Genomic DNA, 113594 nt, shown 5'->3' on the forward strand with positions numbered 1-113594 from the left:
CGGTGCGGGTGCCCACTTCCAGGCCGACCTGCGAGGCATCGAACGCGGCCTGCGCCGAGACCACCGCCAGGCGCCGCGCCTCGATCTCGCTGATCCCGGCCACCACCGTCTGGTAGGCGTTGCGGGTGTTGCGGTCGAGCGCGCGCTTCTGCAGTTCGTAGGTGTCCTGAGCGATGTCGCGCTGCGCCAGCGCCTGGCGCACGCCGGACTGGGTGGCGCCGCCGGCGAAGATCGGGATGTTCAAGGTCAGGCCGATGGTGTTGCTGTCGGCGCGCGGGGTGCTGCCGCTGCCGGAGACGCTGTTGCCCCAGTTCGCATCGCGGCCGGCGCTGGCCGACAGGCTCAGCGTCGGCAGGTGCCCGGCGCGTGCCGCCGAGACGCTGGCCTCGGCCGCCTGCACCTGGTACTGATAGGACCGCAGCGACGGGTTCTTGTCCAGCGCCGAGGCGATCAGGCTGTCGATGTCGCCGCCGGTGGCCGGCAGCTGCGGACGGAAATCCTCCGGCAGGCCGCGCAGGTCGCGCACCGGCTGGCCGGTGATCTGGGTCAGCGCCTGGTACAGGTCCTGCAGCGAGTTGCGCGCATTGATCGTGTCGGCGCGGGCCTGGTCGTACTCGGCGCGGGCTTCGTGCACGTCGGTGATCGGCGCCAGGCCCACTTCCAGGCGCTTGTCGGCATAGTCGAACTGCTTCTTGGCGGCGGCTTCGTTGGTCTCGGCGGCGACCAGCGATTCGATCGCCACCAGCACGTTGAAGTAGGCCGCCGAGGTGCGCACGATCAGGTCGTCGTTGGCCGAATCCAGGGTGTAGTCGGCGGCCAGGCTGCGCGCCTTCTGCGCGCGCAGGTTGGAGAACTGGGCGAAGTTGACCAGGGTCTGCTGGCCCTGCACGGCGTAGCTGCGGCTCTTGCCGGTGCCGGCCAGTTCGCCGCCGCCGCGCTCGACTTCGCTATGGTTGCGTTGCAGCGACGCGCTGCCGTTGATCTGCGGCAGCAGGGCGGCGCGCGCCTGCACTTCGCCTTCCTTGTCGTACAGCCGGGTCGATTCCGCGGAGGCCAACTGCGGGTCGCTGTTGCGGGCCATTTCGTAGACTTGCAGCAGGTCCGTGGCGTTGGCGGCCAGCGGAAACAGCGCGGCGGCCAGCGCCAGGACGAGGGATCGGCGGATCATTGCGGCTTCCTTGATGGATCAGAATGTGAACTGGGGGACTGGCGCTGCGCCTCGCAGGTAGTACGCCAGGTCGGTTTCGAACAGCGATTCCGTGCGCGGCGCGCCCGCTTCGGCATGCACCAGCACCGCTTCCATGACCGGCGCGCGGCCGCGGATCGCGAACAGGCGGCCGCCGGGGCGCAGCCAGGCCAGGAACTGGGCCGGGATCTCGGTGACCGCGGCGGTGACGCAGACCACGTCGAAGCGGCGCTCGCTGTTCCAGGCGAAGGCGTCGGCGGTCTCGATGCGGACGTTGCTGCCCAGGCCGGCGGCGTCCAGGTTGGCGCGCGCGGCGGCGGCCAGGGCCGGCTCGATCTCCAGGCTGACCACTTCGCGGCCGAGCTCGCCCAGGCAGGCGCTGACGAAGCCGCTGCCGGTGCCGATCTCCAGCACGTCCTCGCCCGGCTGCAGGTCCAGGGCCTGCAGCATGCGGCCTTCGATGACCGGCTTCATCATGAACTGGCCGTGGCCCAGCGGAATCTCCAGGTCGGCGTAGGCCACGGCGCGGTGGGCCGGCGGCACGAAGGTCTCGCGCGGCAGCCGCGACAGCACGTCGAGCACGCGCAGGTCCAGCACGTCCCAGGGACGGACCTGCTGTTCCACCATCTTTTCGCGGGCTTGGGAGTAGTCGATCGTCATTTCGGGCATCCAACGCGGAGGGCCGGGCATTTTAGCCGGCACGGAGGCCGGGCGTATGCCGCAGCATCGCCGCCGGACGGTCCGGCGCGCAGTGCCGGAAGTCATCGGCCGTCGCGGACAGCCCCACGGCCGGGCTAGCGCGCCGCATAGGCACGCAGGAAGAAGTCGATGCTGGCCTCGACATGGGCGCGGATCCGCTCCTGGCTGGCGTCGCGGCACAGCCCGCACATCATCAGCGAGTACAGCTCGCCCTTGACCAGGCAGAAGAACTGCGAGGCGGCCAGGTCGAGGTCGGCGATGTCCAGCGCGCCGGCGGCGACGTGGGCCTGCAGCAGTTGCGCCAGGTGCTGCTGGGTGCGCTTGGGACCGGCATTCCAGAACATCTCGCGGACGTGGTCGTCGCCGGTGCCCGGGGTCAGCATCATGCGGTGGGTGGCCATCGCCGCGTCGCTGCTGATCATGGCGAAGAAGGCCTGGCCGATGTCCAGCAACTGGGTGCGCAGCGGTCCTTTCAGGGCGTGCCCGAACAGGTCGTCGGGCAGCAGCGCCTGGCATTGCGCGCGCACCGCCTCGGCGAACAGGGTTTCCTTGTCGCCGTAGTGGCTGTAGACGGTGAGCTTGGAGACGCCGGCGCGGGCGGCGATGCCGTCCATGCTGACCCCGCCGAAGCCCAGTTCGGTGAACATTTCCCGTGCCGCTTCCAGGATCGCGGCGCGTTTGCCCATGTCCTTGGGGCGACCGGGCCCGGCGGGACGCGAGGAGGATTTGGCGGAGGCGGCGGACGATTTGCTGACCATGGGTGGCAATACTAGACCAGTCGGTTCGATATTTATACTAGACCCGCTGGTTCATTATTGTGACGCTGCGTTCGGCGGGCGTGGGGGCCGGGCTGCGCAGTGCGCCGGCGCGCACGGACGGCAGGGCCACGGCGTCCAATGCTTTGCTTATGCGCGGCTTACATTTGCCTAACATCGGGCTCATGGTCGCCTAATCGACTGCCCCGACGATGCCGCCATGGCCATCGTCCCCCTCTCCGCTGCTTCCGGTTTCCGCTTCGCCGATCCTGTGCTGGTCGATGCCCTGCATCCCGATCGCGCGCAGGTGGAAGCCTTCATCGCCCGGGTCTACCGCGAGCGCTACGGCGCGGTCCTGCGCGGCTTTCTTCCGCACCTGCTCGCCTACCACGGCGCCGACGGTCGCCTGCAGGCCGCGCTGGGGCTGCGCTGCGCCAGCGAGGGTCCGCTGTTCGTCGAGCAGTACCTGGCGCAGCCGGCCGAGCTGGCGATCGCCGAGCGGATGCCGCGGCGGGTGGTGCGCACGGAGTTGGTGGAGGTGGGCAATTTCGCCGCCGAGCACGCCGGCGACGCGCGGGCGATGATCCGCGCACTGACCTGCACCCTGCATGGCGCGGGCCTGCGCTGGGTGCTGTTCGTGGCGACCCGGCAACTGCGCAACGCCTTCGACCGCCTGCACCTGGCCACTGTGGAGCTGGGCGAGGCGCGCGGCCAGGACCTGCGCGACGATCCCAGCGACTGGGGCGACTACTACGCGGCGCAGCCGCGGCTGATGTTCGGCGACATCGCCGCCGGGCACGCCTTCCTGCAGCGCGAGGCGGAACCCCGCCACGGCGTGCTGCCCACGTTCCGCGCCTGCCTGGCGGGGGCGCCGTGAGCACGCCCGGCGTCGCCGACCTGCTGGCCGGCTTGCGCGGCGACGACGCACGCGTGCTTTATGCCGATGGGGCGCTGCGCGAGCGCGATCTGCTCGAGCGCGCCCAGCGCCTGGCCGATGCGCTGCAGGGACATGGGGTGCAGTGCGTCGCCAGCCGCCTGGACAATGGCCCCGAGTGGCTGCTGCTGGATCTGGCGATCCGCCTGAACGGCGGCGTGCACGTGCCGCTGCCGACCTTCTTCAGCCCGGCGCAGGTGCAGTACGCCCTGGCCAGCAGCGGTGCGCAGGGGCTGATCGCGGCGCCGGGTCCGGCCCTGGCCGACCTCGACGGCGAGGCGTTGCGCCTGCCGGAGCCGGGACTGGCCGGCCGGCGCCTGACGCAGGCGCCGGTGGCCCTGCCCGCGGGCACCGGCTGCATCACCTACACCTCCGGCACCACCGGCCAGCCGAAGGGCGTGTGCCTGAGCGCCGACGCGTTGCTGCAGGTCGCCGGCTCGCTGGCCGACGCCGCCTCGGCGCTGGCGCCGCGCCGGCACCTGTGCCTGATGCCGCTGTCGACGCTGCTGGAGAACGTTGGCGGCCTGTACGCGCCGCTGCTGTCCGGCGCGCAGATCGCGCTGCCGTCGCTGGCCGAGATCGGCTACAGCGGCGCTGCCGGCCTGGACATCCCGACCCTGATCGCCTGCCTGCACCGCTACCAGCCGCACAGCGTGATCCTGGTGCCGCAGTTGCTGCTGGGGCTGGTCATGGCCGCCGAGCGCGGCGTGCCGCTGCCCGCCTCGTTGCGCTACCTGGCGGTCGGCGGTGGCCGCGTCGGCCCGGGCCTGCTGCGCCGTGCGGCGGCGCTGCAGTTGCCGGTGTTCGAAGGCTACGGCCTGACCGAGTGCGCCTCGGTGGTGGCCTTGAACCGGCCCGAGGCGCAGCGCCTGGGCAGCGTCGGACGGCCGCTGCCGCATGCGCGGGTGCGGGTGGTCGATGGCGAACTGCAGGTCGAGGGCGTGCGCTGCCTGGGCTACCTGGGCGCGCCCGGCCCGGCACCGGGGCCGATCGCCACCGGCGACCTGGGCCATGTCGATGCCGACGGCTTCGTGCACATCACCGGCCGCCGCAAGCATGTGTTCATCACTGCGTTCGGCCGCAACGTCTCGCCGGAGTGGGTGGAAAGCGAACTGCTGCAGCATCCGCTGATCGCGCAGGCGGTGGTGTGCGGCGAGGCGCGCGCGCACAACCTGGCGGTGCTGTGGCCGCGCCGCGCCGGCGAAGACGACGCCGCGCTGCACGGCGCGCTGGCCGAGGTCAACGCCGGCCTGCCCGATTACGCCCGCGTCGCCGGCTTCGTGCGCGCCGCCGCGCCGTTCAGCGCCGCCGACGGTCTGCTCACCGGCAACGGCCGCCCGCGCCGCGACGCCATCCTGCAGCGCTACGCCGACGCCGTGGCGCAGCGCTACGCCGAACTCGAACCCGATCCCGCCCCAGGAGCCTTCCAATGAGTTTCCATGCCCGGCTGCTCGCCGAGACCCAGGCCGAACGCGCCGACCTGATTGCCATCCCGATCATCCAGACTGCCCTGGCCGGGCAGATCGCCGGCGCCGACTACGTCGCCTTCCTTGGCCAGGCCTATCACCACGTGCGCCATACCGTGCCCCTGCTGATGGCCTGCGGCGCGCGCCTGCCGGCACGGCTGGAGTGGCTGCGCAGCGCGGTGGCCGAGTACATCGAGGAAGAACTGGGCCACCAGGAGTGGATCCTCGACGACCTGGCCGCCTGCGGCGCCGACCGCGCCGCCGCCGCCGCCTCGATGCCATCGGCGGCGACCGAACTGATGGTGGCCTACGCCTACGACACCATCGCCCGCGGCAATCCGGTGGGCTTCTTCGGCATGGTGCTGGTGCTGGAAGGCACCAGCGTGGCGCTGGCCACGCGCGCGGCCGAGAGCATCGAGACCTCGCTGGGCCTGCCGCGCAACGCCTTCAGCTACCTGCGCTCGCACGGCGACCTGGACATCGAGCATGCCGGCTTCTTCGAAGGCCTGATGGACCGGCTCGACGATGCCGACGACCAGCGCGCCGTGGTACATGCGGCCAAGCGCTTCTACGGCCTGTACGGCGACATTTTCCGCAGCCTGCGCGCACAGCCGGCGCTGCCCATGGCGGAGGCCGCATGATGGATCTCAACGGACGCAGTGTGATTCTCACCGGCGCCAGCGGCGGCATCGGCGCCGCTCTGTGCGACGAACTGGTGGCCGCCGGTGCCTGCGTGCTGGCGGTCGGCCGCGACCCGGTGCGCCTGGCGCAGGTCGCCGGCCGGCATCCGCAGGGGCGGGTGCTGCCGCTGCCGCTGGACCTGTCCACGCCGGCCGGGCGCGCGCAGTTGCTCGCCGCCGCCGGGGCCTTGCCGATCCGTCCCTCGTTGCTGCTGATCGCGCATGCGCAGAGCGGCTTCGGCCTGTTCGCGGAGCAGTCCGAGCAGGATCTGCGGCAATTGCTCGACACCAACCTGATGGCGCCGATGTTGCTGGTGCGCGCGCTGCTGCCGTTGCTGCAGGCGCAGCCGCAGGCCACGGTGGTGGCGGTGGGCTCGACCTTCGGCAGCCTGGGGTTCCCCGGTTTCGCCGGCTACAGCGCCAGCAAGTTCGGCCTGCGCGGGCTGTTCGAGGCACTGGCGCGCGAGTACGCCGACAGCCATGTGCGTTTCCAGTACCTGGCGCCGCGCGCCACCCGCACCGCGTTCAATACCGCGCAGGTGGATGCGATGAACCAGGAGCTGAAGGTCGGCGCGGATACGCCCGAGCGGGTGGCGCGCGCGCTGCGCCAGGCGATCGAACGCGGCGACCGGCGCCTGCAGATCGGCTGGCCGGAAAAGCTCTTCGCCCGCCTCAACGGCGCCTTGCCGGGGCTGGTGGACCGCAGTTTGAAAGCGCAGTTGCCCGTGGTGCGCCGGCATGCCGCGCGCGCTCCTTCCCGATTTGGAGATGTCCGATGAACGTCCGTCTGCGTGCGCTGTCGTTGTTGCTTGCGCTGTCGCCGCTGGGGGCGGCCGTCGCCGCCGCGCCGCTGACGCCGGCGGTGGTCGCGGTGCGCGACCAGTGGGCCCAGGTCGCCTACCATACGCCGAAGCCGCAGCGCCTGCAGGCCTATGCCAGCCTGGCCGCGCAGGCGGCCGCCGCCCGCCAGGCGGCGCCGCGCGATCCGGCGGCGCTGATCTGGGAGGGCATCGTGCTGTCCAGCGAAGCCGGCGAGCGCGGCGGCCTCGGTGCGCTGGGCCTGGTCAAGCGCGCCCGCAGCGATTTCGAGCAGGCGCTGGCGCTGGACCCGGCCGCCCTGAACGGCGCCGGCTGCACCAGCCTGGGCGCGCTGTACTACCAGGTGCCGGGCTGGCCGGTGGGCTTCGGCGACGACGCCAAGGCGCGCGCGCTGCTGCAGCAGGGCCTGCAGTACGACCCGGACGGCATCGACGCCAACTACTTCTACGGCGATTTCCTGCGCGCGCAAAAGGACTGGAGCGGCGCCGCGGCGGCGCTGCGCAAGGCCCTGGCGGCGCCGCCGCGGCCCGGCCGCGAGGTGGCCGACCACGGCCGCCGCCAGCAGATCCAGGCGGCGCTGCACGAGGTCGAAACGCATCTTGCCAGCCGCTGAGCGGCCGCCCACACTGCGGTCATGCGCATCCTGCTGGTGGAAGACGATCTGTCGCTGGGAGAGGGCATCCGCACCGCCCTGCGCCGCGCCGCCTATTCGGTGGACTGGGTGCAGGACGGTGCCGCCGCGCTGGCCGCGATCGGCGATGGCGAGATCGACCTGGTGCTGCTGGACCTGGGGCTGCCGCGGATGGACGGGCTGGAGGTGATCCGGCGCACCCGCCAGCTCGGTGCCGACGTGCCGATCCTGGTGCTCAGCGCGCGTGAGCGGCCGGCCGACCGTGCGCTGGGCCTGGACGTGGGCGCCGACGATTACCTGGGCAAGCCCTTCGACACCACCGAACTGCTGGCGCGCACGCGTGCGCTGCTGCGGCGCAGCGCCGGCCGCGCCACGCCGCAGCTGGAGATCGGCGCGCTGTACCTGGACCCGGAGCGCCTGGCGGTGCGCTGGCGCGGCCGTGCGCTGGACCTGACCCGGCGCGAGTTCGCCCTGCTGTGGCTGCTGGCCGAGCGCCACGGCCGCGCCATCGCCCGCGATTCGATCCAGCAGCGGCTGTACGGCTGGGACGAGGATGTGGCCAGCAACGCGGTGGACGTGCACGTGCACCAGTTGCGGCGCAAGCTCGATCCGGCGCTGATCCGCACCGTGCGCGGGGTCGGCTACGCGCTCGACACCCAGGCCGCGACGGCGGCGCCATGAGTTCGATGCGGCGACGCTTGCTGGGCGGCCTGCTCGGCGTGGTGGTGCCGGTGTTCGCGCTGACCGCGCTGCTGAGCTACCGCGCCGGGCTGCAGGAGGCCGGCGAGATGTTCGATGCCAAGCTGGTGCAGTCCTCGCGCGTGTTGCTGAGCCTGGTCGACGAGCCGCTGGACGATCTGTCGCGGCTGGGCCCTGCCGGCGATGCCATCGTGATCCGCGGCTGGCATGGCCAGGCGCAGGGCGTGGGCGAGGCGCTGGCGTTCCGCACCGGGCACGCCTACGAAAGCAAACTCGCGTTCCAGGTGCGCGACCGCAATGGCCATCTGCTGCTGCGCTCGGACAGCGGGCCGACCCGGCAACTGGCGCCGCTGCGCGCCGGCTTCGCCGACGTCACCCTGGATGGCGACCGCTGGCGCACCTTCAGCCTGCGCTCGCCGGGCGGGCGCTGGTTCCAGACCGGCGAACAGGCCGATATCCGCGAGGAACTGGCCGAGGACATCGCGCTGGGCACGGCCCTGCCGTTGCTGCTGGCCCTGCCGGTGCTGGTGGTGCTGGTGTGGCTGGTGGTGAGCTGGGCCAGCGGTGCCCTGAGCCGGGTCTCGCAGGCGATCGGCGAGCGCGACCCGCAGCGGCTGGAACCGCTGCCGCTGCAGGGCGTGCCGCGCGAGATCCTCGGCCTGGTCGCCGCGGTCAACGGGCTGATGCGGCGCCTGCAGACCGCGCTGGAGCGCGAACGCCGCTTCATCGCCGATGCCGCGCACGAACTGCGCACTCCCATCGCCGCGCTGAAGGTGCACGCCGACAATCTGCGCCAGGCCCGCGACGCCGACGAGCGCAGCGAATCGCAGCGGCACCTGGACGCCAGCGTGCGCCGGGTGGAGCGGCTGGTCGCGCAGTTGCTGACCCTGAGCCGGGTCGAGCCGGGGGCTGCCGCCGCGGCGCTGTCGCCGCTGGCGCTGGACGCACTGGTGGCGTTGCAGGTGGAGGAGGCGCGCGACCAGGCCGCGCGCCGCGGCCAGCACCTGCACCTGCGCCGCAACGACCCGGCACGGCTGCCGGCCAACGAGGCGGCGCTGTCGGCGCTGGTGCGCAACCTGATCGACAACGCGCTGCGCTATGCGCCGCCGCAGGGCCAGGTCGAGGTGGCGCTGTGCGCCGGCCGTGACGGCGTCTGCTTCAGCGTCGAGGATTCCGGCCCCGGCATCCCGGCCGAGGCGCGCGAGCGGGTGTTCGCGCGCTTCCACCGCGAGCTGGGCAGTGGCGTGGAAGGCAGCGGCCTGGGCCTTGCGATCGTGCGCGAGGTGGTGACCGCGCACGGCGGCGAGGTGACCCTGGACGCCTCGCCGACCCTGGGCGGCCTGCGCGTCTGCGTGACCCTGCCGCTGCCCCCGTGAGCCAGGCCTGGGCGTCAGGAACACCCTGACATCGGCGCCGAACAGGCGGTGATAGATTAGCCATCTGCCCACAGGGGGTACCCGCGCGCCGTTGCAGGTGTGATTCGGAAAGGGATGGAACAGGGGGATCGGCGTCACGATAGTCGCGACGGCGCGCACGCGCTGTGTCGCCGCCTGGGCGTGGTGATATGCCTGCTGCTGGCGCTGTGCTGCGCCAGTGCCGCCGCGCGCGCCGAACCGGCCGCGCCGCTGACCGAGCGCGCCGTGCTCGACCGTCCGGTGATCGCGCGCTGGACCATGGAAGAGGGGCTGCCGCACAACCTGGTGCACGCGCTGGCCCAGGACCGCGACGGCATGATCTGGGTGGGAACCTGGGAAGGCGTGGCCCGCTTCGACGGCCGCGCCTTCACCGTCTTCGATCGCCAGAACACCCCGGGCATGGAGTTGTCGGGCGTGTTCGCGCTGCTCGCCGAAACCGATGGCGGCATGCTGGTCGGCACCGCCTACGACGGCGTGTTCCGCTACGCCGCCGGGCGCTGGGAGCATCTGGGCGATGCGCGCGCGCAGCGCCTGCGGGTCACCGCGATGCTGCGCGATGCCGACGGCGCGCTGTGGGTGGGCAGCGAGGACGGCCTGTTCCGGATCGAGGCCGACGGCCGCCTGGTCGATGTCGGCACCGCCGCGGGGCTGCGCCGGACCCGCATCGCCGCGCTGCTGCGCTACCGCGATGCGGTGCTGGTGGGCACCTCGCAGGGGCTGTTCCGTCTGACCGCGCACGACACGCAGGCGCAACGCTGGGGCACGGCGGCGATGCGCACCGCCTCGATCCGGCGGCTGACCCCCGACCGTCACGGCGGCCTGCTGGTGGCCAGCGACGAGGGCGTGTTCTGGCTTGGCGGCAACGGCGAGCTGCAATGGCTGCGGCGCGGCCAGCGCGTCGATGCCGCGCTGCAGGACCAGGACGGCCAGCTATGGATGAGCCTGTCCAGCGGGCAACTGTTGCGGCGCACCGCCAACGGCGCCAGCGACGAAGTCCTGTCGATCTCCGGCGTGGTCAGCCCCGCGTTGATCGAGGACCACGAGGGCCTGGTGTGGGCCGGCAGCACCGACGGGCTGTTCCGTGTCGCCAAGGGCGACGCCGGCGGCCTGACCCGCCAGGACGGGCTCGGCAGCGACTACGTACGCGTGGTCGAGCAGAACGCCGATGGCACGATCTGGATCGGCCATGCCGCCGGCGTGGACCGCTGGGAGGGCGGCCGCATCCGCGCGGTACGGCTGAGCGAGCGGCCGGGCCGCGATCCATCGGTGCTGGCGCTGGCCGCCGCCCGCGACGGCGGCATGTGGGTGGGCACTTACGACCAGGGCGTGCTGCTGCTGTCGGCCGACGGCACGATCCGGCAACGCCTGGGCGTGGCCGCGGGCGTGCCGCGCTCCATGGTGCGCGCGCTGCTGGCCGATGCCGACGGCGGCCTGTGGATCGGCGGCAACGAGGGGCTGCTGTACCGCAAGGGCGATCGCACGCGGGCCTACGGCAGCGCCGACGGCCTGCCCGGGCGACAGGTGCAGGCACTGTACCGCGACCACGCCGGCGTGCTGTGGATCGGCACCAATCAGGGCGTCGCCACGCTCGCGGGCAACGGCACGCTGCAGGCGCGGCCAAGCGGGCAGGGCTTCCCGGCGCAGAACGCCTTCGACTTCCTCGAAGATGCCGACGGCACCCTGTGGGTCGCCAGCGACCGCGGCCTGCTGCGGCTGCGCGGCGGGCGGTGGCGCATCTACGACCATAGCGTCGGTCTGCCGCGCGACAAGCTGTTCCGGCTGCTCGACGACGGCAACGGCAACCTGTGGGCGAACAGCAACCGCGGCGTGCTGCGCATCGCGCGTGCGCGGCTGGCGGAGCTGGACGCTGGCCAGCGCAGCACCCTGGCGGTGGACGTGGTCGACCGCAGCGACGGCATGCCCGGCGGGCAGGGCAACGGCAGCAGCGCACCGGCCGGCTGGCGCAGCCGCGACGGTGTGCTGCTGATCCCGACCTCGGCCGGGCTGGCGCTGATCGATCCGGCCCTGCCGAGCCGGCGCAACGTGCGTGCGCCGCCGCTGGTGATCTCGCATGTACAGGTGGATGGCGTGGCGCAGCCGCTGCGTGGCGAGTACCGCCTGCACGGCGGTGTCGCCCGGCTCGCGGTCGGCTATGCCGGGCTGAGCTTCCGCTCGCCGGACAAGGTGCGCTACCGCTACCGCCTGCAGGGATTCGACCGGCAGTGGGTCGATGCCGGCAGCAACGAGGAAGCCGTCTACACCAACCTGCCGTCGGGCAGCTATCGCCTGGACGTGCAGGCGATGACCAGTCCGCTGGACTGGTCGCGCAGCGAACGCATCGGCAGCGCCTCGCTGCAACTGCAACTGGTGCCGCCGTTCTGGGAGCGCTGGCCGTTCGTGGTGCTGGCGGCGCTGTGCGCGACCGGTCTGATCCTGTGGTGGTACCGCGGCCGCAGCCGTCGCTACCGGCGCCGCCAGCGCCGGCTCAACACCATCATCGCCGAGCGCACCCACGAGCTGAAGGCCAAGAACCTGGCGTTGAAGCTGGCCAATCTCGAACGCGAGGACCTGGTGCGCAAGCTCGCCTACCAGGCCGGGCACGATGCGCTGACCGGCCTGCCCAACCGACGCACCGGCGATCCCTATCTCAACACGGCGCTGGAGCGGGCGCTGAGCGCGCGCACGCCGTTGTGCGTGGCGCTGCTGGACATCGACCACTTCAAGAAGATCAACGACGCCTACGGCCACGAGATCGGCGACGAGGTGCTGCGCCGGGTCGGCGAGGCGCTGCGCGACAGCCTCGGCGAGCAGGCGTTCGCCGCACGCCATGGCGGCGAGGAATTCCTGCTGGTGCTGCCCGGCCTGGACCAGGAGGCGGCGCGCGCGCGCCTGGACGCGCTGCGCCTGCGCGTGGCCGACCTGGTGCTGTACGCCGACGACGGTCGCGCGGTGCGCTTCACCGCCAGCATCGGCTTCGCCTGCCTGTCGCCGGCCCTGCGCACCCGCCGCGACCTGCTGGTGAAGGCCGACAAGCACCTGTACCAGGCCAAGCGCGAAGGCCGCGATCGGGTGGTCGGCTAGGCCGCTGCCGCAACCCGGACGCAGCGCGTCGGTGGCGCGGCGACGAACGTTGTGTAGGAAGCGCGCGCAGGCGCCAGGCAGGCGCCGCGAAGAGCGTGGGGCGTGGCAATGGGGCGTTGCGCACCGCCGCATCGCTGCGGCGGGCGGGAGACGGCCGGCGCGGGTGCGCCGCCGCGGATCAGGCCTGCAGGCGCTGCAGCACCGTCTGCGTGGCGGCTTCGGTGGAGATGCCCTGGCCGGGCGCGGCGAGATCGGCGGTGAACGCCTGCGCGTCGAGCGCGGCATCCACCGCCTGCTCGATCGCCGCCGCCTCGGCTTCCAGGCCCAGCGAGTGGCGCAGCAGCAGCGCCGCGCTGAGGATGGTCGCGTAGGGGTTGGCGATGCCCCTGCCGGCGATGTCCGGCGCCGACCCGTGGATCGGCTCGTACAGGCCGATGCGGCCGTCGCCCAGCGAGGCCGACGGCAGCAGGCCCAGCGAGCCGGCCAGCATCGAGGCTTCGTCGGTGAGGATGTCGCCGAACATGTTCTCGGTGACGATCACGTCGTACTCGCGCGGCTTGGCCAGCAGGTGCATGGCCATCGAATCGACCAACTGGTGTTCCAGGCGCACGTCCGGGAATTCCTCGCGGCCGATGCGTGCGGCGACGTCGCGCCACAGCCGCGAGGTTTCCAGCACGTTGGCCTTGTCCACCGAGACCACGTGGTTGCGGCGCTGCCGGGCCAGGCGGAACGCGCTGCGCAACACCCGTTCGATTTCCGCGACGGTGTAGCGGCACAGGTCGCTGGCGTCGCTGGCGCTGCGGGTCTTGTCGCCGAAGTAGATGCCGCCGGTCAGTTCGCGCACCACCACGATGTCCACGCCCTGCAGCAGGTGCGGCTTGATCGGCGAGGCGTCCAGCGCCGCCTTGTGCGGCTTGACCGGGCGCAGGTTGGCGAACAGGCCCAGGCCGCGGCGGATCGCCAGCAGGCCCTGTTCGGGGCGCACCTTGGCGTTGGGGTCGGACCACTTCGGTCCGCCGACCGCGCCCAGCAGCACCGCGTCGGCGCCCTGGCAGGCGGTCAGCGTCGCCTCCGGCAGCGGCTCGCCGTGGCGGTCGATGGCGATGCCGCCGATGTCGTGTTCGTGGAACTGGAAGTCGTGGCCGTGGCGTGCGGCGACGGCGCGCAGCACCGCGACCGCGGCGGCGGCGACTTCCGGACCGATGCCGTCGCCGGGCAGGACGACGATGTCAGCGTGCATGGGTGGCCTCGTAGCGTTCGATGTCGGGTTGGCGCAGCAACAGGTAACCCATCTCGTCCACGCCTTCGAGCAGGCAGGTCTGCGAGAACGCATCGAGCGGGAAGGCGTAGACGCGGCCGTCGGGCGTGCGCAGCTCGCGCGCGGCCACGTCCACGGTCAGTTCGTCGTCCGGGCGCTGCATCAGCGTCTGCACGTCGTCCTCGGCCAGCACGATCGGCAGCAGGCCGTTCTTGAGGCTGTTGTTGCGGAAGATGTCGGCGATCTCGCTGCTGACGATGGCGCGCAGGCCCAGGTCGGTCAGTGCCCACGGCGCATGCTCGCGCGAGGAGCCGCAGCCGAAGTTGCGCCCGGCCAGCAGGATCTGGCGGCCGGCGTTGTGCGCCTGGTTGAAGGCGAACTCCGGGTTCGGCGTGCCGTCGGCCTGCCAGCGCCAGTCGTTGAAGGCGTGGCGGCCGAGGCCGGCGCGTTCGGTGGTGGACAGGAACCGCGCCGGGATGATCTGGTCGGTGTCGATGTTGGTCTGGCGCAGCACCACGCTGCGCGAGGTGAGGGTGGCGAAGCCGGCCATCACGGGGTCTCCTGGGAAGCGACGGAGTCGGGGGCGGGCGCCGCGGCGTCGGCCACCGGCGGCAGCGCCGCGGGCGGCACGTGTGGCGGCAGCAGCGGCTGGTGGCGGTGCGCGAAGGCGCGGGTGGTGGTGGCGACGAAGGTCAGCGTGGCCGCGAACGCGGCGATGTGCGGCGCCATCACGCGACCTCCGCGAACAGCGCGCGCGGATCGCTGACCTGGCCGTTCACCGCCGCCCAGGCCGCGGTCAGCGGCGAGGCCAGCAGGGTGCGCGACCCCGGGCCCTGGCGGCCTTCGAAATTGCGGTTGCTGGTGCTCACCGCCAGTTGCCCCGGCGCCACCAGATCGCCGTTCATGGCGATGCACATCGAGCAGCCGGATTCGCGCCATTCCGCACCGGCCGCGCGTACCACCTCGTGGATGCCCTCGGCCTCGGCCTGGCGCTTGACGATTTCCGAGCCCGGCACCACCAGCATGCGCACGTGCGGCGCCACCTTGCGGCCGCGCAGCACCTGCGCCACTTCGCGCATGTCGCTGAGCCGGCCGTTGGTGCAGGAGCCGACGAACACCACGTCCACCGGCGTGCCGATCAGCGCGTGCCCGGCTTCCAGGTGCATATAGTGCAGGCCCTTCTGCGCCGCCGGATCCTGCGCGGCCGGGATCGGCACGTCCACCGCGATCGCGGTGCCGGGGTGGGTGCCCCAGGTCAGGGTCGGGCGGATGTCGCGCGCGTCGATGCGCACCTCGGCGTCGAAGCGCGCGCCGGGATCGCTGCGCAGCTGCGACCAGCGCTGCACGGCGGCGTCGAAGTCGGCGCCCTTGGGGCCGCGCGGGGTGTTGGCGACCCAGTCGAAGGTGACCTGGTCCGGCGCGACCATGCCGGCGCGCGCGCCGGCCTCGATCGACATGTTGCACAGGGTCATGCGCTGTTCCATGTCCATCGCTTCGATGGTGGAGCCGCGGTACTCCAGCACGTGGCCGGTGCCGCCGTTGACCCCGATCACGCCGATGATGTGCAGGATCACGTCCTTGGCGCCGACGCCCGGCGCCAGCGGTCCGTCGACGGTGATCGCCATGGTCCTGGCCTTGCGTTGCAGCAGGCACTGGGTGGCCAGCACGTGGCCGACCTCGCTGGTGCCGATGCCGAACGCCAGCGCGCCGAACGCGCCATGCGTGGAGGTGTGGCTGTCGCCGCAGACGATGGTCATGCCGGGCTGGGTGAAGCCCTGTTCCGGTGCGATCACGTGGACGATGCCGCGATTGTCCGAGCCCATGTCGAACAGTTCGATGCCGTAGTCGGCGCAGTTGCGCGCGAGCATGTCCACCTGCGCCTCGGAGGCCGGGGTGTAGTACGGCAGCTTGCCGTCGGCGCCGCGCGGCAGGGTCGGCGTGGAATGGTCCATCGTCGCCTTGGTGCGGTCGGGCCGGCGCGGCGCCAGGCCGCGCGTCTTGAGTTCGGTGAACGCCTGCGGCGAGGTCACTTCGTGGATCAGGTGCAGGTCGATGTACAGCACCGCCGGGGCGGCGGCGCTTTCGGGGACGACGACGTGCGCGTCCCACAGCTTGTCGTACAGGGTGCGGGGAGTGGCGGACATTGCGGAACTACCTGGCAGGAAAGCTGGGCGGGGAAGGGGAACGAAGGCGAGCGTGCACGAGGACGATGACCGCGCTGTGGCCGCTCAGGCCAGCGCGTCGGCCGCGGCCGGCGCGCCCTGGCGCTGGCGCAGCACGCGGTTGGCCACGTCCAGCCAGGCCAGCGCGCTGGCCTCGATGATGTCGCGGCTGGTGCCGGTGCCGTCGTACTCGACCTCGCCGTGGCGCACGCTGAGATTGGCCTCGCCGCGCGCGTCGGCGCCGATGCCGACGCTGTGCACCTGGTAGCTGTCCAGTACCAGCTGCACGCCGGTGGCGGCCGACAGTGCGGCGAACAGCGCGTCCACCGGGCCGTCGCCCTCGGCGCGCTCGCTGACCCGCTGGCCGTCCGGATCGGACAGCTCGACCTGCGCGCTGGCGCGCTGGCCGCGGTCGCTGACGGTCATCGACGACAGGCGGTAGCCCTGGCTCTCCGGCGCGTCCTGCATCATCGCCTGCAGGTCGGCGTCGTTGACCACGCGCTGCTGTTCGCACAGCGCCTTGAACGCGTCGAAGGCGATGTTCAGTTCGGCCTCGTCCAGCACGTAGCCGAGCGCACGCAGGCGCTGCTCGACCGCGGCGCGGCCGCTGTGGCGGCCCAGCACCATCTGCGAGGACTCCCAGCCCACGTCTTCCGGGCGCATGATCTCGTAGGTGCCGCGGTGGCGCAGCATGCCGTGCTGGTGGATGCCAGACTCGTGGGCGAAGGCGTTGCCGCCGACGATCGCCTTGTTGCGCTGTACCGGCATGCCGACCAGGCGCTGCAGCAACTGCGAGGTGGCGACGATGCGCGGGGTGTGGATCGCGGTGTCCAGTTCGTAGAACGCGTTGCGCACCTTCAGCGCCATCGCGATTTCTTCCAGCGCGCAATTGCCGGCGCGCTCGCCGATGCCGTTGATGGCGCATTCCACCTGCCGCGCGCCGCCTTCCACCGCGGCCAGCGAGTTGGCCACGGCCAGGCCCAGGTCGTTGTGGCAGTGCGCGCTGAACACCACGCGGTCGGCGCCGGGGACGCTGGCGATGATCCGCGCGAACATGCCGCGGATCTCTTCCGGGGTGGTGAAGCCGACCGTGTCGGGCAGGTTGATGGTGGTGGCGCCGGCGGCGATCGCCACGCTGGCGACCTCGGCCAGGAAATCCTCCTCGGTGCGGGTGGCGTCCTCGGCCGAGAACTCCACGTCGTCCACGTACTGGCGCGCCAGCGCGACGTGCTTGCGGACCGACTCCAGCACCTGCTCGCGGGTCATGCGCAGCTTGTGCTCGCGGTGCAGCGGGCTGGTCGACAGGAACACGTGCAGGCGCGGATTGGCCGCCGCTTCCAGCGCCCGCGCCGAGGTCTCGATGTCGGCGGCCAGGCAGCGCGACAGCACCGCCAGGGTCGGGCCGCGCACTTCGCGGCCGATCAGCGCCATCGCCTCGCGGTCGGACTGCGAGCTGGCCGGGAAGCCGGTCTCGATGATGTCCACGCCCAGCTCGGCCAGGGCGCGCGCCATCACCAGCTTCTGCGGCGGGGTCATGCTGCAGCCGGGGGATTGCTCGCCGTCGCGCAGGGTGGTGTCGAAAATGCGGATGCGGGGGGTCTGGGAAGAAACGGAAGTGTTCACCAGATGGGTTCCTCTACGGCGGCGTTGGCTTGCGGATGGGGATGCGGGGACGCGGCGATGCGGGCAGGAGCGGGCGGGGCGGGACGTTGGCTACGAAGTCGCTCGGCGCTGCGGCGGCGCGGCTTGCGCGGCGGGCGCGGGCGCACCTCCGACAGCAGCGTCGCCAGCACGCCGGCGTCGATGTTGCCACCGGACACCACCGCGCACTTGCGCTTGCCGGCGACGCGGCGCCCGGCCGCCAGGGCCAGCGCGCCGGCGCCCTCGGCGATGACGTGCTCCTCCAGCGCCAGGCGGACCAGCGTTTCGCGCAGTTCCGCCTCGCGCACGATCACCACATCGTCGAGCAGGCTGGCGCACAGCCGGCGGGTGATGAACCCGGGGATTTTAACCTTGACGCCGTCGGCCAGGGTGGGCACCGGATCCACGGCGCGGACGTCGCCGCGGATCGCCCGCGCCATCGAGTCCACGCCCTCGACCTGGGCGCCGACCACGCGCACGCCCTGCGAGCGCAGCGCCAGGGCCACGCCGGAGGCCAGGCCGCCGCCGCCGATCGGCACGATCACCACGTCCGGGGCGTGCGCGGCCAGCTCGATGCCGACGGTGCCCTGGCCGGCGATCACGTCCGGGTCGTCGAAGGCGGACAGGAAGCGGTAGCCGTTCTGCTCGGCCAGTTCGCGGGCGAAGGCGAAGGCCTCGTCGTAGCTGTTGCCGTGCTGGCGCACGGTGGCGCCCCAGTGCGCGACGCCGGCGATCTTGGTCTGCGGCGCGCCATGCGGCATCACCGTGATCGCCTGCACGCCCAGGCGGTGCGCGGCCCAGGCCACGCCTTGCGCGTGGTTGCCGGCGGAGGCGCAGATCACCGCGCGCTCGTCGCCGCGTTCCAGCCCGGCCAGCAGCGCATTGAGCGCGCCGCGGACCTTGTAGGAGCCGGTGCGCTGCAGGTTTTCCAGTTTCAGCCAGACGCCGAAGCGCTCGGCGTAATGCACCGGCGTCGGCGGCAGATAGCGGCGCAGCCTCGCCTGCGCGGCCAGTACGTCGGCCACGCTGACCGCGACATGGCCTACATCCGGCTCCTGCGGGGCTGGGATGTTAGACATGCGCTCGGGACCCGGGAAAAGCGGGTTCCCGGAGAAGCGACCTCCGTGGAAGAAGACACCTCCGCGCAGTCCTGGCTTTCGCGCGTCTCGCGCTGCGCCTGACGTCCGCGGCGACCGCCACGGGTCCCGAGTCCCGGGCCCCGGGTCCCGACCGCCTCATACCACCCCATCCAGCGCGGTCACGCGCACCGATTCGCAGTCGTAGACCTTCTCCATCTGCAGGCGCAGGGTCTCGCCGGGGCGGTTGCCGTCCACCACCAGCTGCAGGTGCCAGCGGCCGGCGTCCTCGGCCACCGGCGCGCCGCTGATCGAGATCGGCGCGAAGCCGCGGCGTTCGGCCATGCCGATCGCGCGCAGCAGGGCGCCATCGATCGGTTTCAGCACCAGGTCAAGCTGGTAACGCATGTGTCGTCTCCTGGCGCTGGGCAGCGGGATTGCTTTCCAGCATGGTGCTGTTGGCGGTGTTCGGCGGCACCAGCGGCCACACGTTGGCGCGGGCGTCGATGGCCACGTGCAGCAGCGCCGGGCCCGGCTGCGCCAGCAGCTCGGCCAGCGCGTCGTCGACCTGGCCGCGCGCGGTGATGCGCTTGGCCGGAATGCCGAAGACCTGCGCCAGCGCGGCGAAATCCGGGTTGTCGGACAGGTCGATCTCGCTGTAGCGCTCGGCGAAGAACAGTTCCTGCCACTGCCGCACCATGCCCAGCGAGCTGTTGTCCAGCAGCACGATCTTCACCGGCAGCTTGCAGCGGGCGATGGTGACCAGCTCCTGCACGTTCATCATGAAGCTGCCGTCGCCGCTGACCAGCACCACGGTGCGGTCGGGGCAGGCGAACTGCGCGCCCATCGCCGCCGGCAGGCCGAAGCCCATGGTGCCCAGCGCGCCGCTGGTCAGGTGATTGCGCGGGTGGTTGAAGCGGCAGTGCTGGGCGACCCACATCTGGTGCTGGCCGACGTCGCAGGCGATCACGGTGTCGGCCGGGGCCAGTTCGCTCAGCCGCTTCAGCAGGCCGGGCGCATAGATGTCCTGCCCGGGCGCGTCGTAGCGCGCGCCGAACTTCTCGCGATGGCCGACGCAGCGGGCGTGCCAGGCCTCGCAGGTGCTGGTCGCCGCGGCCAGCGCACGCAGCGCCTGCGCCACGTCGCCGGGCACGGCGATGTCGGCCTGGCGCAGCTTGGAGATCTCGCAGGCGTCGGCGTCCAGGTGGATGACCCGTGCGAACGGCGCGAACTCGGCCAGCTTGCCGGTGGCACGGTCGTCGAAGCGCGCGCCGACCACGATCAGCAGATCCGACTCCTGCACCGCCATGTTGGCGGCGCGGGTGCCGTGCATGCCGAGCATGCCCAGGTAATGCGGGTGCGCGTGCGGCAATGCGCCCAGGCCGCGCAGGGTCAGCACGGTGGGGATGCGGGTGGCCTCGACGAACGCGCGGAACGCGTCCACCGCATCGCCCAGGGCGATGCCGCCGCCGCCGTAGATCACCGGCTTCTCGGCGCCGGCGATCGCCGCCAGCGCCTCGGCCAGCACCGCGTCCTGCGGCGCCGGCGGGGTCGGCACCGCCGCCGGCACGTGCGCCGGCAGATGCGCGGCATCGGCCAGCTGCACGTCCTTGGGCAGGTCGATCAGCACCGGCCCCGGCCGCCCTTCGCGGGCGATGCGGAACGCGTCGCGCAGCACCTGCGGCAGGTCGTCCACGTGCCGCACCAGGAAGCTGTGCTTGACGATCGGCAGGGTCAGGCCGAACACGTCCAGCTCCTGGAACGCGTCGGTGCCCAGCAGCGGCGTGGCGACCTGCCCGGTCAGGCAGATCATCGGCACCGAGTCGAGCATCGCATCGGCGATGCCGGTGACCAGGTTGGACGCGCCCGGGCCGGACGTGGCGACGCACACGCCGACCCGTCCGCTGGCGCGGGCGTAGCCGTTGGCGGCCAGCGCCGCGCCCTGTTCGTGGCGGACCAGGATGTGCTTGAGCTGGCTGTCTACCAGCGCGTCGTAGAACGGCATGATGGTGCCGCCCGGATAGCCGAACAGCGTGTCCACGCCTTCGGCTTCCAGGGCCTGCGTCAGCCAGCGCGCGCCGTTGCGGGGCGTGCCGTGAGCGGAGGAGTTCATACGGTGGCGACCTTTCGGTGGAAGCGGGTGGGGGAGCCGCGGATTACGCGGCCTTGGTGCCGCCGGCGGCCGGTGCGGCAGCGGCGTCGCCGTTGAGCCACACCATCTTGGCGCGCAGCTGCTTGCCGACCGTTTCGATGGGGTGGTCCAGATCGGCCTGCTTGAACTTCTTGTAGTTCGGCAGGCCGGCGTCGTATTCGGCCACCCAGTTCTTGGTGAAGGTGCCGTTCTGGATGTCGGTCAGCACGTCGCGCATGCGCTCCTTGGTCGCCGCGTCGATCACCCGTGGGCCGCTGACGTAGTCGCCGTACTGCGCGGTCTCGGAGACGAACTCGAGCATGCGGGTGATGCCGCCTTCGTAGAACAGGTCGACGATCAGCTTCAGTTCGTGCAGCACTTCGTAGTAGGCGATTTCCGGCTGGTAGCCGGCTTCCACCAGCACTTCGAAGCCGGCCTGCACCAGCGACGAGGCGCCGCCGCACAGCACCGCCTGCTCGCCGAACAGATCGGTCTCGGTCTCTTCCTTGAAGGTGGTCTTGATCAGGTTGGCGCGCGCGCCGCCCAGGCCGGCGGCGTACTCCAGCGCGAACTGCTCGGCCTTGCCGCTCTTGTCCTGGTACACCGCCCAGATGCACGGCACGCCGCGGCCGATCTCGTACTCGCGCCGCACCAGCGCGCCCGGGCCCTTCGGCGCGACCAGCACCACATCCAGGTCGGCGCGCGGCTTGATCATGTCGAAGTGCACGTTCAGGCCGTGCGCGAACAGCAGGCACGCGCCCTGCTTCATGTTCGGCGCCAGCACCTCCTCGTACAGCTTCTTCTGCACCATGTCCGGGGTCAGCACCGCGACCAGGTCGGCGTCCTTGACCGCCTCGGCGGGGCTCTTCACCACGAAGCCGTCGGCCTGCGCCTTGGCTTCGGTCGGGCCGCCGGCACGCAGGCCGATGGTGACGTCGAAGCCGGACTCGCGCAGGTTCAGCGCGTGCGCGCGGCCCTGGCTGCCGTAACCGACGATGGCGATCTTGGTGGTGGGCTGGGCGGAACTGGTCATTGTGCGGATGTCCTTGAACGGTGTTGGAGTGGAGAGGGGTCTTGCATTCGTGGTCACTGAAACGAAAAACCCCGCGCCGTTGCCGGTGCGGGGTCTGATCGAATCCTGGCTGCTTGTCGCTTACACGCCGGTTCGTCCCGCACTTGTGGGCGAGGTAATAAGCACGAGTACGAGGAGCGACGCAGCAGTGTCCGCGCGCAACGCGGCGGGCTGGCGGGTCGACTTCGGGCGGGTGTGGCGCTGCAACATGCAGCGAGATAACCATGGGCTTTGCGCGACTGTCAACTGTGTTGCGGGCCTCCGCGGGCGAATGTGCCGAAAGCCGCGCCAGCACTGCATGGTTACGCATGAAACGGAGGTGGAGCAGGCGACGAATGGCGCCAATTGCGCGGAAATCCGGCCTTTGCGATGGCGCGATGTGAGCGCCTGCGCGGCGGCACCCGCCGCACTCGGGTACGGTGGGCGTCCCCTGTTCTCCGGAGAGCCGCGCATGTCCGTTTCGCTTCCTTCCCTGGCGCGCCTGGCGCTCGCGCTGGCACTGGCGACGTCGGTGCCGGCGCAGGCCGCCGACCGCATCACCGGCCAGCCGTTCGCCACGCGCTCGGAAGTGATCGCCCCGCACGCCATGGCCGCCACCTCGCAGCCGCTGGCCACGCAGATCGCACTGGAGACCATGCGTGAGGGCGGCTCGGCGGTGGATGCGGCGATCGCCGCCAATGCCGCGCTGGGGCTGATGGAGCCGACCGGCAACGGCGTCGGTGGCGACCTGTTCGCCATCGTCTGGGATCCGAAGACGCAGAAGCTGTACGGCTACAACGGCTCCGGCCGTTCGCCGAAGGCGCTGACCCTGGCCGAGTTCAAGCGCCGCGGGTTGAAGGATATCCCGGCCACCGGTCCGCTGCCGGTCTCGGTGCCCGGTGCGGTCGACGGCTGGTTCGCGCTGCACGAACGTTTCGGGCGCAGGACGATGGCGCAGAACCTGGCGCCGGCGATCCGCTACGCCCGCGACGGCCATCCGGTGGCCGAGACCATCGCCTACTACTGGGATCGCTCGGTGCCGCGGCTGTCGCAGTACCCTGGCTTCAAGGAGCAGTTCACCATCGACGGCCACGCCCCGCGCAAGGGCGAGCTGTGGAAGAACCCGAACCTGGCCGACACCCTGCAGCAGATCGCCGACGGCGGCCGCGACGCGTTCTACAAGGGCCCGATCGCGCGCACCATCGATGCCTACTTCAAGGCCAACGGCGGCTTCCTGCGCTACGAGGACCTGGCCAGCCACCACGGCGAATGGGTCGAGCCGGTGTCCACCAACTACCGCGGCTACGACGTGTGGGAACTGCCGCCCAACAGCCAGGGCATCGCCGCGCTGCAGATGCTCAACATCCTGGAGGGCTACGACTTCTCCAGGATCCCGTTCGGCTCGGCCGAGCACGTGCACCTGTTCACCGAAGCGAAGAAGCTGGCCTTCGCCGATCGTGCGCGCTTCTACGCCGACCCGGCGTTCCAGCCGGCGCCGCTGGCGCGGCTGATCTCCAAGGACTACGCCGCGCAGCGGCGCGCGCTGATCTCGATGGACCGCGCGCTGAAGGAAGTGCAGCCGGGCACGCCGAAGCAGTTGGAAGAGGGCGACACCATCTACCTGACCGTCGCCGATGCCGACGGCATGATGGTGTCGCTGATCCAGTCCAACTACCGCGGCATGGGCAGCGGCATGGCGCCGCCGGGGCTGGGCTTCATCCTGCAGGACCGCGGCGAGATGTTCGTGCTGCAGAAGGACCATCCCAACGGCTACGCGCCGGGCAAGCGTCCGTTCCAGACCATCATCCCCGCGTTCGTGACCAAGGACGGCAAGCCGTGGCTGAGCTTCGGGGTGATGGGCGGGGCGATGCAGCCGCAGGGCCACGTGCAGATCCTGATGAACCTGATCGATTTCCACATGAACCTGCAGGAGGCCGGCGACGCGCCGCGGATCCAGCACGACGGCTCCACCGAGCCGACCGGGCAGGCCACGCCGATGCGCGACGGCGGCGAGCTGAACCTGGAAACCGGCTTCGCCTACGACACCATCCGCGAACTGATGCGCAAGGGTCATCGGGTGATCTTCGCCGACGGGCCGTACGGCGGTTACCAGGCCATCGCGCGCGACCCGGACAGCGGCGTGTACTACGGCGCTTCGGAAAGCCGCAAGGACGGGCAGGCTGCCGGTTATTGAGGGACGCCGCGCGCGGCGGCGTTCATTCCTGTGCGCGGGGCGCCGCCGCGTCTGCGTCGTCCCGCGCCGCCTGTTCGCGCGCGATCCAGGCCTCGATCATGTGCCTGGCGCGTTGCGCCTGGCGGCGTTGGCGGTTGGACTCGGCATCGAGCACGCGGTACAGCGATACGATCACCAGCACCATCAGCAAGGCGAACGGCAGCGCCGCGATGGTGATCACGCCCTGCAGCGCATCCAGGCCGCCGGCCAGCAACAGCACCGCGGCGATCAGCGCCACCGCCACGCCCCACACCAGCTTGCGCGCCAGCGGCGGGTCGCCGGCCTCGTCGGTGGACATGCTGGCCAGCACCAGAACCGCCGAATCGGCGGAACTGACGAAGAAGATCATCAGCAGCAACAACGCCACGCTCGACAGCAGCAGCGACCCCGGCAGGCTGTCGAACAGGGTGAACAGCACCGTCTCGTAGCCGTTGTGCAGCGCCTGCAGCATGTCCACGTGGCCGAACAGCTGCGACCACAGCGCGGTGCCGCCGAACACCGAGAACCACAGGAAGCCGAGCAGGGTCGGCGCCAGCACCACGCCGACGACGAATTCGCGCACGCTGCGGCCGCGCGAGACGCGGGCGATGAACGCGCCGACGAACGGCGCCCAGGCGATCCACCAGGCCCAGTAGAAGATGGTCCAGTCGGCCACCCAGCGGTCGCCGGAGAACGGCGACATGCGCAGGCTCATCGTCACCAGTTGATTGAGGTAGGCGCCCAGCGTGGTGGTGAAGGTGTCGAAGATGAAGCCGGTGGGGCCGAGCACCAGCACCGCGGCCAGCAGCAGTGCCGCCAGCGCCAGGTTGATGTTGGACAGCCACTTGATGCCGCGTTCCACACCGGTGCTGGTGGACAGCATGTACAGCACGAAGGCCACGCCGATCACCGTCAACTGCAACGGCACTCCGGCGTGCACCCCGAACACGCGCTGCACGCCGGCGGCGATCTGGATGGTGCCGAAGCCCAGGGTGGTCGCCACGCCGACCGCGGTGGCCACCACCGCGGCGATGTTCACGCACTGCCCGATCCAGCCGCGGTGATGGCGGCCGATGACCGGCTGCAGGATGTCGCTGATCAGCCCGCGGCCGTTGCGGTTGTACTGGAACCAGGCCATCGCCAGGCCGATCAGCGCATACACCGCCCAGGGATGCAGGCCCCAGTGGAAGAAGGCGTAGCGCATCGACGCGCGTGCCGCCTGCATGCTCTCCGGCGCCAGCCCCTCCGGCGGTTTGAGGAAATGCGAGATCGGCTCGGCCGCACCCCAGAACACCAGGCCGATGCCCATGCCGGCGGCGAACAACATCGACAGCCAGCTCCCGCGCGAGAAATCCGGCTCGGCGTCTTCGCCGCCGATGCGCAGGTTGCCGAAGCGACCGAACGCCAGGTACAGCAGGAAGCTCAGGGTCAGGAACACGATCAGCAGGTACAGCCAGCCGGCACTGCGGATCACGTCCGTCAGCGCGGTCTGCACCACGTCATTGAAGGGGCCGGGGGCAACGCCGGCGATCAGGACCAGCAGCGCCACCAAGGCGATGGAAATGCGGAACACCATGGTGGAGCGTCTCCAGTCGTGGAATGGACGGGGCGCCGCCGCTGGCGACACCCACGCAGGGCAGGCGGCGTCGAGACAGCGTGCGGCGCCCGCAGCGGGCACCGGGTGCCGGCGCTGTCGCCTGCCGCATCGCGCTGTCACTGCGAGGCGAGGTCGCGCAACACCGTGCGCTTGGCGCCCAGGACGGGTCGGTCGGGCTGCAAGGCAGGCATCTTCGCGAAGACGACGTCATCGCCGTGTCGTGGCCGTGTCTGTCGATGTACGCCGCGGGCATGATGGTGATCCCGGTTGCGGCGTCCGTCGCTGCGAGGGCGCGGTGGGAGCCGATACCATGGCCGCAGCACCGAGGGAGACGCCGATGGCCTTGTTCTCACGCAGTCCCGATGCCGACGCCGCGCCCGTTGCCGGTTTGCCGGATGCCCCGATCGCCTTGTTGCGGCTGGAGTCCGATGGTCGCGTGAGCGCCGCCAACCGCGCCGCCCTGGACCTGCTGGGGATGCCGGCCGAGACCTTGCTCGGCGCCACCAGCGAGGCGATCTGGGGCCTGCCGCTGACAGCACTGGTGGACGCCGAAGGCTGTTGGCAGGCGCCGGGAGCCGATCCCACGCGCCGCGTGCGCTACCAGCGCGACCGCGACCGCGGTGGCCAGGGCTGGCTGCTGTCGCTGCCGCATCCGGAGACCGCGGCCCTGTTGCGCGACGTCGCCCTGCTCGGTGCCGGCCAGGCGCAGGGCGCGATCAGCCCGGCGCTGCAGGCGGTGGCGCAGCGGATCCAGGAAGGCGTGGCGGCGCAGGCGCTGCTCGATCGGGTCGGCGAGCGGCTGACCGGCTGCGATCTGGATCTGGGGCTGCACACGCCGCTGTCGGCGCAGGAGGCCGAGGCGATGCCGGGGCGGCGCCTGTCGGCCGGTTTCGGCAACCTGGCCGAGGCGATCCGCCAGGCGGTGGCGCTGTCGCTGCAGATCGCCGCCGACGTGCCGCACGTGGTCGCCGAGAACGACGAACTGGCGCGGCAATCGCAGACCCAGCTCGATGCGCTGCAGACAGTGCTCGCCACCACCCGGCAATTGCTGCAGAGCCTGCACGAGATGGACCGCGACCTGCGCGCGGTGATCGCGGTGGCGGCCAGCGCAGACGACAGCGCCCGCCAGGGTGTGGAGGCGGCGCGCATCCTCGGCCAGGCGATGCAGGAGGTGGCGCGGCGTTCGGCACGCGCCAACCAGGTCATCGAGGTGATCGATGCGGTCGCATTCCAGACCAACATCCTCTCGATCAACGCCAGCATCGAAGCGGTGCATGCCGGCCCGGCCGGGCGCGGTTTCGCGGTGGTCGCCACCGAAATCCGGCAACTCGCCGAACGCGCCGCCACCGCGGCACGCGACGTGCGCAGCATCATCGGCGAGACCGGCACCGCCCTGCAGGACAGTGCGGCCTCGGCGCAGCGCACCGAGCAGGTGCTGGGCGGCATCGGCGCGTTGCTCGGCCGCGCCAGTGCGGCGATGGAGGCGGTGGCCGGCCGCATCGCCACGCAGAGCGGAGAGATCGGCGGCATCGACCGTGCCATCGAGCACGTGGTCGGGCTCAGCCGCAGCAATCTGCAGCACGCCGCGCAGGTGGTGCAGCGCAGCGCCGACCTGGCCGCGGGCAGCGACACCCTGCACGACTGCGTGAATCTGTTCCGGCTGCCCGCCGATCCGATGCGGCAGCCACGGCATGCGCGCGTGCGCGATCTGGCCCAGGCCGCTGCGGTCAGCGTCGGCCTGGCCTTGGAGGCAGCGCTGATGCGCGGGCGCATCGGCGAGGAGGCGCTGTTCTCCACCGAGTACGCGCCGATCCCCGGCATCGACCCGCCCAAGTACCGCACCGCATTCGATGCGTTGTGCGACGAGCTGTTGCCGCCGCTGCAGGAGCCGCTGCTGGCCGCGCATCCGTGGATCGTGTTCGCGATCTGCGCGAACGTCGACGGTTACGTGCCGACCCACAATCTGCGCTTCAGCCAGCCGCTCAGTGGCGACCGCGCGCGCGACCTGGTCGGCAACCGCAGCAAGCGCATCTTCGCCGACCGGGTCGGCCGCAATGTCGGCCGCCACACCGAGCCCTATCTGCTGCAGGTGTATCGGCGCGATACCGGGCAGATCCTGTTCGACCTGTCGGTGCCGGTGCATGTCCGCGGGCGCCACTGGGGCGGCTTGCGCGTGGCCTACATGCTGGAATGAGCCGGCGCGCGCGTTGGAAAAAAATGCCGCCGGCAGTGCCGGCGGCGATGAGAGAGAGCTCTGATTCTTGTGCGCGCAGGCTAGGTCGGCCACGTGGCCGCGGTTTGTCGTCGGCGCCGCCGCGTGTGGCGGTGCTGACACATGCGCGCGGCGGCTGTGCCGGCGTTCAGCCGCATCGGTTGGCGGCGAGCGGCGGAAACGGGTCTAATAGCCGCAGAAGCGGGGGTACCGTCGGCGCAGGCCGCGGTTGAGACAGTCCCTTCGAACCTGATCCGGTTGATACCGGCGTAGGGAAGCTTCGCAAGTCCGCTGCGGGCGCGTGCGCGTCCGGGGCGGGCCCGCGCCGCCGCTTCGTCCGAGATGCGAGTCCGCTCGCACCCGTCCCGCTTCCCCTGCGGGTCACTTGAACCAGGACGAACGCCGATGAACGCCGTACCCAATCCGCTGCAGCAGCAGACCGACACCTTGTCCGCGGCGGTGACCCGCCCGATCCCCGGTTCGCGCAAGATCTTCGTGCAGGGCTCGCGCGCCGATCTGCAGGTGCCGATGCGCGAGATCGCGCTGACCCGCACGCCCACCGTGTTCGGCGGCGAGGAAAATGCCCCGATCACCGTCTACGACACGTCCGGGCCGTACACCGACCCGCAGGCGCGGATCGATCTCGGCGCCGGCCTGGCGCCGCTGCGCGCCGCCTGGATCGCCGAGCGCGGCGACAGCGTGGCGCTGGCCGGGCTCAGTTCGCAGTTCGGGCGCGCGCGCGAGGACGATGCGCGCCTGCAGGCGGTGCGCTTCCCGGCGAGGCGTCTGCCGCGACGCGCCCGCGACGGCGCCAACGTCACCCAGATGCACTACGCACGGCGCGGCATCGTCACCCCGGAAATGGAGTTCGTGGCGATTCGGGAGAACCAGCGCCTGCAGGATCTGCGCGATGCGCAACTGCGCGCGCAGCATCCCGGCGAAGCGTTCGGTGCCGCCATCCCGCGGCAGATCACGCCCGAGTTCGTGCGCGACGAGATCGCCCGCGGACGCGCCATCCTGCCGTGCAACATCAACCATCCGGAAAGCGAGCCGATGATCATCGGCCGCAACTTCCTGACCAAGATCAACGCCAACATCGGCAACAGCGCGGTCAGTTCCGGCATCGCCGAGGAAGTGGAGAAACTGGTGTGGGCGATCCGCTGGGGCGGGGACACGGTGATGGACCTGTCCACCGGCAAGCACATCCACGAGACCCGCGAATGGATCGTGCGCAACTCGCCGGTGCCGATCGGCACCGTGCCGATCTACCAGGCGCTGGAGAAGGTGGATGGCCGCGCCGAGGAACTGACCTGGGAAATCTTCCGCGACACCCTGATCGAGCAGGCCGAACAGGGCGTGGACTACTTCACCATCCATGCCGGCGTGCTGCTGCGCTACGTCCCGCTGACCGCCAAGCGCGTCACCGGCATCGTCTCGCGCGGCGGCTCGATCCTGGCCAAGTGGTGCCTGGCGCATCATCGCGAGAACTTCCTCTACACCCACTTCGAGGACATCTGCGAGATCATGAAGGCCTACGACGTGGCCTTTTCGCTGGGCGACGGCTTGCGCCCGGGTTGCATCGCCGACGCCAACGACGCCGCCCAGTTCGGCGAACTGGAAACGCTGGGCGAACTGACCAGGCTCGCCTGGAAGCACGACGTGCAGACCATGATCGAGGGCCCCGGCCACGTGCCGATGCAATTGATCAAGGAGAACATGGACAAGCAACTGCGCGAGTGCGGCGAGGCACCGTTCTACACGCTGGGGCCGCTGACCACCGACATCGCGCCCGGCTACGACCACATCACCTCGGCGATCGGTGCGGCGATGATCGGCTGGTTCGGCACCGCGATGCTGTGCTACGTCACGCCGAAGGAGCATCTGGGCCTGCCCAACCGCGCCGACGTGCGCGACGGCATCATGGCCTACAAGATCGCCGCGCACGCCGCGGACCTTGCCAAGGGCCATCCCGGCGCGCAGGTGCGCGACAACGCCTTGTCCAAGGCGCGCTTCGAGTTCCGCTGGGACGACCAGTTCCATCTCGGCCTGGATCCGGAGAAGGCGCGAGAGTTCCACGACGAGACCCTGCCCAAGGACGCGCACAAGCTGGCGCATTTCTGTTCGATGTGCGGACCGCACTTCTGTTCGATGAAGATCACCCAGGACGTGCGCGACTACGCCGCCGAGCACGGGGTCGACGCGGAAGCGGCGCTGCAGGCCGGCATGGCCGAGAAGTCGGCGCAGTTCCTGGCGGCTGGCGCGCAGGTGTACCGCGCCGAGTGAGCGCACGGCGGTCGGCGCCGCAGGGCGCCGCCGCCACTGCCGACATGGACCTGGCCGTGCGTGGGTGTGCGGCGAGCGCCGCGATCATGACGACGGCGTCATCCACGCGCGCGTCTATGATGCGCGCTGGTCGCCACAGGGAATGTCTCATGCTGCGCTATGCGTTCGCGCTGCGTCGCCATCCGTCCGCGCTGTTGCTCGCGGTGCAACTGCTGGGCGTGCTGCTGTATCCCTGGATGGAGGACACCGCGGCCGGGCGCGCGCTGTTCGGCGCCTTCGGCATCGTGGTGCTGGCGCTGGCGTTGTGGGTGGTCAACCGCGGACCCTCGGCGCTATGGATCGCCTGTTGCCTGGCGCTGCCGTCGGTGGCGCTGTCGATCGCCGCGGCGCTGCTCGGCAACCCGGCGATGACCGCCTGGGCGCAGTTGCTGGAAAGCCTGCTGTACTTCTATACCGCCGGCAGCCTGATCGCCTACATGCTGCAGGACCACGTGGTCACCCGCGACGAGCTCTATGCGGCCGGCGCCACCTTCACGCTGCTGGCCTGGGCCTTCGCGTTCGTCTTCGCGGTGTGCCAGCAATGGCTGCCGGGCAGCTTCACCGCGGCCGTGGACGCGGCCTCGCCGCGGACCTGGATGGAATTGCTGTATCTGAGCTTCAGCGTGCTCTCGGGCGTGGGCCTGAGCGATGTCGTGCCGGTGCAGCCGTTCGCCCGCGCGCTGGTGATGATCGAACAGTTCGCCGGCGTGATGTACATCGCCCTGGTGGTATCGCGACTGATTGGGCTCAGCGTCACACGCCACATGAAGACGTGAACGTCGCGTAAAAAAAGCGCGCCCAGGGGCGCGCAGTCATGGAGCGATTATGTGAATTTCGTCGGCGGAGAGAGAGCCTGAATGCGTCGTCGCGGCTAGCGGCGGCGATGACTAGAGTAGAATCCAGTGACATGCAGTGCTTGGCGGCATCCGCTGCCTCGCTTTGCCGAGTTTGCTCGTTGGCTCTCGCTGCGAGCCGCACGTGGCTGCGTCGCCGCCGCATCTGCGACACTTCCGTCACGGCGTTTTCCTCGTTGTCCAACACCATGTCTTCTTCATCGTCCGCCACATCGACGCTTCCGCAACGGATGCAGGTCGGCGATTGTCTGGTGCTGCTGTCCTTGCGGGAAGTGCATGCGCCGCGCGCGCGCCGGCCGCAACGGCTCACGCCCAAGGCGATGGGTGTGCTGCGGGTGTTGCTGGCGCAACCGGGCCAGGTGGTGGAGCGCGAGGCGCTGTTGGCGCAGGTCTGGCCGGACACGCAACCGACCAACGATGTGGTGACGCAGGCCATCACCCAGTTGCGCAAGGCGTTCGCGGCCGGCGTTCGCGGCGAGGCGCCGGTGTACATCGAGACCCTGGCCAAGACCGGCTACCGCCTGGTGGCACCGATACAGGCCTTGCCGGATGTCGAGGCCGAGGCGGGTGCGGCGGCGGCTCCATCGCTGGACACGGACGCCGCCGCGGAGACGGCTGCGGCGCGTGTTCCGGCCATCGCCCTCGCGGCGCGGCGGCGCGCGCCGTCATGGCTCGCCGCCGCCGCCGGTGCGGCGTCGATGCTGGTGCTGGCGCTGGCCTGCTGGTGGTGGTTCGCGCGCCCCGAAGCCGTGCCCGCCGACAGTGCCGAGCAGGAACGCGTGCTGGGCAGCCCCAAGCGGCCGTACCGGCTGATCACCGCCATGTCCGGGTTCAAGCTGGAGCCGGCGCTGTCTCCGGATGGCGCGCAGGTGGCCTATGCCGCACGCGCCACCGGCAGCGACGGCACCCAGTTGCTCATCCAGCCGACCAGCGGCGCCGCCGGCAGTACGCCCCCGCGCTCGCTGGGCGTCCCGGCCCGCGGCGCCTCCGACCGCCTGCCCGCCTGGTCGCCCGACGGCACGCACATCGCCTTCGCCCGACTCGGTGCCGACCGCCAGTGCCGGGTGATGCTGGTGCAGGCCGACGGGCGCACGCCCGCGCGCGAGGTCGCGCGTTGCGACGACAGCGAATTGCTCAGCTTCGACTGGACGCCGGATGGCCGTGGCCTGGTGTTCGGCAGCATGAACGGGCGTCAGCCGGCGCGCGGCATCCGCGTGCTGGATCTGGGCAGCGGGCGCTGGACGGCGCTGGATTATCCGGTCGCCGCCGGCGATTTCGATTACGCGCCGCGTTACTCGCCGGACGGCAAATGGATCGCCTTCGTGCGTAATCCGCAGATGGGCGGGCTGTGGCGGATGCCGGCGGCCGGCGGCACCGCCGAGCCGTTGACCCACGAATTCGCCGAGATCCGCGGCTGGGACTGGGCGCGCGACGGGCAGGGCATCGTGTTCGGGCGCCGCGTCGATGGCGAGACCCGGCTGTACCGGCTGGACACGCAGACCCGGCGCCTGCGCGACCTGGGATTGAGCGATGCGCAGGCGCCGCGGCTGGCGCGCGACGGCGGCAGCCTGGCGTTCGTGCACCGGCGTCCGCAGTTCGCCGTGTACCGCATCCGGTCGGGAGCGGCGGATGTGTCGCGCGAGCGCCAGCGGCTGTTCGCGTCCACCGGCCGCGACGGCCAGCCGAGCATCGCGCCCGACGGGCGCCAACTCGCCTTCACCTCCGATCGCGACGGCAGCTACGCGCTGTGGTGGGGCGATGTGCGCCAGCCGACCTCGTTGCGGCTGATCGAGGGCGTGCGGCCGGAGACCCGGCAGCCCCTGGCGTGGTCGGCCGACAGCCAGGCGCTGCTGGTCAGCGGTCGCGATGCGCAGGGGCATTCGGCGATCTATGAGGTCCGGCCGCAATCCGGCAGTGTGGCGGCCTTGCCGGTGCCGGCCGGCGAGCCGCTGCAGGCGTTGTACACCGCCGAACCTGGTCAACTGCTGATCCTGCTGGGCGAGAACGGCCGCACCCGCCTGCAGTTGTACGACCGGCGCGCGGTGCCCTGGCGGCCCTTGGCGACCTTGCCGGATGTTTCCCAGGTCCGCGCTGATCCCGCCACTGGGGAGATCCTGTTCACCCGGCTCGCGCGCAGCGGCCTGTGGCGCGTCGATGCCAGCCTGGACTTGGCCAGCGTGCGTGTCGTGGACGACAGTCTGCCATCGCTGTGGCGCTACCGCAGCTGGGCGCTGGGCCCCGAGGGTGCGGTGCATTACCTGTTCCAGACCGGCGAATGCGCCAGCCGCATGGCGCGGATCGACGGTGGCCTCGCTGCAAGCGTGTGCCTGGACCGCGACCACTTCAGTGCGGTCAACGGCTTCAGCATCGATCCGCGCAGTGGCGACGCCTATGTGGCACTGGCGGTCGAGGATGGCAGCGAGATCGGCTTCATGCGCGTGCACGAGCAGCCGGAATGGTTCTCGACCATCTCGCACAACTGGCTGATCCGGAAGGAAAAATAGGCTTCGTAAGTTGTTCGTAAGGGCGTCGTGGCGATTTCGGACAACTATCGCCAGGACGTCCTGACCTGCCGCCACATTCGGCAAAGACTGCGCACCGGTTTACGTCAAGCAGGTGCTCGGATGCGGCAATCTTTCCTGGTCGATCATGGACAACAACTGGTGCTGGACGCCGACGACGCGCCGGCGGGTCCGGCCTGCCTGGGCGCGGCGCGCCTGGCCAGCGTGCAGGCCTCGGCGAATGCCTTCACGGTCTGGCTGCAGTTGCGTGGCAGCGCCTGGATCGAGGCCAAGGAGGGGCGTTTCGCCCTGCGCCGCGGCCAGTGGCTGGCCTTCGAACGCGACTCGCGGCCGATGCTGCAGACCGACCGCGACGGGCTGTGCATCGGTCTGAGCCTGGATGGCGAGGCGCTGAAGGCCTTGGGCCGGATGGCCGACGAGACCTTGTATGCGGGGCGCGGCGAGTTGTCGCTGCGCGAGACGCGGACCGCCTTGCGCCTGTGGCGGCAGGCGGCGGCGCGGCCCGGCGATGCGTTGGCGATGCGGCCGGTGCTGCTGCATCTGGCCTCCATGCAGGGCGAGTTGTCGCGCCGCGTGCAGCGCTGTCCCGGGCGCTCGCGGATGCGCAAGCGCCAGGTGTTCGGGCGCATGCAGCGTGCGCGGCTGTATCTGGACGGCCATCGCGACCGCGTGGTGCGGATCAGCGAACTGGCCGAGCTGACCAACTTCTCCGGCTGGTACCTGTCCAAGACGTTCCAGAGCCTGTACGAGGAAAGCCCGCAGGCGTTGTCGGCGCGGCTGCGCCTGGAGCGCGCGGCGGACCTGTTGCGCGACACCACGATGATGATCGGCGAGGTGGCCGCCGCCAGCGGATTCGACAACTGCTGCAGCTTCGCGCGGGCGTTCCGCGCTCGCTTCGGCGTCTCCGCCTCGCAATATCGCCATGGCAGCACCGTGCCGCCAGAATCGGCAAAGTCTGCAGGCGACAGCGGCAAAGCAGCCGCGCTCACCGGAACGTAACGTGCCGAGGGCGTCTTAACACGCCCCTAACGTTACCCTGGAGAGATTGATGAACCTTCGCACTCCCGCAGTGCGGCTGGGCTTGCTGCCCGCCAGCATCGCGATCGCGTTGACGCCGGCGATTGCCGGCGCGCAAGAAGCCGCCGCCTCGTCCACCACCACGCTGGACCGGATCGAAATCACCGGTTCGCGCATCCGCAGCGCCGACGTCGAAACCCAGCAGCCGATCCTGACCCTGGACCGCCAGGCGCTGGAGCGCCAGGGCTACACCTCGGTCGCCGACGTGCTGCAGAACCTGACCTCGGCCGGCTCGCCGGCGATCTCGCGCGCCGACGCGCTTGCGTCCGGCGAAAACGTCGGCGGTTACTACGTCGACCTGCGCAACCTCGGTGCCGAGCGTACCCTGGTGCTGTTGAACGGCAAGCGCCTAGGCGCGACCACCTCCGGCCTGCAGGACCTGAGCCAGGTGCCGATGGCGGCGATCGAGCGCATCGAAGTGCTGAAGGACGGCGCCTCGTCGATCTACGGCTCCGACGCCATTGCCGGCGTGGTCAACGTCATCACCCGCAAGCGCTTCGACGGCGCCGAAGTCTCGGCCGAGTTCGGCCAGTTCGGCGAAGGCGACGGCAAGACCTCGCAGTACTCCTTCACCATCGGCACCCAGGGCGAGCGCGGTGGCGTGGCGCTGACCGCCGAGTATTCCAAGCAGGATCCGGTGTTCGCCAAGAACCGTTGGTTCAGCCGCGACGGCAGCCGTGGCCCGAACTCGACGCCGAGCGGCTGGAGTCCGATCAGCCAGAACGGCAGCTGGTGCAACCCGCTGACCGTGGATTGCTCGGATCCGGAAGTCGCTGTGTGGCAGACGCTGAACCAGGGCGGCAACCCGAACAATCCGGCCGACTACCACCCGCTGACGGCGGCCGAGCGCGCCAACTCCAACCAGCAGATGATGGTGCAGACCGGCATCGAGCGTAAGTCGGTGTTCGCCAACGCCAACTACGACCTGACCGACTCCATCGTCTTCAACGCCGACGTGCTCTACAACGAGCGCACCACCGATCAGCAGATCGCCGGCTATCCGTACCAGTCCGCCGCGTTCGGCACCCCGCTGGCCGGCGACAGCGCGTTCAACCCGATCGGCCAGGACATCGACTTCCGCCGCCGCCTCTGGGAAGTGCCGCGTACCACCGAGAGCAAGCTGAAGACCACGCGCTTCGCGCCGACCATCAGCGGCTCCTTCGAGTTCGCCGACAAGAGCTGGGACTGGGACGTCGGTGCGCTGTGGAACCGCAACGAGAGCACCAAGACCGGTCACGGCGACATGAGCCTGATCGCGGCGCGCCAGGCGCTGGGTTCGTCCTTCATCAACGCCAATGGCGTCGCCCAGTGCGGTACCGCCGCCGCGCCGGTGTCGCTGAGCGCCTGCCGCCCGTGGAACCCGCTGCTGCCGTACGGCGTGGCTGGCCCGGGTTCGCTGGCCGATGCGGACACCCAGGCGTTCCTGTTCCCGTACTTCACCGATACCGGCCTGACCAAGACCACCAGCTACACCGCCAACCTGAGCGGTACCCTGGCGACGTTGCCGGCAGGCGACCTCGGCATCGCGGTCGGCTACGAGCACCGCAAGGAAGAAGGCCGCTTCTCGCCGGACGCCTTCGCGCAGTCGGGTGAGAGCACCGGCCTGGGCGCCAAGACCACCTCCGGCAACTACGATCTGGACGAGTTCTACCTCGAGTTGAACGTGCCGATCCTGGCCGACATGGCGTTCGCCAAGCAGCTGACCCTGAACCTGGCCAGTCGCTACTCCGACTACAGCAACTTCGGCGACACGGTGAACTCCAAGTTCGGCTTCACCTGGAAGCCGATCGACGAGTTGCTGGTCCGTGGCACCTACGCCGAGGGCTTCCGCGCCCCGACGATCAGCGATCTGTACGGCGGCCTGAACAGCAGCTTCGAGTCGTACATCGATCCGTGCGGCGTGGGTGCGCCGAACAGCGTCAACGGCAATGCGGCGTGCAGCGCGGCCGGCGTGCCGGTCGGCTACACCCAGCTGGGCCAGGGCTACGTGCCGTGTTCGACCCTTCCTTGCCAGACCCCGGACGAGTTCATCAGCGGCTCCAACCCGAACCTGCGTCCGGAGACCTCCACCAGCAAGACCGCCGGTCTGGTGTGGAGCCCGCGCTGGGTGCAGGGCCTGGACATCTCGCTGGATTGGTACCGCTACGAGATCAAGGACATGATCATCGCCGATAGCGTCGACCGCATCCTGCGCGACTGCTACGTGCTGGGCAATGCCGAGCGCTGCGCCGGCGTGACCCGCGCCGCCGACGGCCACATCTCGGCGATGACCTACGGTGTGGCCAACCTCGGCCAGATGGAGACCGAAGGCTACGATCTGGGCATCCGTTACCGTCTGCCGGAAATGGCGTTCGGCAAGATCATGATCGACTGGCAGACCAGCTACGTCAGCAAGTACGACGAAGCCGGCCAGAACGCCGCGGGCGACAACATCACCATCGGCAGTGTCGGTACTCCGGGCATCTTCCGCGTGCGTTCCAACCTGGGCGTGAACTGGACGATGGGCGACTTCGGTGTGAACTACACCCTGCGCTACTACTCCGGCATGAAGGAAAAGTGCATCTCGCGCGCCGCTGACTACTGCGATGCGCCGGACCACTTTGCCAATGGCGAAGCCGATCCGCTGCGTCACACCGGTTCCAACACCTTCCACGACCTGCAGGTCAACTGGAAGGCGCCGTGGGACGCGACGATCGCCATCGGTGCGAACAACGTGTTCGACCACCGCGGCCCGCTGATGTACTCGGCGCCGAACAGCAGCTTCGCCTACTACGGCGGCTTCGACATCGGTCGCTACGTGTACATGAAGTACACCCAGCGCTTCTGATTTGATTGAACTAGCGCATGGCGGGCCAAGGCCCGCCATGCTTTTTTCTTAAAAAAGGATTTTATCGTGATTAGACATTTTCTGATTGGCGTGGTTGCTGTTGGTGCTGGAACGTTCTACGGTCCTTCGGCCGAAGCTGCTGCGATTCGATGTGAAAGCTGTCAGGATGATGGGGATTTTCGCGCAGAAGCCGTAAATCGCGGCACGGGTACGCACATTGTGTACAGCGTGAGTGGAAACAAGATCCAGCAGTGGTACGTGGGATCTGGTGGCGGCGGTGGTGGAGTTCCGCTCCGCACGACAACTGCGGCGAATCCGGTCGTTCGTAAACAGACGCCGCCGCCGGGTGCTTCCGAGGAAGTGAGACGTGCTCACGAACTTTATGTTAGCGGTGGTGGAACAATACGCCCTACTTACAATGTTCCGGTCAGCATGCTTGGACTTAACCCCGATGCTGCTAGCAAGACCGCATACGAATTCGTTCGGGACGCTAATTTGAGGGCGATGATCGAATCGGCGACCGGTAATGTAAATGTTATATCTTCAGTCGTTGGCGCCAATGTCCTTACGGCAATGACCGATTTGTTGCAGTTGGCATCCAACTACACCGGGCTGCGTGATCAGGCGCGGATAATGTACAAGGTGGTTTTCAAGGATGGGTCTTATGTGACAATCATTGTCAATCTTGAAAATCAGAATGGAAATACGGAGTCCGGTAGTGCGCGTACCGGCGCTGGGCAGCTTATTCCCAGTGATATCCAGGAGGTTCAGGGGGATTGGACGGATTATGGTGGTGAAAATTTGAACCGCATGGCCGAGCACATGCAAAGTTTAGGCGCCACAATCAAAGTCGTCGGCTCCCAAGGTGGCTCGGTTCGCGCCATCAGTTGCAGCGGATCCGGCGTGCAGCAAGTTTGCCTCGTTCAGTATAGGACGCAGTAAGTCTTGTCCCCTGTTAAAAAAGACGGGCCTTGTGGCCCGTTTTTTTTGCGTTTATTTTCCGCGGAGATCAAATTTTTCGTGCATAGGATGATGATTCCTACGCCGAGGTCAGCCCCATCAGGTTCTCGGCATGCTCGCGCCAGCTCGGCAGCTTGTTGAGCATGCCGGTCTTGGAGAGGTACTCCTCGTCGACCTCCGAGCCGCTGGCCAGCGCCATCGCCACGTGCACCGCGCCGGTGACCCAGAAGCTGCGGGTACTGGAACGCTGCGGCTGGCGATGGAAGGCCACCGCCTCGATGATCGGCATCGGCAGGCCCCACAGGCCCAGCAGGTAGGCACCGGCTTCGGCGTGGCCCGGCCGGGTGTCGTTGGCATCGGTGGGCGGCTCGCGCTCGTCGCGCACGCCCGGCAGCAGCAGGCCGATGTCGGCCAGCAGCGCCGCGGTCGAACCCAGTTCCACGCTGGAGGCCGGCAGCATCTTCGCGGCCAGCTTGGACGCCAGCAGCGAGCGCTGCTGCAGCGCGTTGCGCTCGGCGTTGGACAGCGCCTGCACCGAGAACACTTCGCTGGCCAGGACCAGGTCGCGCAGGGTGGCGGTGCCGAGCCGGGTCACGGCGGTGCGCAGGTCGGAAATGGTGCGGCCGTTGGAGAAGAACGCCGAATTGCACAGCTGCAGCACCTTGGCCGCGATCGCCGGGTCGGCCGAGACCAGCTTGGCCAGGTCGGCGGCGTTGCTGCCCTCGTCCTGCTCCAGCGCATGCATCAGGCTCAGGTACAGATGCGGCGGCGAAGGCAGCTTCTCGATGCGGCCGATGCTGGAACGCAGGCGCGGGTTGCCCAGCAGTTCCTGCAGTTCCTCCAGGCTGGTGACCGCCTCCAGCAGCATTTCCGGGGACAGCGGCAGCGGCAGGAACCGGTGGGCCACGCCGATGATCCGCGCCGGCGGCGCGCGATTGCTCTGTTCGGCCTCGATCAGCGCGATGCGGATGGTTTCCGGGCTCAGCGTGCGGATCTGGCCGAGCAGGGTGGCGGTGGTCAGGTCCGGCAGCGTCGGCGCGGCGATCACCGCATCCAGGCGCACCGTGGCCGCCGCGGCGATCGCGGCATTGCCGTCGGCAACGCTCTGGACCTGCCAGTCGTCGCCAAGATCGCGAATGTATTCAGTGACTTCGGACGGAAGGCTGGCTTCGTCGCCGACGAACAGGATGCGCAAGAGACTGTCCCCCAAGAAGAGCCGGATCGCGGACGGACCGGGCTCGGTGATGCCATGGCGCAATGTACCGCAAACCCCGAAGGGCGGCGCCCCGGCAACGGCAAAACGTGAAACGGATCAGCCACGGCGGGGCGGCGGCGCCCCGCCGTGGCGGCGGCTCAGGCGCCGGCTTCGAAGCGGGTCACGGACTCGCGCAGGATGCGCTTGGCTTCCTCGGCGTTGCCCCAGCCGTCGAGCTTGACCCACTTGCCCTTCTCCAGGTCCTTGTAGTGCTCGAAGAAGTGGCCGATGCGCTCCATCCAGTGGCCGGATACCTGGGTGATGTCCTCGATGTGCGCATAGCCCTGGAACACCTTGGCCACCGGCACCGCCAGGATCTTCTCGTCGCTGCCGGCCTCGTCGCTCATCTTCAGCACGCCGACCGGGCGGCAGCGCACCACGCAGCCGGGCACCAGCGGCAGCGGCAGCACCACCAGCACGTCGGCCGGATCGCCGTCGCCGCACAGGGTGTTGGGCACGTAGCCGTAGTTGCACGGGTAGCGCATGGGGGTGGAGAGGATGCGGTCGACGAAGATGGCGCCGCTGGCCTTGTCCACTTCGTACTTGACCGGCTCGGAATCCTTCGGGATTTCGATGACGACGTTGATTTCTTCCGGCAGGTTCTTGCCGGAGGTGACCAGTTCCAGACCCATGCGCTAGCTCCAGTGGAGTGGCTTCTAAAGAGGCAGGCATTCTAGTCGGTTGGCTGTTGCAATGCAGCGCACGGCGGTTCGGAGGATTCCTACAGCGGTTTCGGACTCCATACCGGCCCGCATGGGGCGCATTCCGATGGTGCCGGAATCGGGCGGCGGCGACCCTGTGGCCACTGTCCCCACCCGAGGAGCAAGACGATGAACGGAATCCGGCAATCGATGCTGCCGCTGCTGGCGGTGCTGGTCCTGGCCTGCGGCGGTGCGCAGGCGCAGCAGGCGCAACCGGCCTACGTGGATGCGATGGACTATCCCGCCCCGGGCGAGGGCTGGGAGGCGTTCGCCGACCTAGAGCGACGGTTGGCGCACGACTTCGACCAGCTCTGCGGCGACACCTTCTGCGAAGGCGACTACAGCGACTACCGGCCGCTGCGCTATCGCTGCTCGGTGCGCCAGCGCGACGGGGTGATCGGGGAGTGCATCTGGAGCTTCGGCGCCAGCGAGGCCAGTATCGATGCGGACACCGGCCGGGTCGTGGTCGATGCGCGGCTGTGGCATTGCCGGACCCCGCTGCAGCCGCAGACCCGGCTGCACGCGCTGTATGCGGCGCTGTCGGGTGAGCGGCCGCTGTTCGCGCCGCTGCCGCGCAGCGAGCACAGCATCAACGACGGCCTGATCGATTGCCTGTAGCGGCAGAGGACGCGCAGCAGGCGCCGGCATGTCGCCGACGCCTGCTGCGCGTGTGGCTACAGCAGCGGCACCAGCAGCAACGCCACGATGTTGATGATCTTGATCAGCGGATTGATCGCCGGGCCGGCGGTGTCCTTGTACGGGTCGCCGACGGTGTCGCCGGTCACCGCGGCCTTGTGCGCCTCGCTGCCCTTGCCGCCGAAATGGCCGTCCTCGATGTACTTCTTGGCGTTGTCCCAGGCGCCGCCGCCGGTGGTCATGGAGATGGCCACGAACAGCCCGGTGACGATGGTGCCGATCAGCAGGCCGCCGAGCGCGCGCGGGCCCAGCAACAGGCCGACCACGATCGGCACCGCCACCGGCAGCAGCGAGGGCACGATCATTTCGCGGATCGCCGAGCGGGTCAGCATGTCCACCGCGCGGTCGTACTGCGGCTTGCCGGTGCCCTGCATGATGCCGGCGATCTCGCGGAACTGCCGCCGCACTTCCTCCACCACCGCACCGGCGGCGCGGCCGACCGCTTCCATCGCCATCGCGCCGAACAGGTAGGGAATCAGGCCGCCGATCAGCAGGCCGATGATCACCGTGTGGTCGGACAGGTCGAAGGCGAAGGTTTCGGTGGGGTGCGCGGCGCGCAGGTTGTGGGTGTAGTCGGCGAACAGCACCAGCGCCGCCAGCGCCGCCGAGCCGATCGCATAACCCTTGGTCACGGCCTTGGTGGTGTTGCCGACCGCATCCAGCGGATCGGTGACCGCACGCACCTCCGGCGGCAGTTCCGCCATTTCGGCGATGCCGCCGGCGTTGTCGGTGATCGGGCCGTACGCGTCCAGCGCCACGATCATGCCGGCCATCGACAGCATCGCGGTGGCGGCGATGGCGATGCCGTACAGGCCGGACAACGCGAACGCGCCCCAGATCGCGGCGCACACCGCGATCACCGGCAGCGCGGTGGACTTCATCGAGATGCCGAGTCCGGCGATGATGTTGGTGCCATGGCCGGTGGTCGAGGCCTGCGCCACGTGCTGCACCGGCTTGTACTGGGTGCCGGTGTAGTACTCGGTGATCCACACGATCAGCCCGGTCAGCGCCAGGCCGATCAGCGCGCAGCCGTAGAGCTTGCCGGCACCGGCGGCGGTGTCGCCCATCAGTTGCTGGGTCACCGGCCAGAACGCCAGCGCCGCCAGCACCGCCGAGACCACCACGCCCTTGTACAGCGCGCCCATGATCGAGCCGCCCGGGCGCACGCGCACGAAGAAGGTGCCGACGATCGAGGCGACGATCGACACCCCGCCCAGCACCAGCGGATACAGCACCGCGTTGCGCCCCGCCTCGGCGGCCATCAGCCCGCCCAGCAGCATCGTCGCGATCACCGTGACCGCGTAGGTCTCGAACAGGTCGGCGGCCATGCCGGCGCAGTCGCCGACGTTGTCGCCGACGTTGTCGGCGATCACCGCCGGGTTGCGCGGATCGTCCTCGGGGATGCCGGCCTCGACCTTGCCGACCAGGTCCGCGCCGACGTCGGCGCCCTTGGTGAAGATGCCACCGCCCAGGCGCGCGAAGATCGAGATCAGCGAACTGCCGAAGGCCAGGCCGACCAGCGCATGCAGGCTGTCGCCCACGCTGTGTCCCAGCCATTGCAGCAGGCCGTAGTAGCCGGCCACGCCGATCAGGCCCAGCCCGACCACCAGCATGCCGGTGATCGCGCCGCCGCGGAACGCGACCGCCATCGCCGGCGCCAGCCCGCGCCGCGCCGCTTCGGCGGTACGCACGTTGGCGCGTACCGACAGGTTCATGCCGATGTAGCCGGCGACCCCGGACAGCACCGCGCCGATCGCGAAGCCGCCGGCGGTGTACCAGCTCAGGAACACCCCGACCAGCACCAGCAGGACCGCGCCGGCGATGGCGATGGTCAGGTACTGGCGGTTGAGGTAGGCGCGGGCGCCTTCCTGGATCGCATCGGCGATCTGCCGCATGCGTTCGTTGCCGGCGGGCTGCGCCAGGATCCAGCGCGTGGAGACGATGCCGTAGAGCACCGCCAGAGCCGCGCACGCCAGTGCCACGGTGACCGCATATCGTTCCAGCATGACCCCTCCCAAGGATGTGGATGGCGCCCAAGCGCTGGACATACCGGGGGATCACACCGTAGGAGCTGAAGCATGCAACGACTCCGCGGCCACAACGCGCGCCGCTGGTGCGTATCGCAATGTCATCTGGCCTGAACGTGGGCGAGTATGCGCCTGCCTCCGTGATGCCGCCAGCGACCAGGCAGGGCGTCTCACTTTTGGCGTGCGGTTCAGTCTGTGCGTGGCAGCGTGGCGCATCGCTTCCCAGGAGCCCTCCGATGCAATCGACGATTTCCCCAAGGCTGCGCGCACGCGCCTCGATCCTGGCCCTCGGCCTGTGTGCGCTGGCGCCGCTGGCCGCTGCAGCCGCCGACCCGACCCCGGAACTGCAGCGCCCGGCCAGCGCGCCGCAGGCGGTGGGCGTGGTGCATACCATCCGCCAGATCCCCGAGGCCTGCGTGCGCTTCGAGGGCGAGTACACCGGCGATGCGGCGCAGCCCTACCGCTTCTCCGCGGTGCGCAGCAGCCCGACCTGCCAGCCGCGCGCCAGGTTGGTCGAGTTCGACCAGGCCAAGCCCAGCGAGGCCACCGGTTGGAAGTTCAACGATCTGATCCGCGTGCCCAGCGCCGCCTGTCCGTCGCAGCAGGCGGTGGTGCGGGTGTGGCGCAAGCCGGTGGCGCTGAACACCGAGCGCGATGGTCAGGGCCAGTCGCGGATCTATCTGGAAGAGGCCAAGCAGCAGGCGGCCGCCGGCAAGGTCCCGCAGGTGCCGCAGTTCACCGCGCAGATGACGGTGGAAGGCAAGGCCTGCCGCTGAGCGGGAGGATTGCCGAGCCGCCTCGGCCGTCACGCCCTGCATCGCGCAGGCAGGGCGGCCGCGACCGGCGCTGCGTATGCGCCACGGTAACGTGGCTGTCGTGAGGCCGCACAGGCACGGCGCATGCGATCCCTCGATGCCTGCGTAAAGCAGGATCCAGGACAGGCTTGGCGGCTTTGCGCTTTGCGTTGCTGTCGCACTTCTTGACCGTCGCCGATCCGTCGCATGCGGCGCGCGCGGAGCCTCAGGTCGGCACGTTGCTGGTGTGCCGTCGCCGCCATTCGTCGGCGACGTCGCCCATGGTCTTGGCGACGCCATTCCTGATCCAGGCCATGAACGCGCGGTCGAACGCGAAGCCGTCGCCGCACATGGTCACGAGGAAGCGGCGCACGTTCTGCGTGTTGCGATAGTGCTCGTCCACCGGCGTCGCACGCGTGATGGGGTCGCTGTGCCAATCGAAGCGCACGTGGCCGCACGCGCTGCTTGGGTCTTCGTGCGTGTCGCGCATCCTGGTGGCTTCGTCTTCTCTCAAGCTGCAGGCAATCCGACATCCGTGGTGGATGCGCCAGGACCCCTGCAGCGTCCTGTCGCGTCCCCCGATCGGTCCGGCGCAGCGCCTGCAGAGGCTGGCGCCAACGGCGACATCCCGCGCGCGACGGCATGCGCCGATGACGTCATGCCGATCGTGCGCCCGCGCTGTCAGCCCTCCCAGGCCGGCAGCTTCTTCTTCACCGCCACGTTCTTCAGCGCCACGTACTTGGGCAGGCCGTCCGTGCCGTAGGGCAGCGGCGCCTCGCCGCGGATCAGCGGCTGCAGGTAGCGGCGCGCCTTGTCGGTGATGCCGAAGCCATCCTTGCGCAGGAAACCGGCGGGCATCTTCTTCTCGTGGTTGGCGACCTTGTGCAGTGGCGCCGCCTCGATCTTCCAGCGGTACGGCGCATCGCTGCTGCGCACGATCGCCGGCATCACCGCGTTCATGCCCTTCAGCGCGAACTGCACCGCGGCCTTGCCGACCGCCTGCGCCTGCTCCCAGTCGGTGCGCGAAGCCAGGTGGCGGGCCGAACGCTGCAGGTAGTCGGGCAGGGTCCAGTGCACCTTGTAGCCGAGTTCGGCCTTGACCTTGCCGGCCAGGTAGGACGCCACGCCGCCGAGCTGGCTGTGCCCGAACGCATCGGTGCCGCCGCCGGCATCGGCGACGAAGCGGCCGTCGGCGGTCTGGATGCCCTCGCTGGCCACCACCACGCACCAGCCGACCCTGTCCACCACCTTGCGCACCTGCGCCAGGAAGGCGGCTTCGTCGTAGGAGCGCTCGGGGAACAGGATGATCTGCGGCGCGTCGTCCGGCGATTGCGCGGCCAGTCCGGCGGCGGCGGCCAGCCAGCCGGCATGGCGGCCCATGGCCTCGTAGACAAATACCTTGGTCGAGGTCTCGGCCATCGCCGCCACGTCCAGCGCCGCCTCGCGCACCGACACCGCGGTGTACTTGGCCGCCGAGCCGAAGCCCGGGCAGGTGTCGGTGACCGCCAGGTCGTTGTCGATGGTCTTGGGCACGCCGATGCAGTGCAGCGGGTAGCCGAACGCCTGCGCCAGCTGCGAGACCTTCCACGCGGTGTCGGCCGAATCGTTGCCGCCGTTGTAGAGGAAGTAGCGCACGTCGTGCGCCTGCAGTACCTGCAGCAGGCGCTCGTACTTGGCGCGGTCGGCCTCCAGCGACTTGAGCTTGTAGCGGCACGAGCCGAACGCGCCGCCGGGTGTATGGGCCAGCGCGGCGATCGCCGCCGCCGACTCCTTGGAGGTGTCGATCAGTTCCTCGCGCAGCGCGCCGAGGATGCCGTTGCGCGCGGCCAGCACCTTGACCTTGCGCGCCCGCGCTTCGCCGATGACGGCGGCGGCGCTGGCGTTGATGACGGCGGTGACGCCGCCGGACTGGGCGTACAGCAGGGTGCCTTGGGCCATGGTCGGGGTTCGCTCCTGGGGTGGGGACATTGCCGGGACATTGCCCGGATGCGGTAAGCTGGGGATCTAGCGGTGCAGCGCAGGCGTGGCCCCCGAGTCTAACGCCGCCGGCCGCGCACGGTACTTTCCTCGAGGAGTCAGGTTGATGCGATTGGTTCTGTTGGGACCGCCCGGATCGGGCAAGGGCACGCAGGCGGCCCGCCTGAAGGACAAGCTGCAGATCCCGCACATCTCCACCGGCGATCTGCTGCGCGCCGAAGTCGCCGCCGGCACCCCGCTGGGCGTGCAGGCCAAGGAAGTGATGGCGCGCGGCGACCTGGTCTCCGACGACATCCTGCTCGGCATGCTCGAATCGCGCCTCGGCCGCGACGACGTGCGCAACGGCTTCATCCTCGACGGCTACCCGCGCAACCTGGCCCAGGCCGGCGCGCTGGACGAACTGCTGGCCAAGCTCGGCCAGCCGCTGGACGCGGTGGTGCAGCTGGACGTGGCCAACGAACTGCTGGTCGAGCGCATCGCCGGCCGCGCCAAGGCCGAAGGCCGCGAGGACGACAATCCCGAGTCGGTGCGCAAGCGCCTGCAGGTCTACACCGATTCGACCGCGCCGGTGATCGGCTTCTACGACAAGCGCGGCACGCTGGCGCGGGTCGATGGCGTCGGCTCGCTGGACGAGGTGCTCGCCCGCATCCTGGCGGCGATCGGCCGCTGAGGCGGCACGGCACGCCGGCGCCCGCCGCGGGTGCCGGTCGTGCAGACGGCGCCGTACCGGTGGCGGTGCGCCTCCCGTCACCACGCGCAACGCCCGCCCGTACGAGCGGTTTCCGCCGCGACACGCATACCTGCTAAGGCCCGTCGCGGCTGAAGCCGCTCCTGCGGCGCTAAAGCGACGTAAGGACATGTCCTGCTGCGCTGCGCACAGCGAGTAGCCACCGTGGGCGCGCATCCCGCCTGCCAATGGAGGGCCGGGATCGGGGAAAGAAGGTGCCAGCGAACGGGCTTGCTCAGAGCCCCACGACATGAGCTCCCTTGGGGATGGTCTCTTGGGGAGTAGAACCACAGGGTGTCGAGGCTGGCCCGTTCATTCTCGGCGTCGGCTCCCGACTTGCCTATCGGGGACTTTCCTCAGTGGATGTGGGGGATTCCCTACTTGACGGCGCCGCGCCACGATTGCCCCGGATCGGTCCCACGGCCTGCCTGCCACGGCCAACGGTCGCACCTGCGCCGGTTTGCGTGCGCCGGGGGATCGGCGACAATCCGGCCATGAGCAAGATCCATATTCTCGGCATCGCCGGTACGTTCATGGGCGGTGTCGCCGCGCTGGCGCGCGAACTCGGCCATGCGGTCGAGGGCAGCGACCAGGCGATCTACCCGCCGATGTCCACACAGCTGGAACACCTGGGCATCGCGCTGAAGCAGGGCTACCTGCCGGAGCACATCGCCGCGGACTGCGACCAGGTGATCGTCGGCAACGCGCTGTCGCGCGGCAACGCGGCGGTGGAGGCGGTGCTCGACGCCGGGCGCGCCTACACCTCCGGGGCGCAATGGCTGAGCGAGCAGGTGCTGCCGGGGCGCGACACCCTGGCGGTGGCCGGCACCCACGGCAAGACCACCACCACCAGCATCCTGACCTGGTTGCTGCAGGCCGCCGGGCGCGAGCCGGGCTTTCTGATCGGCGGGGTGGCCGAGGATTTCGGCGTGTCCGCGCGGCTGGGGTTGCCGGTCGCCGAACCCTCATCCGGCGCTGCGCGCCACCTTCTCCCGGAGGGAGAAGGACATCAGGGGCCGGCCCTGGCGGGCCGCCCGCTGTTTGTGGTCGAGGCCGACGAGTACGACACCGCGTTCTTCGACAAGCGCAGCAAGTTCGTGCACTACCGGCCGCTGGTGGCGATCCTCAACAACCTCGAATACGACCACGCCGACATCTTCCCCGACGTCGCCGCGATCCAGCGCCAGTTCCACCATCTGGTGCGGACCGTGCCGCGCCGCGGGCGGCTGATCGTCAATGGCGAGGACGCGCACCTGCGCGAGGTGCTGGCGATGGGCTGCTGGACCCCGGTGGAGCGCTTCGGCTTCGATCCCGGCTTCGACTGGAGCGCGCGCCTGATCGCCGCCGATGGCAGCCGCTTCGCGGTGCTGCACCAGGGCCGCGAACTGGGCGAGGTGGACTGGCCGCTGCTCGGCCGCCACAACGTGATGAACGCGCTGGCCGCGCTGGCCGCCGCCCATGCGGTGGGCGTGGTGCCGGCGCAGGTGATGCCGGCGCTGGCGGGCTTCCGCAGCGTCAAGCGGCGCCTGGAAGTGCTCGGCCAGGCGCAGGGCATCACCGTGTACGACGACTTCGCCCACCATCCCACCGCCATCCGCACCACGCTCGAAGGCCTGCGCGCCAAGGTCGGTGCCGCGCGCATCGTGGTGGCGATGGAGCCGCGCAGCAACTCGATGCGGCTGGGCGCGCATGCCGAGGCGCTGGCGCCGTCGCTGGAGGCCGCCGACGCGGTGGTGTTCCTGCAGCGGCCGGAACTGGCCTGGGATGCGGGCAAGGTGATCGCCGCGGTACGCGGCGAGGCCTGCGCGGCGCCCGACGTGGACGCCCTGCTGGCCGCGCTGCAGGCACAGGCGCGCGCGGGCGACCATGTGGTGTTCATGTCCAACGGCGGCTTCGACGGCGCACCGCGCCGCTTCCTGGCCGCGCTGCAATGAACGTCGTCGGGCACGGCGGAGCCGGCGCGTGAGCGGGCAGCGGAGCACGCTGCCGCTGTTCCCGCTGCATGCGGTGCTGCTGCCCGGCGCCTCGATCAAGCTGCGGGTGTTCGAGCGCCGCTACCTGGACCTGGTCCGCGAATGTGGGCGAACCGACAGCGGCTTCGGCGTCTGCCTGATCCTGGACGGCAGCGAAACCGGCGCCCCGGCGGTGCCTGCGGCGTTCGGGACCGAGGCGCGCATCGTCGATTTCGATGTCGGCGCCGACGGCGTGCTGGTGCTGAGCCTGCGCGGCGCGCGGCGCTTCCACGTGCTGCGCAGCCGGGTCCGCGACAACGGCCTGGTGGTCGGCGACGTGGAATGGCGCGAGGCCGATGGCGACGACGAACTGCGTCCGCAGCATGCGCTGTTGGCGACGGTGCTCGACAGTATCCTCGACCAGGCCGCCGCGGTGTATCCGCTGGCCGGCCCGCGCCAGCTCGACCAGGCCGCCTGGGTCGGCTGGCGCATGGCCGAACTGCTGCCGCTGGACGAACGCCAGCGCCTGTCGCTGCTGCAGGAAGACGACCCGCATGCGCGGCTGGATCAGTTGCTGGCCTGGATTCCCTGAGCGAGGCAGGCGAGGGCGGTGTCGCCGTCCTGGCCTGACCTGGAGCGCGGCGGCCAATATCCGTGCGGCGCTGCGCCATCATCAGCCACGATCGCCGCGCGCGGTTCTCGAATGGTTCACGCCCGAGGCGGCCCACGCGCGCGCCGAAGCCGGCATTCAGCGCGCCGCTAGCAGGCGCGGGCCACGCTTGGCAGCGATCGGCGGCCGCGCCCGGCCGCCGGCAACGGCATCCCGCCCTGGCGGCCTGACGTCCTATCCACGCATGATCGAGGACTTCGTATGAAGCGTTCCTTCCTGCTGTTGTTGCTGTCCGCCGGCGGCTGTCCGAGCCTGCCCGCCATCGCCGCCGAGACGGCCTCCGCGTCCGCAGCCGCAGCCGCAGCCGGCCAGGCCGACTGCCCGCGCGGTTCCATCGCCCTGGTCACCGGCAATGCCGATCAGGTGTCGCCCAAGACCTGCCTGGCGCCGTCGATGAAGCCGTTCGCGCTGCAGCGCGGGCAACTGTTCGCGGTCACCCTCTCCGAAAACGGGTCGACCGGCAGCGCCTGGGCCTTGCGCAGCTTGCCCGCGCCGCTGGCGCTGCTCGACATCGAGCATGCACCCGGCACGGCCTGCGCCACCGGTCGCATGGGTTGCCCCAGCACTGTCACCTACACCTTCAAGGCCACCGATCAGGGCAGCGGCGCGATCGAGCTCGTCTACTCGCGGCATTGGGAGGACCGTGCCACCGACTCGCGTTCGATCCGGGTCGAGGTGAAGTAGCCGCCATCGCCCGCCGCCGGCGCCTGCAGAGCAGCGCAGCGCCGGTGTGGCACCGATCGGTTCGAGAGGGGTTGAGGCGTAACGCCGCCGCCGATCAGGGCGACGGCGGCGCTTCGCCTTCGCTGCGTACCAGCAGCACCGGGATTTCGCTGCGGCGGTGCATGTCCTTGCGCGTGGGCAGCGCGTGCAGCGCCTCGGTCACGGCGTTGAGCGCCGGATCTGCGCCGCGCAGCGGTCGCCACAGGCCGATCAGGTTGAAGTGGCGCTCGTAGCGCAGGCTCTGCGCGCTGCCCAGCCACAGCGGCACGTTGCCCGGCTGCAGGCGCGCCGGCGCCGGCCACAGGCGCAGCGCGTACAGCTCGTCCGGATTCGGACCGGGGCGCAGCATCAGCAGCGATTCCACCCGCGTGTCCAGCGTCGCCGGCAGCACCGGCACCTGCGCCGGCGTGGCCTTGTAGTCGAGCAACTGCAGCGCCTGCTGCCAGCCGGCCTGCGGCTGCACGCGCCAGCCGGCCGCTTCGAGCTGGCGCTGCAGCGGCGCCAGCGGCCCGGCCACCTGGATGTCCAGCGGCCAGCGCTGGTCGTCGTCGAACTCGTTGCGCCGCGACGGCAGGGTGCGCCAGTCGTGCTGCCACCAGGCCGCGTCCGCCAGTTGCGTGACCTGCGGCGGCGGCGGTTCGAACTTGGCCAGCTTGCGTTCCAGCTGACGCGGCGCGTACCACAGCGCGGCGATCGCGAAGCCGCCGTAGAACAGCCAGGCCAGCGGCTTCATCCAGAACCCGCGGTTGAAGCGGCGGCGGTAGGCGATGCCCAGCACCAGCAGCCAGAAGATGCCGAACAGCATGCCGCCGACCACGTCGCTGAGCCAGTGCGCGCCCAGGTACAGGCGGGCGAAGCCGATCAGGGTCACCACCGCACCAGACAACAGGTACGGCCACACCCGCGAGCGCCCCGGCAGTTCGCGCGCGATCAGCACCGCGAAGAAGCCGAAGCTGATGGTGGCCATGGTCACCGCCACCGAGGGGAAGCCGAAACCGCTGCTGGCCGCCGGCGGGCGTACCACGTGCACGGTGGTGCCGAGCAGCTTGGTCAGGGCCAGGCCGAACGCCAGCGCCGCCAGCCAGTGCGCTGCGGCCATCCAGCGTCGGCGCCAGGCCAGGTAGAGCAGGCCCAGCGCGGTCGGCGGCAGCAGTACCTGCCAGTCGCCGAGCGAGGCCAGTGCGGTCATCGGATAGTCGGCCAGCGGGTTGCGCAGGGCCAGCATCAGGTCGTGCACGGCCAGGTCCAGGCGCAGCGGCTCGCCGTGCGCCACCACCACCATCAGCAGCGCGAACCAACCCCAGCCCAGCGCCAGTAGCATCACCGCCAGCATCGCCAGCGGCACCGATTCGCGGCGCTGCGGATCGAACACCGCGATCGAATAGCGGCCCAGCACCGGATGCCGGCGCGACCAGTCCAGGCCGCGCGCCAGCAGTGCGTCCATGTGCCCGGCCGACCAGCGGTAGCCGTACAGCACGATGGCCCACACCAGGCCTAGCGCCAGCGCCAGCAGGCCCAGCACCAGGAACAGGCGCCCGGCGACCGCGGCCACCGCGTCGTAGGCCTGGCCCAGCAGCCAGCCCGGTCCCAGGAACAGCAGCGACCAAGTCACCGCGGCCACGCTGCTTGGGAGCAGATAGCGCCGCAGCGGCATCTTCATCATGCCCGCCACTGCCGGCACGAACGGACGGATGGCGCCGACATAGCGCGCCACCAGGATGCTCTTGAAGGCATTGCGGCGAAACATCGCCTCGCCGCGGTCGAGCAACTGCGGATAGCGCTTGAACGGCCAGTAGTTGCGCAGCTGATGGCCCCAGCGATAGCCGACCCAGTAGCTGAGCGCATCGCCGATCAGCGCGCCGAGCGCGGCGCTGACCACCGCGTACGGGCCGGAGATCTGGCCCAGGCCGATCAGCACGCCGATCGCGAACAGCAGCGGCAGGGCCGGCACCAGGGTGCCGAGGATGATGACCGCATCGCAGAACGCGATGGCGAAAATGACCGCGCCGGCCAGGATGGGGTGTGCTGCGATCCACTCCAGCGTGGCATCGGTCCATGAGGCATTCATCGGGCAAGTATAGAGGGAGCACGATGACGGTCCGTTAGCGCCGGGGTGCCGTGTCGGGCGACCGGCCTTGCGCAACCGGGCCGCCCGGCAGACCTGGTCTGCCGTCGGGCGCGTCGTTGTCGCCGTCCCGTGCCGGGGATGGCAGCGCCGCCGCGCCGAGGCCGGTGCGTGACGCCGTCGCTTCGCAGGGCGGCGGCGTCACGCACGCGCGGCGTGCGGTGGCGCCTGGCACGACGCCCAGGTGAGCAGCACCGGACCAGGTGCCTGCCTGGAGTGACGGGCGACCGTGCAGACCCGTCAAACCGCGTCGCACGCTCTACACTGGCCGGATGCCTGCCCCCGCTTCCCGCACCGTCCAGATCCTCAAGGCCGACAGCTTCGGCCGCATCCTGCTGCTGGGCGAGGGCGAGGCGCGCTTCGTCCGCCGCGACCTCACCGCCTCGCCGTGGTGGCTGCGGCTGCCCGCATGGTGGCTGGCGCGGCGCGAGGCGCTCGCCTTGCGGCAGCTGAACGGCATGGCGGCGACGCCGCAGCTGCGCGGCTGGGACGGCACCTTCCTGGATCGCAGTTATCTGGACGGCGCGGCGATGTACCAGCGGCCGCCGCGCGGCGACCTGGCCTATTTCCGCGCTGCGCGGCGCCTGCTGCAGCAGGTGCACCGGCGCGGGGTGGCGCACAACGACCTGGCCAAGGAGGCCAACTGGCTGGTGCTGGCCGACGGCAGCCCGGCGCTGATCGACTTCCAGCTGGCCGTGCGCGGCGCGCCGCGTTCGCGCTGGATGCGCCTGCTGGCGCGTGAAGACCTGCGCCATCTGCTCAAGCACAAGCGCATGTACTGCGCGCACGCGCTGACCCCGGTCGAGCGGCGCCTGCTCAAGCGCCATTCCTGGGTGCGCGAACTGTGGTTCGCCAGCGGCAAGCCGGTGTACCGCTTCGTCACCCGGCGCCTGCTCAAGTGGGAAGACAACGAGGGGCAGGGGCCGAAGCCCTGAAAGGCCGGGAGTGGGGAATGGAGAATGGGGAATGGAAAAAGCGGACCGCGCGCGCGTCTGGTCTCACGGGTACGCAGCGATAAGGCGCTAAGCTTTTCCCATTCCCGGTTCCCCATTCTCCATTCCCACTCCAATGACCCTCAAAGGTAAAACGCTCCTAATCACCGGCGCCTCGCGCGGCATCGGGCTGGCGATCGCGCTGCGGGCGGCGCGCGATGGCGCCAATGTGGCGATCGCAGCGAAGTCGGCGGTGCCCAATCCCAAGCTGCCCGGCACCATCCACACCGCCGCGGCGGCGGTGGAGGCGGCCGGTGGGCGCGCGCTGGCGCTGAAGTGCGACATCCGCGAGGAGGAGCAGGTGCGTGCGGCGGTGGCGGCGACGGTGGAGGCCTTCGGCGGCATCGATATCCTGGTCAACAACGCCAGCGCGATCTGGCTGCGCGGTGCGCTGGACACGCCGATGAAGCGCTTCGACCTGATGCAGCAGGTCAACGCGCGCGGCAGTTTCCTGTGCGCCCAGGCCTGCCTGCCGCACCTGCTGCGCAGCGCCAACCCGCACATCCTGACCCTGGCGCCGCCGCCGTCGCTGGACCCGAAGTGGTGGGCGCCGCATACCGGCTACACGCTGGCGAAGATGGGCATGAGCTTCGTCACCCTGGGCCTGGCCGGCGAGTTCGGCCCGCAGGGCGTTGCCGTCAATGCGCTGTGGCCGCGCACGTTGATCGCCACCGAGGCGCTGAACATGATCCCTGGCGTCGAGGCCGGCAACGGCCGCCGCCCGGAGATCATGGCCGACGCCGCGCACGCCGTGCTGACCCGGCCGGCGGCCGGTTTCTATGGCCAGTTCCTGATCGACGACGCGGTGCTGGCCGAGGCGGGCGTGCACGACCTGTCCGGCTACGCGCTGGATCCGTCGCAGCCGATGCTGCCGGATCTGTTCCTGGACTGAGACCCGGCGTGGCCGTGGTGCCGGGTGTGCCGCGGCCGCGCGTTGCGGGCGTTGCGGGCGTTGCGAGGCCATGATCGCTACGCGCGGCGACGCGTTGCAAAAACGCTCTGTTCCATCCGATCGCGTTCGCTGCCGCGATGACCACGCGCGGCGCGGCTATGCTGCCCGGGTCTTGATGCCACCGCCGCCCATGCCCGCTCCAGTCGCCGTCGCCCTGCCGCGTCTTCCCGAGTCCCGCCACGCCATCCACGCCGATCTCAGCGACAACGAGCGGCACATGCTCGATCGCCTGCGCCTGGCCGGCACCGCCACCCGCGCCGATCTCAGCCGCAGCACCGGGCTGACCGTGCAGTCGGCGGTGCGCCTGGTCGACGCGCTGGCCGAGCGCGGCCTGGTCGCGATCGGTGCCTCGCTGGCGCACGCGGGCCGCGGCAAGCCGGGCGCGGGCATCGCGCTCAATCCCGGCTACGGCCATACCGTCGGCTATGCGATCGCGACGGATGCGCTGTCGCTGGCATTGCTGGATTTCAGCGGGCAGATCCGCGGCACCGCCGAACATGCGCTGCGCTCGACCGAGCCGGCCGCACTGCTGGCGCAACTGCGCGAGGCCGATGCGGCGCTGACCGCGGCGGCCGGCGCCGGGCTGGGTCCGCGCCTGGGCGCGGGGGTGGCGATGACCGGCTTCTTCGTCGAGGACGGTGTGCACATGAATCCGCCCGAGCCGCTGCGCGCGCTGGGCGAGCTGTCGATCGGCGACTGGCTGGCCGAGGCGCTGGGCCTGCCGGTGTGGGTGGACAACGACGGCACGGTGGCGGCGGCGGGCGAGAGCCTGCTCGGCATCGGCCGCCAATACCGCGACTTCGCCTATCTGCACTTCAATTACGGCCTGGGCGGTGGCGTGGTGATCGACGGCACCTGCCTGCGCGGCGCGCACGGCAACGCCGGCGAATTCGCCGGCATGCTGCCGCAGCAGGGGCTGGAGCGCGGCACGCTGGAACTGTTGCGGCAACTGCTGGCCGAGGACGGCATCGCGCTGCCCGACATCCGCGCGCTGCTGGCCGCCTACGATCCGGCGTGGCCGGCGATCGAGCGCTGGATCGCGCGGGTGGCGCCGGGCCTGTCGCTGATCGTGTCGGCGATCGTGGCGATCTTCGATCCGCAGGCGGTGGTGTTCGGCGGGCGCATGCCGCGCGAGCTGGCGACGCGGCTGATTCCGCACGTGCGCATCGACAACCAGCCGCGCCGCGGCCAGGCGCGGCCGTTGCCGCGGCTGCTGCCGGCCGCCGCCACCGCCGATGCCAGCGCGGTGGGCGCGGCGGCGCTGCCGTTGAAGGCCTGCTATTTCCGCTGAACCGGTCCCGCCGCGGCGTCGCCATGCCTGCACGCCGCCGGCGCTACCCTATGCGCCCTCTCCACGCGCTCCATCGCGGTACGGCGCGCCCCCATCCCCCACCCTCGGAGCTGTCACGATGAAATACCTGCACGCCATGATCCGCGTCCACGACCTGGAGAAGACCAGCAAGTTCTTCACCGAAGGCCTGGGCCTGCACGAAACCCGCCGCATCGAGAACGAAGCCGGCAAGTTCACCCTGGTGTACTTCGGCGCGCCGGAGAACCCGGAAGCCGAGGTCGAACTGACCTACAACTGGGGCTCGGACGAGGACTACGGCAGCGCCCGCAACTTCGGCCACCTGGCCTTCGAGGTCGACGACATCTACGCCCTCTGCGCGCACCTGCAGTCGCTCGGCGTGACCATCAACCGTCCGCCGCGCGACGGGCGCATGGCCTTCGTGCGCAGCCCGGACCTGATCTCGATCGAGCTGCTGCAGAAGGGCGAGGCGCTGGCGCCGGCCGAGCCGTGGGCGTCGATGCCGAACACGGGCGTCTGGTAAGGGCTCAGGACACCGTCTCGGGCAACGCCTGGCCGCAGCCCCGGCAATAGCCGGCGTTGCGGTCGTGGCCGTGCAGGCCGCAGTGCGCGCAGGTGCGTCGATCCGGCGCGCGGCTGCGGTCGGCATCGCGCAGGCTGTTGGCCAGTTCGGCGGTGTAGATGCCGGTGGGCACGGCGATGATGCTGTAGCCGATCAGGATCAGCACCGAGGTGATGGCGCGGCCCAGCGGGGTGAGCGGGGCGATGTCGCCGAAGCCGACCGTGGCCATCGTCACCACCGCCCAGTACATCGCGGTGGGGATGCTGCTGAAGCCGTTGGCCGGGCCTTCGACCACGTACATCAGCGCGCCGAAGATCACCACCAGGGTGATCACCGTGAACAGGAACACGAACACCTTGCGCCGGCTGCGCCACAACGCATCGACCAGCAGGCTGCTTTCCTCGACGTAGCGGGTCAGCTTGAGGATGCGGAACAGCCGCAGCACCCGCAGCACGCGTACCACCAGCAGCGTCTGCGCGCCGGGCAGCAGAAACGAGATGTAGGTGGGCAGGATCGACAACAGGTCGATCACGCCCCAGAAGCTCAGCGCGTAGCGCAGCGGCCGCTGCACCGTGGCCAGGCGCAAGGCGTACTCGGCGGTGAACAGCACGGTGAAGCCCCACTCCAGCACGTACAGCGCGCCGGCGTAACGGCTGTGCAGCGCCGGCACGCTGTCGACCAGGATCACCGCGACGCTGGCCAGGATCGCCGCGACCAGCAACAGGTCGAAGTTGCGCGAAGGCGTGGTGTCGTGCCGATAGATGATGTCGAACCAGCGGCGCCGCCAGCCGTGCTCGGTCGCCGGGGCGAGCGGGGAATCGAGGAAAAATCGCATGCGCCCATGCTACCCGAGCCGCCTTGCGGTCGCGGGCGCGCGCGCCGCGGCAGGCGGCCTCCTGATCGGATGCGACGCGGCTGCCGGAGAGCCCCCTGTGGGAGGGGCTTCCGCCCCGACGCCGTAGCGCTGACGCGTCGGGACTGAAGTCCCTTCCACATGTCGAGCAACGGCCTGGCGGGGTTGCTGTGGCACGCGCGCGGGCGGCGGCGGTGTGGCACAGCAGCCTGCCGCCCCGTCGGCCCAGGCGGCGGCCGGCAGTCCCCGGCCGAGCGCTGCCGGCGGTCTTATAATCGGCGCTTTCCCCGCAGGACTGCCTCGATGACCGCTTCTTCCGCCGCGGAGCTGATCGCCCTCGGCCAACGCTACGCGCTGCCGATCTACCGTCCGCGCCAACTGGTGCTGGAGCGCGGCCAGGGCGCGCGGGTGTGGGACAGCGAGGGACGCGACTACATCGATCTGTCCGCCGGCATCGCCGTGTGCGGGCTCGGCCACAACGATCCGGACCTGCAGGCGGCGCTGCTCGAACAGGCCGGCAAGCTGTGGCACACCAGCAACGTGTTCTACAGCGAGCCGCCGCTGCGCCTGGTCGAGGAACTGGTGGTGGCCTCGCGCTTCGCGGAGAAGGCGTATCTGTGCAATTCCGGCGCCGAGGCCAACGAGGCGGCGATCAAGCTGGTGCGCAAGTGGGCCACCGCCCAGGGCCGTCCGCCGCAGCGGCGGGTGATCGTCACCTTCCGCGGCAGCTTCCACGGCCGCACCCTGGCCGCGGTGACCGCCACCGCGCAGCCCAAGTACCAGGAAGGCTACGAGCCGCTGCCCGGCGGTTTCCGCTACGTCGACTTCAACGACATCGTGCAGCTGGAAACGGCGATGGCCGCCGGCGATGTGGCCGCGGTGATGCTGGAGCCGGTGCAGGGCGAGGGCGGGGTGATGCCGGCGGCGCCGGGCTTCCTGGCGCAGGTGCGGGCCCTGTGCGACCACCACGGCGCGCTGCTGGTGCTGGACGAGATCCAGTGCGGCATGGGCCGCACCGGCACCCTGTTCGCGCACTGGCAGGACCAGGTCGTCCCCGACATCGTGACCCTGGCCAAGGCGCTGGGCGGCGGCTTCCCGATCGGCGCGCTGCTGGCCGGGCCGAAGGTCGCCGAGACCATGCAGTTCGGTGCGCACGGCACCACCTTCGGCGGCAACCCGCTGGCCGCGGCGGTGGCGCGGGTGGCGCTGCGCAAGCTGGCCTCGACGGCGATCGCCGCCAACGTGTCGCGGCAATCGGCGGCGCTGCGTGCCGGCCTGGCGGCGCTCAACGACGAGTTCGCGTTGTTCTCGCAGGTTCGCGGCCGCGGGCTGATGCTGGGTGCGGTGCTGGCGCCGGCGCATGCCGGACAGGCCGGCGCCATCCTCGACCACGCCGCCGCGCATGGTTTGCTGACCCTGCAGGCGGGCCCGGACGTGCTGCGCTTCGTGCCTGCGCTCAACCTCACCGATGCCGAACTGGGCGAAGGCCTGGCGCGGTTGCGCAGCGCGCTGCGCGCCTACCTCGCCGCGCGCTGAGTCGGCGACTCAGCCCAGGCCGTGCCGCGCCAGCGCGCGGCGCAGGGCGCGCGCGCCGCTGGCGGTTTCCGCAGCCATGCCGATCGCGCGGGCGCCGCGTACGTTGACGAACAGGTCGTCGATGAACAGCGCCTGCCGCGGGGCGACATCGAAATGCGCCAGCGCGTGCCGATATACCGTCGCCTCCGGCTTGCGCCCGCCCAGGCTGCCGCTGCACAGCACGCGCCCGTGCAGCAGCGGAAACAGCGCGGGCACGATCTGCGGCATCGCCTGCGCCATCAGCGCACCGTTGTTGGTCAGCACGCCGATGGCCACGCGCTCGGCCAGTGCCAGCACCTGCGCGACCACACCGGCGTCGGCGCGGCTGGCCGCCACCCGCGCGGCGATCCACGCGTCCGCGTCCACCGCGGCGCCCAGGCCCGCGCTCAATCGCTGCAGGTAGGCGGCGGTGTCGAGTTCGCCGCCGTCGTAGGCGGTCTCCAGTCCGGAACCGAACAGGACCTCGCGGACCTGTGCGGCCTCGCAGCTGCAGTGCGCGGCCAGCGCGGCGATGCGGTCGGCACGCGTGTAGCGCGCCAGCACGCCGTCGAAATCGAGCAGCAGCAGCGCCGGCCGCGCGCGGGTCATTGCGCACATGAGGAGGCCTGGGTGAGTGGCGGCTGGCGTGGCGCGGCAGCAGCGAAGCTCACGCCGCTCTGCGGGGGCGCCGCCGCGTGCCGCCGCGCGTGCCGATGATGCAATGCGCCATCGCTTGTCGTTGACAAGCCATCGCGGGCCGGCGGACAGTCGGGGCACGCCGCCACGCGCGCGACCTGCCGTGGCGCAGTGTTGTCTTTCTTGCCGAGGAACCCGCCTTGAACACCAAGTTTCCATCCCTGCTGCTCGTCCTTGCCGGCCTCGCGTTCGCGCCTGCCGCCTGGGCCAAGACCTGCGCGGTGACCATCACCGGCACCGACCAGATGTCCTACGACCAGACCCAGATCAAGGTCGCGGCCGATTGCACCGAGGTGGCGGTGACGCTCAAGCACAGCGGCAAGCTCGCCGCCGCGGTGATGGGCCACAACTGGGTGCTGACCAAGACCCCGGATTTCCAGGCGGTGGCCAATGCCGGCACCAGTTCCAGTCTGGCCGACAACTACCTGCCCAAGAACGATCCGCGGATCATCGCCCACACCAAGGTGATCGGCGCCGGGCAGTCGGACACGGTCAAGTTCTCCACCGCCAAGCTGAGCAAGGGAGGGGACTACACCTTCTTCTGCTCGTTCCCGGGACACTGGGCGGTGATGAAGGGCAAGTTCGTATTCGGCTGATCCAGCGCAGCGGCGCGGCGCCGGCCGTCGGCGCAGCGCGTTGTCGTCATGCCAGGGTCGTGGCGCCGGCATCTCAGCCGGCGGCGACCACCGCGAACGCCTCGCGCGCCGCGGCCAGGGTGGCCTCCAGCACGCTCTGGTCGTGCGCACTGGAGACGAAGCCGGCCTCGTAGGCCGACGGTGCCAGGAACACACCGCGCTCCAGCATCGCGTGGAAGAAGCGGTTGAACGCGGCGGTGTCGCAGGCGGTGGCCTGCGCATAGGTCTCCACCTTCTCGGTGGTGAAGAACAGCCCGAACATCGCCCCGACCTGGTTGGTGGTGACCGCCACGCCGGCCGCCGCCGCGGCGGCTTCCAGGCCGGCGCACAGCTGCGCGGTGGCCGCGTCCAGGCGCTGGTGGAAGCCCGGTTCCTGGATCAGTTCCAGCATCGCCAGCCCGGCGGCCATCGCCACCGGATTGCCGCTGAGCGTGCCGGCCTGGTAGATCGGCCCGGACGGCGCCACCTGCCGCATCAGGTCGGCGCGCCCGCCATAGGCGCCCACCGGCATGCCGCCACCGATGATCTTGCCGAAGGTGGTCAGGTCCGGCGTGACCCCGTAGTGCGCCTGCGCGCCGCCCAGGGCGACGCGGAACCCGGTCATCACCTCGTCGAAGATCAGCAGCGCGCCGTGTTGCGTGCACAGGTCGCGCAGGTGCTGCAAATAGCCCGGACGCGGCGGGATGCAGTTGGCGTTGCCGACGACGGGCTCGATGATGACCGCGGCGATCTCGTGGCCGATCTCCTCGAACAGCGCGGTGGCACCCTCGGCATCGTTGTAGGCCAGGGTGGCGGTAAGTTCGCTCAGGCCGGCCGGCACGCCCGGCGAGGTCGGCACGCCCAGGGTCAGCATGCCGCTGCCGGCCTTGACCAGGAACGAATCGCCGTGGCCGTGGTAGCAGCCTTCGAACTTGACGATGCGGTTGCGCCCGGTGGCGCCGCGCGCCAGCCGCACCGCCGACAGCGTGGCTTCGGTGCCGGAGTTGACCATGCGCACCATCTCGCAGGACGGCACCAGCCGGGTGATGGTCTGCGCCATCGTCACCTCGGCCGGGCACGGCGCGCCGAACGACAGCCCATCGCCGATCGCGCGCTGCACCGCCTCGCGCACCGCCGGGTGGTTGTGCCCGGCGATCATCGGCCCCCACGAGCCCACGTAGTCGATGTAGCGGTGGCCGTCGACGTCGTACAGGTACGGGCCATCGGCGCGCTGCACGAAGAACGGCTCGCCGCCCACCGACTTGAAGGCGCGCACCGGCGAATTGACGCCGCCGGGAATCAGCGACTGCGCTTGGGCGAACAGGGCATGCGAGCGGGAATGGGACATGAGCGGAAATCCTTGGCGATGCTGGCCAGGCCGACCGGCCGGGCGCGGAGCGAGGCCGTCTATTGTCGCGGCTGCCGCCGGTGTACGCCATGTCGTCGATTCGCTGCGGTCGGCGCCGCGCAGTGATAAGCCCCTCTCCCATCGGGAGAGGGGTTGGGGTGAGGGTCCGGCGCGGAGCGACGCGCGTTGTTTGGGTGTACGAGGCTGCGCTCGCACCCTCATCCGCCCCTTCGGGGCACCTTCCCCCGAAAAGGGGGCCATGGTCCCGAGGGGAGAAGGGAAGCGCTAGCCTCAGTCGAAACACGCCCGGTACGCGGCCAGCGCCGCGCGCGGATCGGGCGCATCGAACACGCCGCTGATCACCGCCAGCAGATCGGCACCGGCCGCCACCAGCGGACGCGCGTTGTCCGGCGTGAGGCCGCCGATCGCCACGCGCGGCAGGCCCAGCGCTGCCGCATTGCGCAGCAGGTCAGGCGTGGCGCGGCGCGTGGTGACCTTGCTGCGGCTGGGGAAGAAGGCACCGAAGGCGACATAGCTGGCGCCGGCCGCCGCGGCGCCGCGGGCCAGGGCCAGGTCGTCGTAACAGGAGGCGCCGATCAGCGCCTGCGGTCCGAGCATGGCGCGCGCGGCGGCCAGATCGCCGTCGTCCTCGCCCAGGTGCACGCCGGCCGCGCCCACCGCCTGCGCCAGCGCGACGTCGTCGTTGACGATCAGCGGCACGCCGGCCTGTGCGCACAGCGTTTGCAGCGCCGCGGCCTGCTCGCGCCGCTGCGCCGCGTCGGCGCGCTTGTTGCGGTACTGCAGCCAGGTCACGCCCTGGTCCAGCAGCGGCGCCACCCGTGCCAGCAGATGCGCGCCGTCGGCCTCGTCGGGGGTGATCAGGTACACGCCGCGCGGCGCCGGGGATGCGTTCATGGCCAAGCCTTCCGATGCGTCGGCGGCGATGGGACAATGCCGTTCCGACTGTGACCTGCGATTATCCAATGAGCGACGCCAGCGCCACCACCTATCGCACCTGGATGTGCGTCGTCTGCGGGTTCATCTACAACGAGGCCGACGGCCTGCCGGAAGAAGGCATCGCCCCCGGCACCCGCTGGGACGACGTGCCCGACACCTGGACCTGCCCGGACTGCGGCGTGACCAAGGACGATTTCGAGATGGTGGAGATGGATTGACGGCTGGGATTGGAGAATGGGGAATCGGGAGTGGGACAGCGACTCCCGTGCCTTGTAGGCTTCACGCGGCGGCCAGTTTCAGGGCTGGCAGGCAGACATCGCGAGGCCGGGTTGTCGGATCGCAAGGCCGATACTCGGGAGCGCCGCATGTCCGCCGACGTTCGATGATCGATTCGGTCGGTTATCCATGACGGCTTGATCAGGTCAGCAACCTCTGAGTCTCAGGGCATGCGCTTTTCCCATTCCCGATTCCCCTCTCCCCATTCCCAGCGTCAATGCATCCGCTGCGCGCGCGCGCTCAGTTCCACCAGGCGCTCGCGGATCGGCAAGGCGTCGGAGGCTTCGGGGTTCAATTGCAGGTAACGGCCCAGGTCGCGCCGTGCGCCGGGGACGTAATCCATCTGCAGGTAGGCCATGCCGCGGTCGCGCAGGGCTTCGGGCTGGTCCGGCATCAGCTTGAGCACGCGGTCGGCGCTGCGTGCGGCGCGGTCCCACTCGTCGCGTTCGGCATACAGGCCGTGCAGGTTGCGCAGGACCCGTGCGAGGATCGCGCGGTGCGGCGCCGGGTCCAGGATCTGCAGCAGCGCGCGGTCGTCCGGGCTTTCGCCGCCCATGTGCGGCCGCGCGCGCTCGCGCAGTTCCTCCACCGCCAGCGGACGCCCGCCGTTGAACGGGTCCATCACCAGCAGGCCGTCGTCCACCGGCAGGCGCACCAGGAAATGCCCCGGGAAGGACACGCCGTCGAGTGGGATGTCCAGGCGCCGCGCCACGTCCATCTGCACCAACGCCAGCGAGATCGGGTTGCCCAGGCGCCGCTCGAACACCTGGTTCATGTAGCTGTTGCGCGGGTCGTAATACTCGTCGTGGTTGCCGCTATAGCCCAGTTCTTCGAACAGGTGGCGATTGATCGCCGCCATCTTCAGCGGCCACTGCTCGATCATCGCCACCTCGTGCCGCAGGTGGTCGGCATGACTCTGCGCCAGGGTGTCGTAATGGGCGGCATCCAGTTCCGGATACTCGTCGCGGGCGATCAGCAGGGCGGTCGCCAGCAGCGGCAGGGCATCGTCATCCAGCGCGGCCAGGGTATTCCAGCTCGGCAATGTCAATGGGGCGGCCATGGCCCAAGACTGGCGGCAAAGCCGGGTCCGATCAAGTCCGGCCGTTCCCGACAGCGGTGTCGGGTTCAGCGCCGTGGTCGCGGGGCCTTTTCCCGACGCCGCCGGCACCGTTGACGGGTCAGTGGCCCTGCGGAATTCCCGGGCCGAAACGCAGTTCGGTGCCGTCCTGCAGCTTCAACTGCTCGGCCTGGCCGGCGTTGAGTTCGAGCACGTAGCGCGCCGGCGCGTTGCTCGGGTAGGGCGGGCAGGCGTCGCCGGCCGAGCACGGCGGCACGTCGCGCTGCTGCGCCACCAGCTTGCGCTGGTTGTCGAAGTACAGGATGTCCAGCGGGATCTTGGTGTTCTTCATCCAGTACGCCTGCGGTTCCTCGCGGTCGTGGATGAACAGCATGCCGTGGTCGGTTTCCATCTGGTCGCGGAACATCAGCCCGCGCGCGCGCGTCGCATCGTTCTGCGCCAGTTCCACTTCGTAGCGATGTCCGCCCAGTTCCACCCAATGGTCGCCACCGGCGCTGGCGCAACCGCTGAGGGCAAGCAGGAGAAGGACGCAGAGCGCGCGGAAGAGGGACATGGGCGGACCAGGGCAGGGAGGACAGCGCGCACCTTGTTGCATGGTGCGTGTGGCGTCAAGAGCGGGGATTGGGGATTCGGGATTGGGGATTCGGGATTGGGGATTCGCAAGAGCCAGGATTCTCGCTTTTACGAATCCCCAATCCCGAATCCCCAATCCCGCGCGCGCGCCAGCGCGCGTCAAAAGACGCGCGGCGGCTCGCCACCGACGATCACCACGTCGGCCGGGCGGCGTGCGAACAGGCCGACGCAGACCACGCCCGGGATCTGGTTCAGTTCGCGCTCCAGCGCCACCGGGTCGGTGATCGACAGGTGGTGCACGTCCAGCACCACGTTGCCGTTGTCGGTGATCACCCCGTCGCGCCAGACCGGCTGGCCGCCGGTGCGCGCCAGGATCTCGCGGGCGACCAGGCTGCGCGCCATCGGGATCACTTCGATCGGCAGCGGGAACGCGCCCAGGGTCTGCACCTGCTTGCTCGGGTCGATGATGCAGATGAAGCGCTCGCTGGCCTCGGCGATGATCTTCTCGCGGGTCAGCGCGGCGCCGCCGCCCTTGATCAGACACTTGTTCGGATCGCACTCGTCGGCGCCGTCCACGTACAGCGACAGGTTGCCGGTGTGGTTCAGCTCCAGCACCTCGATGCCGTGCTGGCGCAGGCGCGCGGTGCTCTGCTCGGAACTGGACACCGCGCCCTTGATGCGGTGGCCGATGCGGCCGAGCGCGTCGATGAAATAGGCGACGGTGGAACCGGTGCCGACGCCGACGATCATCCCGTCCTGGACGTAGTCGATGGCTTTCTCGGCGGCAAGACGCTTGGCTTCTGACATTTGGAGAGCTCGGGAGTGGGGATTCGGGATTGGGGATTCGTGAAAAGCGGGTCGGCGGATGGGGCCGGGCGAATCCCCAATCCCCACTCCCGAATCCCGGCTATTCGAGCGAAAGCAGCAGCTTCCACTGCGCGGCGCTGACCGGGAACACGGACAGGCGGTTGCCGCGGGCGACCAGCGGGAAGCCCTCGCCCAGCGCGTCGGCGTGCTGCTTGATCTCGTCCAGGGCGATGGTGCGCGCCAGCTTGCGCTCGAACGCCACGTCCACCAGGTACCAGCGCGGCTGCTCCTGGGTGGCCTTGGGGTCGTGGTAGTCGGAGGACGGGTCGAACTGGGTGGCGTCGGGATAGGCCTGGCTGGCCACGCGCGCCACGCCGACGATGCCCGGCACCTTGCAGTTGGAGTGGTAGAACAGGATGCCGTCGCCGACCTTCATGCCGTCGCGCATGAAGTTGCGCGCCTGGTAGTTGCGCACGCCGTTCCAGGGTTCGGTGCCGACCCGCTGCAGGTCGTCGATCGAGAAGGCGTCCGGTTCGGACTTCATCAGCCAATAGCGGGTGCGTGCGGTCATGCGGGGGAATCGGGCGCGGTCGACAGGGTGAGGGATTCGGTGCAGACCGCGTCCAGCGCCACATCCCAGGCCGCCAGCGGCAAGGCCGCGACCTGTTGCGCGTCGAAGGCGGCCCCGACCAGCCAGGGCGGCGGAGCCTGCCGCTGGCGGAAAGCGAAGCTGCGATCATACCAGCCGCCCCCCATGCCCAGGCGGCCGCCGGCGGTGTCGAAGCCGACCAGCGGCGTCACCACCAGCGCCATCTGCTCCGGCGCCAGGGTCGTGGCCGGGTCGACGTCGGGCTCGGGAATGCCGTAGCGGTTGGCGCGCAGCGGTTGCCCGGGGCGCCACGGCGCGAAGCGCAGGGTGTCGCCGCTGAGCATCGGCAGGCAGTACTGCACCGCCTCCGGCAGCGACAGTTGCCAGCGGTGCAGGGCGATCTCCCCGTCCATCGCCCAGTAGCCGCCGACATGGCCGTGCTGCGGCGCGAACGGCAGGTCCAGCAGTCGCTGTGCCAAGGCATCGGCGGCGGCCAGGCGCACGGGCGCGGTGAGCGCGCGGCGGCGCGCGCGCAGGTCCTGGCGCAGGGAGTCGCGGTCGTCGGCGGTCATCGGGCGGGCGTGGCGAGGGAGGCCGCTATTGTCGGCGGCGGCGCGCGCACTGACCAGGGCGCCGCCGCGACGATCACGCGTAGAGCGCCACCGTCTGCCGGCCCCACAGCACCAGCCGCCCGGCCGTATCCCAGATCTGCATGTCCTGCAGCGAGTAGCCGTCCTCGGCATGGCGGCTGGCCGAGCGCAGCAGGAACCAGTCGCCGGCGCTGGCCGGCTGCGGGAAGTCCAGGGTCCAGGTCATCGAACTGACCGGCGCCGGTGCGGTGAAGCAGGTCATCGCGGCCGGCGGCAGGCAGTCGCCCAGTGCGACCAGGGCTACGCCCGGGTCCACGCCGGCGGCGTCGCGATGGCGCGCCCAGACCAGTAGCTCCGGCGTGGCGGCGCCGGAGATCGGCAGCGCGCCGCCGGCCAGGCGCATGTCGAAGTTGGCGACGAAGGCCGGGGTCGCCGTGTTGTCGGCGATCGGCGTCGCGTCATCGGGGTCGACCACCGCCGGCCGTGCCGGCAGGAAGTCGTGGGCGATGCGGCTGGGCCGCGGCTGTGCGAACAGCAAGGCCGCACGCAGGGCGACCTGCCCGTCGGCCAGACAATCGACGCCCACGGAGGTGGCGGACTTGCCCTGGCGCAGCACCTGCGCATCGAAGCGCAGGCTGCCGTCGGCGGGGCCGATGAAGCCGATGTGCGCCGACTTCAGCGGCGGCAACGCGGACGGTGCCGTGCGCAGCGCGGTCTGCAGCGCCAGCGCCGCGGACAGGCCGCCGAAGGCGGTGCGGCCTTGTCGCCAGCTGGCGGGGACGTCGAATCCCGCGGCGGGGTCGAAGCGGTCGAGGATCTGGGCGAGCGTCGGCAATCCGGGATCTCCGTGATGGGGCGACCAGTATCCCGGGTTTCGGTCGGTGCGAGAACGCGTGGCACCTGCAATGCGCCGGCGGCGACGGCGTGGTGAAGGCGCACGCTGCGGGCGCACAAAAGGAAACGGCGCCTTGCGGCGCCGCTTCCTGGAAAAATTGCATTCTCCGCCGTGACGATGCGTGCGAAACGACCTTGAACCCGGGGTTCAAGTGGGATGGCTGGAGAATCATCGGGCTTCCCGCTACGAGGCGGACCTGCACTCCCGATTCCGTCGCCACCCCGTGGTCGTCATTAAGGGACAAGGCGAATGTTTGCACACGCTGTCGTTCACAGCAGAGAACGCAAGTGGAGTATAGCGCCGTGATCGCGCTTGGCTAGTCCGTTCGTCGGTCCTTCGGTACGTTGCAATTCACGTTGATGATCGCAGCGCCACGTGCGGATCAGCGCGTCGTATCGACCACGTTGTCCAGGCGCCGATTGAGATCGGCGAGTGTGCGCGCCATCTCGCGTTCGTGCTTGGCCTGTTCGTCGCGCAGTTGCTGCAACTCGTGCGCCAAGTTCAGTGCCGCGAGGACGGCGACGCGGTCCACCGCGGCCATGCGGTTGCTGCCGCGCACCTCGCGCATCTTCGCGTCGAGCAGGCGTGCCGCGGCGAGCAGGCCGTCGCGTTCTTCGGCCTCGACGCCGACGGTGTATTCGCGGTCGAGGATGCGGACGCTGACCGGCTCGCTCACGTGTGCTGCTCCAGGGACTTCAGCCGGGCGATCATCGCTTCCACGCGCGAACGCGCCTGTTCGTTCTTGGTCAGCAACTGCGAGCGCTCGCCGATCAGGTGTTCCTGCTGCTGGCGCAGGCTGCGGTTCTCGTCGGACAGGCGCTGGCAGCGCTCGACCAGCGTTTCCACGCGTGCGGCAAGGGCGCGAAGCTCGGCGAGGGCGTCAGGGCTGTCCATGGCGCTCACGATAGGCATGCGCCCGAGGGGCGGTCAAGACGCCGCGCGGCGGCGCCATGGCCGGCGCTCAGGCAGGCAGCCGCAGCGGTTGCTGCAGCAGGCGCAGGCAGGCGTCCGGCTCCAGCGCCGGCGCCACCAGGTGGCCCTGGATCTCGTCGCAGCCGTGCGCGCGCAGGAACGCCAGCTGCCCGGCGTCCTCGACGCCCTCGGCCACCACCTTCAGCGCCAGCGAGTGGCCCATCGCGATGATGGTGCTGGTGATCGCCTCGTCGTCCGGGTCGCGGGTGAGGTCGCCGATGAATTCCTGGTCGATCTTCAGGGTATTGATCGGCAGCCGCTTCAGGTAGGCCAGCGACGAATAGCCGGTGCCGAAGTCGTCGATGGCCAGGGTCAGCCCCAGCTCGCGGCAGGCGCGCAGCAGCGCGGCGTTCTTGCCGACCTGCGACATCACCACGCTCTCGGTCAGTTCCAGTTCGATGTTGGCCGCCGGCACGCCGGTTTCGGCGAGGATCCCGGCCATCAGTTCCGGCAGGTTGCCGCGCTCGAGCTGGATCGCCGAGACGTTCACCGACATGCACAGATCGGTCAGCCCCATCCGCCGCCAGTCGCGCAACGCGCCGCAGGCCTGGCGCAGCACCCACTCGCCGATCTCCAGGATCAACCCGGTCTCCTCGGCCAGCGGGATGAACTGGCTCGGCGAGACCGGCCCGAAATCGGCGCTGTGCCAGCGCAGCAGCGCTTCCACGCCGACCACCCGCTGCGTGCGCAGCGAGTAGCGCGGTTGGTAGACCAGCTTCAGTTCCTGATCCAGCGGGATCTTGCGCAGCGTGCTGGCCAGGGTGGCGCGGTGACGGGTGGCCTCGTCCATGCGCGCCGAGTACACCTGCGCGTTGCGGCGCCCGGCGGCCTTGGCCTGGTACATCGCGGTGTCGGCGTGCTTGAGCAACTCGCTCGGCAGCAGCGCGTGCTGCGGGAACAGGGAGATGCCGATGGAGGTGGAGACCGCGACCTCGCGGCGTTCGTCCAGCCGCAGCGGCGCCTCGAACGCGGCCAGCACGCGGGCGGCCACCGCCTCGGCCTCGCCCTGGCTGACGATGTCCTCGACCACCACGGTGAATTCGTCGCCGGCCAGGCGCGCCACCGTGTGCTGCGGTCCCACCGCCTGCTGCAGGCGTTCGGCCACCGCGCGCAGCACGCGATCGCCGACCGCGTGGCCGAGCGAATCGTTGATGTCCTTGAAGCGGTCCAGATCCAGGAACAGCACCGCGACCGAGCCGGCCTGGCGCCGCGCCCGCACGATCGCCCGCGCCAGACGCTCGGACAGCAGCGCGCGGTTGGGCAGGCTGGTCAGCGTGTCGTAGTTGGCCAGATAGCGCAGTTCCTGCTCGGCGCGCTTCTGCTCGGTGATGTCTTCCAGTACCACCACCTGGAAGCTCTGGCGGCCGTCGGCGTCGACCACGGTATTGCGGCGCAGGTGGCAGAGGATTTCCTGGCCGTCCTTGCGCCGCTTCCAGGCCTCGCCGCGCCAATGCCGGCCGTGGTCGGCCACCGGGGCCGCCGGCGTTTCCGGCGCGTGGTCGATCAGCGCCATCGGCTGGCCCAGTACCTCGCGCTCGCTGTAGCCGGTGATGCGGGTGAAGGCCGGGTTGACCGAGATGAAGCGGCGGTCCTCGTCGAGCACGGCGACGGCCTCGCCCATGCTGCGCAGCACTTCGGCGGCGATGCGCCGTTCCAGGTCGGCCTGGCGGTGCGAGGTGATGTCGCGTGCGGTGCCGGCGAGCCGGCGCGGCGCGCCGCTGGCGTCGTAGTCCACCACGCGGCCGCGCACCCGCGCCCAGTGCCAGACCCCGTCGCCGGCCAGGTCCACCCGGTACTCGGCGGTGTAGATCGCGGTCAGGCCCTGCAGGTGCTCCTGCAGCACCTGCCGCGCCTGCTGCATGTCGTCGGGATGGATCCGTAGTGGTTCGTTCTCGCGGATCACCAGGCCGATGTCCTGCGCGTGCGGCGTGGCCTCGTCGGCGCGCATCAGCCGCAACCTGCGCTGTTGCAGGTCGTAATCCCAGAAGTGTTCGCCCGAGGCCCACAGCGCCAGCTTCAGGTGCTGGTCGCGTTGTTGCAGTTGCGCGTGCCGTTGCAGTTGCTCGCGCAGGCGCCGACGCGAACGCAGCGCGAACAGCGCCGCCACCCCGCCGGCCGCCAGCGCGGCGAGCGCGACCAGCGGCCATGCGGCCAGCAAGGTCTCGCCGAACAAGGCGAGGCCGGTTCTTTCCGCAGCTCCTGCAGCAACGTGCTCCAATGGCATGGCGGAAAGTGACTTCTGTCAAAGAACGGGTGATGGAGTGTAGGCGCGTGCCGGAAGCCACTACAAGCGGCGGCGCACACGTGGTTGCTACACTGCGCAGTCCCGATTCCGCCGCAGGCCTCGACAGGCCCGCGGCCAGCGCCCGACAGGCTTGCTCCATGACCGAACTTCCCACTGCCGACCAGATCGCCGATGCCAGCCGGACGCTTGGCCTGGCTGCGTCGGCGGCCGAACTGCACGGCGGCCTGTGCGGCTGGCTGGCCGGCGGCGGCGCCGAATTGCCGGCATGGCCGGCGGCCGTGCTCGCCGACGCCAGCCTCGCCGCGCCGCGCCCCGGCGATGCGCTGGACCGCCTGCGCGAGGCCACGACTGCGCAACTGAACGACCGCGATTTCGGCTTCGACCTGGTGCTGGCCGATGCCGGCGCGCCGCTGCCCGAGCGCGCCGACGCGCTGTTCGACTGGTGCCGCGGCTTCCTCGGCGGCTTCGGCCTGGCTGCGGGGGCCGCGCCGCCGCTGTCCGAGGAAGGGCAGGAAGCGCTGCAGGACGTGGCGCGTCTGGCCCAGGCCAGCGCCGACGATTTCGACAGCGGCGACGAGGACGAGGACGCGCTGGCCGAGATCGAGGAGTTCGTGCGCGTGGCGGTGCTGCTGCTGCACAGCGACTGCGTGCTCGGCCCGCGCCACCGGCAGCGCCTGAACTGATGAAGCGGCTCACCGGGATTTCCTCCGGCGAGTACGTGCGCCGGCGCCGTCATTTGATGGACATGGCCGGCGAGCAGGCCATCCTGGTGCTGCCCAGCGCACCGGAGCGGGTGCGCAGCCACGACACGCACTACCCGTACCGGCAGGATTCGGACTTCTGGTATCTGTGCGGGTTCGCCGAGCCGGACGCGGTGCTGGTGCTGGTGCCCGGTCGCCGCCACGGCGAGGCGCTGCTGTTCTGTCGCGAACGCGACCCCGAGCGCGAAGCCTGGGACGGCCCGCGGGCGGGCCAGGAAGGCGCGGTCGAGCGCTACGGCATGGACGATGCCTATCCGATCGACGACCTCGACGAGATCCTGCCCGGGCTGCTGGAAGGCCGCTCGCGGGTGTATTACCACTTCGGCCGCGACGTCGATTTCGACCTGAAGCTGATCGGTTGGGTCAAGCGCGTGCGCGAGCAGGTGCGGCATGGCGCGCAGCCGCCGCACGAGTTCCTGGAACTGGGCCATCTGCTGCACGAACAGCGCCTGTTCAAATCGCGCGACGAGATCGCGCTGATGCAGGTCGCTGCGGACCTGAGCGTGGCCGGGCACCGCGCGGCGATGCGGCTGGCGCGGCCGGGCGTGCACGAATACCAACTGCAGGCCGAGATCGAGCGCGAATTCCGCGCCGGTGACGCCTGGCCGGCCTACGGCAGCATCGTCGGCAGCGGCCACAACGCCTGCGTGCTGCATTACCGCGCCAACGCCGCGCGCCTGCGCGACGGCGACCTGGTGCTGGTCGATGCGGGCGCCGAATACCGCGGCTATGCCGCCGACATCACCCGCACCTTCCCGGCCAACGGCCGCTTCAGCGCCGAACAACGCGCGCTGCACGATCTGGTCGGTGCCGCGCATGCGGCCGCGCTGGCGCAGGCGCGCCCGGGCGTGGCCTACGAGGCCGGACACCTGGCCGCGGTGCAGACCCTGACCGAAGGCCTGCTGCGGCTGGGCCTGCTCAAGGGCAGCGTCGAGCAGAACCTGGCCAGCGGCGACTACCGGCGCTTCTACCGGCACAAGACCGGTCACTGGCTGGGCCTGGACGTGCACGACGTCGGCGACTACCGGCTGGCAGGCGAATCGCGCCTGCTCGAACCGGGCATGGTGTTCACCATCGAACCCGGCCTGTACGTGTCGCCGGACGACAAGGACGTGGATCCGAAGTGGCGGGGCATCGGCATCCGCACCGAGGACGACGTGTTGATCACCGACGACGGCCATCGCGTGCTCACCGATGCCCTGGCGCGCAGCGCCGAGGAGATCGAGGCGTGGATGGCTGGGAATGGGGAATAGGGAAGCGGGAATGGGAAAAGCGGTCGCCGCGCGCGGAAAGGTCAGCTAGCAGACCTGGCGCGTTTGCCGTTGCGAATACCCAATCCCGATTCCCCAATCCCGGCGGCGGCCGTCAGGCCGCCGCGACAGCCTGACGCCGCGCCCGTGCGTACAGGCGGCCGGTCGCGCACAGTGACTGGCTGAACAAGGGGGATTCATGAAGATGTGGATGCGATGCCTGCTGGCGGCAGGACTGTGCGTGGCCGTCGCAGCGCAGGCGCGCGCGCAGCAAGTGGCCGCGCCGGCGGCGCCAGCCGACGCTGCGCCCGCGGCGACGCAGGCACCTGTGCCTGCTGCGGTGCCCACGCTGGCGCTGGACGATCTAGAGACGTTGCTGTCGCTGCGCGCTGCGCCGGAGGCCCGCGCGCAGATGCTGGCGCAGGTCGTCGCGCTGGCGGGTAAGGGCGATGGCGCCTCGGCGTACGTGTTGGGCGTGCTCTACCGCAATGGCGAGGCGCATCCGGCGCATCTGGTGCCGCGCGACCTGGACACGGCCCGCTACTGGCTGGAGCGCTGCCTGGGCATGCCGCGCTGCCCGCTGCTCGCGTTGGCGTCGCTGGCCGAGCTGGAGTTGTCCGCCGGCAATGCCAAGCCGGCGCTGCAATGGGCGCAGGGCTGGGTGGCGCTGGACCGCGAGTTCACCACGCGGGCGCGCGAGATCGAAGGCCGCCGTGTGCGCCCCAGTCAGCGCAATCGCGATACCGCCTACCATGCCTACCTCCTGGAGCGCTGCTATGCGGCGATGCCGAGTGGCGACCGCGACGCGATCGGCCTGGCCTGGTTCAATGCATTTCGCGTGCAGTGGGGCCGGGTCCTGGACCGGATGCTGTTCGCGCAGCTCGATGCGCTGCAGGCGCAGGATGGCGAGGAGGCTGGCGGGCTGACTGCGCGTGCCGAGAATCAACGGCGCAAGACCGTGCTGGACAGCCCGATGGACCTGCCGGTCACGCCGGCGTTGAGCCTGTTCCTGATGCGCGGCGATCCGCAGGGCGGACGTCCCGAGTCCGCCCTGGTGCTGGAGGCGCTGCCTTCGCCGAACGCGGCACGTGGACTCGAAGCGCTGGCACGCGATTTCAAGACCGCGCCGTATCCGGCCGCCGCCGGGCAGCGCCGCTACGACCTGATCCCGATGAGCTTCAATCGCGGCCCGTACGCGCTGACCGGCAAGTGACCGTGGCGGCGGCCATCAGGCCGCCGCAAACACCGGCCGCGTCAGGTTCTCGGGTGCGTCCTCGGTGCACACCACTTCGTCCTCGATGCGGATGCCGCCGTAGGGCTTGAACTGCGCCACCCGCGCCCAGTCGACGCTGCCGCCATGGCCGGCCTGCTTGAGGTCGTCGAGCAGCATGTCGATGAAGTACAGGCCCGGCTCGATCGTCACCACCATGCCAGGTTCCAGGGTGCGGGTCATGCGCAGGTAGGGATGGCCGTCGGGGCGTTCGATGCGGCCGCCTCGGTCGCTGGCGGCGAAACCGGCGACGTCGTGCACCTGCAGGCCAATCGGGTGGCCCAGGCCGTGCGGGAAGAATGCGGCGCTGACGCCGGTGGCCACCGCGGTTTCCGGCGACACGGTGAGCACGCCGGCGTCCTTCAGCACGCCCATCAGCGCCAGGTGCGCGTCCAGGTGCAGTTGCCGGTAGTCGACGCCGGCGCGCACGTGCTGGCCCATGCGCTGCTGCGCGGCGTCCACCGCGTCGATCAGCGCCTGGAACTCGCTGTCGCGATCGGCGGCGTAGGTGCGGGTGATGTCGCTGGCGTAGCCGTGTGCCGAGGCGCCGGCGTCGATCAGGAAGCTGCGCAGCGGCGTCGGCGCCTGCCGCTGCAGTTCGGTGTAGTGCAGCACGGCGCCGTGTTCGTTCAATGCCACGATGTTGCCGTACGGCAGTTCGTTCGCGTCCTGGCCGACCGCGGCGCAGTAGGCCATGTGGATCTCGAACTCGCTGCGGCCGTCGCGGAACGCGGCCTCGGCGGCGCGATGGCCGCGCACCGCCGAGTGCTGCGCCTGGCGCATCAGTGCCAGCTCGTACGGCGTCTTGTAGGCGCGGTGGTATTCCAGGTAGTCCAGCACCGCCGGCGGGTTGTTCGGCACGTAGGCGCCCAGCGCGCTCTGCGGCTCGCCGAGGATCACGCTGCGCGCGGCATCCGGCAGCAGCGCCAGCGCTTCGTCCGGGGTGCGGATCAGATGGATGTCGCAGTGCTCCACCCACCAGCCGCTGGGCGCATCCGGCACCACGTGCCAGTAGTCGCGCGGCTGGTGGAAGATCACCTGCGGGCGGCGCCCCGGCGTGTACACCAGCCAACTGTGCGGCACCCGCGTCAGCGGCAGCCAGGCCTTGAACTGCGGGTTCACCGCGAACGGATAGTCGCGATCGTCGAACACCTGGTAGTGCAGGGTGCCGCTCGGGACCACCAGGTGGTCGAAGCCACCGCGCGCCAGCGCTTCGTCGGCGCGTCGGGTCAGGGTGCGCAGGTGGTCGGGATACAGGGCGCTTGGATCGTGCTGGGGCATGGCGGCGGACTCGTTCGGCGATGCGGAAACGGGGGCGCCAAGTGTGCCGGAAACGGTGCAGGCGTGTGGACGTGCACGGATGGTCTATCCATGGCATGCGATGCCGAAGCTACGCCGGCGATGCGGGGCTTTGTCGATCCGCCGGAGACTCTTTGCGGCCGATCGCGCAACGGTCGCGAATGGCCGTCGCAGGAGCGGCTTCAACCGCGACCGAGGCGTTCCCGGGAATGCCGGTCGCGGCTGATCCCGTCACAGGGATCAGTAGCGGCACCTGCGAGGTTGATCCCGCTAGCCGCCGGTCGCAGCGTTGATCCACTGCCGCAACAGGTCGCGATGCGTGGGGGAAATGGTCAGGAAGCGGAAGCCGGCCCAGGCCTGGCCCGGTGCGTGCGAGGGTTCGCTCCACAACAGGTGCGCGCCGATATCGATCTGCACGTCGCGGTCGGCGTGCGGTATCGCGAAGCGCAACTGGTACAGCGCGTCCTCGTGCAGCGGTGCCGAGGCGAGCAACAGCATGCCGTGTTCGGAGACATTGCCGAGGCGGCCGACCACGGCGTCTTCCATCAGGTCCAGCACCGGCACCATGTCTGGAACCTGAAGGCGCGGCGATCGGCGAGCGTCTGCGCTCATGCGCCCTCCATGGCGTCGTCGGCGGCGGGAACGCCGGCCAGGGTGCGCAGCGCGCGCACCGCGGCCTGCCAGGCGCGGTCGATCAGGCGGGCGCGGTCCTCGCTGACGATGCGCGCCTGTCCCTGCGCCAGCAGCCGCGCCAATCCGTCGAGCGTGTGTTCGGCGGCCTTCTGCCCGCGCTGGTTGACGAACAACGCGCGCTCGGTGATCGGGCTGTACCAGGACAGGCGTTGCCGCTTCAGGTCGCCTTGCTGGTTGACGACGAATTCGAACCAGGTGCCGAACGGCAGCGTGCGCAGCCGCGCATACGCGGCCTGTTCGGCCGCGTTGCGCGGCGGCAGCGAGGGGCGCTCGCCGTCCTCGCCCTGCTCGCCGAGGCGGGTGCGCGCTTTCAGCCGCACGCTGAGTTCGGTGCGCGAGGTGGTGGCGTCGGTGCCGCCGGGCGTGGACAGGCGGCGGGCGATGGCCTCGGCTTCCTGCTGGTGGTAGCCCACCTGCAGCAGCGCCTGGCCCACGCGCTCGGCCAGGGCCGCATCGGAGGCGCCCTCGCTGCGGCAGGTGACCTCGGCGATGCGCTCGGCCAGGCCGATGCGCTCGCGCCAGGTCTCCGAGTCCTCGCCCTGACGCAGCAGGGTCAGCACCAGCACGTCGGACCAGGCCTGCTGCAGCAGGGTCTGCACGAAACCCGGCGGTTGCCGGGCGCTGCACAGCGCCTCCAGGGTGGCGGTCGCGGTCTGCTTGGCCAGCTCCAGCCGTTCCTTGCCGCGCGCGGCCTCGACGTGCCGGCGCTCGGCGATCTCGGCCTTGTGCGCCAGGCTGCGCTGCTGCGCCTGGATCTCCTGGTGGGCCTGCTCGAAGACGGTCTCGTCGCCTTCGTACTCCTCGATCACGCGGTCCACGGCCTGGTTGAGCTTGAGCAGCAGCGTCGGATCGCTGTCCTCTTCGCCCAGCCAGGTGGCGCCGGATTCGGCGACGGCATTGAGCAGTTCCCGCGCCGGGTGCCGGCTGCGCGCGAAGAACGCCGGATCCTGCAGCGCGGCGCGCACCAGCGGCACCTGCAGGCGTTCCAGCAGCGCCGCGGCCGGCGCGTCGGGGCGTACCTCGCGCTCGATCTCGCCGTACAGCAGGCCGAGCAGGTCGAAGGTGTCGGCCTGCTGCGCTGCCAGGGTCGCCTGCGCGCCGTGGGTGGCGCGCAGCGCCTGCAACAAGGCGGTCTGCACGTCGCGCAGGTGGCGGCGTCCGCGCAGCCCGCCCAGGGTGCTGTGGGCCGGCGGTTGCGCCTGCAGTTCGCCCAGGGCCTCCAACAGGCTGGCGATCGGCACCGGGGCCGCACCGGCGGCGCTCGCCGGCCGCGCCGGGAGCGCGGCGGCACCGGCGGTCTCGGTCGTGGGCGCCGCCGCGGCGGGCACGGCCTTGGCGCGCGCCGCGGTCAGCAACTGGCGCAGGGTGGCCAGGTCCGGGCCGCTGGCGGCCGATTCCGCGGCGCCGGCCGCCGCGCCCACTGGCGGCAGCGGTGCCGTCGCGGCAGGCCCCGGCGGCACGCCCATGGCGGGTGCGGCTTGACCAGGAGCGCTGGCGTTCCCGCGGGGGCCGCTGCCGGCAGCGGGCGGCACCGCGGCGCCGGGCATGCGCGCCGCGCGCCGCGTGCCCGGGTCGACATTGGTGCTGCGCGCCACGTAGGGCAGATAGATCAGGCCGGGCAGCACCCCGGCGTGGGTCAGCAGGACATTGGCCCGTTCCACCATCTCGCCGTAGCGCGCCAGCACCTGCCGTTCGAAGGCGCGATACAGCGCCAATTGCGTGTCCAGGCCCAGGGCCAACGCTTCGCCGGCGGTGCGCAGCAGCCGGCACAGCGCGTGCGGTCCCAGCGGCAGTTGCTCGATCTCGAAGGCGGGCCGCGCCGCCAGCACGCCGAAGCGCTGGCCGAGCAACTGCAGCGGGATATTGCAGCGGATCGCCTCGCGGCGGGCGATCTCGTGCAGCACGATGTCGCGGTCGATATCCACATCGGCGACCAGGGTCAGCATCTGCGCGGCACCTGCCTTGGCTGCGCGCGGCGCAGCGGCCGTTGCCAATGGGCTGCGGATCCTGGCCAGCCCGGCTTCCAGCTGCGCCTGGTAGAACGGCGCCAGGCGCCCGCGCTGCGCGCGCACACGTTGCGCCTCCTGGAACAGGTCCTGTTGCACCTGGCCATTGCGGGCGCGCCCGGCCTGCTCGAGCAGGTCCTGCTCCAGCTCGTCCAGGGTCGCCTGCAGCGGCAGTTCCAGGGCCTGCCACAGCAGGCTGTTCAAGGCTAGCAGGATGTCGCGCACGCGCGCCGGCAGGGCGGCGCTGGCAAGCGTCGCTGGCGGGGCCGACATGGTCGCAGACAGGGGCATCCTGTGATCGCCGTTATACTTTTCTGCGCGGTATGTAGCACGATCCGCCGCCGCAACCAAGGCGGGCGGCGCGGCTCAGGGCAGGAACAGGGCGATCACGTCGTTGGTGAACCGCCGTCCCAGCTCGGTCGGGACGGCGAGGCCGGCGTCCACCCGCAGCCAGTCGCGGGCCTGCGCGGTGGCCAGGGCCGGGGCGATCGCCTGCAGCGGCAGGCCGGTGCGCGCGCTGAAGTCGCGCAGCGCGAAGCCGTCGTTGAGGCGCAGGGCGTTGAGCATGTACTCGAACGGGCGCCGCTCCGGCGCGATCCACTCGTCGCCGCCGATCGCCGCCGGCATCCCCGCCGCGTCCAGGAACGCCTGTGGATGCTTGTGCTTCCAGCGCCGCAGGATGTTCTGTTCGGCGCCGGAGCTGATCTTGCCGTGCGCGCCGGCACCGATGCCGAGATAGTCGCCGAAGGTCCAGTAGTTGAGGTTGTGCGCGCAGCGATAACCGGCGCGGGCGTAGGCGCTGACTTCGTACTGTGCGAAGCCGGCCTCGGCCAGCAGCGCCTGGCAGCGCTCCTGCATGTCCCAGGCGTCGTCGTCCTCGGGCATGCCCTGCGGCGGTCGCGCGGCGAACACGGTGTTCGGTTCCAGGGTGAGCTGGTAGTGGCTCAGGTGGGTCGGCTGCAGCGCCAGCGCCTGCGCGATGTCGCGCTCGGCCTCGGCCAGGGTCTGCTGCGGCAGCGCGTACATCAGGTCCAGGTTGAGATTGGCGTAGCCGGCGTCCTGCGCCAGCTTCACCGCACGCTCGGCCTCGGCGCCGTCGTGGATGCGGCCCAGCCGCTGCAGCGCCGCGTCGTCGAAGCTCTGGATGCCGAAGCTCAGGCGATTCACCCCGGCCGCCAGATAGCGGTCGAAGCGGCCGTGCTCGGCGGTGCCGGGGTTGGTCTCCAGTGTGATCTCCAGGCCCGGCGCGAAGCGCAGCCGGGCGCTGGCCGCCTGCAGGAAGCGGTCGATCGCCTCGGGCGGAAACAGGCTGGGCGTACCGCCGCCGAAGAACACGCTGTTGACCACGCGGCCCCAGACCAGCGGCAGGTCCTGGTCCAGGTCGCGGATCAGCGCATCCACGTAGGCGTCGAACGGCAGCGCGCCCTTGGCCGCATGCGAATTGAAATCGCAGTACGGGCATTTGCGCACGCACCAGGGCAGGTGCACGTAGAGCGACAGCGGTGGCGGCACCAGCGTCGGGGTGTCGGCGTGCGCGGACGGATCCGGGCAGGCGGTGCCGGGCGGATGCTGGCAATGGTCGTGGGCGTGCGGCATGGCGGGCGGGAATCTGGAAACGGAGATGCGGGTGGTGCGGGCGCCGGAGGGTTCAGGGCTTGGCGCAGCGGCGCAGGGCAGTCTGCGCGCGCCGCGGTGTCCTGACTGGCCCGGTGCCTGCGCGCGGTGCGGTCACTCGGCGGGATGCGCCGCAAGATGGTCCGCCAGGCGCTGCTTGAGCTGCTGCAGGGCGAGGGCGCGGTGGCTGATGCGGTTCTTCAGCGCCAGCGGCATCTCGGCGGCGGTCTGGCCGTGGTCCGGATCCAGGAACACCGGGTCGTAACCATGCCCGCCGGTGCCGGCACGCGCATGCGCGATGCGGCCGCGCCAGCGGCCTTCCACCAGCAGCGGCTGCGGGTCTTCGGCGTGCCGCAGCAGCACCAGCACGCAGTAGAAATGCGCGCCGCGCTGCGCGTCGGGGACCTCGCCCAGCGCGTCCAGCAGCTTGTCGATGTTGGCCTGCGCGTTGCCGTGCTCGCCGGCGTAACGCGCCGAGTACAGCCCCGGTGCGCCATGCAGCGCGTCCACGCAGATGCCGGAGTCGTCAGCCAGCGCCGGCAGGCCGGTGACGCGGGCGGCGTGGCGCGCCTTGAGCAGCGCGTTCTCGACGAAGGTCAGGCCGGTCTCGTCGGCATCGCTGACGCCGAGCGTGGATTGCGCGATCAACTCGACCCCGACGTCGTCGAGCAGGGCGTGCAGTTCTTCGAGCTTGCCGGCGTTGCTGCTGGCCAGGACCAGTTTCATGCGATGGGCTCCAGCAGATCCCAGGTGTTGCCGTACAGATCGCGGAACACCGCGACCGTGGCGTAGGGTTCGTGACGCGGGGCTTCCAGGAATTCCACACCGGCGGCCAGCATCGCCGCATGGTCGCGCTGGAAGTCGTCGGTGTGCAGGAAGAAGCCGACGCGGCCGCCGGTCTGGTCGCCGATGCGGCTGCGCTGCGCGTCGTCGCTGGCGCGCGCCAGCAGCAGCGCCGCGCCGCGCGCATCGCCCGGCCCGACCACGACCCAGCGCTTGTGGCCCTGGTCCACGTCCTCCAGCACCTGGAAGCCCAGCTTGCCGGTGTACCAGGCGATGGCCTCGTCGTAGTCGGCCACCACCAGGGTGACCAGGGCCAGGCGCCGGTTCATTGCGCCAGAGCGGCGCGCTGTGCCGCCAGCAGTTCGCCGATGCCGCGCTCGGCCAGGCCGAGCAGCGCGTCCAGTTCGTCGCGGCGGAAGGCGTGGCCCTCGGCGGTGCCCTGCAGCTCGATGAAGCCGCCGCCATCGTTCATCACCACGTTCATGTCGGTGTCGCAGTCGCTGTCCTCGGCGTAGTCCAGGTCCAGCACCGGCACGCCGCGGTAGACCCCGACCGAGACCGCGGCGACCGCGCCCAGCACAACCGGCTTCTTCAGGTCGCCGCGCTTCTGCAGCCAGTTCACCGCATCCACCAGGGCCACGTAGGCGCCGGTGATGGCGGCGGTGCGGGTACCGCCGTCGGCCTGCAGCACGTCGCAGTCCAGGGTGATGGTGCGCTCGCCCAGCGCCGTGCGGTCGACGCAGGCGCGCAGCGCGCGGCCGATCAGACGCTGGATCTCCAGCGTGCGTCCGCCCTGCTTGCCGCGCGCGGCTTCGCGATCGGAACGCGAGTGGGTGGCGCGCGGCAGCATGCCGTATTCGGCGGTCACCCAGCCTTCGCCCTTGCCGCGCAGGAAGCCCGGCACGCGGTTCTCGACGCTGGCGTTGCACAGCACGCGGGTGTCGCCGAAGCTGACCAGGACCGAACCTTCGGCATGGCGGGTGAAGGCGCGTTCGATGCGGACCGGGCGCAACTGATCGGCCGTGCGGCCGCTGGGACGGGAGAAGGACATGCAGGGGTTCCGGGAAGGGCGGGGCCGTGCGCGGCCTGTGACCGCGTCGGTGAGGCAGGAAAGGGCGCTAGGTTAACATTCGCCCCCTGTCCGCACCGGAACACCGCATGATCCGCAGCATGACCGCCTATGCCGGCGCCGAGCGCATCACTCCCTGGGGCACGCTGGGATGCGAGCTGCGATCGGTCAACCACCGTTTCCTGGAAGTCGGCGTTCGCCTGCCGGAAGAACTGCGCGCGCTGGAGCCGCAACTGCGCGAACGCGTCGCCGCGCGGATCAGCCGCGGCAAGCTCGACCTGATGCTGCGCCTGCGCGCGCCGGAGGCAGCGCAGACCCTGGCGGTGAACGAGGCCCTGGTCGAGCAACTGGGTGTGCTTGCGCAACGGCTGGGAGTGCGTTTCCCGCAGATGCAGGTGCAGTTCGTCGACCTGCTGCAGCTGCCCGGCGTGCTGCAGGGGCAGACGGCCGATCCGGCGGCGCTGCAGGCGCAGGCGCTGGAATTGCTGGACGAGGTGCTGGCCGAGTTCGTCGCCGCGCGCGAGCGCGAGGGCGGCAAGCTGGCCGCGGCCATCGTCGAGCGCGTCGATGCGGTGGAACGCATCGCCGGCGAGGTGCGGACGCTGATCCCCGCCATCCGCGACGGCCAGCGCGCCAAGCTGGCCGCGCGCCTGGCCGATCTGCCGCATCCGGTCGACCCCGGCCGCGCCGAGCAGGAACTGGTGCTGTGGCTGCAGAAGCTCGATGTGGACGAGGAACTGGACCGGCTCGGCAGCCACATCAAGGAACTGCGCCGCGTCCTGCGCCAGCCGGAACCGGCCGGCCGGCGCCTGGACTTCCTGCTGCAGGAGTTCAACCGCGAGGCCAACACCCTGGGCTCGAAGTCGGTGGACAGCCGCACCTCCAACGCCGCGGTGGAACTGAAGGTGCTGATCGACCAGATCCGCGAGCAGGTGCAGAACCTGGAATAGCCGGGATGGCGGGAGTCGAGATTGGGGATTGGGAAGGCGGATTCCGAGTGCCGGGCGGGTCACGTCCATACCGGGTAGCATATCGACCCCGTGGGTATCGGCCCGCGGCCCCGTTCGCGAATCCCGACTCCCCAATCCCGAATCCCTGACCCTATGCGCGGCACTCTCTACATCGTGGCGGCCCCGTCCGGCGCCGGCAAGAGCAGCATCGTCAACGCCACCCTGGCGCGCGACCCGCAGATCGCGCTGTCGATCTCGTTCACCTCGCGTGCGCCGCGCCCGGGCGAACGCCATGCCGAGCACTACCATTTCGTCTCCGCCGACGCGTTCCAGGGCATGATCGATGCGTGCGACTTCTTCGAGTACGCCCGCGTGCACGGCGACTGGAAGGGCACCGCGCGGCAGTCGGTGGAGCCGCAGCTGGCCGCCGGCCACGACGTGCTGCTGGAGATCGACTGGCAGGGCGCGCGCCAGGTGCGGGCCAAGGTGCCGGACGCGGTCAGCGTGTTCATCCTGCCGCCGTCGCGCGAGGCCCTGGAGCAGCGCATGCGCAAGCGCGGCCAGGACAGCGAGGCGGTGATCGCGCAGCGGCTGGCCGCCGCGCGCGAGGAGATGTCGCACTACGCCGACTTCGACTACGTGATCGTCAACGAGCATTTCGACACCGCGGTGGACGAGATGTGCGCGATCTTCGTCGCCAGCCGCCTGCGCCGGCCGCAGCAGCAGCAGCGCCATGCCGCGCTGATCGACACCCTCCTGCAGGAACAGCCAACTGGCTGATTCCAAAGGGAACTGAATGGGGTGGGGTTGATCTCGGGCGGTTGCCGCCCTACAATCCCCGCCCTTTCCCTCATTCGAACGCGTGGCCGCCGCCGGCCCGCCGGGAGCCCGCATGGCCCGCATCACCGTAGAAGATTGCCTGGAAGTCGTTAACAACCGTTTCGAACTGGTCATGATGGCGTCCAAGCGCGCCCGCCAGCTCGCCAACGGCGTGCAGGCCACCCTCGACAACACCGAGTCGGCCGACAAGCCGACTGTGCTGGCGCTGCGCGAGATCGCCGCGCGCAAGATCGACAACGCGCTGATCGACGAGGTCGAGAAGGCCGAGCGCGAGCGCGCCGAGCGTGAAGCCCTGGAATGGGCCGCGGCCGAAGTGGTGGCCGACGAGGACATGTCCAAGAACGACGACTGATCGCGTCCCGCGTCGCGATCGTCCTGCGAACAGCCCGCATCCGCGGGCTGTTTCGTTTTGCGGGTTTGCCGTCCACGCGCCGCTGGCATAGTCTTTCCGCATGAACCCAGGCCCTTCTGCCCAGGTCGCCCACGCCGCGCCATCGTCGGCCGACGAGGCGGTCCCCGACTACGTCCTGCAGCTCGAACGCAGCGCCAGCTATCTGCCGCCCGAGCAGATCCCGCTGCTGCGCCGCGCCTGGGAGGTCGGTGCGGCCGCGCACGCGGGGCAGACCCGCAAGTCCGGCGAGCCCTACATCACCCATCCGGTGGCGGTGGCCGGTGTACTGGCCGAACTGGGCCTGGACGTGGAGGCACTGATCGCGGCGATCCTGCACGACACCATCGAAGACACGCCGCTGACCCGCGCCGAGCTGGCCGCCGAGTTCGGCGAGGCGGTGGCGGAACTGGTCGACGGCGTCACCAAGCTGGACAAGCTCAAGTTCCGCGACCGCCAGGAAGCGGCCGCCGAGAGCTTCCGCAAGATGCTGCTGGCGATGTCGCGCGACCTGCGCGTGATCATGATCAAGCTCGCCGATCGCCTGCACAACATGCGTACGCTGGGCGCGCAGAGCGCCGAGGCGCGCAGCCGCATCGCCCGCGAGACCCTGGAGATCTACGCGCCGATCGCTCAGCGCCTGGGCATGAGCCTGATGAAGTCCGAGCTGCAGAACCTCGGCTTCCGCGCGCTGCATCCGTGGCGGCACGCGATCATCGAAAAACACATCCGCAGCCAGCCGGTGGTGCGCCGCGAGTCGATGGCGCAGGTGGAAGTGCAGTTGTCGCAGCGCCTGGCCAAGGAAGGACTGGAGCACCGGCTGGTGAGCCGGATCAAGACGCCGTGGAGCATCTACAACAAGATGCGCGACGAGAACAAATCCTTCGACCAGGTGATGGATGTGTTCGGCTTCCGCCTAGTGGTGCGCGGCGTGCCCGACTGCTACCACGCCCTCGGCGCGGTGCATGCCACCTTCAAGCCGCTGGATGCGCGCTTCCGCGACTTCATCGCCATACCCAAGGCCAACGGCTACCAGTCGCTGCATACGGTGCTGTTCGGGCCCTATGGCTCGCCGATCGAGGTGCAGATCCGCACCGAGGAAATGGACCTGATCGCCGAACGCGGCGTCGCCGCGCACTGGACCTACAAGTTTGGCGGCGATTCGCCCAACAGCGCGCAGAGCCGCGCGCATGCGTGGATCGTCGAGCTGATCGAATCGCAGCGCGCCGCCGGCTCGTCGCTGGAGTTCCTGGACAACGTCAAGGTCGATCTGTTCCCGGACGAGGTCTACCTGTTCACGCCCAAGGGCAAGATCCTGGCGCTGCCGCGCAACTCCACCGCGCTGGACTTCGCCTATGCGGTGCACACCGACGTCGGCAACCGTGCGGTGGCCTCGCGCGTGGACAAGAAGCTGGTGCCGTTGCGCACCAAGCTGGTCAGCGGGCAGACGGTGGAAGTGATCACTGCGCGCTCGGCCACGCCCAAGCCGCAGTGGCTGGAGTTCGTGGTCAGCAGCAAGGCCCGCACCGCGATCCGCCACCAGCTCAAGCAGCTCGAACACGAGGACGCGGTGCAGCTCGGTCATCGCATGCTCGATCGCGCACTGGAGGCGATGGACAGCTCGCTGGAGCGGCTGCCCAAGGGGCGCCTGGATTCGTTCCTCAGCGAGCACCGCTACCCGCGCCTGGAGGCGCTGCTGGCCGACGTGGCGTTGGGCAACTGGATGCCCAACCAGGCCGCGCAGGCGCTGATGGCGTATGCCGAACTGCGCGGCGGCGGCCATTCCAAGCACTCGCAGGAAAAGATCCTGATCAACGGCACCGAGCGCGGCGTGGTCAGCTTCGCCAATTGCTGCCAGCCGATTCCCGGCGACGAGATCATGGGCTACCACACCGCCGGCAAGGGCATCGTGGTGCATCGGCTGGACTGTCCGAACCTGGCCGAACTGCGCAAGTCGCCCGAGCGCTGGGTGCCGATCGGTTGGGATACCAGCGTCATCGGCGACTACGACACCGCGCTGGTGGTGGACGTGGAGAACCGCACCGGCGTGCTGGCGCAACTGGCCGCGGCGATCGCGCAGAGCCAGTCCAACATCGAGCGTGTCGACTACCTGGACCGCGACTTCAACGCCGCGGTGCTGCGTTTCAACATCCAGGTGCGCGACCGTAACCACCTGGCCGAAGTGATGCGCCGGCTGCGGCGCTTGAATGCGGTGCAGAGCGTGCGCCGCCAGTAGGTGGTGCCGGGCGGAATGGGTCGGGAGTTCTTGTGGGAGGGACTTCAGTCCCGACGCGTGATGGTGTCAGGCGGCTTTCTGCTTCACTCGTCGCGGCTGAAGCCGCTTCCACAAGGACTGGACTGGGGTTTCGTGTCAGTGCGCGTGATCGGGCATCGTCCGCGCCGCCTGCCAACGCGGCTGCATGACAGTCGACGCCTGCGAAAGAACGCCTGGTCGCGATCCTGTCACGGTCATGCTCCCCAATCCCCAATCCCTAGCCGCACACGCCAGCTAAACTAGGCGGACATTCTTCCAACGGAGTCGCCATGTCCCGCCAGATCATCCATACCGACCGTGCACCGGCCGCGATCGGCCCGTATTCGCAGGCCGTGCGCGCCGGCAACACCGTGTACTTCTCCGGGCAGATCCCGCTGGATCCGGCCACCGGCGAGATCGTCGCCGGCGACATCGCCGCGCAGGCGCGCCGCGCGTTCGACAACCTGCAGGCGGTGGCCGAGGCGGCCGGCGGCTCGCTGGACCGCATCGTGCGCCTGGGGCTGTACCTCACCGACCTGGCGCAGTTCGCGCAGGTCAATGCGGTCATGCAGGACTACTTCCAGGCGCCGTTCCCCGCGCGCTCCACCATCGAAGTCTCGGCGCTGCCCAAGGGCGCGGGCTTCGAAGTGGACGCGGTGATGGTGCTGGACTGATCCCCCGCCGTGCCGCGCGTGCAGGTTCCGGCGCCGGCGCTGTCGGCGGCAGGCGAGGCGACGCTGACCACGCTGCCTGGCGTCGGTCCCAAGCTGGCGGAGAAATTCGCCGCGCGCGGCCTGTCCACCCTGCAGGACCTGTGGCTGCACCTGCCGCTGCGCTACGAGGACCGCACCCGCCTGACCACGGTGGCGGCGCTGCAGCCGGGCGTGCCCGCCCAGATCGAGGGGCGGGTGCAGGCGGTGGACCGCGGCTTCCGCTACCGGCCGATGCTGCGCGTGGCGGTCGCCGACGAGTCGCGCGGCACCCTGGTGCTGCGCTTCTTCCAGTTCCGTGCCGCGCAGGCGGCGCAGTTCGCGGTCGGCGCGCGCTTGCGCGCCTTCGGCACGCCCAAGCCGGGCCAGCATGGGCTGGAGTTCGTGCATCCCAGCTACCAGATCCTCGGCGAGGGCGACGATGCGGCGCTGGGCGATCGCCTGGATCCGGTTTACCCGGCGGTGGAGGGCGTCGGTCCGGCGACCGTGCGCCGGTTGATCGGCCAGGCGCTGGACCGGCTGCCGGAGGAGGCGGCACTGGAACTGCTGCCGGCGTCGCTGCTGAGCGAACTTGGCCTGCCGTCGCTGCGCAGTGCGTTGCTGGTCGCGCACCGGCCGCCGCCGCAGGCCGACCTGGCCGCGCTCGCCGCCGGCCTGCATCCGGCGCAGCAGCGCCTGGCGCTGGAGGAACTGCTCGCGCATCACCTGAGCCTGCGCCGCCAGCGCATCGCCATGCAGTGCCAGCCGGCGCCGTCGCTGCGCGGCCGCGGGCTGCTGGCCAAGCGCCTGCAGCAGTCGCTGCCGTTCCAACTGACCGGCGCACAGCAACGCGTGTTCGCGCAGATCCGCACCGACCTGGAGCGGCCGGCGCCGATGCTGCGGCTGGTGCAGGGCGACGTCGGCAGCGGCAAGACCGTGGTCGCCGCGCTGGCGGCGATGCTGGCGGTGGACAAGCGCAAGCAGGCGGCGCTGGCCGCGCCCACGGAACTGCTCGCCGAACAGCATCTGGCCAACCTGCGCGGCTGGCTGGAGCCGCTGGGCGTGCGCGTGGCCTGGCTGGCCGGCAAGGTCACCGGCAAGGCGCGCAGCGCGACCCTGGCGCAGATCGCCTCGGGCGAGGCGCAGGTGGTGGTCGGCACGCACGCGCTGATGCAGGAGGCGGTGCGCTTCCACGACCTGGCCCTGGCCATCGTCGACGAGCAGCACCGCTTCGGCGTGCACCAGCGCCTGGCGCTGCGCGACAAGGGCGCTTCCGGCGCAGGCGTGCCGCATCAACTGGTGATGACCGCCACGCCGATCCCGCGCACCCTGGCGATGGCCGCCTATGCCGATCTGGACGTCTCCTCGATCGACGAACTGCCGCCGGGGCGCACCCCGGTGCAGACCATCGTGCTCAACGCCGAGCGCCGTCCCGAGCTGGTGCAGCGCATCCGCGTGGCCTGCGCCGAAGGCCGCCAGGCCTACTGGGTCTGCACCCTGATCGAAGAGGCCGAGGACAACGAGAAATCCGCGCAGGGCGGCGGCGCCGGTAACCGGCTCGAGGCCAGCGCCGCGCAGGCCACCTTCGAAGCGTTGTCGGCGCAGTTGCCGGAACTGCGCGTGGGCCTGGTCCACGGACGCATGAAGCCGGCCGAGAAGCAGGCGGCGATGCGCGCGTTCAAGCAGGGCGAGATCGACCTGCTGGTCGCCACCACCGTCATCGAGGTCGGCGTGGACGTGCCCAATGCCTCGCTGATGATCATCGAAAACGCCGAACGCCTGGGCCTGGCGCAGCTGCACCAGTTGCGCGGGCGGGTCGGGCGCGGCGCGGCGGCGTCGAGCTGCGTGCTGATGTACCAGGCGCCGCTGTCGGCGATGGCGCGGCAGCGCCTGGAAACCATGCGCCAGACCAACGACGGCTTCGTCATCGCCGAGAAGGATCTGGAACTGCGCGGTCCCGGCGAACTGCTCGGCACCCGTCAGACCGGCCTGGCCGCGTTCCGCGTGGCCGACCTGGCCCGCGACGCTGGCCTGCTGCCGCGCGTGCACGCCCTGGCCGACCGGCTGCTGGAGGAAGCGCCGGTCCTGGCCGACCGCATCGTCGTGCGCTGGGTCGGTGGGGCGGTGCGGTTCGCCGGGGCGTGAGGGGCCGGGATTCGGCATTGGGGATGACCAGCCATTCGGCTGTTGAAAGCGGGGATTCGTAAAGCGGCCGGCCCGGCTGCCCCTGCGAATCCCCACTCCCCACTCCTTCCCATGCCTGCGCCGCAGTGCCAGACTCGGCGGCCGAATGGACGAGCGAAGCGACGCATGAGCGACAAGATTCCCCTGTTGATCGATACCGACCCTGGCGTGGACGACGCGCTGGCCCTGCTGATGGCGTTCGCCGATCCGCGCCACGAGGTGGTCGGGCTGACCATCGCCGCCGGCAACGTCGGGCTGCGCCACACCGTGCGCAATGCGCTGAAGCTGTGCGAGGTGGCCGGGCGCGAGGATGTGCCGGTGTTCGCCGGCTGCGCCGATCCGCTGCTGCACCCGTCGGTGGACGCCGGGCACGTGCACGGTCAGGACGGTTTCGGCGACGTCGACCTGCCGCCGGCCGCGCGCGGCGCCGAGGCCGAGCATGCCGCGCTGGCGATCCTGCGCCTGTCGCACCAGTACGCCGGGCGCCTGCTGCTGGTCGCGCTGGGGCCGCTGACCAACATCGCGCTGGCGCTGAAGCTGGACCCGACCCTGCCGCAGCGCGTCGGCCGCTTCCTGGTGATGGGCGGGGCGATCACCTGTCACGGCAACATCACCCCGGCCGCCGAGTTCAACATCGCCTTCGACCCGGAAGCCGCGCACATCGTGTTCAAGGCGTTCCCGCACATCGAAGTGGCGGATTGGGAGGCGACCGTTGCGCACGGCCTGCCGCACCGCGAGGTCGAGCAGTGGCTGGCGGTGGATGCGCCCAAGGCGCGCTTCTACGAACTGATCTCGCGCAAGACCCGGCTGTGGTCGGAAGACGCCCGCGGCGAGCACTGGTATGCCGCCGACGCGCTGGCGATGGCCTGGGCGCTGCAGCCCGACGGCGCCGAGGAGGTGCAGTCGCGGCCGATGCAGATCGAGCTGTCCGGGGTGCACACCCGCGGCGCCACCCTGGTCGACTGGAACCGCCAGCTGGGCCTGCCGGACAACGCGACCATGCTCATCCGCTACGACCAAGCCCGCTTCCTGGGCCTGGCCCGCGCGGCGGTCGGCGCCGGCTGAGCCTGGCGGTCCCTGCCTGCACATGCTTCAGAGCCCAGGGCGGCGGCTGGCGACTACACGTAACGTGTGAATTACACGTTGCGTGTAGGGCAGGAGGGCTGTTATAGTTTCCCTCTTGTCCAGCAGCCACCTACGGTGCGAGCCCATGAAGGCCGACATCCATCCCCAGTACCGCGACGTCGTGTTCCACGATGTCACCTCCGATTTCAAGATCCTGACCCGTTCGACCATGTCCTCGAAAGAGACGGTCAAGTGGGAGGACGGCGAAGAGTATCCGTTGATCAAGGTCGAAATCTCCTCGGCTTCGCACCCGTTCTACACGGGCAAGCACAAGGTCATCGACACCAGCGGCCGCATCGACAAGTTCCAGAAGCGCTACGCGCGCTGATCGGAACCGTCGAACGGATGTAAAGCGACGGCCGCCTGCGCGGCCGTTCTGCTATCTGCTTTCCTCTCCCGGCGTTGACGCGCCGGTGTCATCCTTCCGTGAAAGTGCGGCGAGGATGCAACGCTGTGTCGCTTTCCTGCCGCCATCGTGCAGCGTGGGTGGTGAGCGACGACGCAAATGCTGCTGTGCGATAATGGCGCGATCCGTGGCGATTGCCGTGGACTTCCTTCACGCGTCTGTTCGCAACGTAATCGGACAGGCGCCTTCCATCGAGGAGCGCACACTGTGTCCGATCTTGATCAGGTCACGTTGAACGCCGGCGACAAGTCGGTCGTTCTTCCGGTACTCAAGCCCACCCTGGGCAACGATTGCGTCGACATTTCCAAGTTGACCAAGGAGACCGGTCTCTTCACCTACGACTCGGGCTTCACCGCGACCGCCAGCTGCAAGTCGGCGATCACCTACATCGACGGCGACAACGGCGTGCTGCTGTATCGCGGCTACCCGATCGAGCAGTTGGCCGAGAAGTCCAACTTCCTCGAAGTGGCCTACCTGCTGATGAACGGCGAGCTGCCCACCGCCGACGAATTCAAGAAGTTCGACCACGAAGTGACGCATCACACGATGATGCACGAGTCGCTGAAGAACTTCCTCGGCGGCTTCCGCCACGACGCGCACCCGATGGCGATGCTGGCCGGTAGCGTGGCCTCGCTGTCGGCGTTCTATCACGACACCCTCGACCTCAACGATCCGGAGCAGCGCCGCCTGGCCGCGATCCGTCTGATCGCCAAGGTGCCGACGATCGCCGCCGCCGCCTACCGCTACTCCATCGGTTGGCCGATCCGTTACCCGCGCAACAACCTCGGCTACGTCGAGCGCTTCCTGCACATGATGTTCGAGGTGCCGAGCGAGCAGTTGCAGATGAACCCGGTCGTGGCCAAGGCTCTGGACCTGCTGTTCATCCTGCACGCCGACCACGAGCAGAACGCCTCGACCTCGACCGTGCGTCTGGTCGGTTCCACCGGCGCCAATCCGTATGCCTCGGTCGCCGCGGGCATCACCGCGCTGTGGGGCCCGGCGCACGGCGGCGCCAATGAAGCCGTGCTGAAGATGCTGGAAGAGATCGGCACCGCCGACAATGTCGAGAGCGCCGTGGCCAAGGCCAAGGACAAGAACTCGAGCTTCCGCCTGATGGGCTTCGGCCACCGCGTGTACAAGAACTTCGACCCGCGCGCGAAGATCATCCGCGAGATGACCCACAAGGTGCTGGGCGAGCTGGGCGTCAACGACCCGCTGCTGGAAGTGGCGCTGAAGCTGGAAGAGGCCGCGCTGAAGGACGACTACTTCGTGCAGCGCAAGCTGTACCCGAACGTCGACTTCTACTCGGGCATCATCTACAAGGCGCTGAACATCCCGGTGGAGATGTTCACCGTGATGTTCGCCATTGCCCGCACCGCCGGCTGGGTCTCGCATTGGCTGGAGCAGCAGGTCGACCCGGAAATGAAGATCGGCCGTCCGCGCCAGATCTACACCGGCTACGAAAAGCGCGACTACACCAGCGCCGACAAGCGCTGATCGATCGCCGTCAAGGCTGTCCGGAACGCCCCGCCTCGCGGGGCGTTTTTCGTTTGTGGCGGGGGGCCGAAGCGGGGAGGCAGATTGGCAGTAGCCTGTCGCGCTGACTGTAGGCCGCGACACGGGGCGCCAGCCAGCTGTGCGGCGCCCGCGGCATCCTGGCGCGGCGGTCCGCTCAGCCGGACTGGTAGTCGGCGATGTCCTGCTCGGTCAGCAGTTGCCGCAGTTGCGGCATCGAGGCGCGCCGCATCGGCTTTTCGTCCACCTGCGACAGCGGCGCCTGGCGCAGCGCGTCGTAGGGCAGCACGGTCAGGTCGAAGGTCAGTTCCTCGGCGGTGAACAGCCACACCGGGAAGTCCTCGCTACGCTCGCGGTCCAGGCGCAGGCGGCGGCTGCGCAGTTCGGCCGGGATCCGGTGTTCTTCGAGAAAACGTGCCACCGCCTCGGTGTCGTCGCTGTGCAGGTGCAGTTGCACCGGACTGTTGGCGTCGGCGGTACCGTCGTGCACCGGTCCGGCCAGGCGTGGCGCGAAGGCGTGCAGGAAGTCCATCGCGCGCAGCGCCGCCTCGCGGCGCCGGCGCAGTTCGCCGGCATGGTCGGGGCCGGCGAACAGCCGCTGGTATTCGCGCAGGGCGTCCTCGATCTCGCTGTTGCGCGGCAGCGAGGCGTCGTCGTGGATGCCGAGCCGGTCGGCGGCCTTGAGCTTGGCCTGGTGGAAATCGCGGATGCCGCCTTCGGCCATCAGCCGGGCGGCTTCATGCGCCAGCCGGCGGCGGCGTTCGTGCGTGCGGGTCCGGGCGTGTTGCCGAGCGTGGTGCATGGTGCGCCTCCCCTCAAAGCCTGCCCCGACTGTACCGCAGCCTTGCGAAATTCGGGTGTAGCCGGCGCCGCTGCCTGAGGCGGCGTCCGCCGGGCGAGGCGCGCCCGGCGGGAACTGCCCCGGCGAGCGCGGGGGCGGGGGACGCGACACGATCAGAAGATGTCGAATGCCGCGTCGTCGGTCTTCTGGTCCTGCAGGCTTTCGTCGAACTGCTGGATGCGGTCCATGTCCTCGGTCTTGACCCATTCCGTGGCGCCGTTGAGGCTGACCTGGACCATGCCGCCCGGCGGATCGTTGCGGGCGATCGGCTGATCCTTCAGCGCGACCCGCATGTAGTCGATCCAGATCGGCAGCGCCGCCTTGCCGCCGTATTCGCGGTAGCCGAGCGAGCGGTAGTCGTCGCGACCGACCCACACGGTGGTCACGTACGGGCCGCCGAAGCCGGAGAACCAGGCGTCGCGATGGTCGTTGGTCGAGCCGGTCTTGCCGCCCACGTCCTCGCGGCCGAGCACCTTGGCCGCGGTGCCGGTGCCGCGCTGGACCACGTCGCGCATCATCGACACCAATTGATAGGCGGTGCGCTCGTCGATCGCGCGCGGCGCCACCTTGGCCTCGGGGTCGGCGGGCTTCTCGGCGGCAGCCGCCGTGGCCGCGGGCTCTGCCGGCTTGGCCGCCGGCGGCGGCGTGGCCGCGCCGAAGTTGAAGCCGTCCACGACCTGGCTGACCGGTGCGGCGTTGCCGCCGACGCTGCCGCAACTGCGGCAGGCGGTCAGCGGATGTTCCTGGAACAGGACATTGCCGTCGCGGTCGGTGACCTTGTCGATGATCCAGGTGTTGACCAGCGAGCCGCCGTTGGCGAACACGGTGTACCCGCGCGCCACCGACAGCGGAGTCAGCGAGGCGGTGCCCAGCGACATCGACAGGTTCGGCGGCAACTCGGCTTCCTGGAAGCCGAACTGGCTGATGTACTTGCGCGCGAAGTCCACGCCGATGGCGTCCAGCAGGCGCACCGAGACCAGGTTGCGCGACTGCACCAGCGCCTCGCGCAGGCGCATCGGGCCGCGGAAGCCGCCGCCGTCGTTCTGCGGCGACCAGGTCTTGCCGCGGCGGTCGCGGAACACCACCGGTGCGTCGAGCACGATCGAGGCCGGGTTGAAGCCCTTCTCGAACGAGGCCGCGTACAGGAACGGCTTGAAGCTGGAGCCGGGCTGGCGGCGCGCCTGGGTGGCGCGGTTGAACTTGTTGCCGGCGTAGCTGAAGCCGCCGACCATGGCGCGCAGCGCGCCGTTGTTGGCGTCCAGCGACACCAGCGCGGCCTGGCCGCGCGGGATCTGGGTGATCTCCCATTCGCCCGGCTTGTCGCCTTCCTGGATGCGCACCAGGTCGCCGCGCTTGAGCAGGGTGGCGGGGCTGCGCCCGGTCCAGCGGCTGGCGGCCACCGGCAGCACCAGCTCGGTCTTGTTGGCGAGCACCACGGTGGCGCTGCCGTCGCTGCCGGTGCCGGCGACGATGCTGGGCAGCATCCCGCCTTGCGCGTAGATGCCGCTCAGATGGCTGGCCAGCGCCGCCGCATCGGCAGTGGCGGGGACGTCGAAGTGCTTCTCGACGCCATGCCAGCCATGGCGACGATCGTAGACGACCAGGCCCTGGCGCACCGCATGGTTGGCGGCAGCCTGCAGGGTCGCATCGATACTGGTGTAGACGTGGTAGCCCTTGTCCAGCACGTCGCCGCCGAAGCGCGCGATCATTTCCTGGCGCACCAGCTCGGCCACGTACGGGGCCTCGACCTCGACCGGGCGCTCGTGCGGCGCGGCGTGCATCGGCACCGCCTTGGCCGCCTCGGCCTCGGCCGGGGTGATGAAGCCCAGCGCGGCCATGCGGCTGAGCACATAGTTGTCGCGGCGCTGCTTGGCGCGCTCGGGGTTGCTGATCGGGTTGCCGCTGGAGGGGAACTTGGGGATGCCGGCCAGCGAGGCCATCTCGTCCAGGCTCAGCTCGTTGAGCTTCTTGCCGTAGTAGTACTCGGCGGCGGCGGCGACGCCGTAGGCGCGGTTGCCGAAGAAGCTCTTGTTGAGATACAGCTCGAAGATCTCGTCCTTGGTCAGCTCGGCCTCGATCTTGCGCGCCAGCAGGATCTCCGCCAGCTTGCGGGTATAGCTGTATTCCGAGCTCAGGAAGAACTGGCGGGCCACCTGCTGGGTGATGGTGGAGCCGCCCGGTACGCGCTTGTCGTTGGTGGTGGCCAGCAGCCACACCGCGCGCGCGATGCCCTTGTAGTCGACCCCGCCATGCTCGTAGAACCGGGCATCCTCGGTGGCAAGGAAGGCCTGCTTCAGCCGCTCCGGCACGTCCTTCATGGTGATGGGGTAGCGCCGGGTCTCGCCGAACAGCGCCATCAGCTTGCCGTCGCTGGAGTAGACGTACATCGGCTCCTGCAGTTCGACCTTGCGCAGGGTCTGCACGTCCGGGAGCTTGGAGGAGACGACGTAGTACAGCCCGCCTGCCACGGCGGCGCCGACCAGGCCAAGGAGGACGAACAAGACCAGCGCCCAGCGCAGCCAACGACGAAAACGGGGCATCGCGAGAGATTCCGATTGCAGATTTCTTGGGCGCAGAGTATAGAGTACGCCGGGGAACGGCTGGGGCCGGTTCCGGGGATGCGACGGGTTTGCTGCCGCAGGTCATGCCGTGACACGGATCGCGACATGCAACCGGGCGGTTGCCAATTGCAAAAAATTTGTTATTAATGCGCTGGCGCAACATTGGCGTCCAAGTGCCCGCCGGCAGGGGAAAATCCGTGGGGCTTATCCCAAAGAGTCAGCAGCCGCTGATCGGCATCGACATCAGCTCGACCGCGGTCAAGCTGCTGCAGCTTTCGCGTAACGGCAACCGGTTCCGGGTCGAGCATTACGCCGTCGAACCCTTGCCGCCCAATGCCGTGGTCGAGAAGAACATCGTCGAGGTCGAGGCGGTGGGCGAGGCGATCCGCCGCGCCGTGACCCGGTCCGGTACCCGCGCCAAGCATGCCGCGGCCGCCGTGGCCGGTTCGGCGGTGATCACCAAGGTGATCCCGATGCCGGCCGAGCTGGACGAGAGCGAGCTGGAAGCCCAGGTCGAGCTGGAGGCGGTGAACTACATCCCGTACCCGATCGACGAAGTGAACCTGGATTTCGAGGTGCTGGGCGTCATCCCCAACAACCCCGAGATGGTGCAGGTGCTGCTGGCCGCCTCGCGCTCGGAGAACGTGGAGCTGCGCCAGTCGGCCCTGGAGCTGGGCGGGCTGGTGGCCAAGGTGATGGACGTGGAGGCCTTCGCGGTCGAGAACGCCTTCGCGCTGGTGGCCAGCGAGCTGCCGGTGGCCGCCGACGGCATCGTCGCCCTGGTCGACATCGGCGCCACCATGACCACCCTCAATGTCCTGCGTGGCGGGCGCAGCCTGTACAGCCGCGAGCAGGTGTTCGGCGGCAAGCAGCTGACCGACGAAGTGATGCGCCGCTACGGCCTGACCTACGAGGAAGCCGGCATGGCCAAGCGCCAGGGCGGGCTGCCGGAAAGCTACGAGGTCGAGGTGCTGGAGCCGTTCAAGGAAGCCACGGTGCAGCAGATCAGCCGCCTGCTGCAGTTCTTCTATGCCGGCAGCGAATTCAACCGCGTCGACCATATCGTCCTGGCCGGCGGCTGCGCCGCCCTGGCCGGATTGCCGGAGATGGTGGAGGAGCAACTGGGCGTGGCCACGGTGGTCGCCAACCCGTTGGCGCAGATGACCCTGGGGCCGAAGGTGCAGGCGCATGCGCTGGCCCAGGACGCGCCGGCGCTGATGATCGCCACCGGCCTGGCGCTGAGGAGCTTCGACTGATGGCGAAGATCAATCTGCTGCCCTGGCGGGCGGAACGGCGCAAGCAGCGCGAACGCGAGTTCTATTCGATGCTTGGCCTGGCCGCGTTCGCCGGGGTGCTGCTGGCGGGACTGATCTGGTTCTACTACGACCTGCAGATCAGCGGCCAGAACGAACGCAACGCGTATCTGCAGGCCGAGATCGAGAAGGTCCAGGCGCAGAACAAGGAAATCGACACCCTCGACGAGAAGAAGCGCCGCCTGCTGGCGCGCAAGCAGGTGATCGAGGAACTGCAGGCCAAGCGTTCGCAGATGGTGCACCTGTTCGACTCGCTGGTGCGGACCATTCCCGACGGCGTGGTGCTGACCTCGGTGAAGCAGGAAGGCGACATGCTGACCCTGGAGGGCCGCTCGCAGTCCAACGCGCGGGTCAGTACCTACATGCGCAACCTTGAGGGCTCGGGCTGGATGACCAATCCGGAGCTGACGGTGATCGAGGCCAAGGCCCAGGAGAAGGAAGCCAAGGGTCCGATCGTCGATACCAAGGCGCTGCCGTACGTGTTCACGCTGCGGGTCAAGCTGCCGGTGCCGGGCGAGAGCACCGATCCGGCCGCCGCCGGGACGGCACCTGCGGGTTCCGCTGCGCCCGGAACACCTGGTGCAGCCCCCGCGGGCGGCGCGCCTGGCACGCCGCCGGCGCAGGCTTCGGGCGCTCCTGCGCCTGCACCTGCCGCGGGCAGCCCTGCCGCACCGGCGCCGGCCACCGCGCCGGCACCCGCCGCCACGCCAGCGAAACAGGGACCGGCGTCATGAGCAAGAAATTCAACATCAAAGAGCTGGATTTCAACAACATCGGCAATTGGCCGCAGCAGGCCAAGATCGTGTTCTGCGTGCTGGTGACCCTGTTCATCCTGACCCTGTCCTGGTTCCTGCTGATCAGCAGCAAGAGCGACGAGTTGCAGGCGCTGGAGCAGAAGGAAACCGAACTGCGCGCCTCCTTCGAGAAGGAGCAGAGCCGTGCAGTCAACCTGCAGCCGCTGAAGCAGCAACTGGTGCAGATGGAGCAGGTGCTGCAGCAGATGCTGCGGCAGCTGCCGAGCAAGACCGAGATGCCCGACCTGATCATCGACATCTCGCAGACCGCGCTGTCCAGCGGCCTGACCAACGAGTTGTTCCAGCCGGGCCCGGAGTCGCCGAAGGAGTTCTACGCGGAGAAGCCGATCGCCCTGCGCATGGTCGGCAGCTACCACCAGTTCGGCGCCTTCGTCAGTGGCGTGGCCTCGTTGCCGCGGGTGGTGATCCTGACCATGCACGACATCAACCTGAAGCCGCGCGACAAGAGCAACGGCATCACCGCGCGCGGCGAGCTGGAGCTGTCCGGTACGGTCAAGACCTATCGCTACCTGGACGACAAGGAAATGGCCGACCAGGAACAGGCCGCGGCGGCCGCGAAGAAGGCCGGCAAGCAAGGCGGTGGCGCATGAGCCGGCAGCATCGGGTGGTCAGGATTCTCGTTGCGGGCGCGCTGGCGCTGGTGCTTGGCGCTTGCGGCCGCACCATCACCAGCACGCCGGGCGATGCGCCGAATCTGGAGAACTGGGTGAAGGAAGTGCGCGCGCGACCGGCGCAGCCGCTGGAGCCGTTGCCGGTGATGCAGCAGTTCGAAACCTTCGAGTATGCGGCGCAGGGCCTGCGCGATCCGTTCAGCGATGCCTGGGCCAGTCCCGACGGCAGCAGCGGCCTGCGCCCGGATCCGAACCGCCGCAAGGAACCGCTGGAACAGTTCCCGCTGGACAGCCTCAACATGGTCGGCACGCTGGGCAGCGGCGCGGGCCAGGTCGCGCTGGTGATGGCGCCGGACAAGGTGACCTACCGCGTGCGTCCGGGCGTGTACATGGGGCAGAGCGATGGCCGCGTGACCGGGGTGCACGAGGATCGCATCGATTTGATTGAACTGGTGCCGGATGGCGCCGGCGGCTGGCTGGAACGTCCCGCCTCCGTCGCGCTGGACGATCAATGATTGATTATGGGGATAGCACGATGACTTTTTCCAAAGCCCTGAGCCTGCGCCCCATCCGGCGCCACGCGACGATGCGGCTATGCGCGTTGGGGTTGGCGGCGATGCTCGGGAATGCGGTCGTCGCCAGCGCGGCGCCGCCCGCCGCGCCTGTTGCCGCGTCTCCCGCACCTGCGGCGGCGCCGGCCAAGCTCACGGTGTCGAAGATCGACTTCAAGCGCGGCGACGGCGGTGCGGGGCGGCTGATCCTGTCCTTCAACGGCACCGGCGCCAGCCCGGACCTGCGCACCCAGGGCAACAGCGTGGTGGTCGATGTCGGCAACGCCACGCTGCCGCCGGAGTTGCAGCGCCCGCTCAACGTCACCGACTTCGCCACGCCGGTGCAGCGCATCGATGCCAAGCCCTATGCGGGCGGCGCCGAGCTGGTGCTGAACACCAATGGCGCGTTCGAATCGCTGGCCTACCAGTCCGGCAACGAGTACGTGGTCGAGATCACCCCGCGCGCAGCCGCGCCGGCGGTGGGCGCGGTCACCGCGACCACGGTCAGCCAGGCCGCCGCGCAGGTGGCGGCCCGCGGCTACAGCGGCAAGCCGGTGACCTTCAACTTCCAGGACGTGCCGGTGCGCACGGTGTTGCAGTTGATCGCCGAGGAGTCCAATCTCAATATCGTCGCCTCCGATACCGTGCAGGGCAGCGTCACCCTGCGCCTGGTCAATGTGCCGTGGGACCAGGCACTGGACATCGTGCTGCGTGCCAAGGGCCTGGACAAGCGCCGCGACGGCAAGGTGATCTGGGTCGCGCCGCAGCAGGAACTGGCCAAGTTCGAGCAGGACAAGGAAGACGCGCGCATCGCGATCGAGAACCGCGAGGACCTGATCACCGACTACGTGCAGATCAACTATCACAGCGCCACGGCGATCTTCAAGGCGCTGACCGAGGCCAAGGGGATCGGCGGCGGTGGCGGTGGTGGCAGTGGCGGCGCGGGTGGCAGCGGCAACAGCCAGAACGACAATGGCTTCCTGTCGCCGCGCGGGCGCCTCGTCGCCGACGAGCGCACCAACACGCTGATGATCAGCGACATCCCGAAGAAGGTCGCGCAGATGCGCGAGCTGATCAACGTGATCGACCGCCCGGTCGACCAGGTGCTGATCGAGGGCCGCATCGTCATCGCCACCGATACCTTCGCACGCGATCTGGGTGCCAAGTTCGGTGTCGGCGCGACGCGCACCTATGGGGACAATGTCGCTACGGTCGGAAGCAACGCGGCTGGCGGCGGCGTCAATACGCGTGGTCTCAACGTCGATCTGAGCGGTCCGACCTTCACCAGCGCGCAGACCCTGCCCAGTCTTGCCTACACCCTGCTCGGCAAGAACTTCAATCTGGACCTGCAGCTGTCGGCATTGCAGGAAGAGGGGCGGGGCGAAGTCATTTCCAATCCGCGCATCGTGACCTCCAACCAGCGCGAGGCGGTGATCAAGCAGGGCAAGGAGATCGGCTACGTCACCATCACCGGCGGCACCGCTGGCGCTGCCCCCACGCCGAACGTGCAGTTCAAGGAAGTGTTGCTGGAGCTGAAGGTGACCCCGACCATCACCGACGACAATCGTGTGTTCTTGAACATGAGCGTCAAGAAGGACGAAGTCGAGCGTTTCGTGGTCCTGCAGGGCTACGGCACCATTCCCGAGATCAACCGCCGCGAGATCAACACCGCGGTGCTGGTCGACGATGGGCAGACGGTGGTCATCGGCGGTGTCTACGAGTTCAACGACCGCAGCAGCATCTCCAAGGTGCCGTTCCTGGGCGACGTGCCGTTCTTGGGCAATCTGTTCAAGAAGCGTGGCCGCAACAAGACCAAGGCCGAATTGCTGATCTTCGTGACCCCGAAGGTGATGCACGTGGCCAAGCGCGCGCCAGCCTGAGCTGCCTCAAGCAGGTTGGATTCTTCGACGGGAGAGGCGCAAGCCTCTCCCGTCGGCGTTTGCGCCCATCGATGAGGAAATCCTGAATTCGCAGCACGCGGCGTCCGCCGTGCGCGGAACCATTTTCACCGGCGATCGGTCAGACTGCACAAATGAACACTCCATCCCCGACCCTCGATTCCCCGCCGGCCGCGCCCGAGCAGCAGCGCCTGCATGCCGCGTTCGTCGCCCTGCGCGACGGCCTGTCCCAGACCATCGTCGGCCAGTCGGCGCTGGTGGAGCGCCTGCTGATCGCGCTGCTCGCCGACGGCCATCTGCTGGTCGAAGGCGCGCCCGGCCTGGCCAAGACCACCGCGATCCGCGCCCTGGCCTCGCGCCTGGAAGCGGATTTCGCCCGCGTCCAGTTCACCCCCGACCTGCTCCCGGCCGACCTCACCGGTACCGAGGTGTGGCGCCCGCAGGAGAGCCGCTTCGAGTTCCTGCCCGGGCCGATCTTCCATCCGATCCTGCTCGCCGACGAAATCAACCGTGCGCCGGCCAAGGTGCAATCGGCCCTGCTCGAGGCGATGGGCGAGCGCCAGGTCACCGTCGGCCGGCACACCTATGCGCTGCCGAAGCTGTTCCTGGTGATGGCGACACAGAACCCGATCGAGCAGGAGGGCACCTTCCCACTGCCGGAGGCGCAGTTGGACCGCTTCCTGATGCATGTGCGGATCGGCTACCCGGAAGCTGCCGCTGAAGCGGAGATCCTGCGCCTGGCGCGCGAGCGCGCCCGCGAGACGCTGGAGGCCGGCGAGGCGCCGCCGCCGCGCATGCCGCTGGAAGACGTATTCGCGGCACGCCGCGCAGTGCTGGCGCTGCACATGGCACCGCCGCTGGAGCGCTATCTGATCGAACTGGTGCTGGCCTCGCGCGATGCCAGCGGCTACGACGCCGCGTTGGCGCGGCGCATCGCCTGGGGCGCGAGTCCGCGCGGTTCGATCGCATTGGAGCGGTGCGCCCGCGCCCGCGCCTGGCTGGCCGGGCGCGATTTCGTCACGCCCGACGACGTGCGCGCGGTCGCCGCCGATGTACTGCGCCACCGCGTGCTGCCCAGCTACGAAGCGACCGCCGAAGGCTGGGATGGCGATCGCCTGGTCGCGGCGCTGCTGGACAAGGTGCCGCCGCCGTGAGCGTACGCCGCCAATTACGGCTGTTCCCCGCCGCCCGCCTCCGCGCGGAGTAACGACGATGGCACCGCAGCCGACCGCGCCGGGCACGCCGCACGCTGTCGCGCCGGCCGAGGCGGGGATCCGTCCCAGCCTGGCCGAGCTGGTGGCCCTGCGCGCCGCGGTCGCACGCATGCCGCCGCCGCGCCGAGGCCGCCATGGCCTCAGTGGCGCCGCCCCGTCGCCGATGCGCGGGCGCGGCATGGAGTACGCCGAGTCGCGCGAGTACGTGGCCGGCGACGACGTGCGGCACATCGACTGGCGGCTGACCGCGCGCAGCGGCCGCACCCACACCAAATTGTTCCAGGCCGAGCGCGAACGGCTCAGTCTGATCGTCGCCGACACCGCGCCGTCGCTGTACTTCGGCACGCGCGTGCGCTTCAAGTCGGTGCAGGCGGCGCGTGCCGGGGCGGTGGCGGCGTGGGCGGCGCAGCGGCAGGGCGATCGCCTGGCCGCCTTGCGCGGCAGCCGCAGCGAAGCGCCGGTGCCGCCCGCCGCCGGGCCGCGCGGCGTGCTGCGCGTGCTCGATGCGCTGGCGCGCTGGTATGCGCAGCCGCCGCAGGACGATGCCGGCCTGACCATGGCGCTGGATCACGCGGCCAAGCTGCTGCGCCCGGGATCGCGCCTGACCGTGCTGGCCGATCCGGCCAGTGCGCAGGCCGTGCCGGCCGCGCGCTGGGCCGGGCTGGCGCTGCACAACGAAGTGGAGTTGCTGCTGCTCGCCGATCCGCTGGAAGTGCATCCGCCACGCGCCGCCCTGCCGTTCTGGGCAAGCGGTCGCCGCGTGGAGGTGGATCTGCTGGCGAGCACCGCGCAACAGCGCTGGCGTGCGCAATTCGTGCAGCCGTTGGAAACCCTGTCGGCGGAACTGCCGGGCCGCGGCGTGCAGGTGCGGGTATTGCTGAGCGACGCGCCCAGCGAGTCGTGGTTGCTGCCGGTGCAACGGGGGGCGTCGGTATGAGCCCGCAGCAACTGCCCCTGCGCGATGTGCATCTGCCGCCGGCACCGGCCTGGTGGCCGCCCGCACCGGGCTGGTGGATGCTGGCGGCGGTGTTGCTGCTGGCGCTCGGCGTTGCATTGTTGGTATGGATGCGCCGGCGCCGGCGCGAGCAGCGCTGGCAGCGTCAGTTCGATGCGGCGACGCGCACGGGCGAACCGCCGGCGCAGGTGGCCGCGGTCTCGGAGCTGCTCCGGCGCGCGGCACAACGCCGCGATCCCGCCGCGGCGGTGTTGCAGGGAGAGGACTGGCTGCGGTTTCTGGATGGTGGCGACACGCGCCAGGCGTTCTCCACCGGCCCGGGCCGTGTGCTGCTCGATGGCGGCTACCGGCCCAGCGTGGACCCGGCGCAGGTGCAGGCGCTGCTGCCGCTGGCGCGGCGCCGCTTCCTGGCGTTGATGGCAGCGCGGCGTGGAGGACGGCGATGAGCCTGGTGTCGTCGTCGTGGCAGAGCCTCAGCGACCTGCTGGCCGGCTTCGCCTGGCCGTGGATGTGGCTGGCGATGCCGCTACCCTTGCTGGCCAATCTGCTGCTGCCGGCACGGCGCGGCAATGCGCCGGCCTTGCGCGTGCCCTATGGCGAGCGCCTGCAGGCCGTGGCCGCCGCGCCGGCACGCGGCGGGCTGTGGCGCGCCAGCGTGTGGCTGGCGTGGCTGGCCTGGTTCTGCCTGTGCGCGGCGGCGGCGCGGCCGCTGCAACTGGGCGAACCCATCGCGCCACCGCAGCAGGCGCGGCAGCTGATGCTGGCGGTGGATCTGTCCGGCAGCATGAGCGAGCCCGACATGACCCTGGGCGGGCGCGTGGTCGATCGTCTGACCGCGGCCAAGGCGGTGCTGGCCGACTTTCTCGATCGCCGCGATGGCGACCGCATCGGCCTGCTGGTGTTCGGCCAGCAGGCGTATGCGCTGACCCCGTTGACCGCCGATCTGGCCACGGTACGCGACCAGTTGCGCGACAGCGTGGTCGGCCTGGCCGGGCGCGAGACCGCGCTGGGCGATGCGATCGCGTTGGCGGTCAAGCGCCTGCGCGAGCAGAAGCAGGGCGAGCGGGTGCTGATCGTGCTCACCGATGGCGTCAACACCGCCGGCGTGCTCGATCCGCTGAAGGCCGCCGAACTGGCCAAGGCCGAACACGTGCGCGTGTACACCATCGCCTTCGGTGGCGATGGCGGCATGTCGTTGTTCGGTCTGCCGATCCCCGGCAGCGGCGGCGACGACCAGGTCGACGAGGACACGCTGCGCAAGATCGCGCAGGATACCGGCGGGCGCTTCTTCCGCGCCCGCGACACCGCCGAGCTGGCCTCGATCTATGCCGAACTGGACCGGCTCGAGCCGGTACGTTCGGCCGGTCCGGCGGTGCGGCCGCGGATCGAGCGCTACGCCTGGCCGCTGGCGGCGGCGCTGGCGTTGGCGTTGCTGTCCTTCATCTGGCCCTGGAGGCGGCAATGACCCGCGCGATGGAGTTCCTCCAGGCATTGCATCTGTTGCGTCCCGAATGGCTGTGGGCGCTGCTGTTGCTGCCGTTGCTCGGCTGGAGCTGGTGGCGCCGGCGGCGGCGCCGCGACATCTGGCGGCGCACGGTGGACCCGCACCTGTTGCCGCATCTGCTCGCGCGTGGCGATGCCAAGGGCAGCGCTGGCCTGTTGCTGGGCGCGCTGGGCTACGCGCTGGCGGTGCTGGCGCTGGCCGGACCGAGCTGGAGCCAGGAGCAGCAGCCGCTGTGGCAGGCGCGCACGCCGTTGGTGATCGCGCTGGACCTGTCCGCGCAGATCGACGCGCGCGATCTGCCGCCGTCGCGGCTGCTGCAGGCGCGGGCCAAGCTGGCGCGGCTGCTGCACGAGCGCGCCGGCGGCGAAGTGGCCTTGCTCGCGTATGCCGGCGAGCCGTACACGGTGGCGCCGCTGACCGACGATGCGGCGAACGTGGGCCTGTTCCTCGACGCGCTGTCACCGCAGGTGATGCCGGTGGCGGGGCAGCGCACCGACCTGGCGGTCGATTGGGCGGCGCAGTTGCTGCGCCAGGCCGGCTTCTCCCGCGGCGACATCCTGGTGCTCAGCGACCAGGCCGATGCGCAGGCGCAGCAGGCCGCGGCGCGCGCGGCCAGGCAGGGCTATCACGTGTCCGCGCTGGGGCTGGGCACGGCGCAGGGCGCCGCCTACCGCGACGACCAGGGCCGGCTGTCGCACGCGCAATTGGATGCGGGTGCGCTGCGCGCGCTGGCGGAAGCGGGCGCGGGCCGTTACGCGGCGTTGACGCCAGACGATACGGATCTGCGCGCGCTGGGCGTGCTGCGGCCGCAGGAAGCGGACGCCACGGCGGCCGACGAAAGCCATGGCCGCGTGTGGCTCGATCAAGGCTATTGGTTGCTGCCGCCGCTGATGCTGCTGGCCTTGCTCGCGTTCCGCCGTCGCGGTGGCGCCGCGGTGCTGCTGCTGGTGTTGGCGCCGCTGGCGATGCCGCTACCGGTGCATGCGCAGGCTCAGGCGCCAGCGCCAGCACAGACGCCGACACTCGGTCCTGTCGCAGGCGGGTGGTGGGAACGTGCCGATCAGGTCCGCCAGCAACGGCTCGATGCAGGCGTGCAGGCCTACCGCAAGGGCGATTTCGCCGCCGCGCAACAGCAGTTCGAAGGCATCGACAGCGACGCCGGCTGGTACAACCTCGGCAATGCGCTGGCACGGCAGGGCCGTTACGACGAGGCGATCGACGCCTACGACAAGGCGCTGAAACTGCATCCGCAGATGGCCGATGCGATCGCCAACCGCGCCGCGGTGGAGGCCGCGCGCAAGCGCCAGTCGTCGCAGGACTCCAAGTCCGGCCAGCAGGGCAAGGACGGCAAGCAGCAGAAGAGCGGGCAGTCGCAGAACGGCCAGCAACAGAACGGTCAACAGCAAAACGGTCAACAGCAGGCGGGTCAGCAGCAGAACGGCGCCCAGCAGAACCCGCAGCAGAAGAACCAGCAGCAAAACGGCCAGCAGCGCGACGGCCAGCAGGGACGCGATGGCGCCAAGGACGCGCGGCAGGCGCCGCCGAAGCCGGGCGATGCACAGGCGCAACAGCAGGCCGATGCGGCGCAGCGCCAGCAGATGCAGCAGGCGATGGCACAGCAGGGCGGCACCGACAAACAGGCCGCCGAGCGCGCCGCTGCCGCCGCGAACGAGACGCCGCAGCAACGCGAGCAGCGTCAGGCGGTCGAAGCGTGGCTACGGCGGGTGCCGGACGATCCGGGTAATCTGCTGCGCGCCAAATTCAGGCTGGAACACGAACGCAGGCAGCGGGAACAAGAGCCATGATCCACTTCAAGCGACTCGGCCAGGGGGCCCGCGCCTGCGCGGTGCTGATGGTGTTGGCCGCGCTGCTGCTGGCGCTGCCGGCGGCTGCCGCCACGCGCGCGTGGCTGGATCGCGACAACGTCGGCGCCGGCGAGGGCGTGACCCTCAACATCGAGACCGACCAGGCGGCGGCCACGCCGGACTACGCGCCGCTGCGCGCGGATTTCGCGCTCAGCAACGAGGTCAAGAGCCGGCAGATGCAGATCGTCAACGGCACGGTCTCGTCGAAGTCCTTGTTCGGGGTGATGCTGACGCCGCGCAGCACCGGCACGCTGGAGATTCCGTCGCTGCAGGTCGGCAACGAACGCACCGCGCCCTTGCGGCTGGAGGTGGCCGCGGCCAGTGCCGCGGTGCCGGCCACCGCCAATGCCGACGTGCCCGCGCAGGTGGGCAACGCCGACGTCTTCGTGCAGACCGTCGTCGACGACGCGCGGCCCTACGTGCAGCAAAGCGTGGGCGTGGTGGTGCGGCTGTATCTCGGCGTGCCGCTGAGCTCGGGCGAGCTGGACCTGGACGCGCCGGCCGGCGCGTCGCTGCAGCGCGTCGGCGACGACATCCAGAACCGCCGTCAGATCGACGGGCGCATGTACACGGTGGTCGAGCGGCACTACCTGCTGGTGCCAGAGCGCAGCGGCTCGCTGCTGTTGCCGGGCGCGCGTTTCAGCGGCCGCGGCCCCACCGGCTTCTTCGACGACTACTTCGGCCGCGGCGGCGAACTCAATGCGCGCGGCACCGCGCAGACCCTGCAGGTGCGCGCGCAGCCGGCCAATGCGCCGCAGCCGTGGCTGCCGCTGCACGAACTGCGCCTGCGCTACACCGCCACGCCGCAGCGTGCCAAGGCCGGCGAGGCTGCCGACATCGTGGTCGAGGCCACGGCACGCGGCGCGACCCAGGCGCAGTTCCCCGAACTGCCCACGCCTAGTGTCGATGGCGCGCAGGTGTTCGCCGAGCCGCCGCAGGTGCAGGAACGCTTCGTCGATGGCGGGCCGCAGGTGACCGTCACCCGCCGTTACTCGATCGTGCCGCAGGCGGCCGGCCCGTTACTGGTGCGCGGCCTGCGCATGCCGTGGTGGGACGTGGGCGCCGGCGCCGCGCGCGAGGCCAGCCTGCCGGACCTGACCCTGCAGGTGCAGCCCGGACAGGGCGTGCCCACGCCGGCCCCGGCGCCGGTCAGCCCGTCAGCGCCGACGCTGAGCGTGGTGCCGGCCGATAGCGCGGTGACGCCGACGCACACCTTGCAGGGGCGGCTGGCCTCGTTGCCGCTGTGGATGGCGCTGGCCGCGGGCTTCGCGGTGCTGTGGCTAGTGACCCTGGTCTGGGCCTGGCGCCGCGCGCGCCACTCGCGAGCCGTCGCGGCACTGCCGGCCACGGCGGACAACGCGGCGCCTGCGCGTGCACGCGCCGCACTGCCAGAATTGCGCAAGGCGCTGGACAGCGGTGGACTCGACGAGGTCGCCGCGATCCTGTGCGCGCAGGCCAGCGTCGCCGATCTGGATACGGTGGTGCAGCGTCTGGACGATCCGACGCAGCGCGACGCGGTGCTGCGCATGCAGCGCGCACGCTGGGGCGGCGGCGGCGATGTGGCCGGCGCGCGCGCCGCATTGCGCCAGGCATTCTGGGCCGGGCCGCGCTGGCGCGCTGCGCCGCGCAAGCAGGACCAGGACGAGCTGCCGCCGCTGTATCCGCGCGACGTGTGAACCACACCGTTGTACCTTTTGCGATGACTTGTAGCGATATGGTGTGACGAACGTATCGTGTGGGGATCGCTGTCGTGTCCGGTCCGATGAAGCGCGATAAATTCGGTGGCGCTGCCGGAAGCAGCGCTAATTAGGAGGATCGCAACATGAAAGAGGTTTTCACGTTGGCTGTATTGACTGCCTGCTGTTTAGGTGCCGCGCCGTCGGAGGTGAAGGCTGCCAACTCCTCGATAGGCCCTCAGGCAACATGTGGAGCGATTAGCAGTCAAGTGTTCGCAGGTGGATACGTTGTCAATCGCACATGTGACGGTTCGAACATAAGCGGTTTTGGGACGACATTGGACGATGCTGTGACTAACGTTGGTGAGTTCTCGAAGTTGCTGGATCAAGGATTGAGTTGTTCATACGGGAGTTTTCAGGCGTCTCCTGGAGCGTTCAATACAAACTTCAACTGCTTTCTGAAAAATGCGGGTGGAGGGCTCGCCAGATCCGGGCAGATTGCTGGCATTGGCACTACGGCAACCGATGCTGGGAATAACGTATTGGAGTTTGCGAAGTTGTATGCGGCCTCATCGGGCTACCGGTGTTCGTCTGCGCAAATCCAGCTCTTGAATGGTGGGTTCATTACCGATTTCTCGTGTGCTTATCCGAATACGGGCGGTGGGTTGGGAAGGTCGGATACGATTAGCGGAATCGGATCTACTTCGACCGACGCGGCCCAGAATGCCAGAGGCTTCGCCGAGATGGCGGCATCAGTCAAACGCGTATGTCGTACAACATCCGGTTCCATCCGCCTCAATGGCGTGATCTTTGAGGTCACCTTCACCTGCTCAAATACGCGACAGGCGATCGTGGGGTATGGAAGTACGCTGACCTCTGCGGGTAGGGATGCGCTGATGCAAGCCCAGTCGCAGTAAGGTCTCGATAGCGTGTCGATGCGGATGGTGCGGATCCAGCTTCGCGCCATCCGCGTCTTGAGCTAGAGCGTGGGGCTCTGGCGACCGGCCACATGTCGTTGGTGTGGGAGCGCAGTTGTCGCTGGCGGTGCGTATCGGTTACTAGGCCTGTTGCAGCGATTGCATCGATCGACGGCTGCGCTGTCACGCAGCTCGCACCAGCGGCGTTCTGTCGACGCTTGCTCATGGTTTGTTAAGCTGGGGGTTCATCCTTTCAAGGCGCACACTATGACCGACACCCCCGTGAAGGCCGAAACCGGCATGCCGTTGCACTGGAAAATGGCGATCGGCTTCGTCCTTGGGCTGGTGCTGGGGCTGGCGGTGCACATGAGCGTAGGCGGCGATGCGGCCTGGGTGCAGGCGCTGACCAAGTACCTCACCACGCCGTTCTCCAAGCTGTTCCTCAACCTGATCTTCATGCTGATCGTGCCGCTGCTGTTCTCGGCGCTGGTGATGGGCATTTCGGAGATGGGCGACATCCGCGCGCTCGGCCGGATCGGCTGGAAGACGCTGGGCTACACCGTGGTGCTGTCGGGTGTGGCGGTGCTGCTGGGTCTGGTGCTGGTGAACGTGCTCAAGCCGGGCATCGGCGTGGATCGCGAGCTGGCGCAGCAACTGCTGCAGCAGAACGTGGAGCGCACCGCGCAGATCGTCGACCAGAGCAGGCATCAGCCGCACGGCATGGACATGCTGCTGTCGATCGTGCCCGACAACGTGGTCGAAGCCGCCTCCAGCAATGGCGCGATCCTGTCGCTGATGTTCTTCGCGGTGATGTTCGGCGTGGGCATGGTGCTCAGCGAAGACGCCAAGGTCGCGACGTTGCGGCGCGGCATCGAGGGCGTGTTCGAGATCTCGATGACCCTGATCGGGCTGGTGATCCGCCTGGCGCCGTACGCGGTGGCCTGCTTCATGTTCAACCTCGCGGCCCTGTTCGGCTTCGAGTTGCTGGTACGGCTGGGCGCCTACGTGGGCGTGGTGGTGCTGGCGCTGGGCTTGCACATGGTGGTGAGTTACGGCGTGGCGGTGCGCCTGGCCGGGCGCTCGCCGCTGTGGTTCTTCCGCGCTACCCGCGAAGCGACGGTGATGGCGTTTTCCACCGCGTCCAGCAACGCCACCCTGCCGACCGCGCTGCGCGTGGCCGACCAGATGGGGCTGCCGCACAAGGTCTCGCGTTTCGTGCTCACCGTCGGCGCCACCGCCAACCAGAACGGCACCGCGCTGTTCGAGGGCGTGACGGTGATCTTCCTGGCGCAGTTCTTCGGCGTGGAGCTGAGCATCGCGCAGCAGTGCATGGTGATGCTGGTCTGTATTCTCGGCGGCATCGGCACCGCCGGCGTCCCGTCCGGCTCGCTGCCGGTGGTGGCGCTGATCTGCGCGATGGTCGGCGTGGACCCGGTCGGCATCGGCATGATCCTGGGCGTCAACCATTTCCTGGACATGTGCCGTACCGCGCTGAACGTGACCGGCGACCTGGCCCTGACCACGATGGTGGCCAAGGGGGAGGATGGCGGGGATTCGGGAGTCGGGATTCGGGATTGATGAAGGCGGCAGCGTCGCGGCCTGACGGGCCAGGCGTGGGAGCGGCTTCAGCCGCGATGGGCCTCCCGGTGAACGCCTGTCGCGGCTGAAGCCGCTCCTGCGTCATCTCAGGCGTCCAGCCGGTGACGCTACCAATCCCCAATCCCCAATCCCCGCCTGTGGGACAATAGTGGGCCCGACGCCACGCGCCCGCTTCCGACAGATCCCTCATGACGACGCCCACCCGCCGCGAACTCGCCAACGCGATCCGTTTCCTTGCCGCCGATGCGGTCGAGGCCGCCAATTCCGGCCATCCCGGCATGCCGATGGGCATGGCCGACATCGCCGAAGTGCTGTGGAACGACTTCCTCAGCCACAACCCGAACAACCCGCACTGGTTCAACCGCGACCGCTTCGTGCTGTCCAATGGCCACGGTTCGATGCTGCAGTACGCGCTGCTGCACCTGTCCGGCTACGACCTGCCGATCGAGGAGCTCAAGCGCTTCCGCCAACTGCACAGCAAGACCGCCGGCCACCCCGAGCGCAGCGAGACCCCCGGGGTGGAGACCACCACCGGTCCGCTCGGCCAGGGCTTCGCCAACGCGGTCGGTTTCGCGCTGGCCGAAAAGCTGCTGGCGCAGCGCTACAACCGCCCCGAGCACCAGATCGTCGACCACCGTACCTGGGTGTTCATGGGCGACGGCTGCATGATGGAAGGCGTGTCCCATGAAGCCGCCTCGCTGGCCGGCACCTGGGGCCTGGGCAAGCTGGTGGCGTTCTGGGACAACAACCATATCTCCATCGACGGCAACACCGCCGGCTGGTTCAGCGACAACACACCGGCCCGGTTCGAGGCCTATAACTGGCACGTGATCCGCGATGTCGACGGCCAGGATGCCGATGCGGTCAAGGCCGCGATCGAGGCGGCGATCGCCGAGAGCGAGAAGCCGACCCTGATCTGCTGCCGCACCACCATCGGCTTCGGTGCGCCGACCAAGGCCGGCAAGGAATCCTCGCACGGCGCCGCGCTGGGCAAGGAAGAACTGGAAGGCGCGCGCAAGGCGCTGAACTGGCCGTATGCGCCGTTCGAGATCCCGCAGGCGATCTACGACGGCTGGCGCGCCGGCGGTGCCGGTACGTTGCGCCAGGCCGAGTGGGAGCAGGCCTTCGACAAGTACGCCAAGCAGTACCCGGCCGAAGCCGCGGAACTGACCCGCCGCTCGCATGGCGAGCTGCCGGAAGACTTCCTCGCCCAGGCCGACGCCTACATCGCCAAGCAGGCCGCCGAAGGCCAGACCATCGCCTCGCGCAAGGCCTCGCAGATGGCGATCGAGGCGTTCGCGCCGCTGCTGCCGGAGCTGGTCGGCGGGTCGGCCGACCTGGCGCATTCCAACCTGACCCTCTGGAAGGCCAGCAAGTCGGTCGCCACGGATGATCCGAACGCCAACTACGTGTACTACGGCGTGCGCGAGTTCGGCATGACCGCCATCGCCAACGGCCTGGCGCTGCACGGCGGCTTCATTCCGTTCGACGCCACCTTCCTGGTGTTCAGCGACTACGCGCGCAACGGCGTGCGCATGAGCGCGCTGATCCCGGCGCATGCGATCCACGTCTACACCCACGACTCGATCGGCCTGGGCGAGGACGGCCCGACCCACCAGCCGGTGGAGCATCTGGCGTCGCTGCGCTACATCCCCAACAACGACGTGTGGCGCCCCTGCGACACGGTGGAGTCGGCGGTGAGCTGGAAGGCCGCGATCACCCGCAAGGACGGCCCGAGCTGCCTGGTGTTCAGCCGCCAGAACCTGCCGTTCCAGGCTCGCACTGAGGCGCAGATCAAGCTGATCGAGCGCGGCGGTTACGTGCTGGCCGATGCCGAGGGCGGCACGCCCGACGTGATCCTGATCGGCACCGGTTCGGAGGTGGGCCTGGCGGTGGAAGCCAAGCAGGCGCTGGATGCCGCGGGCCTGAAGACCCGCGTGGTGTCGATGCCCTGCACCGACGTGTTCGATCGCCAGGACGCCGCCTACCGCGAGTCGGTGCTGCCGTCGGCGGTGCGCAAGCGCGTGGCGGTGGAAGCCGGGGTCACCGCGTTCTGGCGCGCCTACGTGGGCCTGGACGGCGCCGTGGTCGGCATCGACAGCTTCGGCGCCTCGGCGCCGGCGAACGTGCTGTACAAACACTTCCAGATCACCGCCGAACACGTGGTGGCGGCGGCGAAGGCGCTGTAAGCCGAGAGCCGCGATTGTGACGAAAAAGGCCGGCGCATGCCGGCCTTTTTCTTGCCTGTGCGGGTGTGTCGGATGAGGAAAGGGACGCTTCTACGACCACGCAATCGGCGCGATGCGTGTCGGCGATGCGGTCAACCGCGCTTGCGCGGCTTGCTGCGCGGCGTCGCAGGCTTGCCGGCGGCGCTGCCGGATTTCTGCGGCGTCGCCAGTGCGCCCGCCTCCTGCAGTTGCTGCAACCAGGACAGCGCGTCGACGTAGGACAGGAAGTGCTGCAGGTAGCCGGGCGAGAGCGTGCGCATCAGCGCCAATGCGCGATGCACCAGCACGCCGGAGTTGAGCGGGCCGGCGTCGGCGGGGGCCGGTTGCAGCGACTGCCGCAATTGGCTGCGGCTGCGCAGTTCTGTCCACAGCCGGCGCGCGTCTTCGACCGCGGGCAGTTGCGGTGCGGTAAGTCGCGCCGCTGCGGTCGCTGCGGTGGGCAAGGGCGATGGTGCGGGGAGTTCTGTGTCGATGGCATCGGTCGCCGTGGGGGCTTCGTCGTTGGCCTCCAGGTTGGCGCCGTGGTCGTTGCCGGCGCGGATCGCAACCGCCGCGGCGCGGAACTGCGCCAGCAAGGCGCCGAGCGGGCCGGGTTGCATCGCTCGCACTGCGGCCTCGGCATCGCCAGCGCTTTGCGGCGCCGCGTCCAGTGCCGCGGCGTACGCGTCGAGCAACGCGGACAGCTTCTGCTCCAGCAGTTCCCGCGCCTTGCCCTGCTGCGCCTCGGTGCGACGCGCCAGCGCTTCGAGGAAGCGGAAGCGCAGCGGGTCCAGCCGCTCGGCGTGCTGTGCGCGCCAGGCGGCGAGGCGGTCGGTGGCGGCGATCCGCTCAGCGCGCATGCGGGGGGGCGGCGCTCTTGCGCATGCGCGGCAGCGGCGCCATCTCCACGCGGCGGTTGCTGGCGCGTCCGGCCTCGTCCGCGTTCGGCGCCACCGGTTGCTGCGCGCCGAAGGCGGCGGCGAAGATCGCATCGGCCGGTACGCCTGCCTCGATCAGCGCGCGGGTCACGGTCAATGCGCGCTCGGCCGACAGTTCCCAGTTGTCGGCGAACTGGCGATTGCTCTCGCGCACCTGGCGATCGTCGGTGAAGCCGCTGACCATCAGGATCTCGTCGCGCGCCTTGAGGTAGCCGGCCAGCGGCGCGGCCAGGCTCTTCAGCAGGTCGCGGCCTTCCGGCTGCAATTGGTCGGAGTTCAGCGCGAACAGCACGTTGCCGCGGATACCGATGCGGCCGTCGACCAGGGTCACCCGGCCGGCTGCCAGCGGTGCCGCCAGCGCCTGTTCCAGGGTCTTGCGCTGCTGCGCTTCACGCTGGCGCTGGCGCATTTCCGCATCCAGCTTGTTCGACAGCTGCAACTGCACGCCGATCACCCCGATCAGGATCAGCACGAAGGCGCCGAGCAGCACCGACATCAGGTCGCCGAACACCGCCCAGACCGGGGCGCCGTTGTCGGCGTCCAGTTCCAGTTCGTCGCTCATGCCGCGTCGGCCTGGTCGGGCGCCTGGCGCGCGGCGAGCTGGCGCAGCTCCTCAGTGATCTGCTGCTGCGAGAGCATGCTCAGGTCGATCACCTCACGCGCCTGCGCCACGTAGTAGGCCAGTTGCTCGTCGCTGCGCGTCAGCGACTTGTCCAGCGCCTGCTCGATGCCCTGCAGGCGTTCCAGCAGGGCCATGTTGGATTCGCCGAAGGCCTGCACCGCGCCGGAGAACGCGTCGCCCAGGCTGACCACCTCGGTGACGCCGGCGACGACCTGCGCGGCAGCGTCGTCGAGCTTGCCGGTCTGGGCGTCGATCTGGTCGGTGAAGCGGCTGCCGACGCGCTCCAGCAGGTCGGCCGACGTCGCGACCAGGGCGTCCACCGCGCTGCGCTGTTCGGTGGACGCGTGGTTGACCGCCTCCAGCAGGGTCTGCAGCGTGGCCAGCAGGCGGTTGCGCTCGTCGAGCATGGCGGTGTCGCGGACCATGCTGTCGGACAGCTTCTGGCGCAGTTCCGCGACCACGTCGGCCGCGGCCCTCGGCGCTTCCGAGGCCACCTGCACCAGCCGTTCGATCTCGGCGATGGTGTCGCGCGCCTGTGCCTGGCCCTGCTCGGACATCGCCGCCGCGGTTTCCTGCAGGGTGCTGCAGATCTCCTGCTGGCGCTGTGCGATGCGCTCGCCATGGTGCTCCCACTG

The 113594-nt window shown here is 69.9% G+C and carries 99 protein-coding genes, 1 other RNA gene and 1 riboswitch (2 of these 101 only partly in view); of the genes, 55 read left to right on the plus strand and 45 right to left on the minus strand.

All coding sequences use genetic code 11. The features are described from left to right. From ACHWVH_RS16530 to ACHWVH_RS16540, 3 genes are all read right to left on the minus strand, one after another. Window positions 1–1168, minus strand: the 5' portion of a protein-coding gene (locus ACHWVH_RS16530) for a TolC family outer membrane protein (protein ID WP_017911135.1). 200 nt of this gene lie to the left of the window's left edge; the window shows 1168 of its 1368 coding nt (coding positions 1–1168); the start codon lies at window positions 1166–1168; its stop codon lies beyond the left edge, outside the window. An 18-nt stretch (window positions 1169–1186) separates the two neighbouring features. Further along, on the minus strand, window positions 1187–1846 hold the full coding sequence (locus tag ACHWVH_RS16535; protein WP_010344493.1) for a protein-L-isoaspartate O-methyltransferase: 660 nt from the start codon (window positions 1844–1846) through the stop codon (window positions 1187–1189). 134 nt (window positions 1847–1980) lie between these two features. Next, window positions 1981–2643, minus strand: coding sequence for a TetR/AcrR family transcriptional regulator (locus ACHWVH_RS16540; protein WP_193314164.1), 663 nt, complete (start codon window positions 2641–2643; stop codon window positions 1981–1983). A 217-nt stretch (window positions 2644–2860) separates the two neighbouring features. On the opposite strand from ACHWVH_RS16540, the gene ACHWVH_RS16545 reads away from it, so the two are divergent. The 8 genes from ACHWVH_RS16545 (at window position 2861) to ACHWVH_RS16580 (ending at window position 12365) form a co-directional block, all read left to right on the plus strand. Then, on the plus strand, window positions 2861–3517 hold the full coding sequence (locus tag ACHWVH_RS16545) for a thermostable hemolysin (RefSeq protein WP_043094822.1): 657 nt from the start codon (window positions 2861–2863) through the stop codon (window positions 3515–3517). Next, window positions 3514–5007 carry an AMP-binding protein gene (locus ACHWVH_RS16550; protein WP_394687575.1) on the plus strand — a complete coding sequence of 498 codons (1494 nt, stop codon included), beginning with the start codon at window positions 3514–3516 and terminating at the stop codon, window positions 5005–5007. Before ACHWVH_RS16545 ends, ACHWVH_RS16550 begins: the two co-directional genes overlap by 4 nt. Next, complete coding sequence (locus ACHWVH_RS16555; RefSeq protein WP_043094824.1) at window positions 5004–5681, plus strand: TenA family transcriptional regulator; 678 nt, start codon at window positions 5004–5006, stop codon at window positions 5679–5681. The genes ACHWVH_RS16550 and ACHWVH_RS16555 overlap by 4 nt, the downstream gene beginning before the upstream one ends. Next, window positions 5681–6499, plus strand: coding sequence for an SDR family oxidoreductase (locus ACHWVH_RS16560; RefSeq protein ID WP_295928465.1), 819 nt, complete (start codon window positions 5681–5683; stop codon window positions 6497–6499). The genes ACHWVH_RS16555 and ACHWVH_RS16560 overlap by 1 nt, the downstream gene beginning before the upstream one ends. Further along, entirely contained in the window at window positions 6496–7152 is a 657-nt protein-coding gene (locus ACHWVH_RS16565; RefSeq protein ID WP_295928289.1) for a tetratricopeptide repeat protein, read from the plus strand. Before ACHWVH_RS16560 ends, ACHWVH_RS16565 begins: the two co-directional genes overlap by 4 nt. A gap of 21 nt (window positions 7153–7173) precedes the next feature. Further along, window positions 7174–7851: a response regulator transcription factor gene (locus tag ACHWVH_RS16570; protein ID WP_295928287.1), complete on the plus strand. Its 678-nt coding sequence runs from the start codon at window positions 7174–7176 to the stop codon at window positions 7849–7851. Between the two features lie 17 nt (window positions 7852–7868). Continuing rightward, complete coding sequence (locus ACHWVH_RS16575; protein WP_017916793.1) at window positions 7869–9245, plus strand: ATP-binding protein; 1377 nt, start codon at window positions 7869–7871, stop codon at window positions 9243–9245. Between the two features lie 114 nt (window positions 9246–9359). Beyond that, entirely contained in the window at window positions 9360–12365 is a 3006-nt protein-coding gene (locus ACHWVH_RS16580; RefSeq protein WP_394687576.1) for a diguanylate cyclase, read from the plus strand. Window positions 12366–12543: 178 nt separating this feature from the next. On the opposite strand, the gene leuB is transcribed toward ACHWVH_RS16580, so the two are convergent. The 9 genes from leuB to ilvC form a co-directional block, all read right to left on the minus strand. Beyond that, window positions 12544–13605 (minus strand): 3-isopropylmalate dehydrogenase, encoded by a 1062-nt coding sequence (gene leuB / locus ACHWVH_RS16585; RefSeq protein WP_394687577.1) that lies wholly within the window; start codon window positions 13603–13605, stop codon window positions 12544–12546. Continuing rightward, window positions 13595–14173: a 3-isopropylmalate dehydratase small subunit gene (gene leuD, locus ACHWVH_RS16590; protein WP_017914017.1), complete on the minus strand. Its 579-nt coding sequence runs from the start codon at window positions 14171–14173 to the stop codon at window positions 13595–13597. Before leuD ends, leuB begins: the two co-directional genes overlap by 11 nt. Further along, entirely contained in the window at window positions 14173–14352 is a 180-nt protein-coding gene (locus ACHWVH_RS16595; RefSeq protein WP_048492492.1) for a hypothetical protein, read from the minus strand. The genes leuD and ACHWVH_RS16595 overlap by 1 nt, the downstream gene beginning before the upstream one ends. Further along, complete coding sequence (leuC, locus tag ACHWVH_RS16600; RefSeq protein ID WP_017910522.1) at window positions 14352–15767, minus strand: 3-isopropylmalate dehydratase large subunit; 1416 nt, start codon at window positions 15765–15767, stop codon at window positions 14352–14354. Before leuC ends, ACHWVH_RS16595 begins: the two co-directional genes overlap by 1 nt. 84 nt (window positions 15768–15851) lie before the next feature. Continuing rightward, the gene (locus ACHWVH_RS16605; protein WP_026144683.1) at window positions 15852–17408 is read right to left on the minus strand and encodes a 2-isopropylmalate synthase; all 1557 of its coding nucleotides are present in this window, start codon (window positions 17406–17408) and stop codon (window positions 15852–15854) included. Further along, window positions 17405–18505, minus strand: a complete 1101-nt coding sequence (locus ACHWVH_RS16610) for a threonine dehydratase (protein WP_043094831.1) — start codon at window positions 18503–18505, stop codon at window positions 17405–17407. Before ACHWVH_RS16610 ends, ACHWVH_RS16605 begins: the two co-directional genes overlap by 4 nt. 156 nt (window positions 18506–18661) lie before the next feature. Beyond that, the gene (locus ACHWVH_RS16615; protein ID WP_017910519.1) at window positions 18662–18910 is read right to left on the minus strand and encodes an ACT domain-containing protein; all 249 of its coding nucleotides are present in this window, start codon (window positions 18908–18910) and stop codon (window positions 18662–18664) included. Continuing rightward, window positions 18894–20615, minus strand: coding sequence for an acetolactate synthase 2 catalytic subunit (ilvG, locus tag ACHWVH_RS16620; RefSeq protein ID WP_017911171.1), 1722 nt, complete (start codon window positions 20613–20615; stop codon window positions 18894–18896). Before ilvG ends, ACHWVH_RS16615 begins: the two co-directional genes overlap by 17 nt. 43 nt (window positions 20616–20658) lie before the next feature. Beyond that, window positions 20659–21666 carry a ketol-acid reductoisomerase gene (gene ilvC, locus ACHWVH_RS16625; RefSeq protein WP_010343386.1) on the minus strand — a complete coding sequence of 336 codons (1008 nt, stop codon included), beginning with the start codon at window positions 21664–21666 and terminating at the stop codon, window positions 20659–20661. Window positions 21667–22156: 490 nt separating this feature from the next. Here ilvC and ggt point away from each other — a divergent pair, with 490 nt between their 5' ends. Further along, the gene (gene ggt, locus ACHWVH_RS16630) at window positions 22157–23878 is read left to right on the plus strand and encodes a gamma-glutamyltransferase (RefSeq protein WP_295928280.1); all 1722 of its coding nucleotides are present in this window, start codon (window positions 22157–22159) and stop codon (window positions 23876–23878) included. A 22-nt stretch (window positions 23879–23900) separates the two neighbouring features. Here ggt and ACHWVH_RS16635 read toward each other — a convergent pair whose 3' ends face one another. Further along, window positions 23901–25472 carry a BCCT family transporter gene (locus ACHWVH_RS16635; RefSeq protein ID WP_017914891.1) on the minus strand — a complete coding sequence of 524 codons (1572 nt, stop codon included), beginning with the start codon at window positions 25470–25472 and terminating at the stop codon, window positions 23901–23903. A gap of 358 nt (window positions 25473–25830) precedes the next feature. Between ACHWVH_RS16635 and ACHWVH_RS16640 the strand changes: the two genes are divergently transcribed. The 7 genes from ACHWVH_RS16640 (at window position 25831) to ACHWVH_RS16670 (ending at window position 38249) form a co-directional block, all read left to right on the plus strand. After that, entirely contained in the window at window positions 25831–27687 is a 1857-nt protein-coding gene (locus tag ACHWVH_RS16640) for a methyl-accepting chemotaxis protein (RefSeq protein ID WP_295928276.1), read from the plus strand. 211 nt (window positions 27688–27898) lie between these two features. Next, window positions 27899–27999: riboswitch (TPP riboswitch) on the plus strand. A 111-nt stretch (window positions 28000–28110) separates the two neighbouring features. Next, window positions 28111–29988 carry a phosphomethylpyrimidine synthase ThiC gene (gene thiC, locus ACHWVH_RS16645; protein WP_152180989.1) on the plus strand — a complete coding sequence of 626 codons (1878 nt, stop codon included), beginning with the start codon at window positions 28111–28113 and terminating at the stop codon, window positions 29986–29988. 149 nt (window positions 29989–30137) lie between these two features. After that, a complete protein-coding gene (locus ACHWVH_RS16650) occupies window positions 30138–30803 on the plus strand; it encodes an ion channel (protein ID WP_017910513.1) in 666 nt (221 codons plus the stop codon). Between the two features lie 266 nt (window positions 30804–31069). Beyond that, the gene (locus ACHWVH_RS16655) at window positions 31070–33385 is read left to right on the plus strand and encodes a winged helix-turn-helix domain-containing protein (RefSeq protein WP_394687578.1); all 2316 of its coding nucleotides are present in this window, start codon (window positions 31070–31072) and stop codon (window positions 33383–33385) included. A 120-nt stretch (window positions 33386–33505) separates the two neighbouring features. Continuing rightward, window positions 33506–34402, plus strand: coding sequence for a helix-turn-helix transcriptional regulator (locus tag ACHWVH_RS16660; RefSeq protein ID WP_026144680.1), 897 nt, complete (start codon window positions 33506–33508; stop codon window positions 34400–34402). 49 nt (window positions 34403–34451) lie between these two features. After that, on the plus strand, window positions 34452–37307 hold the full coding sequence (locus ACHWVH_RS16665) for a TonB-dependent receptor (RefSeq protein ID WP_295945469.1): 2856 nt from the start codon (window positions 34452–34454) through the stop codon (window positions 37305–37307). Window positions 37308–37373: 66 nt separating this feature from the next. Further along, window positions 37374–38249 (plus strand): hypothetical protein, encoded by an 876-nt coding sequence (locus ACHWVH_RS16670; RefSeq protein WP_394687579.1) that lies wholly within the window; start codon window positions 37374–37376, stop codon window positions 38247–38249. Window positions 38250–38346: 97 nt separating this feature from the next. Here the strand turns inward: ACHWVH_RS16670 and ACHWVH_RS16675 are convergent, their stop codons facing one another. Both ACHWVH_RS16675 and ppa read right to left on the minus strand, forming a co-directional pair. After that, a complete protein-coding gene (locus ACHWVH_RS16675; RefSeq protein WP_017910507.1) occupies window positions 38347–39462 on the minus strand; it encodes an HDOD domain-containing protein in 1116 nt (371 codons plus the stop codon). A gap of 158 nt (window positions 39463–39620) precedes the next feature. Beyond that, entirely contained in the window at window positions 39621–40154 is a 534-nt protein-coding gene (ppa, locus tag ACHWVH_RS16680; protein WP_017917485.1) for an inorganic diphosphatase, read from the minus strand. A gap of 198 nt (window positions 40155–40352) precedes the next feature. On the opposite strand from ppa, the gene ACHWVH_RS16685 reads away from it, so the two are divergent. Beyond that, entirely contained in the window at window positions 40353–40841 is a 489-nt protein-coding gene (locus ACHWVH_RS16685; protein WP_295928270.1) for a hypothetical protein, read from the plus strand. A gap of 56 nt (window positions 40842–40897) precedes the next feature. Here the strand turns inward: ACHWVH_RS16685 and ACHWVH_RS16690 are convergent, their stop codons facing one another. Further along, window positions 40898–42925, minus strand: coding sequence for a sodium-translocating pyrophosphatase (locus ACHWVH_RS16690; RefSeq protein WP_017910504.1), 2028 nt, complete (start codon window positions 42923–42925; stop codon window positions 40898–40900). A gap of 257 nt (window positions 42926–43182) precedes the next feature. On the opposite strand from ACHWVH_RS16690, the gene ACHWVH_RS16695 reads away from it, so the two are divergent. Further along, complete coding sequence (locus tag ACHWVH_RS16695; RefSeq protein WP_148829579.1) at window positions 43183–43722, plus strand: hypothetical protein; 540 nt, start codon at window positions 43183–43185, stop codon at window positions 43720–43722. A 244-nt stretch (window positions 43723–43966) separates the two neighbouring features. Here ACHWVH_RS16695 and ACHWVH_RS16700 read toward each other — a convergent pair whose 3' ends face one another. Both ACHWVH_RS16700 and ACHWVH_RS16705 read right to left on the minus strand, forming a co-directional pair. Further along, the gene (locus tag ACHWVH_RS16700; protein WP_295919788.1) at window positions 43967–44230 is read right to left on the minus strand and encodes a DUF6434 domain-containing protein; all 264 of its coding nucleotides are present in this window, start codon (window positions 44228–44230) and stop codon (window positions 43967–43969) included. 191 nt (window positions 44231–44421) lie between these two features. After that, complete coding sequence (locus ACHWVH_RS16705; RefSeq protein ID WP_394687580.1) at window positions 44422–45678, minus strand: 6-phosphofructokinase; 1257 nt, start codon at window positions 45676–45678, stop codon at window positions 44422–44424. Window positions 45679–45823: 145 nt separating this feature from the next. On the opposite strand from ACHWVH_RS16705, the gene ACHWVH_RS16710 reads away from it, so the two are divergent. The 4 genes from ACHWVH_RS16710 to ACHWVH_RS16725 all read left to right on the plus strand — a co-directional run bounded on the left by ACHWVH_RS16710 (window position 45824) and on the right by ACHWVH_RS16725 (window position 49750). Next, window positions 45824–46387 carry an adenylate kinase gene (locus tag ACHWVH_RS16710; RefSeq protein ID WP_010343370.1) on the plus strand — a complete coding sequence of 188 codons (564 nt, stop codon included), beginning with the start codon at window positions 45824–45826 and terminating at the stop codon, window positions 46385–46387. Window positions 46388–46938: 551 nt separating this feature from the next. After that, complete coding sequence (gene mpl / locus ACHWVH_RS16715; RefSeq protein ID WP_394687581.1) at window positions 46939–48378, plus strand: UDP-N-acetylmuramate:L-alanyl-gamma-D-glutamyl-meso-diaminopimelate ligase; 1440 nt, start codon at window positions 46939–46941, stop codon at window positions 48376–48378. A gap of 28 nt (window positions 48379–48406) precedes the next feature. Further along, window positions 48407–48988: an LON peptidase substrate-binding domain-containing protein gene (locus ACHWVH_RS16720; protein WP_295919777.1), complete on the plus strand. Its 582-nt coding sequence runs from the start codon at window positions 48407–48409 to the stop codon at window positions 48986–48988. Between the two features lie 279 nt (window positions 48989–49267). Continuing rightward, complete coding sequence (locus ACHWVH_RS16725) at window positions 49268–49750, plus strand: protease inhibitor I42 family protein (protein WP_295928264.1); 483 nt, start codon at window positions 49268–49270, stop codon at window positions 49748–49750. Window positions 49751–49844: 94 nt separating this feature from the next. Here the strand turns inward: ACHWVH_RS16725 and ACHWVH_RS16730 are convergent, their stop codons facing one another. Further along, entirely contained in the window at window positions 49845–51857 is a 2013-nt protein-coding gene (locus ACHWVH_RS16730) for a bifunctional DedA family/phosphatase PAP2 family protein (protein ID WP_017910496.1), read from the minus strand. 329 nt (window positions 51858–52186) lie between these two features. Between ACHWVH_RS16730 and ACHWVH_RS16735 the strand changes: the two genes are divergently transcribed. The 4 genes from ACHWVH_RS16735 to ACHWVH_RS16750 all read left to right on the plus strand — a co-directional run bounded on the left by ACHWVH_RS16735 (window position 52187) and on the right by ACHWVH_RS16750 (window position 55690). Further along, window positions 52187–52849 (plus strand): serine/threonine-protein kinase, encoded by a 663-nt coding sequence (locus ACHWVH_RS16735; protein WP_017913428.1) that lies wholly within the window; start codon window positions 52187–52189, stop codon window positions 52847–52849. A gap of 133 nt (window positions 52850–52982) precedes the next feature. Beyond that, window positions 52983–53798: an NAD(P)-dependent oxidoreductase gene (locus ACHWVH_RS16740; RefSeq protein ID WP_152181002.1), complete on the plus strand. Its 816-nt coding sequence runs from the start codon at window positions 52983–52985 to the stop codon at window positions 53796–53798. 190 nt (window positions 53799–53988) lie between these two features. After that, complete coding sequence (locus tag ACHWVH_RS16745) at window positions 53989–55149, plus strand: ROK family transcriptional regulator (RefSeq protein ID WP_193312543.1); 1161 nt, start codon at window positions 53989–53991, stop codon at window positions 55147–55149. Window positions 55150–55267: 118 nt separating this feature from the next. Continuing rightward, the gene (locus tag ACHWVH_RS16750; protein WP_242160544.1) at window positions 55268–55690 is read left to right on the plus strand and encodes a VOC family protein; all 423 of its coding nucleotides are present in this window, start codon (window positions 55268–55270) and stop codon (window positions 55688–55690) included. 4 nt (window positions 55691–55694) lie between these two features. Here the strand turns inward: ACHWVH_RS16750 and ACHWVH_RS16755 are convergent, their stop codons facing one another. After that, a complete protein-coding gene (locus ACHWVH_RS16755; protein ID WP_394687582.1) occupies window positions 55695–56564 on the minus strand; it encodes an ion transporter in 870 nt (289 codons plus the stop codon). A 321-nt stretch (window positions 56565–56885) separates the two neighbouring features. On the opposite strand from ACHWVH_RS16755, the gene ACHWVH_RS16760 reads away from it, so the two are divergent. Continuing rightward, window positions 56886–58118 carry an acetylornithine transaminase gene (locus ACHWVH_RS16760; RefSeq protein WP_043094856.1) on the plus strand — a complete coding sequence of 411 codons (1233 nt, stop codon included), beginning with the start codon at window positions 56886–56888 and terminating at the stop codon, window positions 58116–58118. Window positions 58119–58127: 9 nt separating this feature from the next. On the opposite strand, the gene ACHWVH_RS16765 is transcribed toward ACHWVH_RS16760, so the two are convergent. After that, the gene (locus ACHWVH_RS16765; RefSeq protein WP_267095585.1) at window positions 58128–58745 is read right to left on the minus strand and encodes an HAD-IA family hydrolase; all 618 of its coding nucleotides are present in this window, start codon (window positions 58743–58745) and stop codon (window positions 58128–58130) included. A 251-nt stretch (window positions 58746–58996) separates the two neighbouring features. Here ACHWVH_RS16765 and azu point away from each other — a divergent pair, with 251 nt between their 5' ends. Further along, on the plus strand, window positions 58997–59428 hold the full coding sequence (azu, locus tag ACHWVH_RS16770) for an azurin (protein ID WP_026143792.1): 432 nt from the start codon (window positions 58997–58999) through the stop codon (window positions 59426–59428). A gap of 73 nt (window positions 59429–59501) precedes the next feature. On the opposite strand, the gene hemL is transcribed toward azu, so the two are convergent. After that, window positions 59502–60794 (minus strand): glutamate-1-semialdehyde 2,1-aminomutase, encoded by a 1293-nt coding sequence (gene hemL / locus ACHWVH_RS16775; protein WP_295928260.1) that lies wholly within the window; start codon window positions 60792–60794, stop codon window positions 59502–59504. A gap of 291 nt (window positions 60795–61085) precedes the next feature. Further along, on the minus strand, window positions 61086–61709 hold the full coding sequence (thiE, locus tag ACHWVH_RS16780; protein ID WP_295928257.1) for a thiamine phosphate synthase: 624 nt from the start codon (window positions 61707–61709) through the stop codon (window positions 61086–61088). Window positions 61710–61723: 14 nt separating this feature from the next. On the opposite strand from thiE, the gene ACHWVH_RS16785 reads away from it, so the two are divergent. Further along, on the plus strand, window positions 61724–61969 hold the full coding sequence (locus tag ACHWVH_RS16785) for a rubredoxin (protein ID WP_223875626.1): 246 nt from the start codon (window positions 61724–61726) through the stop codon (window positions 61967–61969). A 272-nt stretch (window positions 61970–62241) separates the two neighbouring features. Here the strand turns inward: ACHWVH_RS16785 and ACHWVH_RS16790 are convergent, their stop codons facing one another. The 10 genes from ACHWVH_RS16790 to ACHWVH_RS16835 all read right to left on the minus strand — a co-directional run bounded on the left by ACHWVH_RS16790 (window position 62242) and on the right by ACHWVH_RS16835 (window position 69704). Continuing rightward, window positions 62242–63156: a SirB1 family protein gene (locus tag ACHWVH_RS16790; RefSeq protein WP_394687701.1), complete on the minus strand. Its 915-nt coding sequence runs from the start codon at window positions 63154–63156 to the stop codon at window positions 62242–62244. Window positions 63157–63205: 49 nt separating this feature from the next. Then, window positions 63206–63658, minus strand: a complete 453-nt coding sequence (locus ACHWVH_RS16795; RefSeq protein ID WP_017910443.1) for a DUF192 domain-containing protein — start codon at window positions 63656–63658, stop codon at window positions 63206–63208. Between the two features lie 179 nt (window positions 63659–63837). Next, a complete protein-coding gene (gene rpiA / locus ACHWVH_RS16800; RefSeq protein WP_152240005.1) occupies window positions 63838–64485 on the minus strand; it encodes a ribose-5-phosphate isomerase RpiA in 648 nt (215 codons plus the stop codon). Between the two features lie 100 nt (window positions 64486–64585). Then, a complete protein-coding gene (locus ACHWVH_RS16805) occupies window positions 64586–65056 on the minus strand; it encodes an EVE domain-containing protein (RefSeq protein WP_017910441.1) in 471 nt (156 codons plus the stop codon). Then, on the minus strand, window positions 65053–65646 hold the full coding sequence (locus ACHWVH_RS16810; protein ID WP_394687583.1) for a 5-formyltetrahydrofolate cyclo-ligase: 594 nt from the start codon (window positions 65644–65646) through the stop codon (window positions 65053–65055). Before ACHWVH_RS16810 ends, ACHWVH_RS16805 begins: the two co-directional genes overlap by 4 nt. Before the next feature lie 73 nt (window positions 65647–65719). Then, window positions 65720–66499 (minus strand): acyl-CoA thioesterase, encoded by a 780-nt coding sequence (locus ACHWVH_RS16815; protein ID WP_394687584.1) that lies wholly within the window; start codon window positions 66497–66499, stop codon window positions 65720–65722. Window positions 66500–66658: 159 nt separating this feature from the next. Then, window positions 66659–66843: non-coding RNA, 6S RNA (gene ssrS / locus ACHWVH_RS16820), on the minus strand. Window positions 66844–66941: 98 nt separating this feature from the next. Continuing rightward, window positions 66942–67235, minus strand: a complete 294-nt coding sequence (locus tag ACHWVH_RS16825; RefSeq protein WP_267082931.1) for a cell division protein ZapA — start codon at window positions 67233–67235, stop codon at window positions 66942–66944. Next, complete coding sequence (locus ACHWVH_RS16830; protein WP_017910437.1) at window positions 67232–67453, minus strand: TIGR02449 family protein; 222 nt, start codon at window positions 67451–67453, stop codon at window positions 67232–67234. Before ACHWVH_RS16830 ends, ACHWVH_RS16825 begins: the two co-directional genes overlap by 4 nt. A 67-nt stretch (window positions 67454–67520) precedes the next feature. Then, a complete protein-coding gene (locus tag ACHWVH_RS16835) occupies window positions 67521–69704 on the minus strand; it encodes a bifunctional diguanylate cyclase/phosphodiesterase (RefSeq protein ID WP_284468395.1) in 2184 nt (727 codons plus the stop codon). A gap of 209 nt (window positions 69705–69913) precedes the next feature. Between ACHWVH_RS16835 and ACHWVH_RS16840 the strand changes: the two genes are divergently transcribed. The 3 genes from ACHWVH_RS16840 (at window position 69914) to ACHWVH_RS16850 (ending at window position 73000) form a co-directional block, all read left to right on the plus strand. Further along, the gene (locus ACHWVH_RS16840; protein ID WP_043094872.1) at window positions 69914–70459 is read left to right on the plus strand and encodes a YecA family protein; all 546 of its coding nucleotides are present in this window, start codon (window positions 69914–69916) and stop codon (window positions 70457–70459) included. Beyond that, window positions 70459–71790 carry an aminopeptidase P N-terminal domain-containing protein gene (locus ACHWVH_RS16845; protein WP_026143559.1) on the plus strand — a complete coding sequence of 444 codons (1332 nt, stop codon included), beginning with the start codon at window positions 70459–70461 and terminating at the stop codon, window positions 71788–71790. The genes ACHWVH_RS16840 and ACHWVH_RS16845 overlap by 1 nt, the downstream gene beginning before the upstream one ends. A gap of 196 nt (window positions 71791–71986) precedes the next feature. Next, complete coding sequence (locus ACHWVH_RS16850) at window positions 71987–73000, plus strand: hypothetical protein (protein WP_295928244.1); 1014 nt, start codon at window positions 71987–71989, stop codon at window positions 72998–73000. Window positions 73001–73015: 15 nt separating this feature from the next. On the opposite strand, the gene pepQ is transcribed toward ACHWVH_RS16850, so the two are convergent. The 7 genes from pepQ to rph form a co-directional block, all read right to left on the minus strand. Continuing rightward, window positions 73016–74338, minus strand: a complete 1323-nt coding sequence (pepQ, locus tag ACHWVH_RS16855) for a Xaa-Pro dipeptidase (protein WP_394687585.1) — start codon at window positions 74336–74338, stop codon at window positions 73016–73018. 288 nt (window positions 74339–74626) lie between these two features. Beyond that, a complete protein-coding gene (locus tag ACHWVH_RS16860; protein WP_150410951.1) occupies window positions 74627–74968 on the minus strand; it encodes a PilZ domain-containing protein in 342 nt (113 codons plus the stop codon). Next, on the minus strand, window positions 74965–77328 hold the full coding sequence (locus tag ACHWVH_RS16865; protein ID WP_394687586.1) for a DUF1631 domain-containing protein: 2364 nt from the start codon (window positions 77326–77328) through the stop codon (window positions 74965–74967). The genes ACHWVH_RS16860 and ACHWVH_RS16865 overlap by 4 nt, the downstream gene beginning before the upstream one ends. Before the next feature lie 93 nt (window positions 77329–77421). Continuing rightward, window positions 77422–78651, minus strand: coding sequence for a radical SAM family heme chaperone HemW (hemW, locus tag ACHWVH_RS16870; RefSeq protein ID WP_394687587.1), 1230 nt, complete (start codon window positions 78649–78651; stop codon window positions 77422–77424). A 132-nt stretch (window positions 78652–78783) separates the two neighbouring features. Then, complete coding sequence (rdgB, locus tag ACHWVH_RS16875) at window positions 78784–79395, minus strand: RdgB/HAM1 family non-canonical purine NTP pyrophosphatase (protein ID WP_152247347.1); 612 nt, start codon at window positions 79393–79395, stop codon at window positions 78784–78786. Next, window positions 79392–79781, minus strand: a complete 390-nt coding sequence (locus ACHWVH_RS16880) for a VOC family protein (RefSeq protein WP_017907633.1) — start codon at window positions 79779–79781, stop codon at window positions 79392–79394. The genes rdgB and ACHWVH_RS16880 overlap by 4 nt, the downstream gene beginning before the upstream one ends. Next, window positions 79778–80503: a ribonuclease PH gene (gene rph / locus ACHWVH_RS16885; RefSeq protein ID WP_010343098.1), complete on the minus strand. Its 726-nt coding sequence runs from the start codon at window positions 80501–80503 to the stop codon at window positions 79778–79780. The genes ACHWVH_RS16880 and rph overlap by 4 nt, the downstream gene beginning before the upstream one ends. A gap of 107 nt (window positions 80504–80610) precedes the next feature. Between rph and ACHWVH_RS16890 the strand changes: the two genes are divergently transcribed. The 9 genes from ACHWVH_RS16890 (at window position 80611) to ACHWVH_RS16930 (ending at window position 90854) form a co-directional block, all read left to right on the plus strand. Continuing rightward, the gene (locus tag ACHWVH_RS16890; protein WP_043094881.1) at window positions 80611–81471 is read left to right on the plus strand and encodes a YicC/YloC family endoribonuclease; all 861 of its coding nucleotides are present in this window, start codon (window positions 80611–80613) and stop codon (window positions 81469–81471) included. Window positions 81472–81624: 153 nt separating this feature from the next. Further along, window positions 81625–82251: a guanylate kinase gene (gene gmk / locus ACHWVH_RS16895; RefSeq protein ID WP_394687588.1), complete on the plus strand. Its 627-nt coding sequence runs from the start codon at window positions 81625–81627 to the stop codon at window positions 82249–82251. Between the two features lie 112 nt (window positions 82252–82363). Continuing rightward, window positions 82364–82663 carry a DNA-directed RNA polymerase subunit omega gene (gene rpoZ / locus ACHWVH_RS16900; RefSeq protein ID WP_010343101.1) on the plus strand — a complete coding sequence of 100 codons (300 nt, stop codon included), beginning with the start codon at window positions 82364–82366 and terminating at the stop codon, window positions 82661–82663. Window positions 82664–82763: 100 nt separating this feature from the next. Beyond that, window positions 82764–84935, plus strand: coding sequence for a bifunctional (p)ppGpp synthetase/guanosine-3',5'-bis(diphosphate) 3'-pyrophosphohydrolase (locus ACHWVH_RS16905; protein WP_017909851.1), 2172 nt, complete (start codon window positions 82764–82766; stop codon window positions 84933–84935). A 308-nt stretch (window positions 84936–85243) separates the two neighbouring features. Next, complete coding sequence (locus ACHWVH_RS16910; RefSeq protein WP_010341827.1) at window positions 85244–85627, plus strand: RidA family protein; 384 nt, start codon at window positions 85244–85246, stop codon at window positions 85625–85627. Between the two features lie 9 nt (window positions 85628–85636). Beyond that, window positions 85637–87787 carry an ATP-dependent DNA helicase RecG gene (recG, locus tag ACHWVH_RS16915; RefSeq protein WP_394687589.1) on the plus strand — a complete coding sequence of 717 codons (2151 nt, stop codon included), beginning with the start codon at window positions 85637–85639 and terminating at the stop codon, window positions 87785–87787. 165 nt (window positions 87788–87952) lie between these two features. Further along, on the plus strand, window positions 87953–88891 hold the full coding sequence (locus ACHWVH_RS16920) for a nucleoside hydrolase (RefSeq protein WP_394687590.1): 939 nt from the start codon (window positions 87953–87955) through the stop codon (window positions 88889–88891). Window positions 88892–89036: 145 nt separating this feature from the next. Further along, window positions 89037–89279, plus strand: a complete 243-nt coding sequence (locus tag ACHWVH_RS16925; RefSeq protein ID WP_010341537.1) for a type B 50S ribosomal protein L31 — start codon at window positions 89037–89039, stop codon at window positions 89277–89279. Between the two features lie 285 nt (window positions 89280–89564). Further along, a complete protein-coding gene (locus ACHWVH_RS16930; RefSeq protein ID WP_394687591.1) occupies window positions 89565–90854 on the plus strand; it encodes a citrate synthase in 1290 nt (429 codons plus the stop codon). Between the two features lie 175 nt (window positions 90855–91029). Here ACHWVH_RS16930 and ACHWVH_RS16935 read toward each other — a convergent pair whose 3' ends face one another. Together ACHWVH_RS16935 and ACHWVH_RS16940 are read right to left on the minus strand one after the other, a co-directional pair. Beyond that, window positions 91030–91674 (minus strand): hypothetical protein, encoded by a 645-nt coding sequence (locus tag ACHWVH_RS16935; RefSeq protein WP_017909856.1) that lies wholly within the window; start codon window positions 91672–91674, stop codon window positions 91030–91032. 152 nt (window positions 91675–91826) lie between these two features. Further along, window positions 91827–94253, minus strand: coding sequence for a penicillin-binding protein 1A (locus ACHWVH_RS16940; RefSeq protein WP_152236125.1), 2427 nt, complete (start codon window positions 94251–94253; stop codon window positions 91827–91829). A gap of 218 nt (window positions 94254–94471) precedes the next feature. Here ACHWVH_RS16940 and ACHWVH_RS16945 point away from each other — a divergent pair, with 218 nt between their 5' ends. From ACHWVH_RS16945 to tkt, 14 genes are all read left to right on the plus strand, one after another. Next, on the plus strand, window positions 94472–95530 hold the full coding sequence (locus ACHWVH_RS16945) for a pilus assembly protein PilM (RefSeq protein ID WP_017908825.1): 1059 nt from the start codon (window positions 94472–94474) through the stop codon (window positions 95528–95530). Continuing rightward, window positions 95530–96321 (plus strand): PilN domain-containing protein, encoded by a 792-nt coding sequence (locus tag ACHWVH_RS16950; protein WP_394687592.1) that lies wholly within the window; start codon window positions 95530–95532, stop codon window positions 96319–96321. Before ACHWVH_RS16945 ends, ACHWVH_RS16950 begins: the two co-directional genes overlap by 1 nt. Further along, on the plus strand, window positions 96318–96992 hold the full coding sequence (locus tag ACHWVH_RS16955) for a type 4a pilus biogenesis protein PilO (RefSeq protein WP_017914107.1): 675 nt from the start codon (window positions 96318–96320) through the stop codon (window positions 96990–96992). The genes ACHWVH_RS16950 and ACHWVH_RS16955 overlap by 4 nt, the downstream gene beginning before the upstream one ends. Continuing rightward, window positions 96989–97528: a pilus assembly protein PilP gene (locus ACHWVH_RS16960; protein WP_026143551.1), complete on the plus strand. Its 540-nt coding sequence runs from the start codon at window positions 96989–96991 to the stop codon at window positions 97526–97528. Before ACHWVH_RS16955 ends, ACHWVH_RS16960 begins: the two co-directional genes overlap by 4 nt. 20 nt (window positions 97529–97548) lie before the next feature. Further along, complete coding sequence (locus tag ACHWVH_RS16965) at window positions 97549–99444, plus strand: type IV pilus secretin PilQ (RefSeq protein ID WP_267092737.1); 1896 nt, start codon at window positions 97549–97551, stop codon at window positions 99442–99444. A 152-nt stretch (window positions 99445–99596) separates the two neighbouring features. Beyond that, entirely contained in the window at window positions 99597–100616 is a 1020-nt protein-coding gene (locus ACHWVH_RS16970) for a MoxR family ATPase (RefSeq protein WP_017914104.1), read from the plus strand. Between the two features lie 58 nt (window positions 100617–100674). Continuing rightward, window positions 100675–101613, plus strand: coding sequence for a DUF58 domain-containing protein (locus tag ACHWVH_RS16975; protein WP_394687593.1), 939 nt, complete (start codon window positions 100675–100677; stop codon window positions 101611–101613). Continuing rightward, on the plus strand, window positions 101610–102077 hold the full coding sequence (locus ACHWVH_RS16980; RefSeq protein ID WP_153750743.1) for a DUF4381 family protein: 468 nt from the start codon (window positions 101610–101612) through the stop codon (window positions 102075–102077). Before ACHWVH_RS16975 ends, ACHWVH_RS16980 begins: the two co-directional genes overlap by 4 nt. Further along, a complete protein-coding gene (locus ACHWVH_RS16985; RefSeq protein WP_148829531.1) occupies window positions 102074–103096 on the plus strand; it encodes a VWA domain-containing protein in 1023 nt (340 codons plus the stop codon). The genes ACHWVH_RS16980 and ACHWVH_RS16985 overlap by 4 nt, the downstream gene beginning before the upstream one ends. Beyond that, window positions 103093–104940, plus strand: a complete 1848-nt coding sequence (locus tag ACHWVH_RS16990; protein ID WP_394687594.1) for a tetratricopeptide repeat protein — start codon at window positions 103093–103095, stop codon at window positions 104938–104940. Before ACHWVH_RS16985 ends, ACHWVH_RS16990 begins: the two co-directional genes overlap by 4 nt. Next, window positions 104937–106676 carry a BatD family protein gene (locus ACHWVH_RS16995; RefSeq protein ID WP_394687595.1) on the plus strand — a complete coding sequence of 580 codons (1740 nt, stop codon included), beginning with the start codon at window positions 104937–104939 and terminating at the stop codon, window positions 106674–106676. Before ACHWVH_RS16990 ends, ACHWVH_RS16995 begins: the two co-directional genes overlap by 4 nt. 146 nt (window positions 106677–106822) lie before the next feature. Continuing rightward, on the plus strand, window positions 106823–107593 hold the full coding sequence (locus ACHWVH_RS17000; protein WP_394687596.1) for a hypothetical protein: 771 nt from the start codon (window positions 106823–106825) through the stop codon (window positions 107591–107593). A 267-nt stretch (window positions 107594–107860) separates the two neighbouring features. Then, complete coding sequence (locus ACHWVH_RS17005) at window positions 107861–109171, plus strand: dicarboxylate/amino acid:cation symporter (RefSeq protein ID WP_148829528.1); 1311 nt, start codon at window positions 107861–107863, stop codon at window positions 109169–109171. Between the two features lie 209 nt (window positions 109172–109380). Continuing rightward, window positions 109381–111381, plus strand: coding sequence for a transketolase (tkt, locus tag ACHWVH_RS17010; protein WP_295958428.1), 2001 nt, complete (start codon window positions 109381–109383; stop codon window positions 111379–111381). 131 nt (window positions 111382–111512) lie between these two features. Here the strand turns inward: tkt and ACHWVH_RS17015 are convergent, their stop codons facing one another. The 3 genes in view from ACHWVH_RS17015 to ACHWVH_RS17025 are tightly spaced (each overlapping or abutting the next) and all read right to left on the minus strand, a layout consistent with a single transcriptional unit that may run on beyond the window. After that, window positions 111513–112259, minus strand: a complete 747-nt coding sequence (locus tag ACHWVH_RS17015) for a DUF2894 domain-containing protein (RefSeq protein ID WP_394687597.1) — start codon at window positions 112257–112259, stop codon at window positions 111513–111515. Beyond that, window positions 112249–112899 carry an OmpA family protein gene (locus ACHWVH_RS17020; protein WP_394687598.1) on the minus strand — a complete coding sequence of 217 codons (651 nt, stop codon included), beginning with the start codon at window positions 112897–112899 and terminating at the stop codon, window positions 112249–112251. Before ACHWVH_RS17020 ends, ACHWVH_RS17015 begins: the two co-directional genes overlap by 11 nt. Then, window positions 112896–113594, minus strand: partial view of a DUF802 domain-containing protein gene (locus ACHWVH_RS17025; RefSeq protein WP_394687599.1) — the end only. Its footprint extends 1758 nt past the window's final position; only the last 699 of its 2457 coding nucleotides appear in the window; its start codon lies beyond the right edge, outside the window; it ends in the stop codon at window positions 112896–112898. Before ACHWVH_RS17025 ends, ACHWVH_RS17020 begins: the two co-directional genes overlap by 4 nt.

The sequence above is a fragment of the uncultured Xanthomonas sp. genome (assembly GCF_964278005.1).
In the GTDB taxonomy this organism is placed as follows: Bacteria; Pseudomonadota; Gammaproteobacteria; order Xanthomonadales; family Xanthomonadaceae; genus Xanthomonas_A; species Xanthomonas_A sontii.

Coding starts and splice junctions, on each gene's coding strand:
- ACHWVH_RS16535 (WP_010344493.1), bottom strand. CDS start 1,846: ATGACGATCGACTACTCCCAAGCCCGCGAAAAGATGGTGGAACAGCAG.
- ACHWVH_RS16540 (WP_193314164.1), bottom strand. CDS start 2,643: ATGGTCAGCAAATCGTCCGCCGCCTCCGCCAAATCCTCCTCGCGTCCC.
- ACHWVH_RS16545 (WP_043094822.1), top strand. CDS start 2,861: ATGGCCATCGTCCCCCTCTCCGCTGCTTCCGGTTTCCGCTTCGCCGAT.
- ACHWVH_RS16555 (WP_043094824.1), top strand. CDS start 5,004: ATGAGTTTCCATGCCCGGCTGCTCGCCGAGACCCAGGCCGAACGCGCC.
- ACHWVH_RS16560 (WP_295928465.1), top strand. CDS start 5,681: ATGGATCTCAACGGACGCAGTGTGATTCTCACCGGCGCCAGCGGCGGC.
- ACHWVH_RS16565 (WP_295928289.1), top strand. CDS start 6,496: ATGAACGTCCGTCTGCGTGCGCTGTCGTTGTTGCTTGCGCTGTCGCCG.
- ACHWVH_RS16570 (WP_295928287.1), top strand. CDS start 7,174: ATGCGCATCCTGCTGGTGGAAGACGATCTGTCGCTGGGAGAGGGCATC.
- ACHWVH_RS16580 (WP_394687576.1), top strand. CDS start 9,360: ATGGAACAGGGGGATCGGCGTCACGATAGTCGCGACGGCGCGCACGCG.
- leuB (WP_394687577.1), bottom strand. CDS start 13,605: ATGCACGCTGACATCGTCGTCCTGCCCGGCGACGGCATCGGTCCGGAA.
- leuD (WP_017914017.1), bottom strand. CDS start 14,173: ATGGCCGGCTTCGCCACCCTCACCTCGCGCAGCGTGGTGCTGCGCCAG.
- ACHWVH_RS16595 (WP_048492492.1), bottom strand. CDS start 14,352: ATGGCGCCGCACATCGCCGCGTTCGCGGCCACGCTGACCTTCGTCGCC.
- leuC (WP_017910522.1), bottom strand. CDS start 15,767: ATGTCCGCCACTCCCCGCACCCTGTACGACAAGCTGTGGGACGCGCAC.
- ACHWVH_RS16610 (WP_043094831.1), bottom strand. CDS start 18,505: ATGTCTAACATCCCAGCCCCGCAGGAGCCGGATGTAGGCCATGTCGCG.
- ACHWVH_RS16615 (WP_017910519.1), bottom strand. CDS start 18,910: ATGCGTTACCAGCTTGACCTGGTGCTGAAACCGATCGATGGCGCCCTG.
- ilvG (WP_017911171.1), bottom strand. CDS start 20,615: ATGAACTCCTCCGCTCACGGCACGCCCCGCAACGGCGCGCGCTGGCTG.
- ilvC (WP_010343386.1), bottom strand. CDS start 21,666: ATGACCAGTTCCGCCCAGCCCACCACCAAGATCGCCATCGTCGGTTAC.
- ggt (WP_295928280.1), top strand. CDS start 22,157: ATGTCCGTTTCGCTTCCTTCCCTGGCGCGCCTGGCGCTCGCGCTGGCA.
- ACHWVH_RS16635 (WP_017914891.1), bottom strand. CDS start 25,472: ATGGTGTTCCGCATTTCCATCGCCTTGGTGGCGCTGCTGGTCCTGATC.
- ACHWVH_RS16640 (WP_295928276.1), top strand. CDS start 25,831: ATGGCCTTGTTCTCACGCAGTCCCGATGCCGACGCCGCGCCCGTTGCC.
- thiC (WP_152180989.1), top strand. CDS start 28,111: ATGAACGCCGTACCCAATCCGCTGCAGCAGCAGACCGACACCTTGTCC.
- ACHWVH_RS16650 (WP_017910513.1), top strand. CDS start 30,138: ATGCTGCGCTATGCGTTCGCGCTGCGTCGCCATCCGTCCGCGCTGTTG.
- ACHWVH_RS16655 (WP_394687578.1), top strand. CDS start 31,070: ATGTCTTCTTCATCGTCCGCCACATCGACGCTTCCGCAACGGATGCAG.
- ACHWVH_RS16660 (WP_026144680.1), top strand. CDS start 33,506: ATGCGGCAATCTTTCCTGGTCGATCATGGACAACAACTGGTGCTGGAC.
- ACHWVH_RS16665 (WP_295945469.1), top strand. CDS start 34,452: ATGAACCTTCGCACTCCCGCAGTGCGGCTGGGCTTGCTGCCCGCCAGC.
- ppa (WP_017917485.1), bottom strand. CDS start 40,154: ATGGGTCTGGAACTGGTCACCTCCGGCAAGAACCTGCCGGAAGAAATC.
- ACHWVH_RS16685 (WP_295928270.1), top strand. CDS start 40,353: ATGAACGGAATCCGGCAATCGATGCTGCCGCTGCTGGCGGTGCTGGTC.
- ACHWVH_RS16690 (WP_017910504.1), bottom strand. CDS start 42,925: ATGCTGGAACGATATGCGGTCACCGTGGCACTGGCGTGCGCGGCTCTG.
- ACHWVH_RS16695 (WP_148829579.1), top strand. CDS start 43,183: ATGCAATCGACGATTTCCCCAAGGCTGCGCGCACGCGCCTCGATCCTG.
- ACHWVH_RS16700 (WP_295919788.1), bottom strand. CDS start 44,230: ATGCGCGACACGCACGAAGACCCAAGCAGCGCGTGCGGCCACGTGCGC.
- ACHWVH_RS16705 (WP_394687580.1), bottom strand. CDS start 45,678: ATGGCCCAAGGCACCCTGCTGTACGCCCAGTCCGGCGGCGTCACCGCC.
- ACHWVH_RS16710 (WP_010343370.1), top strand. CDS start 45,824: ATGCGATTGGTTCTGTTGGGACCGCCCGGATCGGGCAAGGGCACGCAG.
- mpl (WP_394687581.1), top strand. CDS start 46,939: ATGAGCAAGATCCATATTCTCGGCATCGCCGGTACGTTCATGGGCGGT.
- ACHWVH_RS16725 (WP_295928264.1), top strand. CDS start 49,268: ATGAAGCGTTCCTTCCTGCTGTTGTTGCTGTCCGCCGGCGGCTGTCCG.
- ACHWVH_RS16730 (WP_017910496.1), bottom strand. CDS start 51,857: ATGAATGCCTCATGGACCGATGCCACGCTGGAGTGGATCGCAGCACAC.
- ACHWVH_RS16735 (WP_017913428.1), top strand. CDS start 52,187: ATGCCTGCCCCCGCTTCCCGCACCGTCCAGATCCTCAAGGCCGACAGC.
- ACHWVH_RS16740 (WP_152181002.1), top strand. CDS start 52,983: ATGACCCTCAAAGGTAAAACGCTCCTAATCACCGGCGCCTCGCGCGGC.
- ACHWVH_RS16745 (WP_193312543.1), top strand. CDS start 53,989: ATGCCCGCTCCAGTCGCCGTCGCCCTGCCGCGTCTTCCCGAGTCCCGC.
- ACHWVH_RS16750 (WP_242160544.1), top strand. CDS start 55,268: ATGAAATACCTGCACGCCATGATCCGCGTCCACGACCTGGAGAAGACC.
- ACHWVH_RS16755 (WP_394687582.1), bottom strand. CDS start 56,564: ATGCGATTTTTCCTCGATTCCCCGCTCGCCCCGGCGACCGAGCACGGC.
- ACHWVH_RS16760 (WP_043094856.1), top strand. CDS start 56,886: ATGACCGCTTCTTCCGCCGCGGAGCTGATCGCCCTCGGCCAACGCTAC.
- ACHWVH_RS16765 (WP_267095585.1), bottom strand. CDS start 58,745: ATGACCCGCGCGCGGCCGGCGCTGCTGCTGCTCGATTTCGACGGCGTG.
- hemL (WP_295928260.1), bottom strand. CDS start 60,794: ATGTCCCATTCCCGCTCGCATGCCCTGTTCGCCCAAGCGCAGTCGCTG.
- thiE (WP_295928257.1), bottom strand. CDS start 61,709: ATGAACGCATCCCCGGCGCCGCGCGGCGTGTACCTGATCACCCCCGAC.
- ACHWVH_RS16785 (WP_223875626.1), top strand. CDS start 61,724: ATGCGTCGGCGGCGATGGGACAATGCCGTTCCGACTGTGACCTGCGAT.
- ACHWVH_RS16795 (WP_017910443.1), bottom strand. CDS start 63,658: ATGTCCCTCTTCCGCGCGCTCTGCGTCCTTCTCCTGCTTGCCCTCAGC.
- rpiA (WP_152240005.1), bottom strand. CDS start 64,485: ATGTCAGAAGCCAAGCGTCTTGCCGCCGAGAAAGCCATCGACTACGTC.
- ACHWVH_RS16805 (WP_017910441.1), bottom strand. CDS start 65,056: ATGACCGCACGCACCCGCTATTGGCTGATGAAGTCCGAACCGGACGCC.
- ACHWVH_RS16810 (WP_394687583.1), bottom strand. CDS start 65,646: ATGACCGCCGACGACCGCGACTCCCTGCGCCAGGACCTGCGCGCGCGC.
- ACHWVH_RS16830 (WP_017910437.1), bottom strand. CDS start 67,453: ATGGACAGCCCTGACGCCCTCGCCGAGCTTCGCGCCCTTGCCGCACGC.
- ACHWVH_RS16840 (WP_043094872.1), top strand. CDS start 69,914: ATGACCGAACTTCCCACTGCCGACCAGATCGCCGATGCCAGCCGGACG.
- ACHWVH_RS16845 (WP_026143559.1), top strand. CDS start 70,459: ATGAAGCGGCTCACCGGGATTTCCTCCGGCGAGTACGTGCGCCGGCGC.
- ACHWVH_RS16850 (WP_295928244.1), top strand. CDS start 71,987: ATGAAGATGTGGATGCGATGCCTGCTGGCGGCAGGACTGTGCGTGGCC.
- pepQ (WP_394687585.1), bottom strand. CDS start 74,338: ATGCCCCAGCACGATCCAAGCGCCCTGTATCCCGACCACCTGCGCACC.
- ACHWVH_RS16860 (WP_150410951.1), bottom strand. CDS start 74,968: ATGAGCGCAGACGCTCGCCGATCGCCGCGCCTTCAGGTTCCAGACATG.
- ACHWVH_RS16865 (WP_394687586.1), bottom strand. CDS start 77,328: ATGTCGGCCCCGCCAGCGACGCTTGCCAGCGCCGCCCTGCCGGCGCGC.
- hemW (WP_394687587.1), bottom strand. CDS start 78,651: ATGCCGCACGCCCACGACCATTGCCAGCATCCGCCCGGCACCGCCTGC.
- rdgB (WP_152247347.1), bottom strand. CDS start 79,395: ATGAAACTGGTCCTGGCCAGCAGCAACGCCGGCAAGCTCGAAGAACTG.
- ACHWVH_RS16880 (WP_017907633.1), bottom strand. CDS start 79,781: ATGAACCGGCGCCTGGCCCTGGTCACCCTGGTGGTGGCCGACTACGAC.
- rph (WP_010343098.1), bottom strand. CDS start 80,503: ATGTCCTTCTCCCGTCCCAGCGGCCGCACGGCCGATCAGTTGCGCCCG.
- ACHWVH_RS16890 (WP_043094881.1), top strand. CDS start 80,611: ATGATCCGCAGCATGACCGCCTATGCCGGCGCCGAGCGCATCACTCCC.
- gmk (WP_394687588.1), top strand. CDS start 81,625: ATGCGCGGCACTCTCTACATCGTGGCGGCCCCGTCCGGCGCCGGCAAG.
- rpoZ (WP_010343101.1), top strand. CDS start 82,364: ATGGCCCGCATCACCGTAGAAGATTGCCTGGAAGTCGTTAACAACCGT.
- ACHWVH_RS16905 (WP_017909851.1), top strand. CDS start 82,764: ATGAACCCAGGCCCTTCTGCCCAGGTCGCCCACGCCGCGCCATCGTCG.
- ACHWVH_RS16910 (WP_010341827.1), top strand. CDS start 85,244: ATGTCCCGCCAGATCATCCATACCGACCGTGCACCGGCCGCGATCGGC.
- ACHWVH_RS16920 (WP_394687590.1), top strand. CDS start 87,953: ATGAGCGACAAGATTCCCCTGTTGATCGATACCGACCCTGGCGTGGAC.
- ACHWVH_RS16925 (WP_010341537.1), top strand. CDS start 89,037: ATGAAGGCCGACATCCATCCCCAGTACCGCGACGTCGTGTTCCACGAT.
- ACHWVH_RS16935 (WP_017909856.1), bottom strand. CDS start 91,674: ATGCACCACGCTCGGCAACACGCCCGGACCCGCACGCACGAACGCCGC.
- ACHWVH_RS16940 (WP_152236125.1), bottom strand. CDS start 94,253: ATGCCCCGTTTTCGTCGTTGGCTGCGCTGGGCGCTGGTCTTGTTCGTC.
- ACHWVH_RS16950 (WP_394687592.1), top strand. CDS start 95,530: ATGGCGAAGATCAATCTGCTGCCCTGGCGGGCGGAACGGCGCAAGCAG.
- ACHWVH_RS16955 (WP_017914107.1), top strand. CDS start 96,318: ATGAGCAAGAAATTCAACATCAAAGAGCTGGATTTCAACAACATCGGC.
- ACHWVH_RS16960 (WP_026143551.1), top strand. CDS start 96,989: ATGAGCCGGCAGCATCGGGTGGTCAGGATTCTCGTTGCGGGCGCGCTG.
- ACHWVH_RS16965 (WP_267092737.1), top strand. CDS start 97,549: ATGACTTTTTCCAAAGCCCTGAGCCTGCGCCCCATCCGGCGCCACGCG.
- ACHWVH_RS16970 (WP_017914104.1), top strand. CDS start 99,597: ATGAACACTCCATCCCCGACCCTCGATTCCCCGCCGGCCGCGCCCGAG.
- ACHWVH_RS16975 (WP_394687593.1), top strand. CDS start 100,675: ATGGCACCGCAGCCGACCGCGCCGGGCACGCCGCACGCTGTCGCGCCG.
- ACHWVH_RS16980 (WP_153750743.1), top strand. CDS start 101,610: ATGAGCCCGCAGCAACTGCCCCTGCGCGATGTGCATCTGCCGCCGGCA.
- ACHWVH_RS16985 (WP_148829531.1), top strand. CDS start 102,074: ATGAGCCTGGTGTCGTCGTCGTGGCAGAGCCTCAGCGACCTGCTGGCC.
- ACHWVH_RS16990 (WP_394687594.1), top strand. CDS start 103,093: ATGACCCGCGCGATGGAGTTCCTCCAGGCATTGCATCTGTTGCGTCCC.
- ACHWVH_RS16995 (WP_394687595.1), top strand. CDS start 104,937: ATGATCCACTTCAAGCGACTCGGCCAGGGGGCCCGCGCCTGCGCGGTG.
- ACHWVH_RS17000 (WP_394687596.1), top strand. CDS start 106,823: ATGAAAGAGGTTTTCACGTTGGCTGTATTGACTGCCTGCTGTTTAGGT.
- ACHWVH_RS17005 (WP_148829528.1), top strand. CDS start 107,861: ATGACCGACACCCCCGTGAAGGCCGAAACCGGCATGCCGTTGCACTGG.
- tkt (WP_295958428.1), top strand. CDS start 109,381: ATGACGACGCCCACCCGCCGCGAACTCGCCAACGCGATCCGTTTCCTT.
- ACHWVH_RS17015 (WP_394687597.1), bottom strand. CDS start 112,259: ATGCGCGCTGAGCGGATCGCCGCCACCGACCGCCTCGCCGCCTGGCGC.
- ACHWVH_RS17020 (WP_394687598.1), bottom strand. CDS start 112,899: ATGAGCGACGAACTGGAACTGGACGCCGACAACGGCGCCCCGGTCTGG.